This is a genomic window from Mycobacterium farcinogenes (assembly GCF_019739075.1).
In the GTDB taxonomy this organism is placed as follows: domain Bacteria; phylum Actinomycetota; class Actinomycetes; order Mycobacteriales; family Mycobacteriaceae; genus Mycobacterium; species Mycobacterium senegalense.
In genome coordinates this window covers 5,883,234-5,997,476 of the sequence record NZ_CP081673.1, presented here as the reverse complement: position 1 = coordinate 5,997,476, position 114,243 = coordinate 5,883,234, and the positions used below count along the sequence as shown (strand labels likewise).

The following is a 114,243-nucleotide window of genomic DNA, read 5'->3' as shown; positions in this document are numbered from 1 at the left end:
TCGTCGGACCGCTGGTCGGCCTGGCGTTCCAGTACCGGTTGCGGAGCCAGCCCCGGGTCCAGGCCGAGTGCTTCCAGCACGGTGGCCACCACAGTCGTGAGATTGCGCCACAGGTAGGGGTAGGACACCTCGATGGGGGAAATGTTCTCTTCGGCGAACCAGGAGCGCCAGCCCTCCTCCTGGGCCTGCAGCAACTTGACCACGTGGGCGATGGCACCGGCGTGGTATTCGGCGCGGGCATCCCGCACCGGGTCGGCCCGGCCGCGCCAGACCCTGGTCTGCACCGCCCGCCAGAACGAAACCGCTTGCGATACAACATCGGGACGGTAGACGTGGATCAGCACCGGCTCGCTGCCGACGACATCGCGGATCGCGTCCAGCAGGCCCGGCCCGGACCGCTCGGGCAGTCCCTCGACACGGTCGAGCAGGAGCGGCGTCTGGTTCCACATCAGCTTGCCGCCCCATACCCCGTTGGGGGTGCGCCCGACCGTCCGGATGTAGTCGCGCCAGATCTCGGCGGGTGCGATGTCCGGCTTTCCTTCCACGATCGGGTCGAGAAGACGCAGGATCGACTCGTCCTCGACGCCGGCGAACCATTCCCGCGGTTGCGGCGACATGCTGGTGGTCGGCAGGTACTGGAAGAACTCCTGGGGCTCACCGGCCATGCCGGTGGCGCGAAGGGATTCCACCAGCAAGGTGCTGCCGCTGCGCTGGGAAGCGAGCACCAGGTAGGCGGTCGGATGATCGGACATGCGCGAGACTCTAACCATCATTTGTTTGCGGCGCCTATTCAGAGAAGCGTCAAGAGTTTCAGTTCATTGAGATGAAAACTATTGATGGGTATCGGTGATGCCGCGGTCGGCGGCGATCGCAGATCTGCTGGTGGCGGGGCGGCCGTGGATACTCAGATAGGTCTGCGTATAACGCTCGGAAATACGGGTGCCGGCGAATTCGGACGGTATGACGTCGAGGGTCTTCTGACGCCAGTCGTTGAGCAATAGCGCGAGGTTCTCGGCGATCGCCTCGGCTTTGTCGGTGGCACCGGGTCCGAGCAGGTTGTTGCGCTCAGTGGGGTCCGCGACGAGGTCGTAGAGTTCGCGATCGGGCCGGGGCTCTGAGACGGCGGCGCCGAGAGCGCGTCCCGGTGGGCTGTCGGCGATATCCCACGGCAGATCCAACAATGGTCGTGGCGCGTAATTCTCGATATAGCTGTATTCCTTCGTGCGGATGGCACGAATGGGGTCGAAAGAATCGTGATAGGTCTTTGTGGTGTACACCTCGGAGCGGATCTCCGCTGCTTCCGTAGTGGTTGTCGTGAGGTTGCTGGCGTGTGACAGTCCTTCGATGTCGTCAGGTACATCGACGCCGAGCAACTCGAGCAGGGTCGGCAACAGATCGACCCCGCTGAACAACTCGTCGTAGCGGCGCGGGGCCACGCCAGCGCCCCGCGGCGGCCGCACGATGAGGGCGATGCCGGTGCCGGCGTCGTACAGCGTCGACTTGGCCCGGGGCAGCGCGGGCCCGTGATCGGTCATGAACACCACCCACGTGTTCTCGTCGAGCCCGGCCGTGGCCAAGGCGTCGAGCAGTTCGCCGACTTTCGCGTCGGCAACCGCGATCGACCCGTAGAACTCGGCGAGATCACCGCGTACCTCGCCGGTGTCGGGCAGATAGTCGGGGACTTCGACAGATCCCGTATCCGCGGGTTCGTACCGGTCCAGGGGATACGGGCGGTGGGTCTCGAAGAAGCCGGTGGTCAGCAGGAACGGCTTACGCGGAGCGTCAGCCAACCATGCCGATGCCTGTTCGACGACGTACTCGCAGAACGAGTTCGACACGTCGTATTCGTCATAGCCGAGTTTCGCTGGATAGGACGTCTCATGCTGCATACCGAACAAGGCTGTGTGCCAACCTGATTCGGAGAGAATGTGCGGGAGTGTGCGCACCCCGGCACGGTACTCCCAGCCGTGGTGGGCCAGACCCACCAGTCCGTTGCTCTGTGGGTACCGGCCGGTGAACAGTGAGCCCCGCGACGGTGAGCACAGGGGCGCCGTTGCGTGCGCGCGGGTGAACAGGATCCCCTCGGCGGCGAGCTGGTCGAGGTGCGGGCTGGCCACGTCGGGGTGGCCGTATACGCCGAGGTGGCGCCCGAGATCGTGCCAGTGCACGACCAGCAGGTTCTGCTGTTGCGGCTCGGTCACGTCACATCCTTTCCGTCCACCCTACGACCGAACCGCCTGAGCTTGCCGACCGCAACCGTTTGGCTCACCGAGAGCTACTTAATCGCCGCGGGGTCATCGGTAGGGTGGGGCCATGCCGACCGCCACCGATACCGCTGCGGTCAGCGGCTATGAAGCCCGCTGGGAGCAGCACAACACCGAGCGGCGGGCCAAGATCCTGCAGGCGGCGGTCGCGCTGATCGAGGAGAACCCGCCGGGCGCCGATATCTCCATGGCGCGGATCGCCGACCGCGCCGGACTGGCGAAGTCGGTGGTGTATCGCCAGTTCACCGGCAAGGACGAGCTTGAGCGCCGGGTCCGGTCCTATGTGTTCGACGATTTCGCGGCGGTTCTCGACACCAACCTGGATGTCAGCAATGGCTCGTTGCGGGAAATCCTGACCCGCACCGTGGCGGCGGTGGCCGACTGGATGCTGGACCACCCGCGGCTTGACGAGTTCGTCCGGCGCGGGCCGACGTTCGACAGCGACGGCTCGCTGGATGCGGTCAGTGAGCTCAAGCTCCGCATGACCAGGCAATCCGAGGGGATCATCGCCACGATCGCCCAAACGATCGGCGTGGACGACAGTGCGTTCAAGACGGTCCCGTTCGCGGTGGTGACGATGGTGGAGGCCACCTTGTCGGCCTGGATCCGCGGCGCGGCGCCGGAGCGGTCACGGGAAGAGATCGTGACCCACCTGGCTGACTTCGGCTGGTATGTCCTGGACGGCGCAGCCCGCGCGAGTGGTCTGGACATCAATCGCGACGACGAGCTGACGTCGGTGATCGCCGCGCTGACCAACCGCGAGCCCGGCTAGGTCAGCAACCCTGCGTTGTAGTCGGCGGTCAGGCTGCGCACAGTCTCCTGGGCGCAGGACTTGTTGGTGCCGATGAATCCGGTTGGTCCGCGTTTGATCCACCCGGTGACGAATGCGCCCCGCACGCCCGTAACCCGGCCACCTTCGTGAGGCACGGTCGCTGTGGCGTCGTCGAATGGCAGCCCCGTTACCGGCCGGCCGCGATACCCGATGGACGTCAGCACCAGGCCCGCTTCGATGACCCGTTGGAGCCCAGTCGATTTCACCCGCGTCGAACCGTCGGGTGCGGCGATCAGCTCGTTGTGGACGAACTCGACGCCTTCGGCGGCGGACTCTCCGAGGATCGCGGTCGGCGACAGCAGGTACTCGAACACGATCCGGCGATTGCCCGCACTGCGCGGAGCCGCGCGCAGGATCGCGGCCCGCGGATCGGACTCCGGCAGGGTCCGCAGGTCCTCATCGCGGACGACGACGTCGACACCTGGTGTCGAACACAGCCCGACCAGTTCGGGGACCGTGAACGCGGACTGTTCGATCCCGCGCCGGCCGACCACGGCCACTTCTTCGATCGCGCTGTGGCGCAGCGCGTTCAGTGCGTGAGGAGCGATGGACGTGTCCGCCAGGCGGTCGCGGTCCATGGTGAGGATGCGTGCGACGTCGAGGGCGACATTGCCGTTGCCGACGACGACCACGCGACGGCTCGACAAGTCGAAGGTCCGGCCTGCGTGCTCGGGGTGGCCGTTGTACCAGGCGACGAACTCGGTGGCCGAGGTGACACCGGGCAGGTCGATGCCGTCGATGTCGAGGCGACGATCCGTCGACGCGCCCACCGCGTAGACCACCGCATGGTGCTCGGCGAGCAGATCCTCGTGGGTGAGGTCGGCACCGACTTCGACCCCGAGACGCATCTCCAGGCGTGGGTCGGCGGCGATGTGGTCGAACTGGCGCGTCACCCCGCGGGTTCGCTGGTGATCGGGTGCGACCCCGAATCGGGCCAAACCGTAGGGCTGAGTGAGTTTTTCGTAGATCCGAACCCGGGCGCCGGGAATGGTCAGCACCTCTTCGGCGGCATACATCGCGGCAGGGCCGGACCCGACGATCGCCACGTGCAGGTCGCCGGTGCGCACCTCAAGCGGCGGGACCACCGGAGCCAGGATCGGCCGAGGCCGGGGCGTGGCGTAGAAATCCGCGTTCAGTCCGGCGAACACGGCTTCGGCGCCGGTCAGCTTGGTATGCGGTTTGATCGCATCCACCGGACAGGCGGTCACGCACGCACCGCAGTCGACGCATTCGACCGGGTCGACATAGAGCATCTGGGCGGTGTGAAAGTCCGATTCGTCGGGGGTGGGATGGATGCAGTTGACCGGGCAGGCGTACACGCATGAGGCGTCGCTGCAGCAGGACTGCGTGATGACGTGGGGCATCAGGCCAGCGCAACCGCTTCACGGTCGGGCACCCCGCGGTAGCGGGCCGCCTCGCCGTCGATGCCGCAGCGCTTCCACACCCAGCGGCCGACCCGGTTCATCAAACCGAGTTCTTCGCTGAGCGAACGCATCTCACCGAAATAGCCGGCCAGGATCTTGCGGGAGTGCGGGCTGCGCCAGAACGCGTCCTTGATCACCTCGCGCGGAATGCCGAACTCTTCGCCGAACGATTTCGGCGGAGCCACGATCTCGTGGGCCAGCCAGCGCAGGGTCAGCGGGAACGCCACGCAGGCGAACGCCTTCATCCGCCAAGAGCGTTCCGGCAGATGGGTTTTGAGGAACTCATGCGCCCAGGAGATGTGGCGGGCCTCTTCGGCGATGTGGATCTGCATGGTGCGAAGCACCGCGGGCGGGATGTTGGCGCCCTCGCGGATCAGGCCCTTCTGGAAGTGGTCGATCGGCTCTTCGCCGGCGAGGATTCCCGCCATGAACGCCGTCGGCGAGTACTGGCCGACCAGGCCGATGTACGGCGAGAGCCGGCGGAACAGCGGCCGCATGCCGGGAACGTCCACGCCGCTGCGGTTGACCAGCTCTTGGAACATCTGGATGTGGTTGCACTCTTCGGTCATCTCGTGCAACGCGTAGCGGAACTCGGGGGAGTTGTTGGGCAGCTTCATGATGAACGCCATCAACCCGCGGATCAGGATGCTCTCGAAGGCCGCGCCGACCTTGACCGAGTTCAGTGTCCGCCAGCGGCCGATCTCGATCTGCCGGGCCAGCGGCTGGGCCTGGTACCACGCGGTCGCGCCCAGCGGATCGACGTTCGGTGAGAGCACCCACCGTGGATCGTCGAGGTCGATCGCCAATTCGGGGGAGTCCCACGCGATGTCCAGGTAGGGGTCGAAGCGGCGGCGCACAGAACCCTCGGACAGCGTCTGCAACAGGTCCTGGTAGTCCGCATCCAGTGGTGCGACAGGTCGGGTCGAAGCCATGGGCACAATTTACCGAGACTTTGGGTCCCGGTAAATACCGGTTTGCGGATTTACGGGTGGTACGGCACGCCAACCGCGCGGAACACGTACTCCGCCCCGACGTCGAAGGCCAGTGAGCGACGCGGCAGCGAAGCCAGGACGTCGGCCGGGATCTCGGTCTTGTAGTGCAGCGACAACTGGCCGCGGCAGCGCTGGTCGATCTGGGCCACATCGGCGGTCAGCGTGAGTCCGGTCGGGTCGAGCTCGGCGTGTACCGCGCCGAGCTGCGGCGCCGACCACGGTTGGTCGATGCTGCGACCGGCAAGCTTGGGCAGCGTGGACATCGTGGCAAGCGCGCGATGGTTGGTCAGCACCAGCGCGCCGGCGTAGCTCGCGACGCTGCCCGCCGACCGCTTGCCAGGAATGGTTCCGCTGAAACGCCTGGTCACGGGGACATACTCGGCGAGAAACAGGATGCCTTCGGCCTCGGCTTCGGCTCGCAGACCCTCCGGCAGAGCGCCGATGTGCATCAGCTTTCGCAGGATCAGTGCCATGTCTTCGACGGTAGCGCGCGATCATGGCAAATCGATTGGAGCTGGTAGAGATGATCTGGTGAAAACCCGGGACCGGTGGCTGATCGTGAGCGCGGCGGCAGCCCTCGCGGTGTATGCCGCACTGTGGCTCGGCTACCAGATGCAGTGGACGTGGCTGTCCGATCTCGACACGGCCGGGCTGGCCGTACCGTACCGGTACGGAACGGCACACCCCGCCTGGGTGACGGCGTGGGATGTGATCTGCACGGTGCTGGGCCCGTTCGCGTTCCGGTTGGGGACCGCAGTGCTGATCGCGGTCGCACTGCTGCGACGACAGCGGCGTATCGCGCTGTTCCTGTTCTTGGCCGTCGAGCTCAGCGGATTGGTGACCGAGCTGGCCAAGTTTTTGGTGGACCGTCCGCGGCCGGCCACCGCAATGGTGCACGCGCTGTCGACCTCGTTCCCGTCCGGGCACGCGCTGGGTGTCATGGTGGCGGTGCCTGCCCTGCTGGTGGTGGCCTGGCCGGCGATTCGCCCCGCGCTGCGAGCCTGGTGGGTGTCGGCCGGGGTGTTGACCATCGTCGCAATCGGGGTGGGACGCGTCGTGCTCAACGTCCATCACCCCTCGGACGTCGTGGCCGGCTGGGCATTGGGCTACGTCTGGTTCGTCGCGGTCTACCTGTTGTGCCCGCCGTCGCGGACAACCGTTACGGCAGCGGACGAAACACCGGCAGCGCCCGGTAGCGGACGCTGAAGCTGGCCTCGCTGAGTGCCTCGCCGACTTCGCCGTCATGGGCGACGGTGGTGGGGCCGTCGACGGCCACGAACCGGAACTCCGGCACCTGCAATTCGTGGTACAGCGGGCTGCGTTCCAGCCGGCCCAGCACCATCGCCGTCGCGATGCGTAGCCGGCTCAGGCGTCGCCCCGTCTCCAGGATCCGCACGTCGATCAGGCCGTCGTCGAGGCGCGGCCGCTGAGACGGGGCGAATCCGGACGGGAAGTACGTCGAGTTCCCCAGGAAGAACAACTCCGTCTCAAGGGTCTTGTCGTCGTAGCTGATTCGGACCGGGGCCTCCCGGCGCAGGGTCAGGTACAGCGCGTACATGCCGGCCAGTCGCTTGCCCATCCGGTGTTCGAGCTTCTCGCGCGTCCGCACATACTTCGGATAGGCGCCGATGCTGGCGGTGTTGATCACCATGCGTTCCTCGTTGAGGCACACCAGGTCGACGTAAGCCGCCGAGCCGTCGGCGATCGCCTTGACGGTCCGGGCTACCGACTCGCAACCGATGTCCTTGGCGAAGTGGTTGAACGTCCCGCCGGGAAACACCGCGAGCGGCACACCCGCCTCGACGGCGATGCCCGCCGCACACGCCACCGTGCCGTCGCCGCCGCCCACTGCGAGTACCTCGGTGCGTGCCGCCGTTTCCCGCAGCACCGCCTCGATGTCATCGTCGTCGCCGAGCTCGATGATCTCCGCTTGCGGCAAGGCCTTTCGGACATCATCGATGATTCGTGCGCCTGTCCCGTCGCCGGAGGCCGGGTTGATGACGAGTGCGACGCCGGCGCCGTCGGGCCGCGGATCGGTGCGGTACCGCAGCGGTTCGGAGCGGGGCAGTCTGGCGGCCGGGATGGTGGGGACGATGCGGGCGCCGAGGATGGCGATCGCCGCTCCGATGCCGAACCCGGCGAACACGTCGCCGGGATAGTGCGCACCGGTGGCGACCCGGGACAGGCCGACCAAACCGGCCAAGAGCGCCAGCGGCAGGCCCGTCGGTGCCGACTCGAGGCCGACCCCCACCGCGAAGGCCGCGGCGCTCGCGGAGTGCCCCGACGGCAGGGAGTGAGAGGTGGGCACGCGGCGGGTCCGTCGGGCCAGCGGAATCACGCTGCGGTCCGGTCGGGGTCGGCGCCAGATCCGCTTGGCCACCTGGTTGGTCAGCAGGCTGGTCACCGCCAGGCTGACCACGCCGCGGGCGGCGCCGCGGCGTACCGACACGCTGCCGACCACCCCCAGGCCCGCTGCGATGGCGAACCACAGCTTGGAATGGTCTGCGGCCCTGGTCAGCCGCGGCATCAGGCTGTCCAAGAGCGGGCTGGGTGATTCGGCGACTGCCTCGAAGACCTCGCGGTCCAAGGTGCCCAGTCCTTTGCCGATTGCACGCATGTCCATCCCGCCAACGTATCTGTCGCGACCGGATCGTGCTCCAAGCTTTATCCGGCCGAGAGGGGCAGCGGCGACGATGGACGGATGCGCCGACTGCTCGCCCTGCTGTGTGCCGGGGTGCTGGCATTGGCATGTGCGCCCACCGCCGGTGCCGTCGACCCGCCGTGGTTCGCGTCCTCGGTCGGCAACGCCACCCAGGTGATTTCGGTTGTCGGCGTGGGTGGTTCGAAGGCCAAGATGGATGTCTGGCAACGCGGGCCGGCCGGCTGGCAGCCGGTGGGCGCGGGGATCGACGCAAATGTCGGTGCGAACGGGATGGCGCCGCAGACCCACGACGGCGAAATGAAAACGCCCATGGGCATTTTCACGCTCGACTTCGCCTTCGGCACCGCACCGAATCCCGGCGGTGGGCTTCAGTACGTCCAGGTCACGCCCGACCATTGGTGGGACGGCGACATGAAGAGTCCGACCTACAACACCATGCAGGTTTGCAAGAAGGCCCAGTGTCCGTTCAACACCGACCCGAGCAGCGGGACGGAGAACTTGCACATCCCTCAGTACAAGCACGCGGTGGTGATGGGCGTCAACAAGGCCCGGGTACCCGGCAACGGCGGTGCGTTCTTCGTGCACACCACCGACGGCGGACCGACGGCCGGTTGCGTCGCGATCGACGACGCCACGTTGGTGAAGATCATGCAGTGGCTACGGCCGGGCGCCGTGATCGCTGTGGCCAAATAGCCGTCAAATATTCAGCGCGGCACCGGGTTCCAGGTTGAAGTTGAGCCCCTCCAGCGACAGGGTGGCGTCGTAGGTGCGGTCGTAACCGGTGGCGCTGATCTTCCAGCCGTCGGCGGTACGGCGGTAGCGGTCGTGGTAGAAGGCCGAGCCGAACAGCATGAAGTTCATGCTGGGGACGATCACCCGGTCCTGCAGGTACCAGGTGGCGGTGGCTTCGTCGCCGTCGATCTCGATCTCCGGGTGCGCGACGCGATGTTCGGTGATCACCTCCGGCCCCAACGAGCTCTTCATGTACTCGACCAGAGAGTCGCGGTCGGTGAAGTGCAGCGTCTTGCCCATGGACTGCCCGTAGTCGCCGGCGATGTCCTCGGTGAGAGTGTCGGCGAACTCATCCCAGTGCTTGGTGTCCAGGGCACGCAGGTACCGGTACTTGACTTGCTTGATGTCGTCGATGTCACCCATGCCCGACATTGGAGCACACCGGCCGCCGCGGGTGTGACGCTATGCCGAACGCGTGAGGTCGCGGGTGGCCGGGCCCTCGATCAGCGTTCCGTCCGGAGCGAATCGAGAGCCGTGCAACGGACAATCCCAGGATTTGTCGGCGTCGTTCCAATTCACGATGCCGCCCAGGTGGGGGCATACCGGTGACACCGTGCGTTGCACCCCGTCGACGACGCTGTGGGCCTGCAGGTGCCATGGCGGGCCGGTCACCACGCCGCAGTCCTCGGCCGCCGTGGTGCCCATCCGGGTCAGCGGGGTGAGCCAGCCCTTGGCGAGGTTGAACCCGACGGCCAGGTTGGCCTGTGCTGCGGTGGCGAGACCCGTCAGCTCGTGCGGGCTCCAGCTCGCGAAGGCCGCTGCCCAGTCCATGCGGCCGCCGAGGGTGCGGCCGGCCAACGCCAGCGCCGCGGCCACGCCGTTGGTCATTCCCCATTTGTCGAATCCCGTTGCCACCAGGATCTCGTCGTGGCCCGGAAGAAGCGGTCCGACGTAGGGAAGCGCGTCGACGGGCTCGTAGTCCTGTGCTGACCAGAAGTGGGTTTGCACGGCGCCCGGCCAGTGCTGCTTGGCCCAGGACGCCAGCTCGTCGACCGATGCCGCCGGGTGGCTGCTACGCCCGACCGGGTGGCCGGCGCCGCCCACGATGAGCAGTTCGCCGTCGGCGGTGGGCGCCGAACGTGTTGAGCGGGTGGGTGAATCGGTAGAGATGAACATGCCCCGGGTGATGTTTCCCGGTACCTGAAACGCCATGCAGTAGGACCGGTGGGGAGTCACTCGGGCGAAAAAGCCGCCGCGATCGAGAATCGGAATGCCGGTGGCCAGGACGCAGCGTTTGGTGCGGACTTCGATGTCGTTGCCCGTGCCGGTGTGCACCCGGAGCTTCAGGTGGTCGCCGTCGCGGCTGACGTGCTGCACCCGGGCTCCCTCGACCAGGCGTCCCTCGCGCTCGTGAAGCTCGGCGATCAGGTTGTCCAGCAACGGCATCGGGTCGAACTGGGCTTGGTCGGCCAGCCGCACGCCGCCGTGGAACGGGAAGGGCACGTCGGCCTCGTCGACCCACTCGACATCCAGACCCGCGGCCTGGCAGGCCTTCAGTTCGGCCTTGGCTTTGGCGACACCGTCGTCCGACTGCGCGTAGGTGTAGGCGTCCTCGCGCTGCAGGCTGATCTCGCGCTGCGCGCAATAGTCGATCAGCCACTGTTGGCCTTCGAGATTGCCCTGGACGTACTGCTGGGCCACCTTCGGTGAATGCTTGCCGATGATCTGAGACATCCGAGTGCCTTGCAGCAAGCTGATCTTCGCGGTGGTGTTGCCCGTCGCGCCCGCGCCCGCCGTGCGGGCCTCCAGGACCAAGACATCCTGCCCCGCCCGGGCCAGCAGGACTGCGGTGACGAGGCCGGTGATTCCGGCGCCCACCACGACGACGTCCGCGCTCGGATGGTCCTCGGTGAGAGTGGGCACTATTCGGTGCTCGGGGCGGTCGGCCAGCCACAGTGAGGTCATGGTGGTGGCTGTACCCGCAGGCAGGAAAGCCAAACGCGCACCAGTTCTCCTGATCGTGACCGTGCGATGAGCGCTGCGGCGGAGTGTCGGGCTGCCCCGGCGTCGCGGGACGGCTATCGTGGCGTCCGTTATGAGCGGCCCGTTGGGGTTGTCGATCGGGACCACCAACTTGGTTGCGGCGCGTGTCGGCAATCAACCTGTCAGCCGGCGTGCGCTGTTGACCTTGTCGACCGACCGGACGCCGCAGGTCGGCGTGCCCGCATCAGGTTCCGGTGTCACGCTGGGCGGTTTCGTCGAGCGGGTCGGCGACCCGGTTCCGCTGGTGGCTCCCGACGGTGCCTCCTATCCCGCTGACACCCTGCTGGTCGAGGCGCTCGATGCGATGGTCGAGTTGGCCGGTGGCCCCTCCGAGCAGCTGGCGATCGCTGTTCCCGCCCACTGGGGAGCGCCCACGCTGCGCGCCCTCCGCAACGCGCTACGCACCAATCCGACCTTCTCCCGCGACGGGAGGCCGCCTCGGCTGGTTCCTGATGCCGTCGCGTCCCTGGCCGCGTTGCGTGCCAACCCGGGGCTGCCGCCCAGCGGTGTGGTGGCGCTGCTGGACTTCGGCGGCGGCGGTACCAGCATCACGCTCGCCGACGCGGCCTCGGCGTTCGAGCCGATCGACGAGACCACCCGCTATCCCGATTTCTCTGGTGACCAGATCGATCAGGCGCTGCTGACGCATGTGCTCGACGGCGTCGCCCAGGCCGGTGGCATCGATCCGGCCGGTACCGCTGCGGTCGGTTCTCTGGCCCGGCTGCGCGAGGAATGCCGGCAGGCCAAGGAACGGCTGTCCGCACAGACCGCGACGGATCTCGTGGTGGAATTGCCCGGCTACTCGGCCACCGTGCGGGTCACGCGAACCGAACTCGAGTCGTTGATGCACGCTCCGCTGTCCGGCGCGCTCGACGCACTGGAAAAAGTGTTGGAGCGCAACGGGATCAGTTGGCAGGCAGTCTCCGCAGTGGTGACCATCGGCGGCGGTGCCAGCATTCCACTTGTCACCCAACGACTTTCCGAGCACTCACAGGCAGTGGTGGTGACGACGCCACAGCCTGCGCTGGACGCTGCGATCGGCGCGGCGCTGTCTGCTGCCTACCTCGCCGACGCCGATGCGCAAACCGGCGTGGCGCCCACACTGGGTGTGGCTGCCATGGTGCCGCCGGTCGAAATCCCTTCCGGCGCAGAGGGTTCCTCCACGTTTCGGGCGCTTGCCTGGTCGGAAGACGACGCCGGCGACGACGTGGTGCCGTATACCGGTCCCGATTTGGTGGACTCCTACGGTAGCGAGACCGCTGCGCGACCGGCCGTGCAGTACGTCCCGCCGACAGGGCCGATCGAACAGCCGAGCGGGGGCTGGCAACGGTTGCCGTTGACGGTGTTTGCGGTGGCTGCGGCGCTGGTCGTAGTGGCGATCGGTGGCGTGACCTATGCGCTGACCAGTGCCACCGGCACCGCACCCAGTTCAGAGGTCAAGCCGCCGGAGGCCAAACCGCTGCCCCCGCAGGAAGTGGCACCCAGCCCGGTCGAAGCCCCGCCGCCGGCCCCGGTGGCGCCGCCGCCCGAGCCCGTGACCCAGGCGCCGCCTCCGGTGACGGTGACCCAGGCGCCGCCCCCGCCGGTGACGGAGACACGCGTCGTCACGCAGACCACCACGCCTCCGCCCGTCACGACGACCACCACGACGACAACGACCACCACCACGACCACGCCGCCGACCACCACCACGACGGTGCCGACGACCACGACCACGACGACCAACCCGATGACTACGACGTACGTCACGGTGCCGTTCGTCCCGGTGCCGATTCCGATTCAGGTGCCGAACCGCGGTGAAACACAGCAGCCGTACCCGCAGCAGCCGCAATACCCGTACCAGCAGCAACCGCAGTACCCGTACCGGCCGTATCCCTGACGCTCCAGCCTGTGCGTCGGGACGTAACTCCCTGTGCCGCTGAGTATTTTGACGTCAGCGCGCGGTCTGGCGGGGCCGGCGGTACCTTCTGGGTCAAAACCGGGAGGAAAGATGAAGAGCATCCATGCCCTCGTCGTGGGCGCGGTGGCCACCGTCGCCGCAGGCGTGTTCGTCGCACCCGCTGCCGCCACACCTGCCGAAGGTGACGTGGTGCGAACTGATCTTGGTCAGGGAACCACCACAGCGCCGATCTGGGTGGTGACGGCAGGCCAGCCCATCACGTTGCACGTGCAGGGTCTGTTGCTCAAGCCCGGCGCCGCCAGCGGTTGGCACAGCCATCCTGGATGGGAACAGTCGGTGATCAACAAGGGTGCTGTGGTGGTGCAAACCGCGGCCAACTGCGCACCGGTGGAGTACGCCGCGGGCCAGGCCGTGGTGATTCCGGCCGGGGTCGCTCACCGGGTGTCCAATGAGGGCGGAGTTGATGCGGATGTCGTGGTGACTTACACGCTTCCCGCCGACGCACCGGTGCGGGACGACGCTCCTGCCGCATGTCCCTAGCTGCGTAAACGCAGCCGACACCACGAAACTTTGGGCAGGGGTCGGATATCTGGGTAAGAGTTCGGTTAAGGTTCAGCTGTGCCTGAGATGGATCGTCGCAGTGTGATGTTCATGATGGGTCTGGGGGTGGCAGCGGCTGCATTGCCTGCCGGGATGGCCAACGCCGACCCGGCAATTGGTGATAACCCGCCTGCGCCTGCCCCCGGAGCGCCCACTCCGCCTGCTGCCGCCGCGGCGCAGCCCACCTTCCTGTTCCAGGACGAGTTCAACGGCCCGGCCGGTGCTCCGCCGGACCCGACGTGGTGGCACCTGATCCCGGAGCGGGAGACCATCAAGAACCCGGTCGAGTGGGATAAGCCGTTCAACATGGGTCGCTACGTCACCGACACCGAGCACGCTTTCCAGGACGGCAAGGGCAACCTGGTGATCCGTGCGACGCGCGGTCCCGGCACCACGATCCAGGAGAAGTACGCCAGCGCCAAGGTCGTGGGTAACTGGCGCGGCGGCATCGGCACCACGTGGGAGGCCCGGGTCAAGCTCAACTGCCTGACCGACGGTGCCTGGCCGGCGTTCTGGCTCCTCAACGACGATCCTGTCCGTGGTGGCGAGGTCGACTTGGTCGAGTGGTATGGCAACCGTGACTGGCCGTCGGGCACCACGGTGCACGCCCGGCTGGACGGCGAATCGTTTGCCACCAACCCGCATCCCATCGACAGCGGCTGGCACACCTGGCGGATGTCGTGGACCCCGCAGGGCATGTACTTCTGGAAGGACTACGCCCCGGGCATGGAACCCTTCTTCGAGGTTCCGGCAAACTCGTTGGACGACTGGCCTTTCAACGATCCGGGTTACACCATGGTGCCGGTGTTCAACATCGCCGTCGGCGGCTCGGGTGGCCGTGACCCGAGCGGTGGTAGCTACCCTGCCGAGATGCTGGTCGATTGGATCCGCGTCTTCCAGGGCTGAGTTCTGTGCGCCGAGAGTTGGCTTATGTGCGAGATTCCGCGAGAATTTCGTACCCAAGCCAACTTTCGGCGTTCAAGGGGTGACGGCCGTGCGCAACTTCCCCGATGGCGGCGTGCGCAGCGCCGTCTCGATGTCCTCGAGCGGCACCGGCGCGACCACGAGCGATTCCCACGGATAGCGCTCACGGGTGCGGTCGAGAAATTCCACCGCCTGGTGTAGGTGCCGGGGCTCGTAGTTGTGTACACCGGTGATGGTCAGCCAGTGTCGGACAACGGTTTCCGGATCCACCGATAGCGGCGGGCCGGGGGTGACCGACCCGGCCAGCACCAGGGTGCCGCCGATGTCGAGTCGGCCCAGCGCTTCTGACACGGCCGCGGTCGAGCCGGTGTAGTCGATCGCCACGTCCACCGGACCATGGTCAGAGACGAGCCCGCCGAACCGTGCCGCCAATGCCATCCGATCAGGGTTGCGGTCGATCACCTGAACTTCGGCGCCGGCGCTGGCACATGCCGCGACCGCGGTGAGGCCGAGCATGCCCGCGCCGTTGATGAGTACCCGTCTTTCCTTCAAATCGCCCGCTGCCTCCAAGGTGGCCATCACCGTCGCGGTGGCACACGCGGCGGGTGCGGCGACCGCGTCGGGCAGCGTGCCGGGAACGGCTGCGATGGTCGTGCCCCGGGGCAAAACCACATGTGCGGCATAGGAACCCGACAACGGCCAGTCCCCGTCGAACGGCTCATGGCCCACCTTGCGCACTGACAAGCATTTGGCGCTGAGCCCGGACCGGCATCTGCTGCAGCTACCGCAGACCACGGTTACCGACCAGATAACGCGTTGCCCGACTTGCGCATCCGCTCCCGGACCGACGGCGACGACGTCCCCGACCGCTTCGTGTCCGAGTACCGACGGGCACGGGGCGGGGCGGCGACCCATGACGGTGTGCAGATCGCTGCCGCACACCGTGGCCAGCCGGACCCGAACCAGGACTTCACCGTCGCCGAGTTCGGGGACCGGTACCGTCCGCATGTCGACGCCGGAGCCGGTCCACACCGCGGCCGCAGTCACACGAGGCGAGATCGGATCCATCCGGACATCCTTTCGATGGCGTAGACGATGACGAAGATGACCAGGACGATCGCTCCGGCGACATCGAAGTTCAGGGTGCGGATCGACTCGAACAACAGATAGCCGACACCGCCGGCGCCGACGATGCCCAGGATGGTCGAGGTCCGCACGTTGACGTCGAACAGGTAGAGACTGGACCCGACCATTGCCGGCATGGCTTGCGGAATCACCGCGGAGAACAACGTCTTCCACCAGCCGCCACCCACGGAGTGAACGGCTTCCAGCGGTCCCGGATCGATCTCCTCGACCGCGTCGGCGACGAGTTTCGCCAGGAATCCGATGGAGCCGATGGCCAATGCGCAGGTACCGGCGATCGGTCCTAGACCCAGCGCCGCGACGAACACCACGGCCAGGATCAGTTCGGGTACGGCCCGCACCAACAGGATCCAACCGCGGGCCAGCCAGTAGACCACAGGGTGCGGGGTGACGTTGCGGGCGGCCAGGATGCCGACCGGGATCGACAGGACGACGCCGATGGCGGTGGACACCACGCCGATCGCGACGGTTTGGCCTGCCGCCGCGAACAATTCGCCGCCCAGCGCGGAGAAGTTGGGCGGGATCATCCGGGTGAACACCTCAACCGCCGGGCCCACCCAGGTCACCAGGGACACCGGGTTGATCTTCAACACCACCAACGCCGACACAGAGACCGCGATCAGTCCACCACCGAACACGAATCGTGCGATGCGTTCCCGGGACGGGTTTGCTTGCGCGGAATCCAGCAGCATTCGCCGGATGACGATGGACAGCAGCTCCATGGCGGCGATGATCGCCAGGATGACGCAGGCGATGCCGAGGGCTCGCGGATAGATCAAGCCGCGCAACGCATCCTGCAACGCGAAGCCGATGCCACCGGCACCGACGAAGCCGAGCACCACCGACATACGCAGGTTGATGTCGATGCGGTAGATGAACGTGGCGATCCAGGAGGGGATGGCCTGGGGGACGACAGCGTTGAGCATCTCGCGGAAGTATCCGACGCCGGTGCTGCGCACCGCCTCGCGCGGACCCGGGTCGGTCTGCTCGATGGCATCGGCGAACACCTTGCCGAGCATTCCGATGGAATGCAGTCCCAACGCGAGAATGCCGGGAAGCACACCGATTCCGAGCGCCCGGACCAACAAAACAGCGAACAGCAGGTCGGGCATGGCCCGGCAGAACGTGATGATGGCCCGGGCCACGGCCTGCACCGCCGGGTGCGGCGTGGTGTTGCGAGCAGCCAGAAAGGCCAGCGGCACCGAGGCGATCGCTGCGAGCACCGTACCCAGTACGGCCATCAACAAGGTCTCGACGGCCAGTCCGCCGATGCGTCCCGGATCATCCAGCCGCGGCGGGAACATGCGCTCCAACAGGGCGACGACTTCGTCGACGCCGTCGAGCAGGGTTGCCGGGGCGAAGTCGATGGACCAGGCCGCGACGATGGTGGCCAGCACTGCCGCCACCGTGACCAGGTGCAGCAGCCCGGGCAGGGCCCTGCGGTCGGTTGGCGGAGGCGCCGAGGGTGTGGGCCGCTCGGTGACGTCGGTGCTCACGAGGGCCGCGCCGCCGAACGGGCCGCGGGGTCGACGCGTTGGTAGATCTCCATGACGTCGTCGCGGGTCATCCCGACGGCGGGCCGGTCGAGGATCTTCTGGCCGTTGCGCAAGCCGACCAGGCGGTGTGCCCAGCCGAGTGCGAGATCCACTTGGTGCAGAGTGCACACCACGGTCAGCTTCTCCTCGATGCACACCCGGAACAGCAGATCCATGACTACGCCGGCATTTTCGGGATCCAGCGAGGCGACGGGCTCGTCGGCGAGCAGCAGGCCGGGCTTCTGCATCAGGGTGCGGGCGATCGCAACGCGTTGTTGTTGGCCGCCGGAGAGGGTATCGGCGCGGCGGTCGGCGTAGTCCGCCAGGCCGACCCGGTCCAGATGTGCCAGGGCTTCGGCACGCATTGTCTTGGGGTAGGTCAGTGTGCCGTAGCGGGGGAGTCGGAGCTGGCCGAGGCCGCCGATCAAGACGTTCTCCAGGCAGCTCAACCGCCCGACCAGGTTGAAGTGCTGGAAGACGAACCCCACGTTGCGGCGCAGCGCCCGCAACTGTCTGGCCGAGGCGGTATCGACGTGGGTGCCGCCGACCTCGACACTTCCGGACGTCACCGGGTGCAGCCCGTTGAGGCAGCGCAGCAGCGTGGACTTGCCCGACCCGGACAGGCCGAGCAGCACCAGCATCTCGCTGCGCCGCACATCGAGGCTGACCTGGTCGAGGGCCAGGGTGTCACCGAAGCGTTTGGTGACGTCGCGGGCGATGACGACGAGGTCGTCGCCGGCGACGGGGTGGTGGGGTCCGCCTGCGTTCATGGGTTGTCAGCCCTTGCACTTCTCGGAGCCGGTGACGTCGCAGACATGCCGCACACCGCTGTAGTCCGAATCCTCGACCGGGACGAAGCCCCAGGCGCGCTCATCGGTGATTCGGCAGGCGTCACCCTGGCAGAAGCCCTCGGCCTCAAGGTTCGTCACGTTCACCTTGTCGGCGAAGAGGGTCTTGAGCTTGCCGACCGCCTCGGGGCCCAGGGAGTCGTTGGCGGCGAACACCGACCCGGCGATCATCTCCGACTTCCACACCGTCTTGAGCTGACCGGGCTTGAGATCGCCCTTGGCGACCATGGTCTTGTCGACCATGGTGTCGAAGGCGAAGCCGGCATCGCAGTCACCGTTGGCGATGGCCAGGGCCGAGGAGTCGTGTCCACCGGCGAAGATCGGGGACATCGCCTTGGACAGATCACCTTCGGATCCGGATTTGATCACACCGGCCTCGATCAGCCCGGCGGTCGGGTAGAGGAACCCCGACGTCGAACTCGGGTCGACGAAGCAGACCTTCTTGCCGGCGAAGTCCTTGAGGCCGTTGATATTCGCCTCATCCGCGCGGGCTAGACCGTAGGACTGGTAGCCGGGCTTGGCGCCCTGCTCCTGAATCACCGCGCCGACCGGGGTGATCTTGGCCCCGTTGACGCCGGCGACCACGTAAGCGAACGGGCCGAAGAACGCGAGGTCGACGTTGTTGGCGATGATGCCCTCGACCACGCCGGCATAGTCGGAGGCCTGGACGAACTCGACCTTGGAGCCGGTCTCCTTCTCCAACAACTTGATCAGCGGCTCGTAGCTGGCCTTGAGATCGGTGGAGTTCTCGGCCGGGATCGCGGCCAGCGTCAGCGTTTCAGGGAAGCCCTGGGCGGTTTTGGCGTCGGACTTGTCGGAGCTCGAACAGCCCGACAATGCGAGCGCAACACAGGCGGTGGCTACGGCAGCGATACGAGCTGAGGTACGCGGGATGCGGAATGTCATGGCGCGTCATACCTTTCGGGCGGGGGACGGTTGGCGGGCAGCGCGCGAGCGGGGGTGCGCAACTGCCCTGCCCCACACCCTGTGGGTTGGTCTATACCAACGGGTGCATCGAAGTTGGCGAGGAGGTTAACAACACGGCAAGTCTTGGTCTATACCAAAGCTTGGTACGGTGGGCGGGTGGCGACAAGTGCCGAACCCCGGGTGCTCAAGCACCAGGTTGTCCGCGCGCAATTGGAGCGCCTGCTCGATGACCTGGAGGTCGGAGACGCGTTCCCGGCCGAGCGGGAGATCGCCGAGCGGTTCGACGTCGCCCGCGAGACGGTCCGCCAAGCGCTACGAGAACTGTTGTTGGCCGGTCGGATTGAGCGCCGCGGCCGCACCACCGTGGTAGCGCGGCCCAAGATCCTGCAGCCGCTGTCCATGGGGTCCTACACCGAGGCCGCCAAGGAGCAGGGCCGCAGCGGTGGCCGCATCCTGGTCGGCTGGAGCGACCTGATTGCCGATGAGATCCTGGCCGGGCAGCTCGCCATCGACATCGGCGCACCCATCCTGCAGCTCGAACGCGTCCTGACCACTGACGGCATCCGCGTGGGCCTGGAGACCACCAAGCTGCCCGCCGTCCGCTACCCGGGATTACGGGAAACGTTCGACTACCGGGATTCGCTCTACGCCGAGATCCGCAGCCGTGGAATCCATTTTGCGCGGACCGTCGATACCATCGAGACCGCGCTGCCCGACTCCCGCGAGTCGGCACTGCTCACTGTCGACAGTCGCACGCCGATGTTTCTGCTGAACCGGGTCTCCTACGACCAGGACGGCATTCCGATCGAGCAGCGGCGCTCGCTGTACCGGGGTGATCGGATGACATTTACCGCGGTGATGACGGCGCCGTAACGAGCGCGCACCGCAATCGACCCCCGCCCACCGCCGGGCGAGGGTCGATTGGGTCTGTGTTACTTGGAGCCTCCTGAACTGCTGGAACCGGTGCCCTTGTCAGAACTGGTGGCGGAGGCCGGCTTCTTCTCCGGTTTGGCGAAGGCCTTCTTGACGCTTTCGCCGATCTTCTTCGCTGTGGCTGAGATTCGTTCTCCGACTGCCGAAGCTGCGTTGGCGTCGGGCTTGTGGGTGGTGCCGAGAACGCCGGTCTGGCCTGGAACGGAGACCAAGCTTTCACGAACCAGGGGAACCGCGGCTCCCTTGGCCAGTTCAGGTTTGGCGGCCACGAGCGGCTCCGCGGGCGCTGATTCAGCTACCTTTGTCGCTGAATCAGACTCTGTGGCAACAGTGTCCACTGTTTGTATTGCCTCAGTCTTCGTCGCGGTGAGGGCTGGATCCGTCGAAAGCGTCACCGTCGAAGCTGCGGAAGCATCAGGAACGGTGGACGCCTCTGCGGGCATGAGTGCTGGCGGCGGTGTCGGCTTCGGCTTTCCTATCGCTCGTGCGATGGTTTCCGTAGCTCTCAAGAAGCTACTGAGCGGGCCGTACTTGCCTAGCATCCCGCTATCGCCCCAGGATGAGTATCCGTTCAGCACCGCACCGGCCATCACTGCCGGGAAGTTGACGGCAATGCTCGCCGCAGTCTCGGCATCACCAGCCTTGACCGCATCCACAAATCCTTGAGCGCTATCGGCCAGCGCAGTACTGAAGGTACTCCCTATGCCGTTCAGGAACGCTTGGCCCGGACTGACAACAAGACCCGGCAAAGCCGTGACAAATTTGCCAAAGTTTGTCGCTGTGCTGGTGGCGGCGTCCCCAAGTTGCAGCACTGCGACCAATTTTCCGAAGTCTTTTGCCGGGCTGGCGACCAGCGGATCCCAGAGGGTCAGTGCGGAGAATCCCAGTTGGCTCACCGGTGCGTTGATGAGCGCCAACCATGCATACGTGATCGCATCGTCAACCGCGCCCGCCGCAAGATAGCCGAAGGCCGTTTGGAGTCGAGTCACCGATGAGTACGGGTTGTTCGGATCCAACAGGTATTGCGTGGCGGTAACCAACGACTGCAAGATGGTGCCGACTTGCGTTGCATTCGCCATCCGATTGGCGAAGATCTGCTGCACCACTGCGCCGACCTGCTGCCAATCGGGATTGAAACTGCCGATCGGCTTCGTGGTGTTGGCGGTTTGGTTGGCGATGATTTGCCGCAAGATGGGGAAAGGATTGTTTGCGAACGTCTGGCCGAGGGCCTCGGCGTTCGTGGCTGCCTTCGTCAGTATCGACGCCCACGTGTCGAGCGGGTTGGTGAAGGCGGACAACTCAACGCTGGCCTGGATTGGAAGTGCAGGCATGTGTACTGCCGCTGGTGGTGCCGCCACCGGTGTGGCTGCGATGACGCTGGCGCCGACGAGGGCTATCCCCGCAGTCGCATAGGGCCGTAGAGCGAGGTTCAACTCGGTCTCCTTCGGATCAGATGAGGGCGTCAGCTGTGGCTGACCGCCGAAAAGTACGGCGTGATCCGCCGGAGCGCATTCACATTCTTTTGACTTTCAAAATATTCCGGCTAAATCGCGTTCCGAAAATTGTTCTGTGTCCGAGCAACGCGGGGGATAGTGTCGGGTCGACAGTGAACCGCTGCTCGAGAGTTGCTGGGATGCGGATGAAGCCATGGGACGGCGATCGGCCGATGACCCCACGCGTGGTGCTGGAGCATAAGGATGTCGCGGCCCGCGGGATGTCGTTCAACTTTGCAACGGAACTGATCGCTGAGCCCACGGATTGGTGTAGCTTCAGCGATACCCACCACCTGGTGTACGTATATCGCGGCGGCGCAATGCATTCGATGCAGACCGCCCTCGATTGGGGGCCGTCCGGCCGAATGTTGCCGACGGTGGGGGACATCTGGTGGAAACCCGTCGGCGTCCCATGCGCCGCCCTGGTCCAAGGCGATGTCGCGGGATATTGCGAGATCGCCATCCCGCGCCGCGTGATCGGTGACACCGCACTGCTGCCGCGGATCAAGTATCGAGATCCGTTGATGCACCACTTGGTCGAGGAGATATACAGCGTCGCCGACCGTGACGATGCGCTTGCGCGGTTGCTCACCGACTCGGTCGCTGAGACCCTGCGGCTGCTGGTCAGGGACAAGTACGCCGAGGCGCCGCCGAAGCAGCGTCAACACCGAGCCTTCGACGCAGCCACGCGCAGGATGCTCGTGGAATACCTCACCGACAGCCTGGACTCGGACGTTCATCTGGACTCCCTGGCGCAGCTGGCCGGGATGCCGGTCCAGGGATTCATAGGTGCGTTCCGGCGGGCCTTTCACACCACGCCGTACCAGTTCCTGCTCGACCTGCGGATCGACCGGGCCAAGACGCTCTTGCTGACGACATCGCAGACTATCGCGGAAATAGCGGTGTCTGTGGGGTTTTCGACGCCCAGCCATTTCGCCACCGCATTCCGGAGACGGGTTGGAATCTCGCCCAGTAGCTACCGTCGCCGTTCGTGATGAAGGCGTGCTCTGGCGTCCCTGTGCGATCAGATCAGATTGCGGTAGCTACTTGGGGACACTCCCACGCGATGCCGGAACGCGGTGGCGAAATGATTCGGCGTTGAGAAGCCCACCATGGCACCGATTTCGGTGACGGTCCGCTGGGTGTTCAGCAGCAACGTCTTGGCGCGATCGATCCGGCGGTCCAACAGGAACTGGTACGGCGTGGTGTGAAACGCATCCCGGAAGGCTTTGATGAAGTTGCCCACCGACATCTTCGCCTGCTGCGCAAGCGTTTCGAGGGTGATCTCCGAGTCGATGCTGTCCTCGAGAAACTCGATGAGCCTCGAGCGGGTAGCTGAATCCAGGACGTTGGCTCGATATTCGGTCCGGCGCGGCGGTGTCTCCGTGTAGTTGTCGGTGATCAGTAGTCGCAAGGTCTCACCGATGGAGTCGGTGAGTAGGCGGGCGAGTGCATCGTCACGATCGGCGACGTCGTGAAGGCGTTCGACCATCTGGTGGATCAGGGGGTCATGGTGTTTGACGCGTGGAACCAGCGTCGTCTCACCGAGCACGTGGCTCGGGATGGCGATCTCGCAGTATTCGGCGGTGCTTCCTTCGACCAGCGACGCACATTTGTCGCCGGCCGGCACCACCCACATATCGCCGACATCCGGTAGCGACTGTCCTGACGGACCCCAATCCAGATCGGTCTCCATCGACCGCAGGCGCCCGGCACGGTGCACGAAAACCAGATGACGGGAGTCGTCGAAGCAGCACCAATCGGTCATGGAGTCGATCTGCTCGGTGGCGAATCGCAGGGACATGCCGCGGGTGGCCATCTCCCGCTCGCCCAGAACGACGCGTCGAGTAAGAGGGCGGTCGTCATTCCACAACTTCATCGCCACACGCGTACCTCCTGCGCGTTTTCGGCAGCGTCAATCCGCAACGGAGCGTAGCGATGCGCAGGCGGGCGAGTGGATGTTTTCATCGCGAAATCCCGCGCCGAGTCGTCTTAGAGATTCCTTAGTTCCGTGACCAATTTGTGACTAATGACCTGCGTAAACACGCCGACGAAATGTTTGACATGTTTCTGAGGAAACTCGTAGATCGGGGGAGGGGTTGCTGCGTTGCCGTAGAAGTGCCCGTATGGTGCCCGTGTGGGCCGACACGCATTAGCCAGCCCCAGTCAGCGCAAACTGCCGGCTGTAGCGGCTGCGATCATCGCGCCAGTCGCTGCGTTCTTCGCAAGTGCCAGTGGTGTTCCTTCATCCCCGTTTGCCGATGCCGCTAAACCCGCAGTGGCGCCCGAACCGGCCAGTGAGGCGTCGTGCTGCATGGAGATCGTGGCCGCGTCGGCACCGTCTGCCACGACCGCTGTCGCGCAGACGGTGGGCCTGAGCGCAAATCAGGCGGCACCGGCTACCGCCTCCCGCTGGCGCGTCATCAACATCCCGCAGTTGTTGCCCGTCGGTCTCGCGCCGGAGCGCGGGCTGCAGGTCAAGACCATCCTCGCGTCGCGCGCCGTCAGCGCCGAGTTCCCCGAAATCCACAACATCGGTGGTGTCCGCCCGGACGCGCTGCGCTGGCACCCGAACGGTCTGGCTCTCGACGTGATGATCCCGAACCCCAGCAGCTCGGCAGGCATCGCGCTCGGCAACCGCATCGTCGCCTACGCCCTGAAGAACGCCGACCGGTTCGCCCTGCAGGATGCCATCTGGCGGGGCACCTACTACACGCCCGACGGCGGGGCCAAAGCCGGCGGCTACGGCCATTACGACCATGTCCACCTCACCACCAAGGGTGGTGGCTACCCGACCGGCGGCGAGCTGTACCTACGCTGAGCGTGTCACCTGATCAGGGCCCCGCATGCCCTCTAGATTCGCTTCGTGGCGCGCAGAATGTCGTTCCGCCGGGCGCGATCGGTGATGAGCGCCGAGATCGCCGCGATCCGTCGCACCGATCCTGACCTCGACGCCGGTGACATCGCCGGCTTCACCCTGCCGATCCTGGTGCGTGCTCTGGGCGTGATCGCCATCGGCCTGGTGCCGCTGCTGGTGGTGCGCAACGGGGAGACGGCGAACGAGCAGCTGGTCCCCGTGATCGGCTCGCTGGCGTTGGTGATCATCTGCGCTGCCGTGGTGGCCTGGCTGATCTCGATCGTCATCTCCGGGCTGGTGGTGATGATCCTGTACCGAACCCGGCCGGCGTCCTCCTCGCGGCTGGTGATGCGCATCCTCACCGACTCCTTCATGCGCATCGACGACTCCACCTCCGCGCTGATGCTGCTCGCGCTGCTGGCCGGTCTGCTCTCCCTCGCGTTCGGCCTGCCGACGCGCAGTGGCGACGAGTTGGCCAACTCGGTGCTCGACGACCTCTTGGCTGCGCAGATCGGAGTGTTGTTGGTGGCGTTGGGTTTTGCGTTCATCGCAGAATCCATCCGCTCGGCCGCCGACATCGTCGACGACCAGTCGCTGTTGTTGGCCTGGCCGTGGGCGTTGCTCATCGCCTCATTGAGTTGGGTGCTGTCCACCGTCGCCGGGCCGTTCGAAGCCACCCGGATGCTGACCATCCTGTTGCACGAGTGGTTGCCCGCCGTCGTCGACGGCAGACCCAGCGCCCAGGTGATCGCCGAACTGGTCCCGCCTTCGGCGCGGTGGTGGGTGGCGTTCGGGCCACTGCCGATCATCGCCGCGATCTGGGCCTACGAAGCCTACCGACGGGGCGGTTTCGTCGCGATCCGTCGGTTCTTCGACGACGACGGGCCTTCCGCGCCGGAGGCTCCCCGCGACAGCGACGAACCCGCGGGTTAACCTTCGCGGAAAAAGGGGGATGTCAGGTGTCTGTCGCCTCGGTGCTGCGCCTGGTGTGGCGCAGTCTGAGCATGCTCCGCGGGGTCTGGCGCGCCCTCGTTCTGTTATTCGTGATCGGGGTGATCGCCTCGGCGATGCCTTACCTCACCGTGGCCGTCTTCGGACCCATGGTTCAGGTCATCTCCGAGGCCGCGGACAGTGGAAACCTCAGTGGTGTATGGGGTTTGAGTGGCCCGCTGGTGGCGCGCCAGGATGGCCCGCTTCGTGCGCTGGCCAGCCCGGTGCCGTTCGCGGTGCTGTTGACGGCATGGGCGTCCTCGCTGGTGCTGACCCAGCTCATGTACTTCGTCAACGCTTGGATCGGCGCGTGGGTCGAGCGGGTCCTGGTGGTTGATATCCGCCAGCGCGTCCACGACCACCTGCAATCGTTGTCCCTGGACTTCTTCCTGGGATCGCGCAGCGGCGAGCTGATGCACCGCGTTATAACGGAATCCACTGCAGTACAACGACTTCTGACTGACTGCCTATTGCCACCACTGATCGATGTGGCGGTGCTGGTGGTGGTGATCAGCTACCTTCTGGTCATCTCATGGCAGATGACGGTAGCTGCGCTGGTGCTCACGCCACTGGCGCTGCTCACCCTCCGATTCGCCGGACGTCACGTGCAGGCGGTGATGCGGCGGGTGATGAACGCCGAGCGGGCGATGGCCACCGAGGTCGAACAGACGATCAGTGGGATCGCCGAGATTCAGACGTTCAACGCACAACCAATCCGCAGCAAGCGGTTTCGTGCGGTCTCGGAGGAAGCGGCGAAGGGATCGGCGGCCTCGGTGGTCTGGATGCAGGCCACCGTCAACGGCTCGCAGATCTTCGTCGCGCTGAGCACGGTGGTCGTTCTACTCGTCGGCGTCGGCCTCAGTGGCAACTTCGGGCTGACGTTCGCGGGCCTACTGGTGTTCGCCGGTGTGGTTCCTGTGATGTTCAGTGCGGCTCAACGGGTTCTCGGGGCCTACACGGTCTACCAGTCACTGGCGCCGAATGTGACGTCCACCTATGAACTGCTCGACACTCAGCCGTCGGTGCGCGAGGCCGCCGACGCAGTCGCACTCGGAGAGGTGCACGGGAACCTGGTTTTCCAGGACGTGACGTTCGGATACGTGCCCGGCGAGAATGTCCTCGACGGGTTGTCGTTCACGGTCGCCGAGGGGGAGACGGTGGGCCTGGTCGGCGGAATCGGGTCGGGCAAGTCGACGGTGTTCAACCTGCTGCTGCGGTTCCGCGATCCGCAGCTGGGTCGGATCCTGATGGACGGCAACGATATTTCCACCGTCACCCTCCACTCGCTGCGCGAACAGGTGTCGAAATTGGCCCAGTTCCCCTTCTTCACCAAGGACACCATCCGGGAGAACATCCGGCTGGCCCGGCCCGACGCCACCGATGCCGAGGTCGAAGAAGCCTGCGTCGAGGCGCACATCCATTCCGTCATTACGACGAAGATGCACGACGGCTACGACACGGTGGTGGATGTGCAGGTGCCCTCGGGCGGGCAGAAGAGGCTGATCGCGCTGGCGCGGTGTCTGCTGCGCCGGCCTGAGGTGCTGCTGCTCGACGAGCCGACCGAGAACCTCGATGCGGCTCAGCGCGCCTGGGTGATCCGGGTGATCCGTGACTACGCCCGGGACCGCACCTGCATGGTGGTCAGCCATGACCTGGATTTCATTGCCGCGGTAACTGACCGGATCCTGGTCCTCGAAGACGGGCGCATATCGCAGAGCGGTGATCACCGGACCCTGATGGCGCAGGGCGGGCTCTACAAGCGGCTGCACGAGGTGCAGAACAGGGCTTAGTCGTTCTCGGTTAAGCGTTGTATTTCAGGCATAAGTGCTTGACTGCGCAATGGCATGAATGCCATGGTGGTTATGCCTCATTTTTCAAGCATAGGGGTAGATATGGCTGTCCCACGTCGCACGAAACCATCGATGGACGTGCCTATGCCTGAAATTGCACGCATAGGGAGGCTCTTCGCTGAGCGCCGTGTCACGCTGCGCCTCACGCAGCAAGCCGTCGCTGACTTGGCCGGTGTCTCCCGCTCCAGTATTCAGTCGCTGGAGCGGGGAAGCGGTTCGATCAAGTTCGGTTCGGTCCTCGAGGTCGCTGAGGTTTTGGGTCTGCACTTCAAGGTCAGTGAGGCGGCGGAATGACGACTCCTGAAGCTCTCGATATGACCTCGACGGGGTGTGGCAGCCAACGCCCGCATACGATCTCTTGTGCACTCAGCCCTATGCAGGCTGGCGAGATCCTATGGCGCTCAGCCTTTTCAGCCACGCCAACCGGATCTCTCGGGCTAACTTCGTCGATGCCGGCGAGCGTCTCGGTATCAGGGCACGTGCGACGACGAGGATGATCGACGAACTTATCGACGCTGCCAATGACTGGCCGGACAGGTGTGGACGGATCGGATTCGGCGACCGGCAGACAGAGCTTCTGGCCGACATGCTGCGGACGAGACTGGGCAGCTTGAAGTAGGGCTGGTCCTGGCTGTGTCCGTGCCGAGTCTCGCGAATCCGACCTGGTCCGCGACAAGTGGGTCATCCCGGTGCGCCGCAACACCATTCATATTGATTAGAGGTGCTCTACGTCTAGGATTCCAGACACATACTGGCAGTAATCCTCGGGGTAAGTGCTTCCAGACCTAGTCCTCCTCGGGTTCTGGCTCTGGTTCGGCATCGGGAACGTTGCGCCGATGCGAGAACATCAGCACGATGTCGTGGATCGGTGCCTCGCGTCGCGCACCCCACTCGGGTCCCACGGTGAAATCGGCGTCGGTGGCCACGAAGCGGTAGCCCGGAAGATCGCGTTGGGGAGCGAACGGGAACTTCATGCGCCACAAGCGATCTGCGACAGCTACGGCGGCGTCGGTGGGCATGGTTCGGTCGATCCCGAGCGGTATGCAGATGTCCTGGGTGTGGATCAGGATGTCCAGCAGCGGGTCGACTTCCTTGGTCCCCGGTGGTCGCTTCCGCGACCCTGCCATTGCTCGGATCCGCGCCGTGATGGCGGCTGGCTCGGCAGGATCTTCCAGCGCGGCGCGGCGGACCATGGCGTCGAAGCGGAAGCCTGACTTGATGGCTGCCGGCAAGAACTCTCGGAAGCTCGCGTGGGCCTGCGTGATGTGAACGGCGACCTCGCGCACCGTCCAGCCCGCACACAGGGACGGCGTCGCCCACTGCGCCGGTTCAAGCGTGTCGAGCAGGTCGGCGAGCTGTCCACGCTGTTCATCGACATTGCGCCAGATCGTGTCGGAGTCCACGGCCCGCTCCTATCGTCAGGGTTTCTCTGATCAAAATAGTCGGATTTGCAAACAGCACTCTGGCCCAGCACCTCGTGCTGGGCCAGAGCATCCACCGTGGCTCAGTCCGTCGCGAACGCGGCCTGCGCCTCGCGGTTGAGGTCGACGTACTTCTCCTCGCTCACGTCGACCGCCACACCCTTGATGGTGCCGCCGGTGAACCGACCCGGATTCTGGTACAGATCGGACACGTTGTCGCCGCTGTCGAACCCGACACACAGCCCGTCACCGGCGAGGGTGAACTTGCCCGTCTGGGCCCGCATGGGGCCCTTGGCAGCTTCTTTACCGTCTACGTAAAGGATTGTGGTGCCCAGGGATTCGCCGTACTCACCCTTCTTCTCCCAGATGAACTCCATGCCCAGCGCATGCTTGCCCTCGGGCAGCGGGCCGGAGACGAACACCTGCTCGGGCTTGATGCCCAAGAAGTTGTAGACGTAGTGCAGCTTGTTGTCCTTGATGAACAGGGCGTGTCCGCCGAAGCGTGAGCCGTGCGCGAACAGCACGCCCTGGGCCGCCTTCGTCATGTCGACGTCGGCGATGATCTTGTAGGACCGGCCCCGGATGTTGACCGCGACACCCTCAGGTACGGGCGCGGTGTCCGGGTAATAGAGGTAGCGGGTGCGGGGTGGCTCGAACTGTGGCCGTTGGATGGTGATGAGGTCTACCGCGGTGCGGTCATCGAGGGGAAGGACGTAGTTGTTCTTTGCCTCCTCGTTCCACGCGTCGATCAACTCCTTGAGCTTCTCCGGATTCTGATCGGCGACGTTCTTGGCCTCGGAACGGTCCTCGTCGACATGGAAGAGCTCCCACTTGTCCTGATCGAAATGGCCTTTGCCGCTGATCGGTGCATGTAGCGCCGAGGCCTTCCAGCCGTCCTGCCAGATGCCACGAGTGCCCAGCATCGCGTAGTACTGGCGCTTCTTGGTCGTCGGAGCGTCGGCACCGTCGAAGCTGTACCGCATCGACACCCCGTTGATCGGGTACTGCTTGATGCCGCGATACTCCTCGGGCATCTCGATGCCCGCGACGTCCAGAATGGTCGGGACGACGTCAGTGGCGTGGTGATACTGGTGGCGTACCTCGCCCCTGGCTTTGATGCCCTTCGGCCAGTGGATCACCATGGGATCGCAAGTGCCGCCGGAGAACTGCGAATAGCGCTTGAACATCTGGAACGGTGTCGAGAACGCCACCGCCCACCCGGTCGGGTAGTGGTTGTATGTGTCCGGCGTGCCGAGTTTGTCGAGCATCTTCATGTTCTCGGCCAGATCGTCGGGATAGCCGTTGAAGAATTTGTTCTCGTTCACCGACCCGTTCGGTGACCCCTCGCCGGACGCACCGTTGTCGGCGCAGTAGAAGATGACGGTGTTGTCCAGCTGCCCGGTCTGCTCGAGGTAGTCGACCACCCGCCCGACCTGGGCGTCGGTGTATTCCGAGAAACCGGCGAACACCTCGGCCATCCGGCTGAACAGCTTCTTCTCGTCGGGGTTCAGCGAGTCCCACGGCCGCACCGCGTCGGCCTCTGACGCCACGTCTTCGGGCAGCGGGTTGATCGGGGTGAGCTGGGTGCCCTCGGGCATGATGCCCTTGTCGATCATCCGCTTGAGCACCCATTCGCGGTAGGCCTCGTAACCGTCGTCGAACTGACCCTTGTACTTCGCGGAGTATTCCTCGGGGCTGTGGTGTGGGGCGTGGTTCGCTCCCGGGCAGAACCACATGTACCAGGGCTTGGAAGGGTTGCTGGAACGTTGGTCGCGCAGCATCCGGATGGCCTGATCTGCAAGGTCTTTCGACAGGTGGTAACCCTGCTCAGGAGCATATGGCTGATCAATGAACCGGTTGTCCTCGGACAGATCGGGATACCACTGATTGGTTTCACCGCCGAGGAAGCCGTAGAACCGGTCGAAGCCCTTCTGTAGCGGCCACTCGGACTTGCTGCCGCCGCTGGAGACGTCCTCCTCGGGAACGTTGTGGTCCTTGCCGACCCAGAAGGTGCTGTATCCGTTGTCCTGCAGCACCTGGCCGACCGTTGCGCACTGCGCAGGTAGCCGGGCCGCCGCACCGGGGAAGCCGTCAGAGCCCTCGGTGATGCTCGCGAACCGGTTCACGTGGTGGTTGCGACCGGTCAAGAGGCAGGACCGGGTGGGCGAGCACAGTGCGGTGGTGTGCCACTGCGAATAGGTCAACCCGTTGTCGGCCAGGCGTTGCAGCGTCGGCATGTTGATCCGGCCGCCGTACGGGGACCACGAGGCCATCCCGGTGTCATCGAACAACACCACGAGAACGTTGGGTGCGCCCTCGGGTGCATGCTTGAGTTCGAAGGGCTTCCAGTCCGGCTTCGAATCGCGGACGTCGAGTTCGATTTTCCCGTCGAAGCCCTCGTTGATGCCGGTGCCATAGTCGGGCGGGCCGGCATTCCCGCCGGCGCCTGGTTTTCCGGTGTTGTCCTCGCATCCGGCGACTAAGGCGCCGGCAGCGGCGACTCCGACTCCGGTGGCGGCAATGCCACCGAGCATCGAACGCCTCGACAATTTGCCGCGTTTGTCGCCATCGGTCTGGGTCATGTCATCGTTTTTCGATTCCATGTTGGCTGACACTATGCCCGATCGACCGCATTGTCCGGATAAATCACCGCAGGAATTGATAACAGTCGATATGTGTTGTGCGTCAAGACATTTCCTCGAATGGATATGTCGATTCCGTATCACCCGATATGGGTGATGGTCCTACAGCGGTATCGGACGGTTCAGGTCGTCGGCATCATCGCTGGCGAGCAGCTCATGAAAATTGCGTAGCACCGACGCGCATGCGGCCCGTTCCTCCGGATCGAGGCGGTCGAGTACTTTGCTCAGCTCGCGACGGCGACGCGTGTTCACCTGACGCACCAGTTTGCGCCCGCGGTCGGTCAGGGCCAGTGTGACGACACTGCGGTTGTTCGGATCGGAGCCTCGGGTCAGATGGCCGGATGCATCCAAACGGTCGGCCAGTCGAGTGACCGTCGACCCGACCACCCCGAGCGCCTGAGCGCATTCCGTCGACGCCGACTTCCCGCGCTCCTGCAGCACGAGCAGCAGCCGGAACTGTGGCAGTGAGATCTCCAGCTGCTCGACGCTGCGCAGCGCCACGCCCACCAGATCTCGCGTTGCGACTTCGAATGCCGACAGTTCGTCGACCGGAGTTCGGGTCATTTCGTGCTGCTGCGCGCTGCCCATCCCGCGAGTATCCCACGTCAACGGGTTCTGTGGCGGTGACTCGTTGTGTTGGCGCCGAATATCCGTGTCAATGGGCTGTTCCCGTCAATTGTGGATACGCATGTGAGCAAAAAGCCGCTATTTCAAGGGGATTCGGAATACCTGTCGGCCGCCAGTTTATCGGACGTCGTGTTCAGCGCATTCTCGCGGAACGCTGGCCGCGTCGATTTCGACCACAGGGTCGTAGTCGTCGGCCGGTAAGCAGCCGTACCGTGGAAAACGGTGCAGCGCTGGCTTCGTCATCGCCCGCCGATTTTTACCTCAGGGTCGTGACGGCCTGCGATCGCAGCCCTGGTGTGGAAACCGGCGTGGCAGCGGCCCGCTTCATTGCCGTGGCTGGGAGAGTAGTGCCACCACCGCGTCTGCCAACGTCGCGCGGGCGACCGCGAGGTCCGAGGTGAAACCCACCTGGCGTTCGTTGCTCAGGCCCCGGATTGCGGCGGGCAACAGGCACCGCACCCGGTACAACTGATCCGGATCGAGGTCCAGGCCGTCCATCAGATAGTCGAAACCTTGAATCCAATCGTGCTCGCGTGCCGCGAAAGCCGCTGCCGTCTGCGGGTATTCGGCGGCGATATCGGAGCGGCGTGGTGGCAGCGACGTGCGCAACGCTGTGAGTGCGCGGCCCTCGGTGGTGTCCAGGTATGCCCAGACCGAGTCGATGGCTGCGGCCACCCGCGCCCGTAGATCGCCTCCACGGGGCGGTTGTTCTTGGAAATGCCAACTGCGAGAGTGTATTTCGGTGATCACCGACACCCACAGCCCGTCCAGGTCGCCGAACTGATGCTGCACCGTGCCCCAGGTGACGCCGGCATCTTTGGCGATGCGATTCGCCGAGACTGGCTCGCCACCGCTGCCGGCCAAGCAGCGGATGGCGACGTCGAGTAACCGCGCGCGGGTCTCAAGGCCGCGCTTGTTCAGCTTGGTACCCGCTGCCGACGTGACCGCAGACGGCACGGCCACCTGCCACTGCTGCCGAGCGCGGGCGGCCTGCGGGGACTCGTGCGTGCTCAGGCAAACCTCCCCGGGTTCGCCGCGACCGCACGGCGTAGCGCCGGCCGATTCTCCCGATAGGCCTGCACGACGGGTGCGATCTCGTGCGGGCTCGCGCCGTGCATGATGACTGAATGGGTGCCCAGTTCGAGCTGTCGGGCGATCGTCTTCGCACAGTTCTGCGGTGATCCCTTGGCCACTGAGTCCAGCCATTCGGCGGGAATCATCTCGGCGATTCGCTGCAGGGTCTCGTACGAGGCACTCGCATCGATCGGCCCGGCAGCGGCCGCGTCGGTGAACAGATCGCTCTGCTTGATCCGCTCCCAGGCGGCGGGATCCCAGCCGTTGGCCGAGACCAACACATCCGCGTACGCCTGCAGGTAGGTGGCCAGGCGCCCGACGCCGCGGCGCAGTTGGTCCTCGGGCGACAACGCGTCGGGGACCGTCGCCAGGCACGCCCAGATGCGGACATTGTCAGGATCCCGGCCCGCACGCTCGGCCCCGCGGCGCACCGCCTCGATCGACGACGTCGTGGCCTCATCGGAGAAAAACGTATGGAGCACAACGAAATCGGCGATCTCGCCGGCGAGCTCCATCGTCTTCGGGCCGACCGCGACCAAGCCGATCGGCGGTCCGTCCGGCAGGCCACTGGCGTGGCGCAGGAACGGCCACTTCCCGGCCGGGCCGTCGTGGTTCAGGATCATCTCGCCGGCCCAGAGCCGACGCAGAATCCCGAAGAAGTCCCGCAGCCGGGCCTCGGTGACCACCGGCAGGCCGATCGCCTGCCAATACGCCGCCATGCCCCGGCCGAACGCCATGGCGAACCTGCCCTCGGTGAGCGCGTGCATGGTCGACCCGATCGTCGCAGTGACCGTCGGGTGCCGCGTGTGGTAGTTCGTCGACGGCGCGATGCCCAGCGTCGTGCTGGCACCCGCGACCGCGCCCGAGAGCACCGCCGGATCCTTCACCGTGAACCGCTCACCGATGTGGCAGGAACCCAACCCGAGCTCGTCGGCTGTACGGGCCTCGGGCAGCACCACCCGGACATCCGCGGGGTGGCGGGTCACGGCGTAGTAGCCGAGCTCGTTGAGCTGGTCGACGGGTGGATTGGTGCTCAATTGCGTGCCTCTCGTTCGGCGGACGTCTAGCACTGTCTGCGCGGAGGCGGCAATTGTCAACGAGGGTTCTCAATGAATGGGAGACGGCCGGTGAGTTCGATGGCCTGCTCAAACTCGGTCGATGCGGATCAGGTTCAACCCCACCTGTGTGTAGGCGTCCGGTAGGGCAGACCAGCGGAACCATGCATCTTTGACGCTTTCAAAGTCGTACTCGAGTTCACCTGCCTCGCGTACCAAATCGACGAAAAGGGTGTAGGTCTGCCTGAAGAGTTCTAGATTTCCGTTGACCGTTGACGGTATTAAAAGTGACAGTGTGTCACCGCGAATCCAGGAAGTGCTCTGCGCCAGGGCTTCCTCGATTCGATCGCCGACCCTTCGATCGCGTCCGGCGCATCTTTCGTGTTCAGTGTAGGCGGCGAAGAATTCCGTGAACAATGGAAATTTCGGGGAGAAGTAGCGCACCGTGTCATTGGCATCAATTATCAGCGCCGTTCCACCGGGTCGAGTCAATTGCGACACACGGTCGAGAGCAGCTGGAATGTCGTCAAGATGTTGAAGTAACAGACGCATCAGAACGAAATCGTAGGTTCCCTCGTGGTCGAACAGACGACTGTTCTCGAACGAGACATTGTTCTCACATGCTTCCCGATTGGCGACGTCGACCAGTTCGGGGGAGAGGTCGATGCCCGTGTACTTCTTGCCTGGGAATCGGGCCGCTATCTGTTTCAGGTAGTAGCCGTTTCCGGTTCCGACATCTAGTACCGTATGAGCGTTTTGCCACTGCGGTGATGTGTAATAGAAACTGAGTTCTTGCGCAATTGCGAAATCGGTCTGCAACCGCTGCATCTGGTCCCATATTCTCTGGATCGTCTCCTTGTGGGTGCCGAAATGGGGGTCGGCGACGGGGGCGTATTGGAAGGTGGTCATCACTCGCTCCGGGTAGCAAGATGGGTATTGGTAACATCGATGTAGGCGATCAGGAGATACATGTTGTGTGGTCCGTCTCTGTCGCCGTCGATCACTTGAGAAGTTATGCATGGAAGGAAAGCTCTTCCCCTGAATTCATCCGTATGAGAGCTGTTGATCTTTATCGGAATGGTGGCGATAGCAAAACCGAGATCCTTGATCACGGTATCGGTGAGGGTCACCTGCTCTTGCAAAAACTTCTGCCAGTCGTCCGTGTCTGAGAACTTCTCGAGCCGCTCGAGCAATCGGTCCAGCGTAAGCGGTCCGTCCTTGAGTGCGGAGGCCTTGTCTACGTAGCCGTAGAGGCGACTGAACTTCTCGTCGAATTCAACGACCTCCGTCGGGGACTCTGATTCCTCGAACACCCCCCGTTTTACGAAACGTATTTCGACGACTGAGAATGGATAGTATCGGGTGATTTCACTGTCGGACAGTATGCCGCGCAGCTTTTGTGCGGGCGAGAGCGCGCACACCGCATGGTCGTTTTCGATCTCTTGGAGTGTCAATCGCAAGCTATTTGCAAGGCCGTCGTCTTTGGCATCGACCACTTCCTGCAAGGACGGCGGTATCTCCCCTTGGTAGTCGACCAATTTAGGGAAATCCTTACTGGCGATGCGGTCTATTTCTTCCAGCACCTCATCCTGTCTCCACTCCTGGTAAGCCACCGCGGACTCGTAAACGGGAATGTCGTCTGGCGAATCGACTATTAGAATTACTGGGGTCCGGTCACGGCCTCGGCGATATCCAAGTTCATACGTGACAGTGAAATTCCGTTCCGAAAGTAGTGCGATAAGGATATCGGCCTCGTTGATTTGGGAAAGTGCCTGACTTGGAATGTCATTAATGGATGCCTTTGCTACATTAACGCTGTAGGTCACGTTCATTCCCGTGGTGGGAGAAGGGATGACCTGGCACTTCTTCTCGATGATATATTTCAGGCGCCTGAAATTCAGGACAGCCTTCCTGCGCTCCGTCCCCGGTTTGCCGAAAGGCATGGCCACCACTACGTTCCTATTGTTCATCTCCACATCACTTTCGTGCTATTCGCGGTCGGCGAATAAATATCCAAGGCACGTATTGCCCGATCGGGAGAAGTTGGGATCGCTTCGCCGGTGGCAGCAGGATGACCTATCCCAGGTCGAGCACTCCGCCTTCGTTTCGCCGAACTGGCTGGGGATCGATTGCCCCATCAACGACAAGTCTCGTGTTCACCGTGTGTGGCTGGTATCTGTCATAGCCCGACCCGCCTTCCCTCGCGATCACGACGCCGTTTTCCCACAGCGTTGTCTTCTTTGATGGAGGGTGCATGAGTAGTCGACTACTCGATTCCGCATCCACCGGGTTGATAACCCGGCGTTTCGTGGAGCCGATGACGGGAATCGAACCCGCGTATTCAGCTTGGGAAGCTGATGTTCTGCCATTGAACTACATCGGCACGGTGCTGACGAAGGATAGCAACCCGCGCCGGGCCGTGGGGAAGGTGGGCAGGCGACTCGCGGTGAGTCTAAGAAATTGACGCCGACGAATCGGACGGGAGATGGCCCGCGGATGGCGAAGGGGCTCGGTGCAGTCGGCGGCGGGTTGCCCAGTGCGGACCCGACGCCTCCGGTTGCGTGGCGAAACAGCTGACCCCAGAACATGATCGCCGTTCACGCGGCAGCCTGAGAGTCGGGTAAATCCTCGGGCTGACGTTCTCAGGCGCAGTTACTACCGTCGGTGTCGTGGGCTCCATCCGGTGCTGAATGGAGCGAAGAGGCCCGCAGCCCGGGCCGAATCAACCAAGGGACTCAACGCATGGATGTTGTCATCGGTATTGCCATGACCTCGCGCGACGCCCGGCTTCTCCTGGTCGAGGGCACCCACGGCGATGGCGCGGTGATCGACCACAACTCGCTGCCCGCGGGCGACGCCGCCGGCGTCGAGCACTCTGGTTTCCGCGACCGCGTCGTCGACGCGGTGATCGACACGCGCGCGACCGCTCCGGCCAACGGATACACCGTGGCACGCGTCGCGCTGACCTGGACCGATGCGATGGCCGCTGAGGCCAAGCTCGTTCTCGACGCCCTCGAGGAGCGGGGCATCACGAACGCCGCAGCAGTCTCCAAAGCCGATGCATTCGAAGCGGCCGCTGACTACACCGCCCAGATCGGGGACTACGAGGCCATCGCGCTGTGCGTCGTCGAACCGGAGGAGGCCATGCTGGCCGTGACCGGTTCCGAGCGCGAGGATGGCCGGCGCCGGCTACGTACCCGCCATCTCGACGGACCGGACGCGGCTACCGCGGTGCTGGCCCTGCGCGGTCTCTGCGACAGCTTCCCGGAGCCGATCGACGAGGTGGCCATCGCGGGATCGGCTCCAGATGCGGAAAACCTTGTCGAGGAAGCCAATTCGGTGATGTCGCGGCCTGTACTGCTCGGCGACGAAGCTGCCCTGCTGCTGGCTCGCGGCGCACTGATCGCCAGCGCGGATATTCGTGACGATCCGGCGTCGGCAGTCAAACCTGCCCCGCTGACGCACACCGTGGCCATGGCCTTGGCGACAGCGGCGCTGATCGTGGCGGGCTCGGTGTTTCTGGCGGTGACGGTGCGCGGCGGCCACAGCAGCGTTCCACCGCAGGCGTCGACCACGGCGGAACATGCCGCACCGCCCCCACCCACCGAGTCGGTTCACACCGTGGTGCGCAAGGTGGTGCCACTGGCGGGGCAGGCGGCAGACAAGTCCTTCGTGGCGCCTTACGCCGAGCGCGCCGTGTCGCCGTCTTCGGGGGTGGTCCGTCGGTAACCGATACGCTCGTCGGGTGCTGCTCTCCGATCGAGACATCCGGGCCGAGATCGCCGCTAAACGCCTGGCCATCGAGCCGTTCGACGATGCCCTGGTGCAGCCGTCGAGCGTCGACGTCCGTCTGGACAACTTGTTCCGGGTGTTCAACAACACCCGCTACACCCACATCGACCCGGCCAAACAGCAAGACGAGCTGACCACGCTGGTCGAGCCGGTCGAAGGAGAGCCGTTTGTCCTGCACCCGGGCGAGTTCGTGCTGGGCTCCACGCTCGAGGTCTGCACGCTGCCTGACGACCTGGCCGGACGCCTGGAAGGAAAGTCCTCGCTGGGCCGTCTCGGATTGTTGACGCATTCGACCGCGGGCTTCATCGACCCGGGTTTCTCGGGGCACATCACCTTGGAGCTCTCGAATGTCGCCAATCTGCCCATCACGTTGTGGCCGGGCATGAAGATCGGCCAGCTGTGCCTGCTGCGGCTGACCAGCCCCGCCGAGCACCCCTACGGCAGCGACAAGGTGGGCTCGAAATACCAGGGCCAGCGCGGCCCGACGCCGTCTCGCTCGCATTTGAACTTCATCAAGTCGTAGTTGCCACGAGGGGCTGGCCCGCCCATGCACCGCGAGTGTGCGCAGAATGCCGCCAGATGACGGCGGGTCGGCCAGCAGACACGCACGCTCGGCAGAGCAAGAGCAAGCCGGACGCAAAAGCGCCCGGTGAACTTTCAGTAACCACACCGCAACACGAAACACGGCTGAAACACGCTTGCCGCGTGGCTGAAACGCGGGCCGGAGATTCTCGTCGAGACCAAAGGAGCTCGACGTGCCCGAAATCGATCCGGCCGCCACCGCCTGGCTGCTTGCCAGCACCGCGCTGGTCCTGCTGATGACCCCCGGCCTCGCCATCTTCTACGGCGGCATGGTCCGCACCACCGGCGTGCTCAACATGATCATGATGAGCTTCATCTCGATCCCGCTCGTCACGGTGGCCTGGCTGTTGGTCGGCTACACCCTGGCGTTCTCCGATGACGCGGGTGGTGGCTTCATCGGCGGCCTGCAGCACTTCGGCATGCTCGGCATCACGCCCAGCACCGCCCACGGTTCGGTGCCCGAGCTGCTGTTCGCCACGTTCCAGCTGACCTTCGCGATCATCACGGCCGCCCTGGTCAGCGGGGCCATCGCGGACCGCGCGAAGTTCGCCGCCTGGATGCTGTTCGTCCCGCTGTGGGCCGTCGCGGTGTACGCCGTCGTCGCGCACTGGGTCTGGGGCCCGGGCGGCTGGCTGGCCGGGCTGGGCGTGCTCGACTACGCCGGCGGCCTCGTCGTCGAGATCGTCTCCGGCTCCTCTGCCCTGGCGTTGGCCCTGGTGCTGGGGCCCCGCATCGGTTTCAAGCAGGACGCGATGCGCCCGCACAACCTGCCCTTCGTGCTGCTCGGTGTCGGCCTGCTGTGGTTCGGCTGGTTCGGCTTCAACGCGGGCTCGGCATTGGCGGCCAACGGCACTGCCGCGGCGATCTTCCTCAACACCCTGGTCGCCGGCTGCTTGGGCATGCTCGGCTGGCTCACGGTCGAGCAGGTCCGCGACGGCAAGCCCACAACTTTCGGCGCGGCCTCCGGTGTGGTGGCCGGCCTGGTGGCGATCACCCCGTCGTGCGGCACGGTCAACACCCTCGGCGCGGTCGTGGTGGGCCTGGCCGCCGGCGTGGTGTGTTCCTTCGCCATCGGCCTGAAGTTCCGGTTCGGTTATGACGACTCGCTGGACGTGGTGGGAGTGCACTTCGTCGGCGGCGTGGTCGGCGTCCTGCTCATCGGCTTCCTGGCCACCGAGGTGATGACCCAGGGCCCGCAGGGCCTCTTCTACGGCGGCGGGCTGACCCAGCTGGGTAAGCAGCTGCTGGGCGCGATCGTGGTGGCGGCCTATGCCTTCACCGTCTCGTACGGGCTCGCCAAACTGATCGACCGGTTCATGGGGTTCCGGGTCAGCCCCGAGGACGAGACCACCGGCGTCGACTTCACCCAGCACGCCGAGTCCGCGTACGCCGAGGGAGTGCACGGGCACCTGCCCCAGCGCCGGCCGGGATTGTTCGGAACCTTGGGCCAGTTGGGTCAGTACGGCGACCGGGAACAACGCCCGGATCCGGCCGAAGAAGACAGCGCGGGATGAACCGGGCGGCGCTCTTTGTCGTAATGCCGAGTAGGGTCTAACTAACCGGCGCCGGCACGCACCATGCCGTCGCGGTCCGACCGGGATCTCAGCGCTGCAGCTAACGCGCGGAGGTGTAACGATCGAGCACGTTGCACCGATGAAGGTTCTAGTTGTCGGTTCGTGCGACATGTGTGCGCAATGGCGACAAACGCAGTGCAGCAAACACATTGGAGGACTCGGTGGACATCGTATTGGGTGTGGCGATGGCACCTACAACGGTCCGCATGGTGCTGGTCGAGGGGGAGAAAGCCGACGGGGTCACCGTCGATCACGACGTCTTCGACGTCACCGCCAATGAAGACTTGGCAACCACCAGTGCGGCCGATCAGGTGGTCGCTGCCATCCTCGGAACCCAGGAGAGCGCCACCACGGGTGGGCACCATCTGAAGTCGGTCGGTGTCACGTGGACCGACCATTCCGACGCGTCGGCTCTGCGCGACGCCCTGTCCGTGCACGGCATCGACGACGTCATGCTGGTCTCCGAAAGCCATGCCGCCGCCGCGCTGGCCCAGGCCGTCGGCCGCGCCGTCGGCTACGACACCACCGCGCTGCTGTTCATCGACCGCGACGCCGCGACGCTGTCGGTGGTCAAGACCGACGACGGCTCGGTGGTCAAGGTGCTCAGCCGGTCCCTGCACAGCTCCGACGCGATGGCCGTGCTCACCGAGATGGCCGCGGCCGTCGACGCTGCCGAATCCGCGCCCGACGGCATGTTCGTCCTCGGCGCCGGTGTCGACGTCGCCTCGGTCAAGGCCCACCTCGAGCCCCTGGTGTCGCTCCCCGTCAGCGCCCCGGACGAGCCGGAGATGGCGCTGGCCCGCGGCGCCGCACTGGCATCGGCCAACGCTCCGGCGTTCGAAGCCACCACGGTCGGTTTGGCCTACTCGCAAGATCCCGACGGGACGACCGCGGGCAGTGCCTACGCACTGGCGGGTCTGTCCACCCAGATGGCGCCGCTCGGTGCCGAGGCGATCGACGGCGTCGACCTTGTCGCCGACGAGATGCCGCTCGACGAGGAACGCAAGCCGTTCCTGCTCGTCGGGTCCGCGTTGACCTCGGTGTTCGTGGTTGGTGTTGTGGCCCTGGTCATCTCGCTTGCGGTGAGTATCCGGCCGACGGTCGATCAACGCCCTTCGCCGGCGCAGGGCGCGGTGGCGCCGACCGCCCCGGCCAAGCTCCCGGCGCCCGCACCCGCGCCGGAGGCCCAGCCCGCGCAGCCGGCGGCCCCGCCCCCGGCCCCACCGCCGGAGACCATCAAGGCACCCATCCCGGTGGTCCAGGAAGCGCCGGCGCCCGCACCGCAGGCCCCGCCGCGCACGGTCTACGTCGAGCAGCCCGCTGCCGCCCCACCGCCTGCGCCCGAGGCGCCTGCTCCGGCTCCGGAGGCTCCGCCGCCGGCCCCGGTTCCCGTGGCGCCTGCGCCGGCTCCGATCTACAACCCGCCGGCGCCGTACATCCCGCCGCTGGTCGTTTTGCCGCCTGCGCCGCGGCTGCCGAACATCTTCCGTCCGCCGTGGGAGCCGCGTGAGCAGGCGCCGCGATGGGATCCGCCGTCACGCCACGAACCGGAAAGCCCGCGGTGGCCTGGCTCAGGCTCGGATGACTGGAACCCGGGCCGGGGTGCGGGCGATTGGAATCCGGGCCGCGGATCCGGCGACTGGAACCCTGGGCGGTCCAGTGGTTCCGGTGACTGGAACCCCGGTGGTTCGGGTTCCGGTGATTGGAACCCCGGTCGGTCCGGCGGTTCACGCAGTGGCGGTGACGGCGGGGGCCTGTGGCCCTTCCCGTCATTCGGCGGCCACTGAAAACCGTTACCTGACGTTGGCCTGCCGCTCAGTGTCACGTAGCGGCTAGCTCATTATCGCGGCCTATCCAGGCAGTATGCGATGCACCGTATTCGGTACCGGCTATCTGGGCGCGACACATGCCGCAGGGATGGCCGAGCTCGGCCATGAGGTGACCGGGGTCGACATCGACCCGGGCAAGGTGGCCAAACTCGCCGCCGGTGACATCCCGTTCTATGAGCCTGGCCTGCGAAAGGTGTTGAACGACAACCTGTCCGCCGGACGGCTGCGGTTCACCACCGACTACGACGAGGCCGCCGATTTCGCCGACGTGCATTTCCTCGGTGTCGGCACGCCACAGAAAAAGGGTGAATACAGCGCCGATCTGCGCCACGTGCACGCCGTGATCGACACCCTGGTGCCCCGGCTCCGCCGGCCCGCGGTGATCGTCGGCAAGTCCACCGTGCCGGTGGGCACCGCCGCGGACCTGGCCGAGCGGGCCCGCGCCCTGGCCCCGGCGGACGTGGACGTCGAGGTGGCCTGGAACCCCGAGTTCCTCCGGGAGGGGTACGCGGTGCACGACACGTTGCACCCGGACCGGATTGTGGTTGGTGTGCAGCGTGATTCGGCCCGCTCCGAATCCGCGGTCCGCGAGCTGTATGCCCCGATGATCGCCGACGGGGTGCCGTTCCTGGTCACCGACCTGGAGACCGCCGAGCTGGTCAAGGTTTCGGCCAATGCGTTCCTGGCCACCAAGATCTCGTTCATCAACGCGATCTCCGAAGTGTGTGAAGCCGTCGGCGCCGACGTCACCCTGCTGGCCGATGCGCTGGGCTACGACCCGCGGATCGGGCGGCGATTCCTCAACGCCGGTCTGGGCTTTGGTGGCGGTTGCCTGCCCAAGGACATCCGGGCATTCATGGCCCGGGCCGGTGAGCTCGGCGCGAACCATGCGCTGACGTTCCTGCGTGAGGTCGACAGCATCAACATGCGCCGTCGCACCGCGATGGTGGAGCTGACCACCCGGGCCTGCGGCGGATCGCTGCTGGGCGCCAACATCGCCGTCCTGGGTGCGGCGTTCAAGCCCGAATCCGATGACGTGCGTGATTCGCCGGCGCTGAATGTCGCGGGCATGCTGCAGCTCAACGGCGCCGCGGTCAACGTGTATGACCCCAAGGCGATGGACAACTCTCAGCGGGTGTTCCCGACGCTGAACTACTCCACCTCCGTCATCGAGGCCTGTGACCGGGCCGATGCGGTGTTGGTGCTCACCGAGTGGGCCGAGTTCGTCGACCTGGACCCGGCCGAACTGGCCGACATGGTGCGGGTCAAAGTCGTTGTGGACGGCCGCAATTGCCTGGACGCGCAGCGGTGGCGCGATGCGGGTTGGCGCGTGTACGCGCTGGGGCGCCCAGTCGCCACTGTTTGACGCTTGTAGAACAAATTTCGCGGTCGTAGGCTCGGGCCATGCGGGAACGAATCCGGTGGCTGGCCCTGCACGGCGTGGTTCGAGGCATCTCTGCGTACGGCGTGCGCCGCGGGGATCCGCAAGCTCGGCTGATCGCCGACCCCGCGGTGCGGGCCGACCCGGCTCCCTTCGCCGATGAGATGCGCCGGCGCGGGCCGATCGTGCGCGGTCGTGCGCTGCTGATGACCTTCGATTACGACGTCGCGACCGACCTGCTGCGCTCTGACGACTTCCGGGTGTCGCGGCTCGGCGGGAACCTGCCGAAGCCGTTGCGGTGGGTGGCCGACAAGACCTACACCGGCGGGCTGCACCCCCTGCTGGCCCCGTCGCTGCTGGCCGTGGAGCCGCCCGACCACACGCGCTACCGCAAGCTGGTCTCATCGGTGTTCACCACCCGAGCGGTCTCCCGGCTGCGGGAACGGGTCCAGGAAACAGCCAACGAATTGCTGGATGCCATGGACGGCGGCGTGGTCGACATCGTCGAGCAGTACTGTGCCCAGCTGCCGGTCGCGGTGATCAGCGACATCCTCGGCGTGCCCGACGCTGATCGCTCCCAGATCCTTCGCTTCGGCGAGCTCGGCGCGCCGAGCCTCGACATCGGCCTGACCTGGCGGCAGTACCAGCAGGTGAACTCCGGCATCCACGGATTCGAGACCTGGCTGACCGATCACCTGCGCCAACTGCGTCGGAACCCCGGCGAGGACCTGCTCAGCCAGATCATCCAGGCTTCCGACGCCGGCGCGGCCGGGGAACCGCTCGACGAATCAGAACTGCGGGCGCTGGCGGGGCTCGTCCTGGCGGCGGGGTTCGAGACGACGGTCAACCTGCTGGGCAACGGCATCCGCATGCTGCTGGACCATCCCGAACACCTGCAGACCCTGGCCTCTCGGCCCGAACTCTGGCCCAATGCCGTCGAGGAAATCCTGCGCCTGGACTCACCGGTGCTGATGAGTGCACGAGTGGCCCGCGTGGACACGGAAGTGGCCGGAACGCAGGTGCAGGCCGACGAACTGGTCATCGTGCACCTCGCCGGGGCCAACCGCGACCCCGCGGTGTTCACCGACCCGCACCGCTTCGACATCGAGCGCGACAACGCCGGGCGGCACCTGTCGTTCTCCGGAGGAAGACACTTCTGCCTCGGCGCTGCCCTGGCCCGAGCGGAAGGCCAGGTCGGCCTGCAGACCTTCTTCGAGCGTTTCCCCGACGCCCGGCCGGCCGGTCAGGGAAGCCGCCGCGAGACCCGAATCCTGCGGGGGTGGTCGACTCTGCCGATCGCACTCGGGAAGGCACGCACAGCGGTAAGTTCGTGACGTGGACTTCCGAGCTGCTCTGCTCGACCAGACCCGTTCGTTCGGGGAGCTGATCGCCTCCAGCGATCCTGAGACGCCGGTGCCGACGTGCCCGGAGTGGACGCTCAAGCAACTGTTCCGTCATGTGGGGCGCGGAAACCGTTGGGCGGCACAGATTATCTCCGAGCGTCGGGTGTCCCCGCTCGACCCGCGTGAGGTACATGAGGGCAAGCCGCCCGACGACGCCGAGGCTGCGATCGAGTGGCTCAACGCGGGTGCGGTCCAAATCCTCAAGGCGGTCGACCAGGTCGGCACCGACACCAGGGTGTGGACCTTCCTGGGCCCCAAACCGGGCGGATGGTGGATCCGGCGTCGAGTACACGAGGTGGCGGTGCACCACGCCGACGCCGCGCTGGCCCTGGGAACCACGTTCGACATTCCGGCCGACCTCGCCGCCGACGCGGTCAGTGAGTGGCTTGAGATCTCCACCGGCATGGCCAACAAGCGGCACGGCGAACCCCTCGCGTCGGGTGCCAGCATTCATCTGCACGCCACCGACGAGGGGCTGGGGCCCACGGGGGAGTGGATGCTGGAGCACGACGAGGACGGGCTCGGGTGGTCACACAGTCATGGCAAGGGCACTGTCGCACTGAAGGGTCCGGCCGGTGACCTGTTGTTGGCCGTCACTCGGCGGCGCAGTGCGGGCGACCTCGGACTCGAAGTGTTCGGCGACACCGCGACCTGGGCCGCCTGGCTCGACAACACACCGTTCTGAGTGGCGTACGTTGCGTTCATGACCACATCCGAGATCGCCACGGTTCTGGCCTGGCATGACGCGCTGAACGACAACGACGTCGACACCCTGATCAAGCTGTCCAGCGATGACATCGAGGTAGGCGATGCCAGAGGTGCCGCCCAAGGGCACGCCGCCCTGCGTGATTGGGCCGGCTCCGTGGGCAAGACCGTGACGCCGGGGCGGATGTTCGTCCACGACGGCGTGGTCGTCGTCGAACAGACCGTTCTGAGCGCCGACGGGACGGCTCGCGCCGGAGCCGCCGCGTTCCGCGTGGTGCACGACCACGTCACCTCGGTGTTTCGCCATGACACCCTTTCTGCCGCTTTGGCCGCCACCGAACTCACCGAAGACGACCTGGCCGGCTGACCAGGCTCAGGGCAGCCCCGGCAACACTTTGTCGAGAGTGACCGGTAGCTCCCGGACCCGGACCCCGGTGGCGTGGTGTATGGCGTTGACCACCGCCGCCGCGGCGCCGACGATGCCGATCTCGCCCGCGCCGCGAGACCCCATCGGGTTGAGGTGTTCTTCGACCTCGTCGAGCCAGATCGCTTCGACATGAGGGACGTCGGCGTGGGCGCTGATGTGATACGAGGCGAGATCCTGGGTGACGACATGCCCGAACCGTGAGTCCCGCACGCTCTCCTCATGCAGCGCCATGGACAGCCCCATCGTCATGCCACCGATCAGCTGGGATCGGAGTGTGCGCGCGTTGATGGCCCGGCCGACCGAGAAGACCCCGAGCATGCGGGGGACCCGGATTTCGCCGGTGTCACGGTTGACGTGCGCCTCGACGAAGTGCGCGCCGAAGGACTGGACCGTGAACTTCTCGGTGTCGGGGTTCTGCGGAGCCTCGGCCGTCGCTGTCACACCGATGTGCGGATGGTCGCCGTGCTCGCGGCGAAATTGCTTGGCCGCAGCCACGATTGCCGATCCCCACGAGGTGATGCCGGACGAGCCGCCGGCCACCGATGCCTGCGGCAGGTCGGTGTCACCGATCTGCAGGTCGATCGCGGCGACATCGCATCCCAGGGCATCGGCGGCGATCTGGGCCAGCGCGGTCCAGGTGCCGGTGCCGATGTCCGCTGCGCCGATCTGCACGGTGTAGTGACCCTGCCCGGTGTGGCTGATGCGGGCCGTGTTGCCTTCCATCGCCATACCTGGATACGTGGCCGCAGCCACCCCGGTGCCGATAAACCAATTGCCGGCAAGGTATTTGGCGGGCCGCGGATCGCGTGGATGCCAGCCGAAGCGCTCGGCGCCGACACGGAGACACTCGATCAGGCGTCGGCTCGACCAGGGATTGCCTGTCTCGGGATCGACCTCGGGTTCATTGCGGATCCGCAACTCGATGGGATCGAGTTTGCAAGCCACCGCGAGCTCGTCCATCGCGACCTCGGCGGCGAACGTGCCGGGGCATTCGCCCGGAGCCCGCATCCAGAACGGGACGGGCACGTCGAGCGCGGCCAACCGGTGCGATGTGTGCCGGTTGGGGCTGGCGTACATCTTGCGGGAGGTGACGGCCGTCTGCTCGGCGAATTCCTTCACGGTGGAAGTCTGTTCGACGACGTCGTGTGCCAGGGCGACGAGGTGACCGCCCTGATCGGCGCCCAGTCGCAGGCGCTGGATGGTCGGGGTGCGATAGCCGACCAGCGAGAACATCTGTTGTCGGGTCAGTGCCAGCTTCACGGGTCGGCCGCCGGCGCGCTGGGCGGCGAGCAGGGCCAGCACATCATGCGCGTGCGGCGCGCCCTTGGACCCGAACCCGCCGCCCACGTGCGGTGCGACCACCCGGAGTTGCTCGGGCCTCAGGTCCAGCAGCGGCGCCAGCGTCTTGCGTACCACGTGTACGCCCTGCGTCGAGTCGTACAGGGTCACCGAGGGTTCACCGTCGCGCATCGTCCAGTGTGCGATGCAAGCGTGCGGCTCCATCGGGTTGTTGTGCTCGATCGGTGTGCGGTAGGTCGCGTCGACGGTGACCTCGGCTGAGGTCAGGGCGGTTTCGACGTCGCCCTGATCGGTGTCGGCGGGAAACGACGGATTGACCGACTCGGGCTTGTACAGGCCGCGGTGATCGGCGGTCAGCGCTACGTCGTGCGGCTCCTCGTGGTAATCCACCCGCACCAGAGCGCTTGCCTCCCGGGCGATCTCAGCGGTTTCGGCCACCACGCCGCCGATGATCTGTCCGCGGAAGTGCACTTGATCGTCCTGAAGGATCGTCAGCTCACCGTCGGAGGTGTCGGCCAGCTTGGGCGCATCGAAGACGGTGAGCACGTCGAGCACCCCGTCGAGGGCGATGGCCGCGGTGGTGTCCATGGTGGTGACCCGGCCGCGTGCGATGGTGGCCTGGATCGCATGCAGGTACGCGGGGTGCTCGACCTGCTGCTCGAATGCGTAGCGGGCGGTGCCGGTGACCTTCGCACGGCCGTCGGTGCGGGCCATCGGTAGGCCCATGGCATGCGGTTCGACGAGAGTCATGGCCGTCTCCGTTCGGTGAGCATGCGTAGTTGGGCGACCAGTGTGCGGCGGGCGAGGTCCACTTTGAACTCGTTTCCCGGCAGTGGTTCGGCTTGCTTGAGTTCGGCTTCAGCCGCTGCGTCGAAGGTCTCGGCCGAGGGCTGATCGCCGGTCAGTACGCGCTCGGCCCGCCGCGCCCGCCACGGCTTGTGTGCCACGCCGCCCAATGCGATTCGTGCCGACCCGATCTGGAATGTTGAGGTGAAGGTCAGCTCGGCGGCGACCGACACCAGCGCGAACGCGTAGGAGGCACGGTCACGCACCTTGCGGTAATCCGAGACCGCCCCACCGGGTGGCGGGGGCAGTTCGACTCCGGTGATCAGCTCACCGTGCCCCAACACGGTGTCCCGGTCGGGTTCGTCACCCGGAAGCCGATAGAACTCGTCCACCGGGATGCGGCGTTCCCCGTCGCGAGTCCGCACCACGACCTGCGCGTCCAGGGCGCACATCGCCACTGCCATGTCCGAAGGGTGTACTGCCACGCAATGCGGCGATGCGCCGAAGATGGCGTGGTAGCGCACATAGCCGTCGAGCGCCGAGCAGCCGCTGCCCGGCTCGCGCTTGTTGCACGGCGTGGTGACGTCCTGGAAGTACACGCACCTGGTTCGCTGCAGCAGGTTCCCGGCCGTGGTGGCCGCGTTGCGTAATTGCCCGGACGCACCCGACAGCAGGGCCCGCGCCAGCATCGGGTAGTGCGACCGGATCACCGGGTCGGCCGCCAGATCGCTGTTGCGGACGTTGGCGCCGATGCGTACGCCGCCGTCGTCGGTGACTGCGATCTCCGACAGATCGAGGTGGCTGACGTCGACCAACAGATCCGGTTCTGTGACACCGAGTTTCATGTGATCGACGAGGTTGGTGCCGCCGGCGAGAAAGGCTCCGCGGGGGTGCTCGGCCAGCGCGGCCACCGCATCGGCGGGACTCGTCGCGCGGTGGTAGTCGAACGGCCTCATTGGGTCGCCGCCCGCTCGATCGCGGCGACGATGTTCGGATACGCCGCGCACCGGCAGAGATTGCCGCTCATCCGTTCCCGGATCTCATCGTCGGTCAGCACGGGGCTGAGCTCCAGATCTTCGGTGACGAAGCTCGGTGCGCCGCCCTTGACCTCGTCCAACATGCCGACCGCAGAACAGATCTGGCCGGGCGTGCAGTAACCGCATTGAAAGCCGTCCTCGTCGTAGAACGACTGCGCCACCGGGTGCAGCCGACCATCTTGCTCGAGGCCTGCGGCCGTGGTGATCTGTGCCCCGTCGGCGGCGACGGCGAACGTCAGGCACGTGGTGACGCGACGCCCGTCGAGCAGCACCGTGCACGAGCCGCACTGTCCGTGGTCGCAGCCCTTCTTCGGCGCCGTTACGCCCAGCTGTTCACGCAGCGCATCCAGCAGCGTCATGCGGTTGTCGACGGTCAGATGGCGGCGGGTTCCGTCGACCTCGAGGGTCAACTCGCTGCGATGGTGATCGGGCTGGCTCACGGTCGCGGGATACCCCGGCCCGTGGTGGCCGAAACTGGCGGCTCAGTGCCTGCTGACCGGCCTGCTGGTCTGCGGTGTTGCCAGCACCGCGGCGATGCCCGTCGTCAGCGGGACCGACAATGCCAAGGCGATACCGCCCACCGCGGACCGGGCGATCTCGATGGCCACGCTCTCACCCGTCAGCACGTCGGCCAGCGACCGGTTGGCCACGCTGAACAGCAGCAGCAGCGGCAGGGCGCTGCCGGCATACGCCAGCACCAGCGTGTAGACGGTGCTGGCGATATGGTCACTGCCCACCCGCATGGCGCCGGCGAAGATCGAGCGCCGGCTACCGCCGTGCTCGGCGAGCTCGAACACCGCCGAGGCCTGGGTGATGGTCACGTCGTTGAGCACGCCGAGTGAGCCGATGATGAACCCGGCCAGCAGCAGCCCGGTGATGGACACGTTGCCCATGTAGGCGGCGACCTCGTTGTTCTGATCTTCGGACAAGCCCGTCAGATGGGCCAATTCGATTGCCGCCCAGGACAGTATGGCGGCCAACAGCAAGGACGTCAGCGTGCCCAGCAGAGCCGCGCTGGTGCGCAGGCTGACGCCGTGCGCCAGGTAGATCACCGCATACAGGATGGCTGCCGAGGCCACCAACGCCACCGGGATCGCCGGGGCACCGTCGCGTAACGCGGGTAACAGGAAAATCATCAGCACCGCGAACGCCACCACGATGCCGACGATGGCCCGCAGTCCGCGCCAGCGCGCCACCGCCACGATCACCACGGCGAACACCACCGCCATCGCGATCAACGGCCAGGTGCGCTCATAGTCGAAGAACGCGTAACTCGTCGTCCCGGCCGCATCGACCTGGCGACTGACCCGAATATTGTCTCCGGCAACGAGATTCGGTTGGCCAGGGCCGGTGGTGAACTCCAGCAGCGTCTTGGCGCCCTTGTTGGGGCCCGAGTCGATGGACACCAAATTCTGTACACACGTGCCGCCTCCGGGGGCGGCCGGCTGCGGTTTGGAGGTCAGCACGCCGCCGGCTGACGGGCTGCCGCAGTCCGCCAAGGTGCTGGACACCACGTGCCCGGCTTCGGTGGTGACGGCGCCGCCCGCGGCGTTCTGGAACGGCAGCGGAATGTCGACCTTCTGATGGCTGGGCCACAGCACGGCAGCGCCGATGAGGACAGCCAGCCCGATGGCAACCAACAGGCCGACGACGATGCGCGCGGCCAACGGACCGAGCGGAGACGGTCCGGCCAGCGAATGCGAGTGGGAATGCGTGTGCGCCACCCGGTCAGCGTAGAGGGGGCGGCTGTCTGGTTCCTGACGCCTACTGGCGGTAGCCGGCCAGGAAGTTACCCAGCCGCTCGATGGCCTGGGCCAGATCCCGCGCCCACGGCAGTGTCACGATGCGCAGGTGATCCGGTGTGGGCCAGTTGAACCCCGTGCCCTGCGTCAACAGGATCTTCTCCTGCAACAACAGGTCGAGAACCAGTTGCTCGTCATCGTGGATGTCGTGCACTTCAGGATCCAGACGCGGGAACGCGTACAGCGCACCCGCCGGTTTCACACACGAGACACCGGGGATCTCGTTGAGCTTCGTCCAGGCGGTGTCCCGCTGCTCGAGCAGGCGGCCGCCGGGCAACACCAGATCGTCGATGCTCTGATGGCCGCCCAACGCGACCTGAATCGCGTGCTGCGCAGGGACATTCGGGCACAACCGCATGTTCGACAGCAGGCTGATGCCCTCGATGAAGCTGCTCGCGTGCTCCTTGGGACCGGTGATGACCAGCCAGCCAGAGCGGTAACCGGCCACCCGATAGGCCTTCGACAACCCGTTGAATGTCAGGGTCAGCAGGTCGGGCGCCAAGGTGGCCAGCGAGATGTGCTTGGCGTCGTCGTAGAGGATCTTGTCGTAGATCTCGTCGGCCAACAGCAGCAGCTGATGCTTGCGGGCCAACTCCACCATCTGCTCCAGGGTCTCGCGGCTGTACACCGCGCCCGTGGGGTTGTTCGGGTTGATCACCACCAGCGCCTTGGTGCGCTCGGTGATCTTGGACTCGATGTCGGCGACGTCGGGATTCCAGCCTTGGGTCTCGTCGCACAGGTAGTGCACCGGGGTTCCGCCGGCCAACGCGGTCGATGCCGTCCACAACGGGTAGTCCGGTGCCGGAATGAGCACCTGGTCACCGTTGTCCAGCAGCGCCTGCAGCGTCATCGTGATGAGCTCGGAGACGCCGTTTCCGAGGTAGACGTCCTCGATGTCGAACTTGGGGAATCCCTCGACCAGCTCGTAACGGGTGAACACCGCGCGCCGCGCGCTGGCGATGCCCTTGGAGTCGGAGTAGCCCTGCGCGTACGGCAGCGCCTGGATCATGTCGCGCATGATCACGTCGGGTGCCTCGAAGCCGAACGGCGCAGGGTTGCCGATGTTGAGCTTGAGGATGCGGTGCCCTTCAGCTTCCAGCCGTGAGGCCTGCTCGTGTACCGGCCCACGGATCTCGTACAGGACGTCCTGCAGCTTCGTGGACTGGGCAAACGTACGCGGCTTCGGGTGCTGACCGGTCTGCCACGGCAACTGATGGGTAGTCACGCCCTCCATCGTCTCACCACAGTCCACTGATTTTGGAATTTGCCCTTGTGGTAGGTGGCCACCGCCACAGTCGGCCGGCACCGTTCTGTGCCCCGGATACGCCGAACGGCCACCTCCCGGAGTGGGAGATGGCCGTTCGATGCGACTGCGTCGCTCAGCGCTTACCGGGACGCTTGGCGCCAGGCTTGATGCCAAGGCCCACGACCGGCGGTTCCGGCTTGGCTTCCTCGGCGGGCGCTTCGGCGGGCTTCTCCGCTGCCGGTTCCGGGGTCGCCTCGGCGGCAGGTGCGGCCGGGGCGGGGGCTGCCGGAGCAGCCTTGGCGGCCTTCTTGGCACCCGGACGACGTGCGCCCGCGGCAATGCCCAGGCCGACCACCGGCGGTTCCGGCTTGGCAGGCTCGGCGGCCGCGGGAGCCGCAGCCGGTGCTTCGGCGGCAGGAGCTGCCGGAGCCGCGGGAGCCGCAGCCTTCTTGGCGCCCGGGCGCTTCGCGCCGGCCGCCAGGCCCAGACCCTTCACCGGAGCCGCGGGAGCAGCCGGGGTTTCGGCCGGAGCCTCGGCCGGGGCGGCAGAGGCGGCCGGAGCCGCGGTCTTCTTGGCACCTGGACGCTTGGCGCCACCGGCGATGCCCAGGCCCTTGACCGGAGCAGCCGGAGCGGCGGCCTCAGCAGCCGGAGCGGCAGACGCGGCCGGAGCCGCTGCCTTCTTGGCGCCCGGACGCTTGGCGCCACCGGCCATGCCGAGACCCTTGACCGGGGCCGGCGCCGCAGTTGTTGCGGCCGGTGCCTCGGCAGCAGGCGCTGCCTCAGCCGCCGGGGCCTCCTCGACGACCGGTGCCGGTGCCGGTGCCGCAGCTGCTGCCTTGGCTTCGGCTTCTGCGCGTGCCTCGGCTCGCTTCTCGGATTCCTTTGCCGCCGTGCCCTTTTCGGGGAGTGTCACGGCGCTCTTGTCCAGCGAGTTCAGCAGTAGCTGAGCCACGTCGAGCACTTCGGCCTTCTCGACGTTGCGGGCCGCGGCCACGTCGTCGACACCGTCGGTGATCATCACGCGGCAGAACGGGCAGCCGGTCGCGATGGTCGAGGCGGTGTCCATCGCCTCTTCGGTGCGCTCCACGTTCACGCGCTTGCCGATGTGCTCTTCCATCCACATGCGCGCGCCACCGGCACCACAGCACAGGCCGCGGTCGGCGTGGCGGGGCATTTCCTTGAGCGTCACGCCGGAGGCCTCGACCAGCTCACGCGGAGCTTCGTAGACCTTGTTGTGGCGACCCAGGAAGCAGGGGTCGTGGTAGGTGACCTCGGGGCCCCCGGTGGACTTGACCGGTACCAGCTTCTTGTCCCGGACCAGGCGGTTCAGCAGCTGCGTGTGGTGCACGACGGTGTAGTTGGCACCCAGCTGCGGATACTCGCGGCCGATCGTGTTGAAGCAGTGCGGGCAGGTGACGATGATCTTGCGATCGACCGTCTCGACACCTTCGAACAGCTCGTTGATGGTCTCGACGTTCTGCGCGGCCAGCTGCTGGAAGAGGAACTCGTTGCCGGAGCGGCGGGCCGAGTCACCGGTACAGGTTTCGCCGGTGCCCAGCACCAGGAACTTCACGCCCGAGGCGGCCAACAGTTCGGCGACTGCCTTGGTGGTTTTCTTGGCCCGGTCCTCGTAGGCGCCGGCGCAGCCGACCCAGAACAGGTACTCGAAGCCGTCGAAGCTCTCGACATCCTCGCCGTAGACCGGCACGTCGAAGTCGACCTCGTCGATCCAGTTGGTGCGGTCCTTGGCGTTCTGGCCCCAGGGGTTGCCCTTGGTCTCCAGGTTCTTGAACAGCACGCCCAGCTCGCCGGGGAACTCCGACTCGACCATGACCTGGTAGCGGCGCATGTCGACGATGTGGTCGATGTGCTCGATGTCCACCGGGCACTGCTCGACGCAGGCGCCACAGTTGGTGCAGGACCACAGCACGTCGGGGTCGATGACGCCGCCCTGCTCAGCGGTACCGACCAGCGGGCGCAGCGCCTGCTCGGGACCGGAACCTTCGATGCGGGCGTAGCCGTCTTCGGGCACGCCGTGTCCGTGCAGGCTGTCGCCGAGCTTGGCGAAGTCGACCGAGCCCTCTTCGGGCATCGGCTTGCCTTCGATGATGTAGGGAGCCTTCGCGAACAGGTGATCGCGAAGGTTCATGATCACGAGCTTGGGCGACAGCGGCTTGCCGGTGTTCCAGGCCGGGCACTGCGACTGGCAGCGACCGCACTCGGTGCAGGTCGCCATGTCGAGGTTGCCCTTCCAGGTGAAGTCCTCGATGCGGCCCTTGCCGAAGACCGCGTCCTCAGCGGGATCCTCGAAGTCGATCTTCTCGCCCTTGTACTCCATGGGCAGCAGCGGGCCGAGGCCGTCGGGCAGGCGCTTGAAGGTGACGTTGATGGGGGCCAGGCCGATGTGCAGGTGCTTGGAGTGCAGCACGATCAGCAGGAAGGCCAGCATGACGCCGAGGTGGGCCAGCAGTGCGATGGTCTCCAGCCACACGTTCGCGGTGTGGCCCAGCGGAGCCAGCAGCGCGGCCATGCCGTCGGAGAAGAAGGCGCCCGACTGGTAGGGGAAGTCCTCGTCGAGCACGTTGACGGCCGCACCGCGGAACACCGCGTATGTCGCGATGACCAGGAAGATCATGATGAGGATCGTCCAGGCGCCGCCGTTGTGTGAGCCGTAGAAGCGGGATTCGCGGCCCAGCTGCTCGGGGTTCTTCAGGATGCGGATGATCGCGAAGACGATGATGCCGACCAGCACGGCGACGGCGAAGAAGTCCTGCAGGAAGCCCAGCACCGCCCAGCGGCCGACCAGCGGGATGTGGAACTCGGGGTTGAACAGCACGCCGTAGGCCTCGAGGTACACCGTGGCCAGGACGAAGAAGCCCCACATGGTGAAGAAGTGCGCAAGGCCGGGGATCGACCACTTCAGGAGCTTCGACTGGGCGAAGACTTCCTTGTTCTGGTTCAGGAAGCGGGTGACGAGATGGTCCTTGCGGCCACGCTCGTCGCCGACTTTCTGGCCGGAGCTGATCAGCTTGGTCAGCCACAACACGCGCTTGCCGGCGAACGCCAGCACGACGAGCGTTGCGAGCAGACCGAGAATCAGCCGCGACACAGCCAATGTGTGTTCGAGACTCTCCACAGAAACGCCTCCATTCGCGAGTTACTCGCGGGTAACTTGGGCATAGTTACCCGTCGGTAACTTAGCTTCCTTCAGCTCATAGTGACATTTACGAGTTTCTTAGCGCTACCGAGGCTTACCTAACTTTGAGCTCACTGTGGTATAGCTCTCAGCCCTGCGGAGCCAGCATCGCCCGCAGCATCGACAGCATTTCGGTGCGCGAGTCGGCCCCGAGACGGCGCCGGATCCGCGCGACGTGATGCTCGACGGTCTTCGCCGAGATGAACAACTGACTGCCGATATCGCGGTAGGGCATGCCGAGCAACAGAAGTTCGGCCACCTCGCGTTCGCGGTCGGACAGCTTGGTCGACGACGGCGCCGGGGCGGCCTGGGTTGCGGCGACAGGAGCCCCGGCCGCCACTGCGGTGCCGTCCGCCTCTTCGAGCGCACTGGTCTGTTTGAGATCGCGGGCCAGTTGCAGCATGGCCTGCGACACCCGCGCGTCCGGCGTCTGCAGCGCGGCCTGACTGGCCAGCCGGGTGCCATCCCAGGTAAGACCGAACTGGGACAGGGCCCGGGCCGCGACGGTCACCTCATCGACGTCGACGTGGTTGGCCAACACCCGCAGCCAGGTGCGTCCGCCGTTGGCCAGCGCCCGGGCGAAGGCGCTCTGCCCGGCCGCGGCTGTCAGTGCCTGCCCGTGTGGGGCAACGGCAGCGGGCGAGTTGGCCAGAATCCCGGCGTGGACCCCGGCCCAATGCAGGGGCACCGACCACAACACCGGATTCCCGAGCGCTGTGAGCAGATCCCAGGCCTCGGTCAGCGCGTGCTCGAGCCGGTCGACCTGACGCATACGCGCGCCCGCCACCCACAACTCGCCCAGCGGCAATAGAGAGAAGAGGTCGATCGAATACTCGGCGAGCACCTCCACGGCGGCATACCAATACTTCTGCACCGCGCCGCTGTCGCCGCTGCGCCGGGCGATCGCGGTGCGCAGCGCGGCGGCCCACAAGGCGTCGCGCCGGTGCAGGTCTTCGCCCGCTTCGGCCGCGGCAACGTCGGCGCCGGCCGCGCCGAGCTGACCGTCCTGCATCTTCACCCACCCGAGCAACAGGCGGTGCCGGGCCGCACTGAACGCCTCATCTGCGCCGCCGGCCCGCACCGCCCGGCTGATCACGCTGCGCGCCCGCACCGAGTCGCCGCCGTGCAGCGCGGCCAGCGTGACCAACGCCCCCGGTGTATCCGGCGCGACGCCGGCGGCTTGATAGTCGGACGTGACGGCCTGTCCCAGCCGGGCCACCGTGACGGCGAACGGCTGATCCAGTGACAACACCAAGCCTTCGGCCAGGCTGCGAGCCGCCCGCGCCGTCGAGGTGGGCGGCCCGGCTGCCTCGGTGCTCGACGCCGCCCGTGCCGCGTCCGCGTCGCCGGCCGCGAGAAAGGCCGTGGTACTCGCTGAACTGACCAAGACGTCCGGATGCGGGCCGAGCCAACGGAACAAGTCCGCTGCCTGGGCCGCGCTGCCGTCGTGCATGGCGACACTGGCCGCGATCCGTACCGCGATGGCCCGCTCGGCCGGATCCTCCGAGTCGAGCAACTCGTCGGCCATCCGTGCCGCGGTGGCGCAATCGCCGGCCAGGGCCAGCGCATCGGCCAAGCGAGTGCTGACCGCCGCGGCACCCGCGGTGACCGCGGCGCGGTAGAGGCGCGCCGCGCGCGCGGGTCGGGCGCGGTTGTGCGCGGCATGCTCTGCCAGCGCCTCGGCGAGCCGATCGTCACGCAGGCCGTGCTCGGCCAGCCGCACCGCGAGATCGGCAGACAGTGTCGAAAGTTCGAGTTGTGAAGCCAGCAGAGACATTTCGATCTCGTGGTGACGAGCGGCCCCGGCGATCTGCGCGAGCGACTCGTGAACCATGCGCACGAACCGGCCGTCGTGGGAAGGCTCCACCAATCCGCAGGCCCGGGCCCGATCCACCGCCGCCGACGCCTCCGTACTGCTCAACCGCAGTGCGGCCGAGACGTCGTCAGGGCCGAGATCGTGACTCAACGACAGGATCAGCAGTGCATCGCGGGTGTCCTTGTCCACTCGACGCAACCGCTCCAGCAGGGCGAAGCGGGCCGCGTCAGCCGGCGCCTCGGCCGCGGCCGCCGCCGACAACAGAAACGGCAAACCGGCGGTCACACCCAGAACCGATTTCACGGTCTCCTGGGTGGCCGGGGCCCCCACTGCCGTGCTCAGCGCCCGGCTCACCGCGGAGGCGGTCAGGGGACCCAGTCGTACGGCGGGGTTTTCCCGTTCCAACGCGGTGGCCAACGTGCGCAGTGCGGCGCGGTGGGCCAATGGCTCGCTCGCCACCATGACGGTGGCCGAAGGCTCGGTGACTTTCTCTGCAAGACAGTCGATTTCGCTGTCGTCGAGCAAGTGTGCATCGTCGATGACGTATGCCGCTTCGGGGTCGTCGTCCGGCCGGGGAGCCCGGGTCAACACGGTCCGGTCGGCTCCGCGCAGCGCCTCGCGGAGCTGGGCGAGCACCGTGCTCTTTCCGGTTCCGATTCCGCCGGCCACCAGCAGTTTGACCGGTGTGGCCGGTGCGGCCCGCACGGCGTCGATCGCCGACCGGGCAGCCGACGCAAGCTCCGGAACGGACTCCGGTGCGGTCATCGGTGCCCGCCTAGGCCCCGCCGTCGCCCTCCGCCGCCGCACTCGTCGTGGCCGGCGGTTGGGTGGTGGTGGGCGGCTGTGTCGTCGTCGGTGGCCGGGTGGTGGTCGTCGGCGGCTGCGTCGTGGTGGTCGTGGTGCGGGTGGTCGTTGTCGTTGGAGCAGTGGTCGTCGTGGTCGTCGTGGTGGTCGTGGTCGGACTGGTCGTCGTCGTGGTTTCCGGAGCCGACGTCGTCGTTTCCGGCGGCGGCGGGGGTGGCGCCACGACCGTGGTCGTCTTGACCCCGTCCGGCCCCTCGGTCACGGTGGTGACCGGCTCGGGCGGCGGTCCCTCCGGAGACGGCCCCATCGAATACGTGGTGCTGGTCTCGGTGACCGGAGTCGAATCCCCTTCGGAGCTGGTCAATGTCACCGCGAGGCCGCCTGCGGCCAGTAGGGCGGCCGCAGCCGCTGCCCCGAACAGGATCGGCGGGCGTTTGTACCAGGGCAGCGGAGCCGGACCGGCGTCGAACATCTCCTCGTCGTGGCTGAACTCGACGGGTGGTCGCGCCGCCGTGTTACCCGCGGGAGTCTCGTATTCGCCGCCCGCGTATGGCACCGGCTCGTTGCCGGGCGCGTCGTCTTGCGACCAGGCCAGTGCCCCGAAGTTTCCCGAGTCGGCGTTGGCTGCCGGGCCCAGGCTGGTCGGGGCCATGCCGGTCGGAGCGTCGGCGGCGGCGATCTCGGGAGCCAAACCTGTTGGCGCGTCGGCAGCCGCCACGATCGGGGCCATCCCGGTAGGTGCGCCTGCGTCGATCACCCGCTCGGCGACCAGAGCGGCCCCCGCGGCCACACTGAATTGGGGACGTGCGGTGGTGGCGACCGCCGTGCGCAGCCGCTCCGACAGCCGCTGCGTAACGAGCGGAATCGCCGCGCCACCGCCGACGGTGGCCACCGCGTTCACGCTCGACAACGCAATGTTGTTGCGCTGCAACGTGTCTTCGATGGTGTCCAGCAAGCCGGCCAGCGGTGCGGACATGAGTTGTTCGAGTTCGGGGCGGGTCACCCGGACATCGGAGTTGAACCCCGGCAACTCGGTGTGGACCACTGTGGCGGTATCGGCCGACAACCGCTCCTTGGCTTGGCGGCATTCGGCCCGCAGCCGGGCCAGCGAGCCGACCGCCGCGGTGCCTGCCGGATCGGTATCGCCGGCCGCGGCGACTCCGCTGAGCACATGGTTGAGCAGGGCCTGGTCGATCAGGTCCCCGGAGAAATCGGGATAGCGCACGGTCGGACCGATGGTGGCGAAGCCGGCGCCGGCGTCGGTCAATGTCACGCTGGTCCCGCTGCCGCCGAAATCGCACAACACCACGACACCTTCGGTGGGCAAGCCGGGGTCGCCCTGCAGGGCCGCCAGCGCGGTCAGCGAGTCCGGGACCAGGCCCGGCGCGGCACCGCCGGCCGCGAGCGCGGGATAACGCGGCAGCACATCACGCAGGGCGTTGACGGTGCTCGGGCCCCAGTGCGCCGGGACGGCGATGACCACCGGCGAGCCGCCACCGGCAAGGCGTGCCATCGCGGCCAGCGCCTCGGCCAGCACCAGCTCACCGCGGTGCTGGGATCCGTCGGCCGCGACCAGCGGAACCGGGTCACCGACCCGCTCCACGAAGCCGGCCAGCGGCAATCCGTTACCCGTGTATTCGCCCACCTCGGGGGCACGGTCGTTGTGCAGGGTGAGGATCGATCGGCGGATCACCGGTTGGCGACCCTCGCGCGCTGCCACCAGGTTGGTCATCCCGATCGACAATCCCAGTGAGTCGGTCATCAGGCGTCACTCCTGTTGTCTCGGCCGAACCTCACCCTATCTGCTGAGACCCGCCGAGCCCGAGATTGATCCCCTAGTGGCGTCGATCCCCTAATGCCCGCCCCCCTAATGCGGTGTCGCCAGGGGTGGGTTCGGCACCGATCCCAGCGCCCGTCCAGCTGGCTAGCATTCACATTGAACTGTTGAGGAGGTGGAGTATGGCGAACACATTGCTGGACTTTGTGATGTCGCTGGTACGCGACCCCGATGCTGCTGCCCGCTATGCCGCCGACCCGGCCCAGGCCATTGCCGACGCTCATCTGACCGATGTGACCAGCACCGATGTGAACAACCTGATTCCCGTCGTGTCGGAGTCGCTGTCGACGACCGGTGCCGGCGGCGGGTTCGGCGATCTCGGCGCCGCCGACCCGGGCGGCAACGTATGGGCCAGCGGTGCGGCTACCGCGGCGTTCGACGCCTTCGGCGATCACGTGCCGCTCGATTCCCCCAACGACGCCTGGGATGTCGCGGCCGGCCACGTCATCGACCAGTCGGACTCGCTGGACCATCTCACTTCCGCGGCGTCGGCCATCGACGACGGCAGCTTGGCGAATCAGCCGCTCGATGAGCTTTCGCTCCAGCTCGACGAGCCCGTCATCGAGGATGCGCCGATCATCGATCCGGAGCCGGCGCCCGACTGGGCCCATCCGATCGCCGACGACCAACACCACACTGACAGCGGCGGGGGATTCGACATCTTCGACTGATCTCTCACGACTAGCGCGAAAACGCACGGCCCGAGTGGTCGTGCGTTTTTTTGCGTTTACCTGCCGAAACGTCAATAGCGGGGTGGGTTGAACCGGACACCCCTACATATCCCCTAACCCCCTATTGGGGTAGCCCCCGGTACCCCGAGTAGGGGCGATACGGGGAGGGGAACCGGCCCCGTTTCCGCGGCCGGCGCCGCTCCATAAATTGGTCTCCAGATCGCCGGAGAGCCCGGCGGGGGGACTCACCAGAGACTCCACAGAAACATCCGAAAGGGTTGGAGAAATGACCACTCTGATCGACTTCATCCTGGACCTGTTCCGCAGCCCCGCCTCGGCAGCTTCGTTCATCGCCGATCCGGACGGCAGCCTGCGTGACGCCGGCCTGCCGAACGTGACCGCGGCCCAGCTGCACGCCGTCGCGGCCACCGCGGCCCCAGCGGGCGTCCTGCTGGGCGGCGGTAACCCGGTGCTCGGCCTGCAGCGCGCGGTCGCCGACCACCACAGCATCCCGGCTTCGTTCGGCAACCAGGTCGCTTCGCCCTTCTCCCCGCAGACGCAGTTCGCGCCGGAAGTGGCCAGCAACAACGACACCGAGTGGGCCAGCCACAACAACGTGCCGGTGATGAGCCCCAACCAGGACGCCGGCGCCAACGCCCAGCAGGGTGCGTTCAACCTCGGCTTCGGTGACATCACCCTCGGCGACAAGAGCACCAACACCGCCACCAACGGCGGCGTGGTGGTCGACGGCGAGAACAAGGGCGACATCGTCAGCGGTGACGGCGCGGTGCTTGGTGACGGCAACACCATGAACAACGGCGACATCTGGGCCGGCTCCGGCTCGCATGTCGCGGTGGGCAAGGACAACGCCATCGAGGACAACTCGCAGCACGCCGGCGGTGACCTGATCTCCGGCAACGACGGACCGGTGATCAGCGACGTCGACATGAGCGGTGGCCACGGCGGCGGCGCGTCGGGCGGCGACAGCCTGATCGGTATCGGCAGCGGCGGTGCGTCCGGTGGCGACGGCGGCAACGCCGGCTCCATCATCCTGACCGATGCGTCCACCAACGCGGTGGGCGGCAACCAGACCACGGTCGACGGTGACTACGGCAGCCGCAACACCCAGGACAACTCGGTGAGCACCTCGGTGCAGACCGAGACGACGCATAGCTACGAGGACAACTCCTCGAGCTACACCTCGAACATCGGGTCCGGCAACGACACCGCGTTCGCGTCGAACAACGACACCGCGTCGCACAACGACACGTCCTTCGGTTCGCACAACGACACCAGTTCGGCGCTGGGCTCCGGCAACAGCTACGAGTCGCAGTCCCACACCGACGTCGCGTCGCACAACGCGACCGACACCGGGTTCGACGCCTTCTGATCCGATCCGTACAGGGACGGGGGCCATCCGTACGCGGGTGGTCCCCGTCCTATTGGCGCGCCTACCGTTGAGCCCGGCATGCAGGAGGGACTTCCATGACGCAACCCAGCGACCCGCGCAAAGTAAAGGTGATCGTCGAACTCATCGACCACACCAGCACGATCGCGGCCACCTACGACCGCGGTGACCTCGTTGAGCGGCTGCGCGTGGCCAAGGTGCGCATCAGTGACCCGCAGATCCGGGTGGTCATCGCTGGCCAGCTCAAGCAGGGTAAGAGTCAGCTGCTGAACTCACTGCTGAACATTCCGGTGGCCCGGGTGGGTGATGACGAATCCACCGTGCTGGCCACCGTCGTGGCCTACGGTGAGCAGCCGTCGGCCCGCCTGGTCGTGGCGCGGCCCGACGGAGCTGAACCCGAACTGATCGAGATCTCGCCCTCCGAGGTGACCAATGACCTGCGCCGCGCTCCGCAGGCCGGCGGCCGCGAGGTGCTGCGTGTCGAGGTGACCGCGCCGAGCCCACTGCTCAAGGGCGGGTTGGCTTTCGTTGACACTCCCGGTGTCGGCGGCCTTGGGCAGCCGCACCTTTCGGCCACCCTGGGTCTGCTGCCCGACGCTGACGCGCTGCTGATGGTCAGCGACACCAGCCAGGAGTTCACCGAACCGGAAATGACGTTCATCCGCCAGGCGATCGAAATCTGCCCGGTGGCAACGATTGTCGCGACCAAGACCGATCTGTACCCGCATTGGCGCGAGATCGTCGGCGCGAACACCGCGCACTTGCAGCGGGCGGCCATATCGACCCCCATTACGCCGGTGTCCTCCGTGCTGCGTAGCCACGCGATCCAGCTCAACGACAAAGAACTCAACGAAGAATCCAATTTCCCGGCCATCGTGAAGTTCCTGTCGGAGAAGGTGCTGACTCGCGAGAGTGACCGGATCCGCGACCAGATTGTCGCCGAAATCCATTCGGCGGCAGAGCATCTGCTGTTGGCAGTGGATTCCGAGCTGTCCGCGTTCACCGACCCCGACGAACGCGAGCGGCTCACCGCCGAGCTGGAACGGCGCAAGCAGGAAGCCCAGGATGCCCTGCAGCAGACCGCGCTGTGGCAGCAGGTGCTCAACGACGGCATCGCCGATCTGACCGCCGACGTCGACCACGACCTGCGCAACCGGTTCCGCAACATCACCCAGCACGCCGAGAAGGTGATCGACACAGGGGATCCCACCCTGCACTGGGCCGAGATCGGCTCGGAGTTGGAAGAGGCGGTGGCCACCGCGGTCGGCGACAACTTCGTCTGGGCCTATCAGCGGGCCGAGGCCCTGGCCGCCGAGGTAGCCCGCACCTTCACCGAAGCGGGACTGGAAGCGGTGCAGCTGCCGCAGATCGATGCCCGAGACATGGGCGCCGGATTCGGCGAGATGAAATCGCTGGCCAAGCTGGAGGCCAAGCCGATCAAGGCCGGGCACAAGGTCATCACCGGCATGCGCGGTTCCTACGGCGGCGTGCTGATGTTCGGCATGCTCACGTCATTCGCCGGGCTCGGCATGTTCAACCCGTTGTCGCTGGGCGCCGGCCTGGTGCTGGGCCGTAAGGCCTACAAGGAGGACATGGAGAACCGCATGTTGCGGGTGCGCAGTGAGGCCAAGACCAACATGCGCAAGTTCATCGACGACGTCGCCTTCGTCGTCGGCAAGGAATCACGGGACCGGCTCAAAGGCATCCAACGGCAACTGCGCGACCACTACCGGGGCATCGCCAACCAGACCACGCGCTCGCTCAACGAGTCGCTGCAGGCCACACTCGCCGCGGCCAAGACCGAGGAGAACGAGCGCAACAACCGCGTCCGGGAACTGGAGCGGCAGAAGAACATCCTGACCCAGGTCGTTGACCACGCCAAGAACCTGGCCGCAGCGGGCATCTAAGCTCCAAGTGCTGGTTTTCGAATGAACTCCCGGTTGATTTCCGGGTTGGAAGGGTTGGATTCCGCAGCGTGAGCACGGCCGATCAGGTGCGATCGATTCTGGGCGGCACCATCAACGCGTACCGGGGCGATCCGGCCTACCGTAATCGACCCGACGTGCACAACGAGCTCGACCGCATCGGCCGCCGGCTCAACCAGCCGATCCGCATCGCATTGGCCGGCACGCTCAAGGCCGGCAAATCGACGCTGGTCAATGCGCTGGTCGGAGAGGACATCGCGCCGACGGACGCCACCGAGGCCACGCGCATCGTGACCTGGTTCCGGCACGGCCCCACACCGAAGGTGACCGCCAACCACCGCGGCGGGCGGCGGACCAATGTGCCGATCGCACGAGATCCGCATGACCGAGGCCTCACATTCAGCTTCGCCGGACTGAACCCTGACGACGTCGTCGACCTCGACGTGGAGTGGCCGGCCGCCGAACTGGTCGACACCACGATCATCGACACCCCCGGCACCTCGTCGCTGTCGCGCGACGTGTCGATGCGCACCCACCGGCTCCTGGTCCCAGAGGACGGCGTGCCCCGCGTCGACGCCGTCGTCTTCCTTCTGCGCACCCTCAATGCCGCCGACATCGCCCTGCTCAAACAGATCGGTGAACTGGTCGGCGGGTCCTCGGGAGCGCTCGGTGTCATCGGCGTGGCATCACGGGCCGACGAAATCGGTGCCGGTCGTATCGACGCGATGATGTCGGCCAAAGACGTGGCCAAACGCTTCACCGAGGAGATGGACAAAACCGGAATCTGCCAGGCCGTCGTCCCGGTGTCCGGTCTGCTCGCCCTGACTGCGCGCACCTTGCGGCAGAGCGAGTTCGTCGCGCTGCAGAAACTGGCCGGGGTGGAACCGGCCGCGTTGACGAAAGCGATGCTGTCGGTCGACCGGTTCGTTCGTGAGGACAGCGCGTTGCCGGTCGACGCGGCGACCCGCGCGGCGCTGCTGGACCGGTTCGGCATGTTCGGCATCCGCATTTCGATCGCGGTGATGCACGCGGGGGTGTCCGACTCCGTGGCCCTGGCCGACGAACTGCTGGAACGCAGTGGCCTGATCGCCCTGCGGGACGTGATCGACCAGCAGTTCGCGCAACGCTCGGAGCTGCTCAAGGCGCACACCGCGCTGCTGTCGTTGCGGCAGTTCGTACAGCACAATCCGATCTACGCGACGCCGTACATCCTGGCCGACATCGACCCGCTGCTGGCCGACACTCACGCCTTCGAAGAACTGCGGCTGCTCAGCCTGCTGCGTTCGCGCCCCACGACCTTGAACGAGGACGAGATGGCGTCGCTGCGCCGCCTCATCGGCGGCTCGGGCACCGATGCCGCCAGCCGGCTCGGACTGCAACCGGACGCCCCGTTCGACGGGCCCCGCTCAGCCTTTGCCGCGGCGCAGCGTTGGCGGCGCCGGGCCGATCATCCGCTCAACGATCCGTTCACCACGCGGGCCTGCCGGGCTGCGGTCCGGAGCGCCGAGGCGCTGGTTGCCGAATATTCATCGCGCGGCCTAACGAATTAGGTCGCTGCGTCGACATACAGGTATGCGTGATTGCCTGGGGTTGTCTGTGGGGGCGACCAATGTGGTGGCGATCGCCGATCATGCGCCGCTGGTGCGGCGGGCGGTGCTCACCGTGTCCGCCCAACATGGGGCCGTGGTCGGCGCGCCGTCCTCGTCTGTGCCCGGCGGCCTGGTGTTCACCGATTTCGTGCACCGGGTCGGTGACCCGGTACCACTGGTCGCTGCCGATGGTTCGACGCACCACGCCGAACACTTGTTGGCCGGCACCGTCGAGGCGTTGACGCGCGAGGCCAGCCCCGCGCATCGCCCCGACGTGTCAGTGCTGGCGGTACCTGCACATTGGGGTGCCGCCGCTCTCGACGCCGTGCGCGGCGCGCTGCCCGGGGTCCGGGTGGTGCCGGATTCGGTCGCTGCGCTGACGGCCATTCAGGCTTATCCGGGTCTGCCCGCCCGCGGTGTCGTCGCCCTGTGCGATTTCGGCGGCTCCGGCACCAGCCTGACCCTTGTCGATGCGGGCGCGGGCTACGCGACCATCGGCCAGACGATGCGCTATCAGGACTTTTCCGGCGATCTGATCGACCAGGAAGTGCTACGGAACGTCCTGAGCGGCCTGGATGCCGAACCGGCAGGCACCGCCGCCGTAGCCGCGCTGGCCCAGCTGCGCGAGCAGTGCCGAGCCGCCAAGGAACGGTTGAGTGATGAGAGCGCGACCAGCCTGGCCGTACCTGGAGGAGCGATCAGGCTCACCCGGGCCGAGCTGGACGCGGTGGTGGACCAGCCGCTCGGCGGCGTGATCGAAGCATTGTTGGACCTGCTGCGCCGCAACGGTATTCACCCGGCACAGCTGGCCGCGCTGGTCACTGTAGGCGGTGGAGCTCGGATACCCCTTGTCACCCAACGGCTTTCAGAGGCCTTCCGCTTGCCCGTCAGCACGGTGCCGCAGGCCCAGGTGATCGCGGCCGTCGGGGCTGCGCTGATCGGCCGCCGCGGTGTCGATGAGACCGCGACGCAGGTGGCGGTGACTCCTGCGGCGGAGCCCGTCACGAGCACCGTCGCGGCCTCCGCCATGGCGTGGTCAGTGGAAGACTCGGCTGCCGAAGTCGCCGAGTTCATCCCGGAGTCGGTGACTGAGGATTCCGCCCGGCCGGCCTTCATGTTCACCGAGCCGCCTGTGCCACCCGCTCCCGCGCGCCTTCCGTGGTATCGGCGTGGGGGTGTGGTGACCTACGCGGCGGTGTTCCTGGCCGTCGTCGGCACGGCGGGCATGGTGTTGTCCGCGCGGGCCGATCGGCTCGATGCCGCCGCGACCAGTGTGCCGGCGCCACAAACTGTTCCGGCCGAGTCCCCACTGGCTCAGAACGCTCCGGCGCCGCCGACCCGAACCGTGGTCGTGCGTGACCCGTCCTGGCCGGGTACAGGTGCGCCCGCCGCACCCCGGCAAGCTTCCGCACCATGGATGGTCCAGAGCCGGCAAAGCGCACCGCTGGCCCCGGCTCCGCAACGGGTGGCGCCGGCGCCGCGAGCGCCCCAGCCCCGGCCCGCTGCGCCTGCACCGGCACCCGCGCCTGTTCCTGTGCCCGTGCCTGCTGCGATCCCGGTGCCGCCGTTGGTTTTTCCGCCTGTGGCGCTCCCGCAGTTGCCGGTGCCGACGTTCAAGCCGCCTACGCCTGCACCATCGCCGGCGCCGGCGCCCGCGCCCTCGCCGAGCCCGAGTCCCACGCCTACGGTTGAGCCCACGCCTACACCCACGCTTACGCCGGAGCCGACACATGCCCCGGAGCCGACGCCTGAGCCCACACCCGCCCCGGAGCCCACGCATTCGCCACAGCCCACAGCGGCACCGGAGCCCACCGTGGCGCCTGAGCCCACGCCCTGATTGGGACTTGCACCGAGGATTACTGCTTGGTGGTGACTGCAATCCTCGGTGTTGATGGCCTTACGCGGCGCGGTCGAGTCGGGGGAACGCACACCGAGGTCCGCACGGGTGACCGGCCATCGCGAGCCCGTGCAGCTGCAGCACCTGGGCGATCTTGCCCGCGGTCCGACATGGCCGGTCGAAGACCTGCCCGTAGGAGAGCCGGATTGTCGATCGGCCGTCGACGGCGGCGTCGAGATCCCGTTCGAAGTCGGCATCGCGCCTGGTCGCTGAATCGTGATGGACGCGGCCGTCGAGCTCGACGATGAGCCGTTCGCCGTACTCGGCATCGCGATAGCAGACCCCGGCGGATGTTGCGGATCGCGTCTGCCGCACAGCCCGAAGGAGACCGTGCGGCCGCTCGACGCGGACCAGATAGCCGTGCTCGAGCACCGAGCAGGTGCCGTCGGCGATATCGACCAACACCGCGCGTAGCCACTGTCGACGGCGGACCCGCGCCCGAGAATCGAGCACTCGCAGTAGCCGATTGGCAGTAGTGCGCCGCGATTGGCAGGCGTTGGCCAGGACCGCGATGGCATCGAGTTCGGACGCGGCGCGGCACGCGACGTCGAGCACGGCCTCGTCGTAACGCATCCGTGGCGGGCTGACGTTCCACAGCACCCGCTCCTGAAGGTTGACACGGTGGTGAATGCGGACTCCCTCCGGTTGAGCGAGTATCGCCCGCTGTTGCGCGACAGCGACATGGATGGGCAACGTGTCGGCTCCGAGTGCAGATTCAAAGCACAGTGCAGCCGGAGCCGCGTAAAGCACTGCCGCCCAAGCGCGTTGCGACCATGTCAGCGGTCCGGTGTGGTCGACGTACACGCCCGGGTGAACCCGCGCCCACTCGTTGCGTCTGAGCCGTCGCCGAATCTCGTGCTCCCGCAGACCCGCGTCCAATGCCTGTCGGCGCGAGATCACCCCGTCCTGTTGTCGAAGCACATTGTCGACGTCCACCAACTCGATACTCGTGGCCGGGCGTGATCACCACCAGAGCACTTCGACGATCTGTGGATAACTGCTTACCCGCCGGCAGGCGCTTGACTTGTGGTCGTCGCCGGTGCGGTCGTGGTGGTGGTTGTCGGCGCAGTCGTGGTGGTTGTGGTCTCGGTTGTCGTCGTGGTCTCGGTCGTAGTGGTGGGGGTCGTCTCCTCAACCGTGGTGGTCGGGACGACTGTCTCGGTGACGGTATGAGTCGGGGCCGGAATCACCGGAGCCGTAGTGGCGATTGATGTGGTCGTCGTCGTGGTGGTCGTAGTGGTGATTGTCGTCGACGGAGAGTCTGACGAAAACAGCTGCACCAAGGCGTAGATGACCAGCGCTGCGATGACTGCTCCCGCGGCGCCCATGCCGATCAATGCGGCGGGCTTGCGGTACCAGGGGACGGGCTCAGGAGCGGGCGGTTCCGAGTAGTCGCCGCCGTAGCTGGGGGCGTACTGGGTGGGCTCGTCGTCGTCGTAATAGTTCGACACTCGCCGATGGTAGGCGGGTTCAGCCGCCCGGCGCTGGATACAGCGTGCGTGTCACGTTGGTGCGGGGCCGGCGGTACGTCGTGGTGGGGTACTCGCCGTAGCCCGCACTGCTCGACTCAGTCGTGGTGGTGGTCGTGGTCGTCGACGTGGGAGAAGTCTCTGAGGTGGTCGAGGTGCCGGAGGTCTCCGACGGCGACGTCGTCGTGGTGTCCGACTCGCCCGGCAAGCCGAACTCGGTGGTGACCGGAAGGCTGCTGCTCGTCGTCCGGGTCGTGGTGGACTTCGAGGTCTTCACGGTCGTCGACGTGTAGGTCGGCGGAACGAATTCGATCGGCGCATCTTCGGGGCCACCGGAGCTGGTCAGCGAGATCGCGGCCCACAGGACCAGCCCGATTACGGCGAGGGCGGCGGCGCTGGCCCCGGCGACAGCCGGTGTCGAGTGATGCCAGGGCGCCTCGGGAGGCTGTCCCTGATCGTCCTCGTCACCGGTCACGGGCACCGATACTATGCCCGGCCGAAGACCGGGCTTCGATCAGCTCAGTTGACGGACGACTTCACCCGCGAACAGCTCCAGATGATCCAGATCGGACTGGTCGAGCATCTGCAGGTAGACCCGCTGCACGCCCGCCTCCAGGAAGGGCCCGAGCTTGTCGACGATCTCGGCGGGAGTGCCGACCAACGGCGAATTGCTGCGCAGCTCGTCGACCTCGCGATTGATCGCGGCGGCCCGCGTGGCGATCTGCGCCTCGTCGCGGCCCGCGCACAGCACGAACGCCGCCGAGTAGGTCAGCGAGTCGGCAGCTCGTCCCGCTGCGGCCACTGCGTCGGCCACCCGCGCAAACTGGGTCTTGAGGGTGTCCAGCGGCACGAACGGGATGTTGAACTCGGCGGCGAACTCAGCGGCCAGCGCCGGCGTGCGCTTGGCGCCCATGCCGCCGATGATGATCGGCAGGTTGGACTGGGCGGGCTTGGGCAGGGCCGGGGAGTCGACGACGGTGTAGTGCTTGCCCGAGAAGTCGAACGTCTCGCCGACCGGTGTGCCCCACAGGCCGGTCAGGATGCGCAGCTGCTGTTCGAGCCGGTCGAAACGCTCACCCAGCGGCGGGAACGGGATGGCGTAGGCCTGGTGCTCCGCCTCGAACCAGCCGGCGCCGAGGCCCAATTCGACACGGCCACTGCTCATTTCATCGACCTGCGCCACAGAGATGGCCAGCGGTCCGGGGTGACGGAAGGTGGCCGAGGTGACCATGGTGCCCAGGCGGATCGTCGAGGTTTCGCGTGCGATGCCGGCCAGGGTCACCCAGGAGTCGGTCGGCCCGGGCAGGCCGTCACCGCTCATCGCCAGGTAGTGGTCGGACCTGAAGAACGCCGAGTAGCCGAGAGCTTCGGCGGCCCGTGCCACCGCGAGCTGGTCGGAGTAGGTAGCGCCTTGCTGGGGTTCGACGAAAACACGGAAGTCCACGGACCCCAGCCTATCGGCGATCTGGTTGCGCTACAGCCCGCGACGGGCGGAACGCAGCGCGGCCACTGCGTCGTCGTCACCGGAGAAAGTCACCCGGGCCTGTTCGCGTCCGGCGGCGAACATCAGCAGCTCGCCCGGTTCGCCGGTCACTGTCACCTCGGGCCCGGAGCCGACGGTCGCCAGCGTCTTGCCCTGCGGGGTGGTCAAGGCTACCCGCGCCGGGGATTTGCCCATCGACATTCGGGCCATCGCGCCGATACCGCGAGACAGCGCGGCTACCGTCGCATCGTCGAGATCCCTTGGCTCCCAGCCAGGTTGGGCCCGACGCACATCCTCGTTGTGGATGAACATCTCGGCCACATTGACCAGCGGGTCCAGCAGCTTGAACGGGGAATACAGTGGCGGGCCCCCGGCGATCTGGTCGATCAGGGCGTCCCATTCAGTTTTTTCGGTGACCTTCTGCTGCACGCGCTCGGTGTAGCCGGCGAGCTGGGGCACCAGGATGCCGGGGGCGGCGTCGAGGCGACGCTCCCGCACCACCAGATGGGCGGCCAGATCGCGCGCGGTCCAGCCCTCACAGAGGGTGGGCGCATCGGGACCGGCGGCGCGCATGGACTCGACGAGTGCGGCACGTTCCCGCTGGGCGACGCTCATGAGTGCAACTCTAGAAGGTTTTCACTCCTTGGACAGCGATGGTCATGCCGTGCCCGGTGCTGTCGTTGCTGATCCGGGTGCCGTCCTCAGTCGCATCGATGGTCCAGCCCACCGCGCTGTACTTGCGGTAGTCGAGGGTGACCACCGGAATGTCTCCCAGATTGCCGACGACCCACTTGATCTGGCCGTCGGAGGTGAGCATGACGCCGTTCGCCTGCTCACCGTCGACCACCGGTGCGTCGGTGAAGTCGGATTCGCAGCCGACGTCCCGCTTGGACAGCTGGCAGCGGGTCTTGCCCGATTTCGTCTCGATGAAGACGTATCCGTTCTCAGGCTCCAGTGGGGTGGCGCCAGATGGTGCGCGGGAGGTGCTGGGCGGAGCCGCGGCGGTGGTGCTCGGCGAGGGCACTGGGCTGGACCGGGTCGGCCGCGCCGTCGGGAAACTGGGCTCGGTGGGTGATTGCGGGCTGGCGGCCGGGGTGCCGTCGATGCTGGATTGGCAGCCGGGCAACAGCGCACCCACTGCCAGCAGGGCGCCCAGCGATTGCCACGCCTTCACCGCGCCAAGGCTACGCATCGCGCCCGGTGACGCCGGGTTATGACACGCCGTCTCGGGAACTTCCCAGCTACGTCACCTAACGTCGTCGCGTGCTCGGCAAGGCTCTCGATGCGTTCCTGGACTCTCCGTTGTCCGGGATCGTGCCTTGGGCGCTCATGGCGATCCTCGCCGGTCCCGGTCGGTACGAGATCGCGGTGTGGGGCGCTCTCGGTTTCTCGCTGCTGGTGCTGGCGTTGGACCGTCGCCGCAATATTCCGGTGCACGTGCTGGAGGCGCTCGGCGTGGCCTTCTTCGTGGTGCTGGCCGCCGTCGGCCTGGTGGCCTCCAGGGGGCAGAACGCGTGGCTGGAAATGTGGTCGGGCGAGGTCACCAATGCCTCGCTTGCGGTGTTCGCCCTCGTCAGCGTGATGATCGGCCGGCCGTACACGACGGCGTATGCCCGTGACATCGTCCCGCCGGAGCAGTGGGACACCCCGCTGTTCAAACGCACCAACATGGTGGTGGCCACGGTGTGGGCGGTCGCCTTCGGTTTCTCCGCGTCGGTCGGTTTCCTCGGTGATGTGGTCTATGGCAGCACCGACAACTTCTGGACCGGCTGGGTTCTTCAGCTGGCCGCGCTGTTCTTCGCGGTGGCCGTCACGGAGTTCTACCCCGAGTACGCCCGTGCGAAAGATGCGGCGCACGCCCACCACACGGTGCCGTCCTGGTCGCGGGTGTTCGAGTGGCTGCCCCCGTTCGTCTTGGCCACCGGTGTCGCGGGTTGGTTGCTGGCGACAGCCAGCAGCGGCGTGGCCGCTGACCTTGTCATCGTCGGGGCGTTCGGGACCGCCCTGCTGCGACGGCGCGACCTGCGGGCGCGGGTCACCTAGCGGTCACGACTTGCTCGGCTCCGGCAGGAACCGATTGTCGAGGAACTTCGCGTAGTCCGGCAGTTGCGTGCCCGGATCGATGGACTTTTGCGTTTTGGCCCACGTTCCCAGCTCGGCGAGCTTGTCGGCCACGTCAGCCTTCAGCTGCAGAGTGAAGTCGAATTCACCCAACACGGTGCTCAGCAGTTCGGGGTCCAACTGGGTGGCCTTGGCGACGGCGTCGGTGGCGGATTTGTCGTGCTGCGACAGGGCAGAGCCCGCGTCACCGAGTGCGGCGAGGAAGGCCGTGATCGCCTTGCCCTTGTTCGAGACGGCCGCATCGGTGGCGATGAACAGGCTGTGCTGGTTGTAGGTCCCACCGGTCAGTGCCACGGCGTCGTCGCCGAGGGCCTTGATCGTCTGCGCCTGGTAGGGCTGGAAGATCGACACGGCGTCGACGTTGCGCTGGGTGGCGGCGGTGACGATCGCCGACGGCGCGACCTGCACCAGCTCGGCCTTGATGTTGTTCTGCGCCAAGGCGTTCGATACGTAATAAGCCGCACTGGTGCCCTGTGGAGTGCCGATGGACTTGCCGGCCAGATCGGCGAGTGAGTTGATGCCCGCGCTGCGGCGGGCCACGATGCGCGATCCTTCCCAACGCGAGCCGTCGGCGATCACCCGCAGCGTGGGTGTGCGGGTCAGCGTGGCCGAGGTCGGGACATCGGCAGCAGTGGTGATGTCGACCTGACCGGCCGCGGCGGCCTGCAGCGCCTCGACGCCGGACTGGAAGTTCACCACTTTGACGTTCACGTTGTGGTTGCTGAAGAGTCCGTTGTCGGCCGCTACCGGGATCTGGGCCCAGGACGGGTCGACGACGAATCCGACGGTGAGTTGATCGGCGTCGGTGGCGCTCGAGTCGGTGCAGGCGGTGCCGGTCAGAGCGAGGGCGGTGGCAAGTGCTGCGGCGGCGATGCGCCGAAGAGGGGTCTTCACGGATGAGTTCCTTGTCGGTGGCGGGTCAGTGCACGGCGTGATCGATGCCGAGTTGGTGGTGCAGGGACTTGCGGATCTCGCTGTAGCCGGGCTGATCTGCCAAAGAGTCGGCAGGCCGGGGGCGGCTGAGGGGGTTGGTGATCTGATCGGCGATCTTCCCGTCACGTAGCACGCTGACGGTGTCGCCGAGCCGGATTGCCTCGTCGATGTCATGGGTGACGAACACGATCGTGCGGTTCAACCGCGTCCACAGATCGATCAGCAGGTCTTGCATGCGCAGGCGAGTCAGCGCATCGAGGGCAGCGAACGGTTCGTCCATCAGCATCACTGTGGGCTCGCCGGCCAGGACTCGGGCGATACTGACCCGCTGCCGCATTCCGCCGGACAGCTCGCCCGGGCGTTGCCGGGCCACCTCGTCACGCAGCCCCACCAGGTCGAGCAGTTCGTGAATCTTGGCTCGTCGCTGGCTTTTTGCCGAACGTCGGGCAGCAAGGGCGAAGTCGATGTTGTCGGCCACCGTCATCCACGGGAACAACACGTCGCGCTGGAAGGCCACGCCGCGCCGGGGATTCGGTGCGGTGACGTCTTCACCGTTGTCGGTGATGGAGCCGGAGGTGGCGGTGATGAGTCCGGCAAGGCAGTGCAGCAGCGTCGATTTGCCGCTGCCGGAGGCGCCGACGAGCACCGAGAAGGACCCGTCGGGAATGGTCAGGGAAATGCCCTTGAGCGTCGGCTCTTGCTTGCCGGGAAATTTCACCACGAGATCACGGGTCTGGATGGACATCTCAGCGCTCCTCCTGGGCCCAGCGGGTGAACGGGGATGCGGCCGCGGCGACCAGCAGGTCACACAGGGCACCGACGATGCCCAGGATGATGAGGCAGAAGATCAGCCGATCGGCCTGAGAAAACAGTTGAGCCTGGGAGATTCGGTACCCGATACCCGCTGTGGTGCCGGTCATCTCGGCCACCACAATGAGCACGAACGCCATCGCGGCACCCACCCGCAGGCCCGAGGCGATATCGGGCGCGGCCTCTGGCAGCACCACCTTCGACAACGTCTGCCAGCGGCCGGCGCCCAGGCAACGTGCGGCTTTCAAATAGTCGATCGGTGTGCCGGCCAATCCGGAGTGGCTGTTGATCCACACCGGGACGAAGACGCCGAGCGCGATGACCAATAGCTTGCTGTTCTCACCGAGCCCGAACCACAGGATCGCCAGGGGGACCAGACCGATCGTCGGGATCGGCGAGAACACCCGAAGGACGGGTTGCAACAGATTGCGGCCGGCGGCGGTGGTCGCGGTGAAGACGGCCACCACGATGCCGGCGGCGGCACCGATCGCGAAACCGACTGCCGCCCTGCGCAAACTGGCGACGATGTCGTCGGCCAGCAGGCCCTCGGCCCACAACGTGTGTCCGGCCGCCAGTATCTCGGGCACGCTCGGGAACAGTTGCCGCGGGAACCGCCCGGTCGCCACGATCAGCGACCACAACGCAGCGGCGATCGCCAGGCCGGCGAGTGTCCAGCCCAGAACCCTCGCCCGCGCGAACGCCGACCGTAGCCGTGCCGGACGCGGGCTGTGCGGTGACGCGGCCGGGGCTCGGACCGCCAAACCGGCTGTCATGGACGGCTTCCCGCTTCGGTTCCCACGGCACGCAGCGGCTCGCGCGGGTTCCCCGACGGAACCCAGTCGAACGGCACGGCTTGTGACCGGTACACCAGCGCCGTGCGGGTCAGCCGGTCTACCCCGGGCACCCTGGTCTGCTTGACCTCGGGCTCCCCGGCCACGCCGTAGCCCTGATAGGGGCTGTGATACTCCCACACCACGTCACCGCCGGGGGTGACCTGGAACAGCCGGCCCTGCATCCCCTCGGTGATCAAGGTGTTGCCGTTGGGCAGTCGTTGCGCATTGCTGACGAACGAGCTGAAGAAGGTCCACGACGGTAGACCCGAATCCTCAGCGGTGTACTGCCACACGATTTCGCGGGTGAGAGGGTCGATTTCGAGGACCCGGGAGCCCGCGTAGATGCCCAGCGGTGCGGCAGGGTATCCGGCGCCGCCCTGGTTGTCGAACACCAGGATGTTGCCCGCGCCGGGAAGGCCCGCTGCGATCATGTGCGGGTTGTGCTGACCGGAGGTCTGGTCGACCGGGCGTGGCACCTTGTGCACGTTGATCCGCTGATGCTGGGCGCCGAATTCGGCGTCGTAGTAGGGCCCCAGCTTCCAGGCGATCGCACCGGTCGCCTTGTCGACGAGCGCGATGATGTTGGCCTTGCGGAAGCTGATCAGGATGTTGTCCGGGTGGAACACCGAGTCAGGGTCATTCAGGTACCACCGGTTTGGACCGAGGGTCTTGGCGCTGTTCATCTCCAGATAGCCCCAGGGATCGTCGGGATCACGGGCGACGGCCTGACGCAGGGCATCCCAGCCCGTCTCGGAGAAGCCGAACTCGTCGAGGTGGTCGCCGGCCAGCCACTGCCAGACGATCTCGCCGCCGGGGGTGACCTCGTAGAGTCCCTGGTCCCCTACGGTGTGCGTGCCCAGACTGGGTACCACCCGGGGAACGGTGACCAGGATCAGGCGATTGCCGTTGGGCAGTAGCTCCCAGTCGTGGTTCTGCCGGGCGGCGCCGTCGGGCGCCTGGGTACCCCATTCCCAGACGACGTCGCCATTCCAGTCGAGCTGGCCGACGGTGCCGTTGGCATAGATGCCGCCGCGGGCGTCATCGCTGTCGGACAGTTGCACCCCGACGTCGCCGAGCCGGCCGCCGTTGAGCGCGGGGTCCAGAATGCGGGGTGGCACACCGGCATACGGCCACTCGTGCGCCACGGTGCCGTTGAGGTCGATCACTCGGGTGGTTCCGTCGGCGCCGGTGAACAGGACATAGCTGTCATGGACAAGCTCGGGGTCGAGGTAGCTGACTCCACTGAGACGTACAAATGCCATGTCAGTTACTCCACCAACGTCCGGTTACAACCACGGGTCCTCCTCGTTACGGTTCTAATCGATTAGCGTGAGGCAGGCGAAACATGGACGGAACCGTCACAATCGAGGTGATTCAAACTCTTTCGAGCGACCGTCGACGAGCGGAGGGTCCACCCGTTGTGAGTGGGAAACGTCCGACCCTGGCAGATGTGGCCAACCGCGCCGGCACGTCGACGGCGGTGGTCAGCTACGTGCTCAACAACGGGCCGCGACCCGTGTCAGACCAGTTGCGGTCCAAGGTGATCCGCGCCATCGATGAGTTGAACTACCGGCCGGATGTGCGTGCCAGGGCGCTGCGCAGGTCCCGGCGGTGGCGGCAGATCGGTCTGCTGGTTCCCGACCTCACGCTGCCTCTGTTCGGCGAGTTCGTGGGCCGGATCGAGGTCGAGGCCCGTTCCCGCGATCACCTCACCCTGATCGGCAACACCGGCTACGACCCCGAGCGGGAACTCGAATTCGCGACCGCGTTCGCTGAGGTCGGGGTCGACGGACTGCTGGTCGTCGGTGCGGCGAACGCTCCGCAGACGGCGGAACTGTGTCGGCAAGAACGTATTCCGGTGGTATGGATGCACAACATCCGCGGTGAAGTCGAGGCTGACATCGTCGCGGTCGACCACGCCCACGCGGGCGCACTCCTCACCCGGCACCTACTCGACGTCCACGGCTGTCGCGACATCGCGTTCGTCGGCGGTTTCACGGAGGTCGACGTCCGCCACGGCGACCGGGAGACCGTGCAGCAGCGATTCGAGGGTGCCGACTCGGTGGTCGGGCGGGTTCTGTCACACATCCGCACCGATCTCACTCCCGCCGGTGCGTACGCCGCGGTCGGGGAGTTCCTGCGCGACGCGACACCGGCTCCCGGCGCCCTGGTGGTCGGGACCTACGGGCAGGCCGCCGCCACCGTCCGCGCGATCATCGATGCCGGATTGCGCGTGCCCGAAGATATTCGGGTGGTGGGTTTCGACGGCGCCACCGCCGACTATGGGCGGGTTCGGCTCACCGCGGTCCAGCAACCTGTCGACGCGCTCGCCCGCCTGGCGTTGGGCCGATTGCTCGGGGATGACGCCGACGACGACATCACGCCGACGCTGCGGGTGGGGGAGACCTGCGGGTGCGCGTGAGTCAGGCGGGAAGCAGCCCGCGCAGCGCGGTCTCGGCCAACCGCCGGGCATGTTCCTCGGTGAGGGCATAGTGGCCACTGAGGCGACGGAAGATGAGTGGCCCGAACAGGATGTCGATGACATCGTCGATCGCGATGTCCGCGTCGGCGTCGCCGCGGTCGACCCCGCGCTGCCACAGTTCGGTGATCGCGGCGCGTCGTCCACCCAGGAAGTACTCACGGAAATACGCTGCGCCCGTTTGATCTTCGACGCACGCCGCGAGCAGCTGGGCGAACACCTCGCCGCGGGCGCTGGCGTAGAACGCCGACACACGGATCACCTGCTCAGTGAGATCGCCTGCGGTGCTGCCGGTATCGGGCAGCGGCAACGCTTCGGCCATCATCGATCCGAAGGCCTCGGCTGCGACGGCGGTCCGCGATGGCCAGTGTTTGTAGAGGGTGGCCTTGCTGGCTCCGGATCGGGCCGCGATCGCGTCCATCGTGGCCGCCGGGAATCCACCTTCGTCGAGCAGCTCCGCGGTGGCGTCGAGCATGGCCTGGTGGATGCGGTCGCTGCGCGCGCCGGTGGGGCGGGCGAAATCCTCGCCCGCCCCGTCGGCCGCCGTCTCAGTGGGCCGCGACATCATCGAAATCTGTTGATTCCGAGACACTTCGCCATTGCGCCAATTCAGCCTGCACGTGGGCGATCTTGCCCTCGACTGCCGCGATGGTGTCGTTGCCGAGCAGGAGGCGAAGCGGCGGCTCGTCCGCCTCCACGACATCGATGATGGCCTTGGCTGCCTTGACCGGATCGCCGGGCTGGTCGTGATTGCGCTCGCCGGCGGCGACGCGCATCTGGCCGGCCGGACCGTTGGCGTAATCGTCGATCAGGTTGCGCTGGGTCTGCAGGCTCGACGAGTCGAGGAAGTCGGTGCGGAAGTAGCCGGGCTCGACGACCATGACGTGCACACCCAACGGTTTCAGTTCGGCGTGCAACGCTTCCGAGAGGGCCTCGACGGCGAATTTGGTCGAGGCGTAGACGCCCCATCCGGGCGAGCCGACGAAGCCGCCGACCGAGGAGATGTTGACGATGGTGCCCGACCGTTGCGCCCGCAGCACCGGGGCGACGGCCCGGGTGACGGTCAGCAGGCCGAACACGTTGGTCTCGTAGACCGAGCGAACCTCGGCATCGGTGGCTTCCTCGACCGCGCCGAGCAGGCCGCGCCCGGCGTTGTTGATCAACACGTCGATCCGGCCGAAGCGATCCACGGCGGCCTGCGCGGCTTGTTGTGCCTGCGCCTCGTCGGTGACGTCCAGGGCGACGGCGAGTACGTTGTCGTCCTCGCCGAGGGCGGCGGTGACGGCCGCGGCATCGCGTGCGGTGGCGACCACCTGGTGGCCGCGGGCCAGGGCGTCGCGGGCGATCTGCAATCCGAATCCGCGGGATGCTCCGGTGATGAACCAAACGCTCATGTCTTTGACCACCTGTTCTTTGTTTATCTGAACTGTACGTTCAGTTTAGTTACGATGATGGCCGGTGCAACTTGAGCGGGGCCGGGATTATTCCGACCGGCTGACGCGGCCGGCCGAGTAACATCCGTCACATAACTCAATACGTCGATGACGCATTGCGGGAGAACCTCCGATCGGGAGGCGCCGTAGGAGCAAATCCTCCCCGGGAATCTCTCAGGCCCAGCACCGCAGTGTCGAGGCAACTCTGGAGAACAGCGCGGCCATCACGCGCTTACCGAAGGTGAAAGGCGCGGCGCGCCAAATCTCTCAGGTTTCAGGACAGAGCGGGGAGGTGTCACCACACACCCGGAGTTGGTAGTCATGACGATCAGTGTTTTCGATCTGTTCTCGGTCGGGATCGGCCCGTCGAGCTCCCACACCGTCGGTCCGATGCGGGCCGCCGGCATGTTCGCCGACGAACTCGTCCGCCGCGAGGCGGTCGATCGCGTCGCCGCGGTAGAGGTCGAACTGTTCGGCTCGCTGGCGGCGACCGGTGCCGGGCACGGCACGATGCCGGCCGTCCTGCTGGGGCTGGAGGGATATCGGCCCGAGACCATCGAGACCGACGAGATGGAACGGCGGCTCGCTGCCATCCGAGCCGACGGCAAGATCCGGTTGGCCGGTCGGGTGCTGATCGCATTGACCGAATCCGACGTGCAGTTGCTACCGAGCCGCCGGCTGCCACAACACCCGAATGCCATGACCCTGGCGGCATTTTCAGCGACCGGTGAGACCGTCTACCGCGACACCTATTTCTCGGTGGGCGGCGGTTTCGTCGTCGCTGAATCTCGCGCCGAGCCGCAGGCATCGGTGCGGCAGGACACCGATGCCCCTTTCCGTTCGGCCGCAGAGTTGCTCGCGTTGACCGATCGGGACGGGCTGTCGGTGAGCCAGGTGATGATGCGGCAGGAGTGTGCCGCCCGGCCGGAAGCCGAGGTGCGCGAACGTCTCTTGCATATCCGCGACGTCATGGTCGCCTGCCAGGTCAACGGCATGTCGCGCGACGGCGACCTACCCGGCAACCTGCGGGTCCGGCGCCGCGCGAAAGACTGGTTCCTGCGACTCGAAGCCGAGGACCCGACGCGTGATCCGGCGTTCGCCGAGGACTGGGTGAATCTGGTGGCGCTCGCGGTCAACGAGGAGAACGCGTCTGGCGGTCGGATCGTGACCGCGCCGACCAACGGCGCGGCCGGGATCATTCCGGCGGTGCTGCACTACGCAGTCCACTACACCGCGGCCGGGAAAGTCGACCCGGATGACACCACGGTGCGTTTCCTGCTCACGGCCGGAGCCGTCGGATCGCTGTACAAGGAGCGGGCTTCGATCTCGGGCGCCGAGGTGGGCTGCCAGGGGGAGGTCGGCTCCGCTGCGTCCATGGCTGCCGCAGGACTGGCCGAGATCCTCGGTGGGACACCGCGACAGGTCGAGAACGCCGCCGAGATCGCCATGGAGCACAGCCTCGGCCTCACCTGCGACCCGATCGGTGGGCTGGTGCAGATCCCGTGCATCGAACGCAATGCCATCTCGGCGGGCAAGGCGATCAACGCGGCCCGCATGGCGCTACGGGGCGACGGTACTCACCGGGTGAGCCTGGATCAGGTCATCGAGACCATGCGTGCCACCGGAATGGACATGAGCGCCAAGTACAAAGAGACTTCGACGGGTGGGCTCGCCGTCGCCGTCAATGTCGTCGAATGCTAGTGGTGCAGAAGGGTATTGAGTGCGCTTACCTGGGTCTCGCGACCGAAGTGCTCGACGACCTGCACCTGGATTTCGCCGACGATGCCGCCGAGGATCGCTCCGACCGCGATCATGGTCGGTTCGTCGTCCTTGAACACCGGCCGCAGGATCGACTCGTACTCCTCATTGGTGAGCTGACCCATCTTGTCGATGATGGTCTTCTCCAGGTCCAGCGCATTCATGGCATAGTCCTGCGCCTCGACCAGCGTGGTGGGCAGCCGCTCGAGCACCAGCTTCACCAGACGGTCCTTGGCCGCGTTGTACCGCTGGGTGCCGACAGCGAGTTTGACCAGCGGGGTCGCGATGCCGGTCTGGGCATCGATGGCCGCTTCGACCTCCTTGCCCACGAGCGCGAACAGTTTGTCGGAGCCCGGGCCTCGCAGCACGCCGTCGAACAGGATCTCGGGGGAGAACAGGTCCTCGGCCAGAATCCGCGCGTAGTCCTCGGTGATCTTGTCGCGCTCGGCGTGCAGTAATCCCTGGAACGGGATGAAGCCGAGGTATTTGGTGGGCCGCACGGGGCGGAACAACATGTTGAGCGCGATGTAGTCGCTGATAAGGCCGACGCCGAAGCCGAATGCCGGCATGATCCACGGGTTCTGGAACAACGCCCAGGCAACCATCTGGACCACGCCGATCCCGAGCCCGAAGTAGATGCCGCTGCGGCGCACGAAGGCCATCGCGTTGTCGCCGAGCCCGCGCATCAGCCTGTTGAGCTTGTCTTTGTTGCGGACCAGCGTCGTCACGGCCAGGTACTGGATGTCCACGAACCGGTTCAGGTCCGCACGCATCTCGTTGAGCATCTTCTCCACGATCCTGGGGGTCTGGTCGTGGATGCGGGCCTGGATCGCGTTGCGCGCGGCGTCGGGCAGTGAATCCCACAGCCCGGGGCGGATCTGCTCGGCGATGTCGCGGGAGATGTCGTCGACGGCCTGGGTCAGGGGCTTGCGTAAGGCCTCGACGGCCTCCTTGGCGTCCACCTTCGCCAGCAGCTCTTCGGGTTTCAGCAGATTCTGGGTGAGGAGCTCGATGGTTTTCGAACCCACCTTGCCCGCGCGTCGCGGGACGATGCCCTGCCAGCCGAGCACGCCGATGCCCCGGAACTCCATCGGTCGGTAGAGCATCTCGAGCGCGACGATCTTGGTGCTCCACCCGACGAAGGCGGCGACGAACGGCATCGACAGATAGATCAGCCAATTGACGCTGAAATCCGCCTTGATCTCCTGCCAGGTCTGGATCGCGAGAACGGCCTCGCTGCCGGCCATGCGGTTAGGAACCGTCCCGTTCCACCGCGGCCTCCCACAAGCCGCGACCAAGCCCGGACAAGGTCAGCGTGAGCTTGTCCACTCTGGCGGCGAGAGGCCCGCGGGATCCGTTCTTGATCGCCCGCAGCACCATCGGCTCGGCCATGAGCACCTCGTACTCGGCTTTCTGTGACGGATCCTCGGGACCGGTTTCCACCAGACCAAGTGACAGCAGATGCCCGACGTACTGGGGGACCATCGCCGGCAGCGCCACATTCGCGGTGCGGCCGATCAGGCAGGCGTTCTCCAGCACGGCCTGCCCCGGGGTTCGTGAACGCGTCCAGGTGTAGACGTTGACCAGTGGCGAAGCCTCACCCTCCGACAGGGCGCCGATGATCCGGGCCTCGTCGGCGACCAACTGGTCGAGCAGGCGGTGGTAGAGCTCCACCTGGCTGCCGGCCGTGCTCTGGTCGAGGGCGCGGTCCAGCAACCGGTCCATCTTCAGGTTCAGCGATTCGGCCGTCGGCTCCTCCGGGGTGGGCACCGGGGCGGGTCGCGGTGCCGATTCGATGGCCTCCAGCCGGTTCTTCACCAGCGTGGCCAGCTGCTCTTCACCCCAGGCCGCCAGCTTCATGCTGGTCTTGGCGGCGTCCAGCGCACGGTCGGTGAGACCGAACGGATCGAACCGCTTCGGCACCAGCGGCCGCGGGTTGCGCGGGGTCCGGATCGCGAAGGCGATCTCGCCGATCGGAGTGTCCAGTTTGAAAGCCCGACGCTGGTAGCTGCGTTTTGTCCGCTTGTCCGCAGGCACGTTCGGCCCCGTTGTCGTGATCTCGTCTGACATCGCCGGTCGATCCCCCTCAAGTGGCTGCCTGCGCCCTACGGCGGCATCTGATTATGGGGCACGATCCCCGCGCGAAAAATTGGGCGGGCTTCGGGAACAAAACCGCCGAAAGCCCCGTTGACCAGATCGACAACAAGTTGAGTGACATCGACTCAAGTCTGGGTTGACAATCTAAGCTCGCCCGGAGCAAGCTTGAGCGCAGTCCGCTCAGACCCCTATATCTATCAGGAGGCAACACCATGGCTCGTGCGGTCGGTATCGACCTCGGGACCACCAACTCCGTTGTGGCGGTCCTGGAAGGCGGCGACCCCGTCGTCGTCGCAAACTCGGAGGGCTCCCGGACCACCCCGTCCGTCGTCGCATTCGCGCGCAACGGCGAGGTGCTGGTCGGCCAGCCCGCCAAGAACCAGGCGGTGACCAACGTCGACCGGACCATCCGTTCGGTCAAGCGTCACATGGGCACCGATTGGACCGTCGAGATCGACGGCAAGAACTACACGGCGCAGGAGATCAGCGCGCGCACGCTGCAGAAGCTGAAGCGCGACGCCGAGGCGTACCTCGGTGAGGACATCACCGACGCCGTCATCACCGTGCCCGCGTACTTCAACGACGCCCAGCGTCAGGCCACCAAGGAAGCCGGCCAGATCGCCGGCCTCAACGTGCTGCGCATCGTCAACGAGCCCACCGCGGCCGCCCTGGCCTATGGGCTCGACAAGGGCAGCAAGGAACAGACCATCCTGGTCTTCGACCTCGGTGGCGGTACGTTCGACGTCTCGCTGCTGGAGATCGGCGACGGAGTCGTCGAGGTGCGTGCCACCTCCGGTGACAACCACCTCGGTGGCGACGACTGGGACGACCGGATCGTCGAATGGCTGGTCGACAAGTTCAAGGCCACCAGCGGCATCGACCTGACCAAGGACAAGATGGCGATGCAGCGGCTGCGCGAGGCCGCGGAGAAGGCCAAGATCGAACTCTCGAGCTCGCAGAGCACCTCGATCAACCTGCCCTACATCACCGTCGACGCCGACAAGAACCCGCTGTTCCTCGACGAGCAGCTGACCCGCGCCGAGTTCCAGAAGATCACTCAGGATCTGCTGGACCGCACTCGTCAGCCGTTCCAGTCGGTGATCAAGGACGCCGGCATCTCGGTCTCCGAGATCGACCACGTGGTCCTGGTGGGTGGTTCGACCCGTATGCCCGCCGTCACCGACCTGGTCAAGGAACTGACCGGCGGCAAGGAGCCCAACAAGGGCGTCAACCCCGACGAGGTCGTCGCCGTGGGTGCCGCGCTGCAGGCCGGTGTGCTCAAGGGTGAGGTGAAAGACGTTCTGCTGCTTGACGTCACCCCGTTGTCGCTCGGTATCGAGACCAAGGGCGGCGTGATGACCAAGCTGATCGAGCGCAACACCACCATCCCGACCAAGCGGTCGGAGACCTTCACCACCGCCGACGACAACCAGCCGTCGGTGCAGATCCAGGTCTTCCAGGGTGAGCGCGAAATCGCTTCTCACAACAAGCTGCTCGGATCCTTCGAGCTGACCGGTATCCCGCCGGCCCCCCGCGGCGTGCCGCAGATCGAGGTCACCTTCGACATCGACGCCAACGGCATCGTGCACGTCACCGCCAAGGACAAGGGCACCGGCAAGGAAAACACGATCAAGATCCAGGAAGGCTCCGGCCTGTCCAAGGAAGAGATCGACCGGATGATCAAGGACGCCGAAGCGCACGCCGACGAGGACCGCAAGCGTCGCGAAGAGGCCGACGTCCGCAACCAGGCCGAGTCGCTGGTCTACCAGACGGAGAAGTTCGTCAAGGAGCAGCGCGAGGCCGAGGGCGGGTCGAAGGTTCCCGAGGAGACCTTGGCCAAGGTCGACGGCGCGATCGCCACGGCCAAGACGGCGCTGGAAGGCTCCGACATCTCGGCGATCAAGGACGCCATGGAGAAGCTCGGTGTCGAGTCGCAGGGCCTGGGCCAGGCGATCTACGAGGCCACCCAGGCCGAGCAGGCCGCGGGTGCCGACGGTGGAGCTTCCTCGAGCGCCGCGGACGACAACGTGGTGGACGCCGAGGTCGTCGACGATGATCAGGAGAACAAGTGAGCGAGAACGATCCGCACGAGCCGGTGACCATCACCGACAAACGGCGCATCGATCCCGACACCGGTGAGGTTCGTGAGCAGGAGCCGGCCCCTGGTGGGCCGGCTCCGGCCGCCTCCGCTGCCGGTGCGCCGGCGAACGACAGCGACGAGGTCGCCGAGCTCAAGGCCACGCTGCAACGCGTGAAGGCCGAATACGACAACTACCGCAAGCGGGCGCTGCGCGATCAGCAGGTCACCGCCGACCGGGCCAAGGCCGCCGTCATCACCCAGTTGCTGGGTGTGCTCGACGATCTGGACCGGGCCCGCAGCCACGGTGACCTGGAGGCCGGGCCGCTCAAGTCGGTCGCCGACAAGCTCGTCGGCGCCCTTGAGGGACAGGGCCTTTCCGCATTCGGCGCCGAGGGTGACGAGTTCGACCCATCACTGCACGAGGCTGTGCAGCACGAAGGTGAGGGCACCCACCCCGTGGTCGGGACCGTGATGCGGCGCGGCTACAAGATCGGTGACCAGGTGGTCAGGCACGCCCTCGTCGGCGTGGTCGACACGGTTCCCGACGCCGAGGCCGGTGCTGGTTCCCCGTCGGGGGCAGCGGATAACGGTGACGCGGCCGGCGATCAGGCCGCAGAATCAGACAACTAGACAACCCAACTAGAGAGAAGAGGTAAGGAGGTGGCGCATGGCCCAACGCGAGTGGGTCGAGAAGGACTTCTATAAAGAACTCGGCGTCTCCTCTGACGCCAGCGCCGACGAGATCAAGAAGGCCTACCGGAAACTGGCCTCCGAGCTGCATCCCGACCGCAATCCCGATGCGGGTGCGGCCGAGCGGTTCAAGGCGGTTTCCGAGGCGAACAGTGTTTTGTCGGACCCCGCGAAGCGCAAGGAGTATGACGAGACCCGCCGGCTGTTCGCCGGGGGTGGGCGCCGGTTCAACCCGGGTGGGAACTTCAGTGGCGGGTTCGGTTCCGACGGAGCCGAATTCAACCTCGGAGACCTGTTCGACGCGGCCGGCCAGAGCGGCGGCGCCAACATCGGTGACCTCTTCGGCGGGCTGTTCGGTCGCGGTGCGCAACCGCGGCCGAGTAGGCCTCGTCGAGGCAACGACCTGGAAACCGAAACCGAGCTGTCCTTCCTGGAAGCCACCAAGGGCGTGGCCATGCCGCTGCGGCTGACCAGCCCGGCGCCCTGCACCAACTGTCATGGCAGTGGTGCGCGGCCGGGCACCAGCCCCAAGGTATGCCCGAACTGCAACGGCTCGGGTGTGGTCAACCGCAATCAGGGTGCGTTCGGATTTTCCGAGCCCTGCACCGAATGCCGGGGCAGCGGCTCGATCATCGAGCACCCCTGCTCTGAATGCCAGGGCACCGGCGTCACCACCCGGACCCGCACGATCAATGTGCGGATCCCGCCGGGTGTCGAGGACGGTCAGCGCATCCGGCTGGCCGGCCAGGGCGAAGCCGGGCTGCGAGGTGCGCCGTCGGGCGATCTGTACGTCACCGTGCATGTGCGGCCGGACAAGGTGTTCGGGCGTGACGGCGATGACCTGACCGTTGCGGTGCCGGTGAGCTTCCACGAATTGGCACTGGGCACAACACTTTCCGTTCCTACCCTGGACGGCAAGGTCGGGGTCAGGGTGCCCAAGGGCACCTCCGACGGGCGGATCCTGCGCGTGCGGGGACGCGGAGTGCCCAAACGTTCCGGCGGCCATGGTGACCTGCTGGTCACGGTCAAGGTCGCGGTGCCGCCCAACCTTGAAGGTGAAGCGGCAGAGGCGCTGGAGGCTTATGCGAAAGCCGAACGGGCCAGCGGTTTCGATCCGCGGGCCGGATGGGCAGGCAACATATGAGCCAGCGCAAAGAGGAAGCCCGCACGTTTTTGATCTCGGTGGCCGCCGAGCTGGCCGGTATGCACGCGCAGACCCTGCGCACCTACGACCGGCTCGGCCTGGTCAGCCCGCAGCGCAGTTCCGGCGGCGGGCGCCGCTACTCCGAGCGTGACGTCGACCTGCTCCGTGAGGTGCAGCGGTTGTCACAGGACGAGGGTGTCAACCTGGCCGGTATCAAGCGCATCATCGAATTGACCAATCAGGTGGATGCACTGCGCACCAGGGTTTCCGAGTTGACCCAACAGGTCGAGCAACTCAGCGATCAACGCCGTGACGTCTCCGCGGCGTCCAAAGCGGTCGTGCTGTGGCAGCCACGACAGCCGCGCCGCAGTGCCCGTTAGCCGACCCTGATCGAAAAGATGGCCGTCTCCGGACTTCCGGGGGCGGCCATTCTGTAATTCCCCCGGCGTAGCGCATCGGTGGGTGCGGTCATCGGCTCGATCCCCACCACCGCATCGCTTCCGGGCGCGAAAAGCTGTGCGGCGGTGTAGCCCTCGTCGAAGGTGACCTCGACCCGGCGGCCGCCGCCAGACAGGGTGAACACCGCACCCGGCTCGACGCCATCGAATCCGTCGTCGAGTTCGGTGGTGCCCAGCCGCCTCGCCCCGTCCGGCCAATCCCGGGATTCACCGGTGGGCAGCCCCCGGTCATCCACGAGCAGGTGCCGCATGGTCGGGGTTTGCAGCTGCCAATCTTCGCGTGGCACTTCGGGAATCGTGACGTACGGGTGGTAGCCATAGCACAGCGGGACCGATTGTTCGGCAGTCGGCGTCACCGTCGTGGACACGGTGAGCGTTCGGTCGGCCAGCGTCACCGCCATGGTGAGGCGGTGCGGAAACGGGAACGTGGCCAGCCGCGCCGGTGCGGCGCCCCAGTCCAGTTCGGCGGTGAGCGTGTTCTCCGATTTCTCGGTCACCCGCCAATCCGGATTGGCGGCCAGCACACCGTGCATCGGCGCTCCGTGCGCGTCGGCGCGCACACCATTCTCCCCGGGTGCCACGTTCACCGCCGTCTCTCCGACGCGATAGTGGTTGCCGCTCAACCGGTTTGCCCACGGATAGAGGATCGGGATGCCCATCGTCTTGCCGTCGGAGAGGTAAGCTTGCAGCCCGCGGCGCTGTCCCAGATACTCGACGCCACCGTCGGACAGCGAGGTGCAGATCATCCCCGCCGCCGGCACATAGGTGGCCATCAGCGACGATGACGGGTCAGACAAGTTGACTGGTTGAACCTCGACCATGAGGCAAGTCTGGCACGGGTCAGCGAGTCAGCGGGTCGTGCTGGATGCGCTCGGCCGGCGCTCCCCGCTCGATCAGGGCGGCCTTGGTGGCGGTGACCATGTCCGGTCCGCCGCAGATGAGGATCTGCCGATCGCCCCAGTTGCCGTACCGCGTCACCACCTCGGCCAGCGTGCCGGTCTGGCGCACGTGCAGGCCACGCGGAGGTTGGACGTCGGGGTACTGGCCGGCCCACGGCGGGTCGGTGCTGTATTCGGACACCGGGGTCACCGACAGCCACGGATTGGTCGAGGCGATGTGCCACAGGGTTTTCAGGTCGTACAGATCGCACGGATAGCGGCCGCCGAAGAACAGGTGCACGCGCGGATTCTCGCCGTGCAATGTCATGTCCATGATGATGTTGCGCAGCGGAGCCAGGCCTGTGCTGCCCGCCACCATCAACACATCTTCGCCGTCGCGGTCGACGTGCAACCCGCCGTGTGGGCTGGACATCCGCCAGCGATCTCCGATCTTGGTCTCGGAGACGATGGCGGTGCTCACCATGCCGCCGGGGACTGACCGGATGTGGAACTCGATGCCCCCGGACCGGTCGGAGGGCACGGCGGGGCTCAGGTAGCGCCACCGGCGCGGCCACTGTGGCACCTGGACGGTCACGTACTGGCCGGGGTAATAGAACAGCGCCTGGTCGAGTTGCAGCCGGATCACCGAGACATCACGGGTGACCCGGTGGTGCTCGATCACGGTGCCGTCGCAATACGCCGGGGATTCCTCGGCATCGGCCGCCCCGCGCATCACCCCGATGACCAGTGCCACGGCGTCGTGAGTGGCCTCGGCCAGCCGATCGTCCCATTCGGGTTCGAGATGGCGGTGCAGAGCGTTGTACAGCGCCTCCTGCATGGAGTCGTAATGGCTCTGTGTGACACCGTATTTGCGGTGGTCTCGACCCAGCTGAGCCAGGAACGCCACCGGCTCTTCGGCACGTTGGGCGATCAGCTCGCCGAACAGCCAGGTCAGGGCGCGGGCAAAGACATCGCGCTGGCTGTCCATGTCGGGCGGGAACAGATCACGGGCCGAGAGGTCGGTGGCGAACCATTGGGTGTAGAAGTCGCGGATCAGCGGCGCGGAGCCCTGCTCGGGGTCGACGGCGCGCTGGAGTGTCTCCAGTGCTTGACGGTCATCGAGTCCCACGGAGTCGCATCATATGCGCGGAAGTTCCGGGCCGCCGCAATGCGGCGATGATCAGCAACGTCAGCCCGGCAAGCGCCCAGCAACTGAGCACAAGGATCGCCAAGTCCGCGCCCGCACCGTCGAAGTATGCGGTGGATCGCAGCAGCGTGGCGGTGGCACCCTGTGGCAGCAACTGGCCCAGCTGGCCCCAGCCGGCGGGCAGCATTTCCGGTGCGGCGGTCAGCCCCGACAGGGGGTTGCCCAGCAACAGAGCCAGTGCGGCGCCCACGCCCAGGCCGACCTTGCCGAACAGTGAGCCCAGGCCGAGCACGGTCAGCCCGGCCGCGGCGATCCCGAGCGTCAGGCCGGCGGCCACTCCCCAGAAGTTCGAGTCGATCGAGCCGAACACGTACTGGAGCAGGGCGGCCACGGTTGCTCCGGCAACCGCGGAGAACACGATCGCCGCGATCAGCCGGGTCCACACCTCACGGCGCAGTATCAGCACCAGGGCGACCGCGGGCAAAATCCCGGCCAGGGTGATCGGTAGGGCGGAGGCGGCCAGTCCGGTGCCGCGCGGATCCTGGCTCGTGGGTGCAGCGAGATCCTCGGAATGCAGCGGGACCCCCTGGTGTGCCGCGATGCCGTTGCCGATCTGGGTCAGCAGTTGCGCGACGGCGGGGCTGCCGCCGGTGGCGGTGAGCAGGGTGGGACCCTGCGTTCCGAAAGCGATGCCGCCGTACACATTTCGGTTCAGAATTGCTTCCCGCAGGGCTTCCTCGCTCGGGTAGTAGGTGACTGCGAATGCTTCGGGAGCCTGCCGTTCGAGGAGTTCGGCGACCTGGCTGGTGGCTGCCTGCGGGCCCGCGGCTCCGATCGGAACGTCGTGGGGCTTGGAGCGTGCGGCGGGCAGGGCGAAGGCGATGGCGACGACGGCGATCGCGATGGCCAGCACTGTGACAATGCCGGCGGCGCGCAGAGCGGCGGGTGGTTGGTGTTCGGGTGCCGCGTGGTGCACGGGCGGCGTGGTCTGGGTCGAGAGCATCGTTCCCTCTTTTCATCCGACGTTGAATTAATCGGTTGATGTGAGGGTAGGCCGTGTAGGGAAAGTTTTCAACAGTCATTGAAATGATAGTGTCGCTGTATGGCTTCACCTGGTAAAACGCCTGGCCGGCGAGGGCGCCGACAGGGTGATCCGGTGTCCCGCGACGCGGTACTGGCCGCGGCCAAGCTGCGCTTCGCGGCGGAGGGCTACGAGAAGACGACGCTGCGGGCCATCGCCTCGGACGCACACGTCGACGCGTCGATGGTGCTCTATCTGTTCGGGTCGAAAGCGGACCTGTTCCGGGAATCGCTGCGGCTGATCCTCGACCCCGACGTGCTGGTGGCCGCGTTGGAGGGGCCGGCCGACTCGATCGGCGAACGCATGGTGCGCGTCTATCTGAAGATGTGGGAGACGCCCGACACGGCGGCCAGCATGCGCGTGATGCTGCAGTCGGCGACATCGAATTCCGATGCGCACGTGGCATTTCGAACGTTCATGCAGGATTACGTGCTGACCGCGGTGTCAGGAGTTCTCGGTGGTGGCGAACAGGCCCGATTGCGGGCGATGCTCGCCGCATCAAGCCTGGTGGGCACGGCGATGCTGCGCTATGTGATGGCCGTGCCACCGTTGGCGACACTCGACGGGGAACAGGTCGTGGCACTGTTGGCGCCCACCTTGACCCGCTATCTCACCGCCGATGCGGATGAGCTGGGGTTGCCCGAACTGTAGGTGCTACTTGCCGAACGTGGCGCTTGCGGCAACCTTGGCGTATTTCCCGATGACCTGCCCGACCTCGACGGCATTTGCTGCCGAGTTGGCGCTCATCACCGCCATCTGTCCGGCAGCAAGCGGTACTGAGCCGGCGACAGCGCCGATCTCAATGGCCAGTGCGACAGCAGGACCCTGCGGACCGGAGACTTTCGCAATCATTGCGGGCAGGATCGCATACCCGAGCACAGTCGCGCAGGTACCGAGGAACGAGCGGGTCTGATCGATTTGACTCGCCTGTTTGCCGACGATTGCTTCCAAGGCTTTGTCTGCTTCTGCGATCGTGCGTGCGCGTTCCTGTTGTTTCGCGTCTTGGCCTGTGTAGGCCTGCGACGCGTCGCCTTGCCAACCAGCTGCCGGCTTCGCCGATTCCAGGGTGTCATGGACTTGGCCCAACTGCTCTGCGCCCTTGCCGAACCTGTCGCCAGTATCCGGATTGCCGACTCCGCAAGTGAGAGTCATACCTTGGATGCCCAACAGGCCGACATTGATGATGGGAGTTGCGAACGATTTCTTGAGAAACATCTGCACGACGCCAATCGCGTCGGAACCCAACCCGATCTTGTCCCCGGCATCGTAGTGAGACTTGGTGGACCACAGCGTGTTGGCATTCCCGAGTTGGCCTAACTCGTCACTCTTGCCGAGCGTCTTGCTGACCGCATCTGCTGCATCCCAAAAGCTCATCTCGGTCGATCCCTCCTTCGTTGAGGGGAAGCCTAACAGCGTTTCAAGACGTTGCTACGCACCAAATTTCGGACACTTGGCAAGGTGCGTTGACCGTCTCTGGAGCGACCTCATTCACCGGGAAAAACGAGACAACGGCGCATCCGACGGAAGGTCGTCGTAGAGAAAGTGCGCAAATGTTATGGCCAACATCAGGGCAGGCATCGGCGGGGAAGTCGGGCGCGCGCAATCCAGCCGGTAGTCGAAGGTCCTTCCTGTCAATCCGAGCGCGCGTGTCGGCCCGGATTGGTTCGGCTGACTACGCACTCGCCCGATCTCTGTGCCGTTCGCGTCGGTGATGGGAGCGTCGAGTTCCAGCGGGGTGAAATAGGGGATATGGCTGCGTATTTTCGTGCTGCCCAGAGGTTGATCCTGGCACTCGAGATCGACAGACATCCACGGTGTTCGCAAGTACTGCCAGTATGAGTTCGTTTGACGGAGGCAGCCGAGTTCATGGCCGGTAGGGTCGTGAACTTGCAGGCGGTGGCGGCGCCGGTACATCGGGCCAGTCGAACGGGTGAACCGTAGTAGTTGGATTCCGTTGGGCCGAACCACCTCGAACTCGATCTTGTACAGTGCCGCACCCCCAAAACCCAGTGGGAATTCTCCCAGTGGCTGGATCAGCGCCAGAGCCTGACCGTCGGAGTTTGTGATCGAACAGCGAATATCGGAACCGAATCCACCGCGGATTGGCTGGAGAAACAGGGTGGGCTCCCCGAATGGGTACCCACCCGAAGTCAGCGGTGGGGCAGGCGCCTGCGGCGCGGTCTCTGCCTGCGTCGGTGGACGAGCTGCCACGTGGGGTGTCCACTGTCGGCCGTCGAAGTACCGGATCTGCTGAATGTTCCACGGGTCGGTAAACCAGCCCGCTTGCGGGGGCAGTGGCAAGGATTCGTTGATGATGGTTCCTCGGTCAGTCTTCCCGCTCGGAGTGCCGTGCGATGAGCGCGAGGTCGGCCTCGTGGGCCTGTTCCGGGGTGGCGAAGGGCATGTTGGTCTCCACGAAATCTCGCGCATCGCGGAGATTCATACCTTGCTCGACGAACATGTTCACCACGCCGACGTGCACGACCGCAGCAGCCTTCTTGGTCGCCACGCCTGCCACGAACCGAATCTCTTCAGCCAGTTGGGATTCGGTTAGAGCGGTCACCTTTGGATCTAGATCGACGTGAGCGACCGAACCGCCGAGGTAGGCCGTCACGGCGACGGTGCCGGGCGGGTTGATCGCCTGGACCACGGGCCCCTGATCTTCGTCCGCCGTAGCCGCGTCGGCGTCGACTGGGCCGAAACCGTCGTCCTCGTCTTCTTCGACTTCGGCGTTGGTGAAGTCGTCGACACCATCGAGGTTGGTCCGGTGGTCGATTTCGCCGATGGAGTAGTCCGGCAAGGCGTCGAGTCCCGACCCGTCATCGTCGGGTTGGATTGGTGTGTCGAAGTCGAGCGCGTCCAAGCCCGTGTCTTCGGAGTGGAAGAACTCATCGTCAGGATCGTGTGTGGTCACGTATCTGAAGTTCCGATTCTGATCGAGCGCCGGCGCGAGCCGAGACAGCTGGCTGTGATTCGTACGTTACCGCTGACGAAGTTGCCCGCCGGTAGTGGGCTCAGCGGGGATGCATCTCTTTACTGAGTTTGCCGGCCCCTTGCGCGTCGGACTGGTCGTAACGTGCCGCCGCCATCCCGAGCCGGCTCGACAGACTGGTCGAGACCGAGTTCATGCCGGCGCACGCAGCAGCGCGTGCGCTTTCTGCCGCAGCGACGGCCGCGTTTGCGGCTGAGCACACGACGCCGTGATTAACCACCATCGATGTGCTGACACCATGTGACGCCGTGGCCGCTGCGACGATCTGTTCCGCGGCGGTAGCTTGCATCTGCGCAAGTTCGAGCACGTGTGAGGTAATCACGCGCAGTTCGCCGGACATCTGGATCTCCTCGTATATCAGCTGTCGAGTGGTGGTGGCGGCGGACCCGTTTGGACGAAGCCTCTATCTGGGTGAGCTTAACTGCCCACGAGGGGACCTCTGTGCACCAATTCTTGTGCGGCAGGCTGCGCTGGGAGTGGTTAGAACCGACCTTGGGTGAGCAGCCCGCGTTTAGGCTGTGGCCGTGCGAGGGGACGAAGTGGCAGTGGAGTTCGTCGCCCGTGGAAGCCTACCGAGCACGGCAGAGGAATGGCTCGGGCTGTTGGCGGCCATCGGTGTGATGATCGCAACCTATGTGCTGGTGCAGGTTTGGGCCGGCCGCAGCGCAGCCAAGGAATTGGATGCGCTGGAAGCACGATTTGTAGCGGAATCAGCCCAGTTCAACTCCCGTTGGCCCGCGCAAGTGCTTTGGCAGGCACCGTATTTGGAGCTGGAAGCGGAAGCAGAGCGTTCTTGGCGAGTGGTCTTCGTCCTGGAGCGGCGGCGCGATCTCGCGCGTCGAGGACGAGGCGGCGACTTTGATGCTCAAATCGCCGCCGTCCGCAGCTGGATCACCACAGTCGTCAATGCAATGAACAACGCGGCTTCCCGTGGACGGTAAGCCGATGTATGACCATGTGCTTGCTGCGGGTTCTCATGAGCCAAAGAGCTTCCTCACCTATCTGACGATTGGGCTGGTGGTATCTGCTCTCTTTGCTGCCGGAGCGATTGGACTGTCCATGATTCCGTCGTCTGCGGGCGAACGACTGGATGCCGAGCGGGCGCGGCTGTTCACCCACTCGGAAGCGTTCTGGGCTCGATGGCCGAACAATCGTGTGTTCGAGGCGCCATATGACGAATTGGCCGGCGAGGCGGCCAGGTGCGCGCGGCTCATCGAGATCTTCCAGGGGCAGCGGGGCACCAATGTCCGTCCGGCGACGGGTCATGCTCGCAAAACCTATGACAAAGCCAATGGTGAGATCGCTACCTACCAAGCGATGCTCAACTCGGTGCACAACGCGATGCACTACGCGATCTCGCAGGGACGCGGCCCTCAACTACCTTCGAATTGATTCTGCCCCAGGCTGTCCACGAAAGTAGGCCCGCGTCGGTCGAGCTCGCGCAGGTACTCGTCGGCCCACGTACTGAATGGCTGATATGCCAGGTACTCGTTGCGGAACCGGTCGTCCTCCGAGACCTCGGAAACGCAGAATGACGGAATCGCCAGATTGACCACGGGACCGCCGCGTTCGACTTCGGAAAGCAATAGCGGCGCGTTTCGCCCCAGGAACTGGTCGATGATCCAGCCGTCCTCGCCCAACCACATCGAGTAGCGAACCTTCGCGACGACGTGTTCGGATCGACCGACGATCTGCGCGGCGACCAATGGATCGAGTTCGCGTTCGGCCTCGTATCGGGTGCCGCCGACGGCGGGGCCTTTAGCCGTCATGGTCCCGAGCGATTGCTCGCCCAACGCCGCGACGAGCTCCGCGGGCGGGGCATCCAATTTCGCTGGTGCCGGGCCCTGTACTCGGACCCGCACCGCGTATCCGTCGGCCGCGAACAGATACGCCTGGACGATCAATGCTGGTGCGGGATCTGATGCTGCCACTGCGGGCAATTCGCGGACAAAGAACTTCCGCTCGAATTCGAAATCACCGAAACCGGATTCGGACATGCGCACACCGTAGCCCGTCCCGCCCCGAATACGTCGCCTATAGGCCGTGAATTCCTTTGTAGAGCACGAGGAGACCGATCACGACGAGAATGGCCGCAACCAGCACGGCGTGGTTGCGTTCCATCCATTCCTTGAGTCGGGCGAGCGCGGGGTCCAAACGCTCGCCGGACACCGCGTAGGCGAGGATCGGCAGGGCCACGGTCGATCCGGCGGCCAGGACGAAGTACAGGCCGGCCGCCCACACTGCGGGTTGGCCGAGGCCGGCGCTCCCGATCGCCAAACCTGCTGCCACGCAGATCAACAGCACTTTGGGGTTCACCACGGTGAGAATCGCGCCGGCAGCACCGGCCCGGAGCGGCGTGAGCTTGCTCAGGCTGGCCATCCATTTGGGGCTGTGCTCTGCCTCGGACCGGGTCAGGTAGCGGTACGCGCCGAAGACGATCAACGCCGCACCGACGACGATGCGCAACCATGATGCCCACGTCGGGGGCTGGTCAAGCCGGCCGAACAGGCCCGAGACGCCGACGAAGATCGCGGTCAGCGCGCTCAGGCCGAGAAGCCATCCAGCGAGGAAGGACAGGCCTGTCGGCCGGGGACGCGGGGTGTGCAGCACCAGCACCGCCGGGATGATCGAGAGCGGCGACAGTGCCACCACCATGGCCAAGGGGATGAGTTCGGCAAAAACAGAACCCCAGCTCTCCGTCATAGCGAGCAACCTAGCAACATCGCGGCGCCGGGTTGTGACTGTTCACCAGCGTCCGGTGGCGACATCCTCGACTGCGTCGGCGGCGTGCTCGGGCCCGCCATGCGCGCGGATCTCGTCACGAATCTCGTCGAGGTTCGCCCGCACCCGATGATCGGCCGCGATTCCGAGCACCGCGGCGCGGATCGCCGCCGCACTGGGGAGATGGTCCTGGAGATGACGGCCGACGCCGATCGCCTCCAGTCGGGCGGCATTGGCCGGCTGATCGACGGCCTGCGGGATCGCGACCATCGGTACCCCGAACCACAAGCCCTCGGTGCATGAGCCCATGCCGGCGTGGGTGATGAAGCAGTCGGCGCGTCGCAGCACCGCAGGCTGGGGAACGGTCCCGCGCACTTGAACCCACGAGGGCACCGTGCTCAGGTCGTCGGCCCGCCCTGTGGCCAACACCAACCGCCAGCCCTGCCCGTCGAGAGCCTCGATCACGTTGCGGTACACGTCGGCTCGGTCGGTGTAGGCCGTGCCGAATGCCAGCAGCGCCAGCGGGCCGTCACCGGCCGGAGGGCTCCAGTCACCCGGCGCTTCCCGTCGCGGATCAATGCACGGCCCGACGAACCGATAGCGATCGCCGACGCGGTCGGCATGGCGTTGCATGACTCGCGGGATCAACACCAGGCAGCGTCGCGGTACGCCGGTCACCTCGTCGAATGTCAAGCCCGACCGGGAACCTCGCAACCATGCGTCGAATGCCTCGCGATAGGCCCGTCCGCCGGCACTCTCAAAGATCGGGTCGAGGATCTCGGCCATGTCTTCGCGGTAGCCCTCCCAGGCAACCTCACTGGGCGACAACTGCGCCGCGGGCACGCCCCATTGCTCGGCCGCCACGGGGCCGGCCATGCCGCCGATGTCGTAGAGCACCAGGTCGGGCCGATCCCGGTCGAGCGCGGCGTGGAGTTGCGGCAGGACGTGCATCGCCTCGTCGAGGAACAAGCGCATGCCGGCCACCGGGTCGGTTTCGTCGAAGGACTCCGGCGCACCGGGTGCGCCCGGCAGCACCGAGGTGCAGGCGATGACGTCGGCTCCGGTGGGGGCGACGAGATCGGCCAGGTGGCCGCCGACCAAGTAACTCACCCGATGACCGCGGCGTACGAGCTCGGTGACCACGGCCAGATGCGGGTACATATGGCTGGGTGCGGACGCGGCGACGACGACGATATGCACGCGGACAAGTCTGCCTGCGGAAAATTTTCAAAGTTGAGCGGAACAGACTCAACCTTGACTACGTTGTAGATGGCGACAAGCATTTTCTCTATCGGAAAAGGGAGGTGTCGTGGACTCGTTCAACCCGACGACCAAGACTCAGGCGGCGCTGACCTCAGCGTTGCAGGCGGCCAGTTCCGCCGGTAACCCGGAGATCCGGCCCGCCCACCTATTGATGGCACTGCTCACCCAGAACGAGGGCATTGCCGCACCCCTGCTCGAGGCCGTCGGCGTGGACCCCGCGACGATTCGGACCGAGGCGCAGCGGTTACTCGACCGGCTGCCCAGCGCCAGTGGCGCCAGCAGCCAACCACAGCTGAGCCGCGAATCGCTCGCCGCGATCACCACGGCCCAGAACCTGGCCACGGAGATGGACGACGAGTACGTCTCCACTGAACATCTGATGGTCGGCCTGGCCACCGGTGACTCAGAGGTCGCCAAGCTGCTGACGGGCCACGGCGCCTCACCTGAGGCGTTGCGCGAGGCCTTCACCAAGGTGCGCGGCAGCGCTCGGGTCACCAGCCCCGACCCCGAGGGCAGCTACCAGGCACTGGAGAAGTACTCCACGGACCTGACCGCTCGCGCCCGGGAAGGCAAGCTCGACCCGGTTATCGGACGCGACAACGAGATTCGTCGCGTCGTGCAGGTACTGAGCCGGCGCACCAAGAACAACCCGGTGCTCATCGGCGAGCCCGGTGTCGGTAAGACGGCGATCGTCGAGGGTCTGGCCCAGCGCATCGTGGCCGGCGACGTGCCGGAAAGCTTGCGGGACAAGACCGTCATCTCACTGGACCTCGGGTCCATGGTGGCCGGCGCCAAGTACCGCGGTGAGTTCGAAGAACGGCTCAAGGCTGTCCTCGACGAGATCAAGGACTCGGCCGGACAGGTCATCACCTTCATCGACGAGCTGCACACCATCGTCGGCGCCGGCGCCACCGGTGAGTCGGCGATGGACGCGGGCAACATGATCAAGCCCATGCTGGCCCGCGGCGAGCTGCGGCTGGTCGGCGCGACCACGCTCGACGAGTACCGCAAGTACATCGAGAAGGACGCCGCCCTGGAACGCCGGTTCCAGCAGGTGCTGGTCGGTGAGCCGTCGGTCGAAGACACCGTCGGCATCCTGCGCGGCCTCAAGGACCGCTACGAAGTGCACCACGGCGTGCGCATCACCGACTCCGCACTGGTGGCTGCGGCAACCCTCTCCGACCGCTACATCACCGCGCGTTTCCTGCCGGACAAGGCCATCGACCTGGTCGACGAGGCCGCATCCCGGCTGCGCATGGAGATCGACTCGCGGCCCGTCGAGATCGACGAGGTCGAGCGGCTGGTCCGTCGCCTCGAGATCGAGGAGATGGCTCTTGAGAAGGAGGAGGACGACGCCTCCAAGGAGCGGCTGGAGAAGCTGCGCGGCGAGCTGGCCGATTACAAGGAGAAGCTCTCGGAGCTGACCACCCGTTGGCAGAACGAGAAGGGCGCCATCGACGTGGTCCGCGAGCTCAAGGAGCAGCTCGACAGCTTGCGCGGTGAGGCCGACCGGGCCGAGCGCGACGGTGACCTGGCCAAGGCCGCGGAGCTGCGCTACGGGCGTATCCCCGAGGTCGAGAAGAAGCTCGACGCCGCACTGCCGGTGGCCGAGGCTCGCGAGAACGTGATGCTGAAGGAAGAGGTCGGGCCTGACGACATCGCCGAGGTGGTCGAGGCGTGGACCGGTATTCCGGCCGGCCGGATGCTCGAAGGCGAGAGCGCCAAGCTGCTGCGTATGGAAGAGGAGCTGGGCAAGCGCGTCATCGGACAGAAGGCCGCGGTGACCGCGGTGTCGGATGCGGTGCGCCGCACCCGGGCCGGGGTGGCCGACCCGAACCGGCCGACGGGTTCGTTCATGTTCCTGGGCCCGACCGGTGTGGGTAAGACCGAGCTGGCAAAGGCGTTGGCGGAGTTCTTGTTCGACGACGAACGGGCGATGGTCCGCATCGACATGAGCGAGTATGGCGAGAAGCACTCGGTGGCTCGGCTGGTCGGTGCGCCTCCGGGCTACATCGGCTACGACCAGGGCGGTCAGCTGACCGAGGCAGTGCGGCGGCGTCCGTACACGGTGGTGCTGTTCGACGAGATCGAGAAGGCCCACCCGGACGTTTTCGACGTGCTGTTGCAGGTGCTCGACGAGGGCCGGTTGACCGACGGCCAGGGCCGCACGGTCGACTTCCGCAACACGATCCTGATCCTGACCTCCAACCTGGGTGCCGGCGGCACCGAGGAGCAGGTGATGGCCGCGGTGCGGGCGGCGTTCAAGCCGGAGTTCATCAACCGGCTGGACGACGTGATCATCTTCCACGGCCTCGAACCCGGCGAGCTGGTGTCGATCGTCGACATCCAGCTGCAGCAGCTGCAGAAGCGGCTGTCGCAGCGCCGGCTCACCCTCGAGGTGTCGCTGCCCGCCAAGCAGTGGCTGGCCCAGCGGGGCTTCGACCCGCTCTACGGCGCCCGCCCGCTGCGCCGCCTGGTGCAGCAGGCCATCGGCGACCAGCTGGCCAAGATGCTGCTGGCCGGTGAGGTGCACGACGGCGACGTGGTGCCCGTCAACGTCAGCGCGGACGGCGAAGGCCTGGTCCTGGGCTGAGTCACGGGCGAAAAGTCCCGCCACACACGGTGTGGCGGGACTTTTTCGTGCCTGCGAAGGTGTGCTGTCCATTTTTGAGGGATTCGTGGCCGAACGAAGGCGGCGCAGCACCCATGGCAGCGAGAAGCATGGTGGTCAGACCCAGACACAGACGGACCACCAGAAAGCCCAGAAGCCATGTCACACACCATCGCCGGGATCGAGATCCCCGACACCGCGGCAGTCGCTGAAGCGACACGCCTGGTCCAGCAGACCATCACGCCGCTCATCTACCACCACTCGTGCCGGGTGTTCTACTTCGGCCAGATTCATGCCCAGCGGCTCGGCGTGAAACCGGACCCCGAATTGCTGTACCTGGCGGCCATGTTTCACGACACGGGTCTCGTGACGCCATTCTCCGATACCGAACAGCGCTTCGAGGTCGACGGCGCCGATCACGGACGCGAGTTCCTGCTCAAGCGTGGGTTTTCCGCCTCGGCGGCCGACACGGTGTGGACGGCGATCGCCCTGCACACCACACCGGGCATCCCCGGCCGGATGGGCCCCGAGATCGCCGCGACGCACCTCGGGGTGCTCACCGATGTGGTCGGTTTCGGTCTCGATGATCTGGACTCGGACCGGATCGACGAGATCCTTGCGGTCCACCCGCGCGGTGATTTCAAGAACGAATTCCTGAGCGCGTATTTCGACGGTTTCAAGAACCGGCCGGAGACGACTCTCGGCACGGTGAACTTCGATGTCCTGCAACACTTCATGCCCGACTTTCGAGGCGTCACCACCGTCGAGCGCATTCTCGGATCGGCCTGGCCCTCGTGACTGGCCCCGCTGTGCTCATCGTCCACGGCGCCTGGCACAAGCCCGAACATTTCCGCTTGCTCGTCGAGGAGCTCTCGGATCTCGACGTACGTACCGTGCACCTGACAAGCAGCGGCGACGATCCCGCCGTGCTGGGCGACATGTATGCCGATGCCGAGGTGATCGCACAGGCCGTCGCAGCTGTTGACGGGCCGGTCGTCGTCGTCGCTCATTCCTACGGTGGTGTGCCCACCACACAGGCGTTGGCCAACGCGCCGAATGTCCGAAAGATCGTCTACCTCGCCGCATTTCAACTGGAGGCCGGCGAATCACTGCTCTCGCAGAACCCAGATTGTGCGCTGTGGCCGTGGACCAAGCTCCGGCACCGCGACGGTGCCGAAGACTTCGTCGAAGTGATGACGCCGGCGGAAGTGTTCTACAACGATCTCGACGACGCCACCGCAGAATTCGCTGTCAGCGAGATCGGTTACCAGTCTTACTCTTCCATGCGGCAGCCACTGACAGAGACGGCGTGGAAGACGCTACCGAGCGCCTACATCGTCTGCGAAGCCGACAACTCGATCCCGGTGACCGCGCAAGAGCGGATGGCCGGGCACTCCGACGAGGTCCATCGGATGAACACGTCGCATTCCCCGTTTCTCTCTCAACCAGCAGCGCTTGCCCAGCTGCTGCGTCGTCTGTTCGCCAACGCATAACCATCGCGTCTACACCGGAGGTTTCCCATGAGGCTCGGACTTCGCCTGCCCCAGCGATTGGGCGTCGACCTACAGCATGACCTGGTCGAAGCGGCCAGAACGGCAGAGGACGCCGGGTATGCCGGCTTGTGGACCTATGAGCGGCTGCTGTTTCCGGAATCGCCCGTCGAATCGTATGCCGGCACCGACGTTGCCTGGCCGCGGCACTCGCGGCAGGCCGCCGACCCCTTGGCGGTCCTTACCGCAGCGGCGGTGGTGACCGAAAAGGTGCGGCTCGGCACATCGGTTCTCGTCGCCGCCCTGCACACACCCATCCAGTTGGCCAAGGCAATAGCGACAATCGACCAGATCAGCGGAGGCCGCATGGTCGCGGGCCTGGGCACCGGTTGGGCCACCGACGAACTCCAGGCCACCGGCGCCACCCGCGCCGATCGCGGCCGCTTTCTCAACGAGACGCTCGACGTGTTCGATGCTGCGTGGGGGCCGGACCCGGTGATCTTCAAAGGTCCGCGTGTCACCATCGACCACGCCTCGGTGCTGCCCAAGCCCGTGTCGAAGATTCCTGTGCTGCTCGGCGGTGGCGGCAGCAATCTCGGTCGGGGTACCAGCTCAAAAGCTCTGCAGCGCATAGCCAAACGTGCCGACGGCTGGATGCCGGTGCTTACCACCCCCGGATTGGTCGGCGTTGCGGAGCTGCGCACAGGGTGGGATCGGATCCGGGAGATGGCCTCGGAGTACGGCCGGGACGCGAGCCGAATGGAGATGGTGGTGGTCGGCAATGTGACCTTCACCGAGCGCGATGCCGGGCCTGACCGGTCGGCGTTCGTCGGCACGCTCGACCAAATCATGGAGGACATCGACACGGCCGCGCAGGCCGGTGCAGACGAACTCATCGTCGACCTGAATCTGCAGGACTGGTTCACCAGCACCGGCCAGATGCTTGAGACCGCAGTGGAGATCCGCCAACGGTACGCGGTCTGACTGAAGGAGTCGGTAAATGATCACCAAAGCCCTGCTGGCCGCTGCTGTGGCGGCCATGGTTGTCGGCTGCGGCGCTCCGGCCGCGAAGTCAGAACCACCGAACCTCGCCAGTAGGAACCTCACGTCGGCGATCGTCACCTTCCCACCGGGCGCGCAGGTGGCGCCCCATCGCCACGGCGACGCGTTCGTCTTCGCCTACGTGCTCGAAGGCGCGGTGAGCAACCAGCTCGAAGGCGAACCCGCGCACGTGCACCGGCAGGGAGAGAACTGGTTCGAGGAGCCGGATGCAAACGACGTCGCGATAAAGAACGTCAGCTCAACCGATCCGGCGAAGCTGCTGGTGGTCTTCATCCTCATCACGGCGCAGCCGCCCAAGGCTGATGGCCGGCCCGGCTAATCGCCGTCCGAACCGGCGCGACGAGCAGTGCTGAACCGGCGTTGGTAGGCAGCCGGGCTGATGGACAGCTTCCTCACGAACACCCGTCGCATGCTCTCGTAGCTGGGGAAGCCGGCATGAGCAGCTGCCTGGGTGGCGTTGTGCCCTTGATCGAGCAGCGCCCTGGCCATGTCGAAACGGATGCTCTCGACGTATCGCGCCGGTGTGGTGGACAGCTCATCGTGGAAGAGCCGGGTGAGGTGCCGTGTGCTCACGTTGAGGTGGTTGGCCAGTTCGGTGAGCGAATGGTCGCCTTGCGGATCCGCCGTCACCAAGTCGACCACCTGCCGTAGGGCTGGAGAACGGGGCGGCGGGCCTTGTAGGGGAGCGGAGAACTGTGACTGGCCGCCGGCCCGCTGCATATACACCACCAGGGCGCGGGCGACGTCGCGGGTCAGGTCGGGCCCGTGGTCTTCTTCGACGAGTGCAAGTGCCAGGTCGATCCCGGCGGTCACGCCCGCCGATGTGTAGGTGTTGCCGTCACGGACATAGATCGCGTCGGGCTCGACCTGGCATGTCGGACACCGCGCGGCCAGTTCGCGGGCGACGTTCCAGTGCGTGGTCGCCCGCTTGCCGTCGAGAAGTCCGGCGGCGGCGAGGATGAACGCGCCGGTGCAGATCGATGCGACCCGGCGGGCGCCCGGTGCCGGAACCCTTGCGGCTTCGGCCAACATCGACGGCACCGGCGTCCGCGGATAGTTGTCGGAGCCGGGCACCAGATATGTGTCTGCTGCAGGCTCACCAACGACGTCATGCTCTACGGTGATGCCGAAACCCAGGTTGGATGTGACGTTCTCACCCGTGGGCGACAGCAGCACGATCTGGTAGTCGGCGCCGAACCGGTTCGCCGTCTTGAACACCTCCGCCGGACCCGCGACGTCCAACAGCGTCACGCCGTCGTAGACGAGGATCGCGACGCGGCGTGGCGCCGGCTTCGCGGCAGTGGTCGACGCTGGCATGACCACCAGTGTGCGCGCTTGCGCGGTTCAGAGGGCAAACCTGCCGGCGAAGCCGCGCAGTGGCACATCGGCGCTCGTCAGCAGTCCGGGCGGCGCTGCTACCACCGAGGCGATGGCATTGAGCGCAGGCAGCCCCGTCACGGTCATGCCGATCGACGCGAACGAATCGGGATCGGACAGGTCCACCCCGGGTTTCGGGAAGATCATGTGCTTGTTGTACACGCACGGATCGCCCTTGATCTGAGTGATGTAGCAGCCCTTGATGTCCCAGCTGGGATCGGTGTGCGGGGTCATCTGCCATTCCAGGTGGGTTTCGACGCGCGGCACACCGTCGACCATGCCCTGGTATTTGATGTAGTTGCCGCCGAGCGATCCCTTGGGCAGTGTGTACCAACCCAGGTCGACGTCCTTGGTGCACGCACCGAGCTCGTAGCTGAACTTGACCTCGTCGAGCGTCAACCCGAAGCAGTCGGCCATCATCAGCACGCTGTCGGCGAATACCTCGGTGTACTTGCGTAGTTTGCCCGGGATCGACGGGTCATCGACCGGGAGCCCGTAGCCGACCTCGATCCAGGTGTCCTTGCTGTGATGGCATGACACGTCGACGGATTCGATGGTGGTCACGTTCTCGATCTCGGCGACGTCGGCCGAGCACACCACGCCGAGAATCTGGTTGAGCCCGGGGTTCATACCGGTGCCGTAGAACGTAGAACCACCAAGTGCGGCCGCTTCCGCCAGGACCTGGGTGACCGGTCGCCCCGACGGGTGGGGATGGTTGGTGTCGCGATGCCAACCGGTGATCCAGTCCGCGGTGGTGACGATATTGATCCCGGCCTCAAGGACTTTCACATACAAGTCCTCGTCGGGAAATACGCCGTGGAAGGTCAGTACGTCGGGACGCGCCGCGATGATCTCGTCGACCGAGCCCGTCGCCGTCACCCCGATCGGGTCGATGCCGGCGATCTCCCCGGCATCGCGTCCGACCTTCTCCGGTGTGTAGCAATGCAATCCGATCAGTTCGAGATCGGGCCGCTTGCCGATGCGCTTGATCATCTCGGTGCCGACATTGCCGGTCGCCACCTGGAATACGCGGATCTTCTCGGTCATAGGGTGTCTGCCTTCCGTATACGCGCGAGGTCGGCCGCGCTGCCGCCACGGCCGTCGGGATAGAACTGCATGGCCCACTTGCGAATGGCGGTGAAGCCTTCGTACTCGGCGGTGGCCAGCGCCGGGGGATCGGAGTAGCGCTGATGCGACCAGATGTGGATGTCCTGGGTGAATTGGCGGATCACCTCGTCGCCGAACTCCGCGGCCTTGGTGGCGGCCCGATCGGAGTCTTTTCCTGGGGTGCGGCCGATGTAGACCATGAACCGCACGTCGGAGGTGGACTCGTCGACCGGGGTGACCGCAGAGATGGTGCGGTTGTCGATCATTCCCCAGCTCTTGGTCACCGCGATGCCCAGGCCGCCGTTGATGGCCTCGACACCGCTGCGCACGTCCTCGATCGACTGTTGATCGTCGCCCTCGAAGGTGATGGTGAAGTCGACGTAGGAGACCGGTGCGGCGAAGTCGTGGCGGGTGAACACCGGGACGATCGGCGTCTGGTGCACGAATTTGAAGTGTGCGAAGTCGACGCCGTTCTCCAGGACGTACTGCGGATGCAGCTCCAGCGCTTCGCGGAACAGCCGCTGCTGGGGGTAGTAGTCGGCGGCGCTGCTGCCGTCGTTGAACGAGGCGAACACGTCCGGCGCATCGAAGAACGGCTCACGTCCCTCGATGTCGTGCCAGATGTAGATGGTCTCGTTGCGCTCCACGACGGGATAGGTGCGCATCCGGCGACCGCGATTGGGCCGGTCCTGGTACGGGATGCAGACGTTGCGGCCCTCGGCGTTCCACTGCCAGCCGTGAAACGGGCACTGGATGACCTCGCCGATCACCTGGCCGCCGAATCCCAGATGGGCGCCCAGGTGCTCGCAGAACGCGTTCATCACGGTCACCTGGCCGGATTCCGAGCGCCAGGCGACCATCTCCTCGCCGAAGTACTTCATGGCGTGCACGTTTCCGACGTCTACCTGGTCTGACCAGGCGACTTGGAACCATCCCGTCGGTTTCATCGACAACGGTGGCTTGGCCATGACACGAATCGTAGGAGGTTCTGTGAAACTTTGGAAGAGGGTTCTGTGAAAACGGGGTAGCCTCTCGAAGATGACCGAGGTGAGCGGGCGCCGCACCAACAGGCGCGGTGAAGCCACCCGGGAGAGCATGCTGGAAGCCGCCCGCAAGGCCCTGGCCACCGGCGACCCGGGCGCGGTCTCGGCCAATCGGATCGCCAAGGACATCGGAGCCACCTGGGGTGCGGTGAAATACCAGTTCGGCGACATCGACGGGTTCTGGGCCGCCGTGCTGCAGCGCACCGCGGAGCGCCGCGCGGGACTGTTCAGCCACCACGACAGCTCTGCGTCCTTGCGTCAACGCGTCGCCGCCATCATCGATCTGCTCTACGACGGCTTGACCGCAGGTGATTCGCGGGCGATCGAGAACCTGCGCGCGTCACTGCCGCGAGACCCTGCCGAACTCGAGCGCCTCTACCCGAAGACCGCCGCGGAGCTGTCGTCCTGGGGCCAGGGCTGGTTGCAAACCTGCCAGCAGGCCTTCGCCGATCTCGGCGTCGACCCCGAGCGGGTGCGTGAGGTTGCCGCGTTCATCCCCGGGGCGATGCGTGGCATCACCTCCGAGCGTCAACTCGGCAGCTTCATCGACCTCGACGTGGCCCGGCGGGGGCTGACGAACGCGATCGTCACCTACCTCGAAGAGTCTCGGTCACAACGCTCTGATCACCAGTAACCGGGTTGTGACCTCACAAGGCTGGGGGATTCCCGCAGTCAACAAGTAGGCTATGCCCGATGGTCCCGCTCTGGTTCACGCTGTCCGCACTCTGTTTCGTGGGTGCGGCGGTGCTGCTGTACGTCGACATCGACCGTCGACGTGGGTTGGGACGGCGCCGCAAGTCGTGGGCGAAGTCGCATGGCTTCGACTACGAGCACGAGTCGCACGAGATCCTCAAGCGCTGGAAGCGCGGGGTGATGTCGACCGTCGGTGACGTCACGGCCAAGAATGTCGTGCTCGGCCAGATCCGTGGCGAGGCGGTGTTCATCTTCGACATCGAAGAAGTGGCGACGGTGATCGCCCTTCACCGCAAGGTCGGCACGAACGTCGTCGTCGATCTGCGCCTCAAGGGCATCAAGGAGCCTCGCGAGAGCGATATCTGGCTGCTCGGCGCGATCGGCCCGCGGATGGTCTACTCCACCAACCTCGACGCCGCTCGTCGCGCCTGCGACCGCCGGATGGTCACGTTCGCCCACACCGCGCCCGATTGCGCCGAGATCATGTGGAACGAGCAGAACTGGACTCTCGTCAGCATGCCGGTCACGAGCACCCGCGCCCAATGGGACGAGGGTTTGCGCACCGTGCGTCAGTTCAACGACCTGCTGCGCGTGCTGCCGCCGGTTCCGCAGAACGGTGTGGCACCGCAGTCGGGCCAGGGCAGTCAAGCGGCGCTGGCACGTCGTGCGGGCTCGCCCAGCCGCCCGTTGGCCCCGACTCCAGCCGGGCGCCGGGAGCTGCCACCGGGGCGGGCCGACGCCGCCCCCGGGCGTGGTGACGTCAGCCGCTACACGCAGCCGCGCCAGGAAACCGGCCGTCCGGACGTGATTCGCCGGACCCCGCCGCCTGCACGCAACGGGCGTCACGCCCCGCACTACCAGCGCTAGCCGGCGCAACAGGACTCGGATGACATGGGCAGTACGCGCGCTGATCGGCGCGGTCATGGCAGTAGTTCTCGCCGTCATCACGGGCTGCACATCTGATCAACCGGCACGCACGTATGAGGCGTCGACGGCTGCGCTCGGTGATTCACTGGACATCCTCGGCTGGCACCTGAAGCTGTCGGATCTGCGGTTTGACTCCGAACGCGTGCTGGTCGACGTCGAGGGCTCCGCATCGGGCGATGCCCATGCCAAGCCCGAGGACATCCGGTTCGGCCTGTACGGCGCCCTGGCACATCCGATCGAGGCCGACGCACTGCACGGCTGCGACGGCATCGCCGACCTGGGACTGCGGCCCCTGGCCGCGCCCGCACCTGACAAGCTCAGCGGCACAGTATGTTTGGGGCCGCAGCGGGATCAGAGTCAGGTTCGCGGGGTGTATGTCTACTCGCCGCGTGAGCGCATCGCCGGCACCACCATCGCCTACCCGGCGGCCTTCCCGGTCGGGGTGCTGCCGACCAACGTCAACGACGCCGGCGTCACCCTCAAATCCACCAGCGTGGACGCGTTCAGTGCCGACGGAGGGCAGCTGGCCCCGGCCGCGATGGGCGACCCCACCGCCTTCAACGGTAAGGGGTACATGCTGCTGGGCCTCCAAATCGACGGTGCGGCAAAGCGTTACGCGGACGATGCGGCGGCCCGCGGCGGCCCGCTGATGGTGGTGGCAGGCCCGTCACTGCCACCGCCCGGACTCAGCCCCGCCTGCTCGGCGTACGGCTCCTCGGTGCTGATTCTGCCGGAGGCATCGCGTGAGGCCGTCAACGTTCGGGCCTCGCTGTGCACGCAGGGTGAGATGAATGCGGCCCTGCTGTACGCCTCGGTTTCGGTGATCGGCACCCACGCCGCACTGTGGACCACCGGTGGTTGAGGCCGCCGGCCCCACTGAGTGGGGACAATCCCCGGGAGTGGGGCCGTGGGAGGGGCCGTTGCCGTGCGGGGACGACGCCGCTCGCTATGACCCCGAGCTGTTGCGTGACGGCGATACTCGCAATGTCGTTGATGCCTACCGGTATTGGACTCGAGAGGCGATCATCGCCGACATCGACCACCGGCGGCATCCGCTGCACATCGCGATCGAGAACTTCGGCAACGACGCCAACATCGGTGCGGTGGTCCGCACGGCCAACGCCTTCGCCGTGGACACGGTGCACATCGTGGGCAAACGCCGGTGGAACCGGCGCGGTGCCATGGTCACCGACCGCTACCAACGGTTGCGCCACCACGACACCACCGCCGAACTGCTGTCCTTCGCCGCCGACGCCGGACTGACCGTCGTCGCGGTCGACAACGTGCCCGGCGCGGTGCGGCTGGAACAGACCGAACTACCGCGGGACTGCCTGCTGATCTTCGGTCAGGAAGGCCCGGGTATCACCCCGGAGGCGCAGGCCGGTGCGGCCGTGACCGTCTCCATCGCGCAGTTCGGCTCGACGCGGAGCATCAATGCCGGAGTCGCGGCGGGAATCGCGATGCACGCGTGGATCACTCGCCATGCGGATTTTTCTCAGGCCTGGTAGCGGCGGGGTCTCGGGGAAAACTGTTCGACATGCCGACAATTCGGTGGCCTGGTAAGGCAGGATCGACAGCATGGATCAGCTATGGGCTAACCGTGCGGCCAGCGCCGAAGCTGCGATCACCCAACGGCACCTGAAGAAGCTCTGGGGCCTTCCGGGCACCCAATTGGGCGTGGTGGCCTGGCCGGCGACCAAGAAGTACCGACAGTTCGGGACCTGGCATTTCTGGTGGCAGGCGCATCTTTTGGACACCCTGGTCGATGCGCAGGTCCGCGATCCTCAGCCGGAGCGGAAAACCCGCATCGAACGGCAGATCCGCGGGCACTGGTTGCGCAACAACTTGTCGTGGACCAACAGCTACTACGACGACATGGCCTGGCTGGCGTTGGCTCTTGAGCGGGCGGGTCGACTTGTCGGGGTCGAGAAAGCCCACGCGCTCAAGAAGTTGTGCGCGCAGTTCGTCGATGCCTGGGTTCCCGAGGACGGCGGCGGGATTCCATGGCGCAAGCAGGACCAGTTCTTCAACGCCCCGGCCAACGGCCCGGCCGGTATCTTCCTGGCCCGGTACGACGACCGGTTGCGCCGCGCCCAGCAGATGGCCGACTGGATCGACGACACCCTGATCGACCCGGAGACCCATCTGGTGTTCGACGGCATCAAGGCCGGTTCGATGGTGCGGGCGCAATACACCTACTGCCAGGGTGTGGTGCTCGGGCTGGAGGTCGAACTCGCGGTGCGCACCGAGGATCCGCGCCACGCCGAACGGGTGCGTCGCCTCGTGGCCGCGGTCGACAAGGAGATGGCCACCGACGGTGTCATCAAAGGCGCCGGCGGCGGTGACGGCGGGCTGTTCAACGGGATCACCGCGCGGTATCTGGCGCTGGTGGCGACAACGTTGCCAGGCGATACGGCCGAGGATCAGGCCGCGCGCGACACCGCACGGTCGCTCGTGCTCAAGTCCGCGCAGGCGGCGTGGGACAACCGTCAGACCGTGGACGGGTTGCCGCTGTTCGGGTCGTTCTGGGATCAGACCGCCGAAGTACCCGGGGCCGAGGGCCAACAAGCGCAGTTCGTCGACGGTGCGGTGAGCGCCTCGGCGACACCCGAACGCGACCTGTCGGTTCAGGTGTCGGGTTGGATGCTCATGGAGGCGGCGCACACGCTGGCCGGATAGGTGTCGGCCGGTACGACCTACCGACCAATTCAAAAAATGGTCAGACCATAATGGGTGTGCAGACAGTCTGACGGATGTGTGAAGTAGGTCGTGAATGGAAAGGGTCGCTCGGACCTCATTGGTCGATGTCGTCGTGGCTCGGCTTCGGGACGAGATCAGAGACGGCGGTTGGCCGGTCGGCACGAAGATTCCGACTGAGGCGAAACTTGTTGAGGCACTTGGCGTGAGCCGTCCGTCAGTTCGTGAGGCGGTGCGCGCCCTGGTTCAGGCCGGCCTGCTGGAGACGAGGCGGGGTGACGGCACCTACGTGGTCGCCGACGACGAGACGGCGGTTGCGCTGCTGCGGGTGATCGGCGCGGCGGATCGAGTCGAGGCGCACATGGTGCGCCACACGCTCGAGGTGCTGGCGGCACGTGAGGCTGCTGCCCGCCGCTCGGCGGCAGATGTCGAGGCCTTGCGCGTCGCGGTCGCCGGGCGCCGCATGGCAAAGGCCGAGGCTGACCTGACGGCGTTCATCGACCACGATGTCGCCTTTCACATCACGGTGGCCCGCGCGTCGCACAACTCGTTGCTGTGCGAATTCATCAAGTCTTTCGAGAGCGTGATGCGCGACGCCGACCATGCGGCGATGTGCATGCAGGTCCCGGATGATCCCCACCGGGAGTTCCACAACGATCTCTACCTCGCCATTCAGCGGGGCGACCAAGCTGCGGCGACGCGTGCCGCGATCGACGGGCTCAGTGTCCGCGAACGACACTTGTACGCGATCGGTAGCTGAGGAAAGCAAAGGTGCCCGGCCCAGAACTGAGCGCGTGCTCAGCGGGGGCTAGGTTAGGCACCGTGAGAGAAGTGCTCGCCGATGCACTGTCCGTCTGGCGTGCCGGCGGCACCGCGGGCATGGCGACAGTGGTGCGCACATTCCGTTCCGCACCACGGCCTGCCGGGGCCTCGATGATGGTGGCCCCCGACGGCACGGTGACCGGCTCGGTATCCGGCGGCTGTGTCGAAGGCGCCGTGTACGAACTCGCGGGAGACGTGGTCGCCCAGGGCACGCCGGTGCTGCAGCGTTACGGAGTCAGTGACGACGACGCGTTCGCCGTGGGGCTGACCTGTGGCGGCATCCTCGATGTGTTCGTCGAGCCCGTGTCGCGGCGGACGTTCCCGGAACTGGAAGCTCTCGTCGACGACATCGAGGCCCATCGGCCTGTCGCGACCGCGACCGTCATCGCACATCCCGATCCGACGTGGCTCGGTCGGCGGCTGGTCATCCGCGTCGACGAGGTCACCGGCACGCTCGGCTCGGCCCGGGCGGACAGCGCGGTTACCGACGATGCTCGTGGCCTGCTCGACACCGGCCGCAGCGGGGTCCTGACGTTCGGTCCCGACGGCGAACGTCGCGGCGAGGGAATGGAAGTGTTCGTCTCCAGCTTCGCGCCGCCCCCGCGGATGCTGGTGTTCGGCGCCATCGACTTCGCGGCCGCCGTCGCCCGGCAGGGCTCGTTGCTCGGCTACCGCGTCACGGTGTGCGACGCTCGCCCGGTTTTCGCCACCGCGGCGCGCTTCCCGACCGCTGACGAGGTCGTCGTCGACTGGCCCAATCGATACCTCGAGGCGCAGGCCGCTGCGGGCGCGATCGACGGCCGCACGGTCATCTGCCTGCTCACCCACGATCCGAAGTTCGATGTGCCATTGCTGGAGGTGGCTTTGCGGCTGCCGGAGATCGGCTACATCGGTGCGATGGGCTCGCGACGCACCCATGACGACCGGATCGCCCGGCTCCGTGAGATCGGCCTGACCGACGACGAACTCGCGGGGCTGTCCAGCCCTATCGGATTGGACCTCGGTGCCAGGACTCCTGAAGAGACCGCGGTGTCGATCGCGGCCGAGATCATCGCCCGACGCTGGGGCGGTACGGGTACCCCGCTGAGCGGCACGGGCGGCCGCATTCATCATGAACACAACGAACCGAGTGAATTGAGGAGTGGTCAGTGACACGAGCCAAAATCGATTTCCCCAGCCGAATCGGTGTGTGGTGGGCCAGCGACACCTGGTCGATGCCCGACGCGCAGCAGGTGGCGCGGGAGATCGAGGACCTCGGATTCGGTTCGTTGTTCTTGCCCGAGGTGGTCGGCAAGGAGGCCCTCACCCAGTCGGCGGCGTTCCTGGCCGCCACCGAGCGGCTCGTGATCGGCACCGGCATCGCCAACATTCACGTCCGGGTGCCGTCGGCCGCAGAATCCGGTGCGCGCACGTTGACCGCTCTCTACCCGGGACGGTTCGTGCTCGGGCTGGGCGTCAGCCACGGGCCGCTGGTGGAGCACGGCCTGGGCGGCACCTATGCCAAGCCGTTGGCCACGATGCGCACCTACCTGGAGCGGATGGCCGCGGTGCCCGACCAGATCGAACCGGGCGTCGGGCGACCGCCCCGACTGTTGGCGGCGCTCGGCCCCAAGATGATCGAGCTGTCGGGTACGCACGCCGACGGCGCGCACCCCTACCTGGTGACACCGGAGCACACCGCGACGACGCGGCAAATCCTGGGGGAGGACCGCTGGGTGGTCTCCGAGCAGGCCGTCGCCATCGGCGGCGACGATGCCGACCAGCTGGCCCGGGCGCACAAGCACCTCGAGGTCTACAGCGGGCTGCCCAACTACCGGAACTCGTGGCTGCGGCAGGGTTTCGACGAATCCGACCTGGTGCGTGGCGGATCGGACCGGCTGGCGCGTGGACTCGTCGGCATGGGATCGGCCGAGCACGCGGCCGCCGTCGTCACTGCGCACCTGGATGCCGGCGCTGACCACGTCGTGGTCCAGGCGCTGGGGGAGAGCCCGACGGCTGATCCGCGCCCGGCCCTCCGGGAGCTCGCAGCGGCGCTGGGCCTCGGTTAGGACTGAGGGGCGGCGGCCTTCTTCGCGGCCCGGCGGCGCTTGAACCATTCGATGAACATCGGCGCCACTGAGGCCACGACGATCAGGATGAAGATCGGCTCGAGTAGCTTCTGGATGATCTCGAACTGGCCCAGCCAGTAGCCGAGCAGCACCAGGCCTACGCCCCACACAATCGCGCCCAGCACGTTGAACGTGGTGAACACCGAGTAACGCATCTTGGCGGCGCCCGCGACGATCGGCGCCAAGGTGCGCACGATCGGCACGAAGCGGGCGATGACGATCGCGAACGGTCCGCGCTGCTCGAAGAAGGCATGGGCCTCATCGAGGTACTTCTGCTTCAGCACCCGGGCGTCGGGTTTGAACATCTCGACACCGATGAACCGGCCGATGAGGTAGCCGGCCTGCCCACCCAGGATGGCCGCCACCGGGATGAACACCAGCAGCTGCCACAGCGCGAAGTTGGCGTCCACCGCCGTTCCCTGGGCGGCGCTGCCGGCCGCGAGCATGCCCGCGACGAACAGCAGTGAGTCGCCCGGCAGGACGGGGAACAACACCCCGGACTCGACGAAGACGACAACCAGGATGCCCACCAGGGCCCAGGTGCCGAAGGATCCGATGAGGTGCAGCGGATCCATGAAATCCGGCATGAGCGCCAGATTGGTCGTAGCCTCATTCAGGGCGGTGTCGATCACGACTCCCAAGGGTACCTGGGCCCCACCACCGGTCTTCACCTGCGATAACCCGCGTCCATACGGAAGGAATAGCCATGCCGATCGCCACGCCTGAGGTCTATGCCGAGATGCTGGGCCGGGCCAAGGAGCATTCCTTCGCCTTCCCGGCCATCAACTGCACGTCTTCGGAGACGATCAACGCCGCCATCAAAGGATTCGCCGATGCGGGCAGCGACGGCATCATCCAGTTCTCCACCGGCGGGGCCGAGTTCGGCTCCGGGCTCGGCGTCAAGGACATGGTGACCGGAGCCGTCGCGCTGGCAGAGTTCGCCCACGTGATCGCGGAGAAGTACCCGATCACGGTGGCCCTGCACACCGATCACTGTCCGAAGGACAAGCTGGACACCTATGTGCGCCCGCTGCTGGCCATTTCCGCCGAGCGCGTCGCCGCGGGCCGCAACCCGCTTTTTCAATCGCACATGTGGGACGGCTCGGCTGTTCCCATCGACGAAAACCTGGCCATCGCGCAGGAACTGCTGAAGGTCGCGGCGGCCGCCAAGATCATTCTCGAGGTCGAGATCGGCGTGGTCGGCGGTGAGGAGGACGGCGTCGAGGCCGAGATCAACGAGAAGCTCTACACGTCCTCGGAGGATTTCGAGAAGACCATCGACGCGTTGGGCGCCGGTGAACAGGGGGCCTACCTGCTGGCCGCCACGTTCGGCAACGTGCACGGCGTGTACAAGCCCGGCAATGTGGTGCTCAAGCCCGAAGTGTTGGCCGAGGGGCAGCGGGTGGTCGCCGCCAAGCTCGGATTGCCCAGCGATGCAAAGCCGTTCGATTTCGTCTTCCACGGCGGCTCGGGTTCGCTGAAGTCCGAGATCGAAGATTCCCTCAAGTACGGCGTGGTGAAGATGAATGTCGACACCGACACCCAGTACGCGTTCACCCGTCCGCTGGCCGCGCACATGTTCACCAACTACGACGGCGTACTCAAGATCGACGGCGAGGTGGGAAACAAAAAGGTCTACGACCCGCGCAGCTACCTCAA

The 114,243-nt window shown here is 66.2% G+C and carries 107 protein-coding genes, 1 tRNA gene, 1 pseudogene and 1 riboswitch (2 of these 110 running past the window's edge); of the genes and pseudogenes, 50 read left to right on the top strand and 59 right to left on the bottom strand.

Translation table 11 applies throughout. From position 1 onward, the window contains the following. Positions 1–752, bottom strand: partial view of a trehalose 2-sulfotransferase gene (stf0, locus tag K6L26_RS28680; protein WP_221852246.1) — the 5' portion only. Its footprint begins 88 nt before the window's first position; the window shows 752 of its 840 coding nt (coding positions 1–752); it begins with the start codon at positions 750–752; the stop codon falls past the left edge of the window. A 78-nt stretch (positions 753–830) separates the two neighbouring features. Further along, positions 831–2,201, bottom strand: coding sequence for a sulfatase family protein (locus tag K6L26_RS28675; protein ID WP_221852244.1), 1,371 nt, complete (start codon positions 2,199–2,201; stop codon positions 831–833). A 112-nt stretch (positions 2,202–2,313) separates the two neighbouring features. Here K6L26_RS28675 and K6L26_RS28670 point away from each other — a divergent pair, with 112 nt between their 5' ends. Continuing rightward, a complete protein-coding gene (locus K6L26_RS28670) occupies positions 2,314–3,036 on the top strand; it encodes a TetR/AcrR family transcriptional regulator (RefSeq protein ID WP_065063243.1) in 723 nt (240 codons plus the stop codon). On the opposite strand, the gene K6L26_RS28665 is transcribed toward K6L26_RS28670, so the two are convergent. The 3 genes from K6L26_RS28665 to K6L26_RS28655 are packed head-to-tail and all read right to left on the bottom strand — an operon-like array spanning position 3,033 to position 5,985. Then, on the bottom strand, positions 3,033–4,460 hold the full coding sequence (locus tag K6L26_RS28665) for an FAD-dependent oxidoreductase (RefSeq protein WP_221852242.1): 1,428 nt from the start codon (positions 4,458–4,460) through the stop codon (positions 3,033–3,035). The genes K6L26_RS28670 and K6L26_RS28665 overlap by 4 nt on opposite strands. Then, positions 4,460–5,458 carry an AurF N-oxygenase family protein gene (locus K6L26_RS28660; protein ID WP_372516458.1) on the bottom strand — a complete coding sequence of 333 codons (999 nt, stop codon included), beginning with the start codon at positions 5,456–5,458 and terminating at the stop codon, positions 4,460–4,462. The genes K6L26_RS28665 and K6L26_RS28660 overlap by 1 nt, the downstream gene beginning before the upstream one ends. A 44-nt stretch (positions 5,459–5,502) precedes the next feature. Next, positions 5,503–5,985, bottom strand: coding sequence for a hypothetical protein (locus K6L26_RS28655; RefSeq protein WP_064897960.1), 483 nt, complete (start codon positions 5,983–5,985; stop codon positions 5,503–5,505). 58 nt (positions 5,986–6,043) lie between these two features. Here K6L26_RS28655 and K6L26_RS28650 point away from each other — a divergent pair, with 58 nt between their 5' ends. Further along, entirely contained in the window at positions 6,044–6,718 is a 675-nt protein-coding gene (locus K6L26_RS28650) for a phosphatase PAP2 family protein (protein ID WP_435405352.1), read from the top strand. Here the strand turns inward: K6L26_RS28650 and K6L26_RS28645 are convergent. Beyond that, positions 6,672–8,135, bottom strand: coding sequence for a bifunctional phosphatase PAP2/diacylglycerol kinase family protein (locus K6L26_RS28645; protein ID WP_221852240.1), 1,464 nt, complete (start codon positions 8,133–8,135; stop codon positions 6,672–6,674). The genes K6L26_RS28650 and K6L26_RS28645 overlap by 47 nt on opposite strands. A 78-nt stretch (positions 8,136–8,213) precedes the next feature. Between K6L26_RS28645 and K6L26_RS28640 the strand changes: the two genes are divergently transcribed. Next, the gene (locus K6L26_RS28640) at positions 8,214–8,867 is read left to right on the top strand and encodes a L,D-transpeptidase family protein (protein ID WP_019345557.1); all 654 of its coding nucleotides are present in this window, start codon (positions 8,214–8,216) and stop codon (positions 8,865–8,867) included. A 3-nt stretch (positions 8,868–8,870) separates the two neighbouring features. On the opposite strand, the gene K6L26_RS28635 is transcribed toward K6L26_RS28640, so the two are convergent. Beyond that, complete coding sequence (locus K6L26_RS28635) at positions 8,871–9,329, bottom strand: nuclear transport factor 2 family protein (RefSeq protein ID WP_174682946.1); 459 nt, start codon at positions 9,327–9,329, stop codon at positions 8,871–8,873. 39 nt (positions 9,330–9,368) lie between these two features. Next, positions 9,369–10,871 (bottom strand): FAD-dependent oxidoreductase, encoded by a 1,503-nt coding sequence (locus K6L26_RS28630; RefSeq protein ID WP_221852238.1) that lies wholly within the window; start codon positions 10,869–10,871, stop codon positions 9,369–9,371. Between the two features lie 130 nt (positions 10,872–11,001). Here K6L26_RS28630 and K6L26_RS28625 point away from each other — a divergent pair, with 130 nt between their 5' ends. The 3 genes from K6L26_RS28625 (at position 11,002) to K6L26_RS28615 (ending at position 14,355) form a co-directional block, all read left to right on the top strand. Beyond that, positions 11,002–12,828, top strand: a complete 1,827-nt coding sequence (locus K6L26_RS28625; protein ID WP_221852236.1) for an Hsp70 family protein — start codon at positions 11,002–11,004, stop codon at positions 12,826–12,828. Positions 12,829–12,939: 111 nt separating this feature from the next. After that, entirely contained in the window at positions 12,940–13,389 is a 450-nt protein-coding gene (locus tag K6L26_RS28620) for a cupin domain-containing protein (RefSeq protein WP_064897972.1), read from the top strand. Positions 13,390–13,476: 87 nt separating this feature from the next. Continuing rightward, positions 13,477–14,355 carry a glycoside hydrolase family 16 protein gene (locus tag K6L26_RS28615; RefSeq protein ID WP_036389548.1) on the top strand — a complete coding sequence of 293 codons (879 nt, stop codon included), beginning with the start codon at positions 13,477–13,479 and terminating at the stop codon, positions 14,353–14,355. A gap of 72 nt (positions 14,356–14,427) precedes the next feature. Here the strand turns inward: K6L26_RS28615 and K6L26_RS28610 are convergent, their stop codons facing one another. Genes K6L26_RS28610 through K6L26_RS28595 form a run of 4 tightly spaced genes read right to left on the bottom strand, consistent with a single transcriptional unit; the run spans position 14,428 to position 18,805 of the window. Beyond that, positions 14,428–15,441: a zinc-binding dehydrogenase gene (locus K6L26_RS28610; protein WP_221852235.1), complete on the bottom strand. Its 1,014-nt coding sequence runs from the start codon at positions 15,439–15,441 to the stop codon at positions 14,428–14,430. After that, positions 15,417–17,012 carry a phosphonate ABC transporter, permease protein PhnE gene (phnE, locus tag K6L26_RS28605; RefSeq protein ID WP_221852233.1) on the bottom strand — a complete coding sequence of 532 codons (1,596 nt, stop codon included), beginning with the start codon at positions 17,010–17,012 and terminating at the stop codon, positions 15,417–15,419. Before phnE ends, K6L26_RS28610 begins: the two co-directional genes overlap by 25 nt. After that, positions 17,009–17,821 carry a phosphonate ABC transporter ATP-binding protein gene (gene phnC / locus K6L26_RS28600; RefSeq protein WP_064897976.1) on the bottom strand — a complete coding sequence of 271 codons (813 nt, stop codon included), beginning with the start codon at positions 17,819–17,821 and terminating at the stop codon, positions 17,009–17,011. Before phnC ends, phnE begins: the two co-directional genes overlap by 4 nt. A gap of 6 nt (positions 17,822–17,827) precedes the next feature. After that, positions 17,828–18,805, bottom strand: a complete 978-nt coding sequence (locus K6L26_RS28595; protein ID WP_085142482.1) for a phosphate/phosphite/phosphonate ABC transporter substrate-binding protein — start codon at positions 18,803–18,805, stop codon at positions 17,828–17,830. A 177-nt stretch (positions 18,806–18,982) separates the two neighbouring features. Here K6L26_RS28595 and K6L26_RS28590 point away from each other — a divergent pair, with 177 nt between their 5' ends. Next, positions 18,983–19,699, top strand: a complete 717-nt coding sequence (locus tag K6L26_RS28590) for a GntR family transcriptional regulator (protein ID WP_109756694.1) — start codon at positions 18,983–18,985, stop codon at positions 19,697–19,699. A 59-nt stretch (positions 19,700–19,758) separates the two neighbouring features. Here K6L26_RS28590 and K6L26_RS28585 read toward each other — a convergent pair whose 3' ends face one another. Then, a complete protein-coding gene (locus K6L26_RS28585) occupies positions 19,759–21,090 on the bottom strand; it encodes a hypothetical protein (RefSeq protein ID WP_085142484.1) in 1,332 nt (443 codons plus the stop codon). Between the two features lie 302 nt (positions 21,091–21,392). Between K6L26_RS28585 and K6L26_RS28580 the strand changes: the two genes are divergently transcribed. Continuing rightward, on the top strand, positions 21,393–22,247 hold the full coding sequence (locus K6L26_RS28580; protein ID WP_085142486.1) for a helix-turn-helix domain-containing protein: 855 nt from the start codon (positions 21,393–21,395) through the stop codon (positions 22,245–22,247). A gap of 29 nt (positions 22,248–22,276) precedes the next feature. Here the strand turns inward: K6L26_RS28580 and K6L26_RS28575 are convergent, their stop codons facing one another. Next, complete coding sequence (locus K6L26_RS28575; RefSeq protein WP_080989592.1) at positions 22,277–23,131, bottom strand: helix-turn-helix transcriptional regulator; 855 nt, start codon at positions 23,129–23,131, stop codon at positions 22,277–22,279. 258 nt (positions 23,132–23,389) lie between these two features. On the opposite strand from K6L26_RS28575, the gene K6L26_RS28570 reads away from it, so the two are divergent. From K6L26_RS28570 to K6L26_RS28550, 5 genes are all read left to right on the top strand, one after another. Continuing rightward, entirely contained in the window at positions 23,390–24,073 is a 684-nt protein-coding gene (locus K6L26_RS28570) for a VldE C-terminal domain-containing protein (protein WP_036389542.1), read from the top strand. Between the two features lie 57 nt (positions 24,074–24,130). Continuing rightward, a complete protein-coding gene (locus K6L26_RS28565; protein ID WP_065063449.1) occupies positions 24,131–25,042 on the top strand; it encodes a hypothetical protein in 912 nt (303 codons plus the stop codon). A 26-nt stretch (positions 25,043–25,068) separates the two neighbouring features. Then, the gene (locus K6L26_RS28560) at positions 25,069–26,889 is read left to right on the top strand and encodes an ABC transporter ATP-binding protein (RefSeq protein WP_245008655.1); all 1,821 of its coding nucleotides are present in this window, start codon (positions 25,069–25,071) and stop codon (positions 26,887–26,889) included. 144 nt (positions 26,890–27,033) lie between these two features. Beyond that, positions 27,034–27,243: a helix-turn-helix domain-containing protein gene (locus tag K6L26_RS28555; protein ID WP_065063447.1), complete on the top strand. Its 210-nt coding sequence runs from the start codon at positions 27,034–27,036 to the stop codon at positions 27,241–27,243. 100 nt (positions 27,244–27,343) lie between these two features. Continuing rightward, a complete protein-coding gene (locus K6L26_RS28550; RefSeq protein WP_245008654.1) occupies positions 27,344–27,568 on the top strand; it encodes a hypothetical protein in 225 nt (74 codons plus the stop codon). 166 nt (positions 27,569–27,734) lie between these two features. On the opposite strand, the gene K6L26_RS28545 is transcribed toward K6L26_RS28550, so the two are convergent. The 8 genes from K6L26_RS28545 to K6L26_RS28510 form a co-directional block, all read right to left on the bottom strand. Next, positions 27,735–28,352, bottom strand: coding sequence for a maleylpyruvate isomerase family mycothiol-dependent enzyme (locus tag K6L26_RS28545; protein ID WP_019345574.1), 618 nt, complete (start codon positions 28,350–28,352; stop codon positions 27,735–27,737). A 101-nt stretch (positions 28,353–28,453) separates the two neighbouring features. After that, complete coding sequence (locus tag K6L26_RS28540) at positions 28,454–30,973, bottom strand: arylsulfatase (protein WP_019345575.1); 2,520 nt, start codon at positions 30,971–30,973, stop codon at positions 28,454–28,456. A gap of 141 nt (positions 30,974–31,114) precedes the next feature. Continuing rightward, complete coding sequence (locus K6L26_RS28535; protein WP_230983444.1) at positions 31,115–31,576, bottom strand: MarR family winged helix-turn-helix transcriptional regulator; 462 nt, start codon at positions 31,574–31,576, stop codon at positions 31,115–31,117. Positions 31,577–31,963: 387 nt separating this feature from the next. After that, positions 31,964–32,602, bottom strand: coding sequence for a TetR/AcrR family transcriptional regulator (locus tag K6L26_RS28530; protein WP_245008653.1), 639 nt, complete (start codon positions 32,600–32,602; stop codon positions 31,964–31,966). Positions 32,603–32,649: 47 nt separating this feature from the next. Next, entirely contained in the window at positions 32,650–33,750 is a 1,101-nt protein-coding gene (locus K6L26_RS28525; protein ID WP_019348568.1) for a TIGR03857 family LLM class F420-dependent oxidoreductase, read from the bottom strand. 108 nt (positions 33,751–33,858) lie between these two features. Next, positions 33,859–34,677, bottom strand: coding sequence for a class I SAM-dependent methyltransferase (locus tag K6L26_RS28520; protein ID WP_165691932.1), 819 nt, complete (start codon positions 34,675–34,677; stop codon positions 33,859–33,861). Further along, positions 34,677–35,717 (bottom strand): hypothetical protein, encoded by a 1,041-nt coding sequence (locus K6L26_RS28515; protein ID WP_221852231.1) that lies wholly within the window; start codon positions 35,715–35,717, stop codon positions 34,677–34,679. The genes K6L26_RS28520 and K6L26_RS28515 overlap by 1 nt, the downstream gene beginning before the upstream one ends. Before the next feature lie 360 nt (positions 35,718–36,077). After that, positions 36,078–36,151, bottom strand: a tRNA-Gly gene (locus K6L26_RS28510). A 359-nt stretch (positions 36,152–36,510) separates the two neighbouring features. On the opposite strand from K6L26_RS28510, the gene K6L26_RS28505 reads away from it, so the two are divergent. The 8 genes from K6L26_RS28505 (at position 36,511) to K6L26_RS28470 (ending at position 45,401) form a co-directional block, all read left to right on the top strand. Then, positions 36,511–37,497 carry a DUF7159 family protein gene (locus K6L26_RS28505; RefSeq protein ID WP_221852229.1) on the top strand — a complete coding sequence of 329 codons (987 nt, stop codon included), beginning with the start codon at positions 36,511–36,513 and terminating at the stop codon, positions 37,495–37,497. 16 nt (positions 37,498–37,513) lie between these two features. Next, positions 37,514–38,083, top strand: a complete 570-nt coding sequence (gene dcd / locus K6L26_RS28500) for a dCTP deaminase (RefSeq protein WP_019348564.1) — start codon at positions 37,514–37,516, stop codon at positions 38,081–38,083. A 232-nt stretch (positions 38,084–38,315) separates the two neighbouring features. Continuing rightward, positions 38,316–39,656 carry an ammonium transporter gene (locus K6L26_RS28495; protein WP_064897993.1) on the top strand — a complete coding sequence of 447 codons (1,341 nt, stop codon included), beginning with the start codon at positions 38,316–38,318 and terminating at the stop codon, positions 39,654–39,656. Positions 39,657–39,877: 221 nt separating this feature from the next. Further along, positions 39,878–41,503: a DUF7159 family protein gene (locus K6L26_RS28490; RefSeq protein WP_221852227.1), complete on the top strand. Its 1,626-nt coding sequence runs from the start codon at positions 39,878–39,880 to the stop codon at positions 41,501–41,503. A gap of 76 nt (positions 41,504–41,579) precedes the next feature. Continuing rightward, entirely contained in the window at positions 41,580–42,911 is a 1,332-nt protein-coding gene (locus K6L26_RS28485; protein WP_221852226.1) for a UDP-glucose dehydrogenase family protein, read from the top strand. Positions 42,912–42,949: 38 nt separating this feature from the next. Next, complete coding sequence (locus K6L26_RS28480) at positions 42,950–44,260, top strand: cytochrome P450 (RefSeq protein WP_019345183.1); 1,311 nt, start codon at positions 42,950–42,952, stop codon at positions 44,258–44,260. Between the two features lies 1 nt (position 44,261). After that, positions 44,262–45,014 (top strand): maleylpyruvate isomerase family mycothiol-dependent enzyme, encoded by a 753-nt coding sequence (locus tag K6L26_RS28475; protein WP_221852224.1) that lies wholly within the window; start codon positions 44,262–44,264, stop codon positions 45,012–45,014. Positions 45,015–45,032: 18 nt separating this feature from the next. Next, on the top strand, positions 45,033–45,401 hold the full coding sequence (locus K6L26_RS28470) for a nuclear transport factor 2 family protein (protein WP_043368353.1): 369 nt from the start codon (positions 45,033–45,035) through the stop codon (positions 45,399–45,401). A gap of 6 nt (positions 45,402–45,407) precedes the next feature. On the opposite strand, the gene K6L26_RS28465 is transcribed toward K6L26_RS28470, so the two are convergent. The 8 genes from K6L26_RS28465 to K6L26_RS28430 all read right to left on the bottom strand — a co-directional run bounded on the left by K6L26_RS28465 (position 45,408) and on the right by K6L26_RS28430 (position 59,212). Then, positions 45,408–47,510: a xanthine dehydrogenase family protein molybdopterin-binding subunit gene (locus K6L26_RS28465; RefSeq protein ID WP_221852222.1), complete on the bottom strand. Its 2,103-nt coding sequence runs from the start codon at positions 47,508–47,510 to the stop codon at positions 45,408–45,410. Beyond that, on the bottom strand, positions 47,507–48,502 hold the full coding sequence (locus tag K6L26_RS28460; RefSeq protein WP_221852220.1) for an FAD binding domain-containing protein: 996 nt from the start codon (positions 48,500–48,502) through the stop codon (positions 47,507–47,509). Before K6L26_RS28460 ends, K6L26_RS28465 begins: the two co-directional genes overlap by 4 nt. After that, on the bottom strand, positions 48,499–49,023 hold the full coding sequence (locus K6L26_RS28455) for a 2Fe-2S iron-sulfur cluster-binding protein (RefSeq protein WP_019345178.1): 525 nt from the start codon (positions 49,021–49,023) through the stop codon (positions 48,499–48,501). Before K6L26_RS28455 ends, K6L26_RS28460 begins: the two co-directional genes overlap by 4 nt. 42 nt (positions 49,024–49,065) lie before the next feature. Continuing rightward, positions 49,066–50,307 (bottom strand): YibE/F family protein, encoded by a 1,242-nt coding sequence (locus tag K6L26_RS28450; RefSeq protein ID WP_019345177.1) that lies wholly within the window; start codon positions 50,305–50,307, stop codon positions 49,066–49,068. 40 nt (positions 50,308–50,347) lie between these two features. Continuing rightward, positions 50,348–51,619 (bottom strand): pyridoxal phosphate-dependent aminotransferase, encoded by a 1,272-nt coding sequence (locus tag K6L26_RS28445; protein ID WP_019345176.1) that lies wholly within the window; start codon positions 51,617–51,619, stop codon positions 50,348–50,350. A 145-nt stretch (positions 51,620–51,764) separates the two neighbouring features. After that, entirely contained in the window at positions 51,765–54,770 is a 3,006-nt protein-coding gene (locus K6L26_RS28440) for a heterodisulfide reductase-related iron-sulfur binding cluster (RefSeq protein ID WP_221852219.1), read from the bottom strand. 148 nt (positions 54,771–54,918) lie between these two features. Continuing rightward, the gene (iniR, locus tag K6L26_RS28435; RefSeq protein ID WP_221852217.1) at positions 54,919–57,411 is read right to left on the bottom strand and encodes an isoniazid response ATPase/transcriptional regulator IniR; all 2,493 of its coding nucleotides are present in this window, start codon (positions 57,409–57,411) and stop codon (positions 54,919–54,921) included. Positions 57,412–57,421: 10 nt separating this feature from the next. Next, positions 57,422–59,212 carry an Hsp70 family protein gene (locus K6L26_RS28430; protein WP_221852215.1) on the bottom strand — a complete coding sequence of 597 codons (1,791 nt, stop codon included), beginning with the start codon at positions 59,210–59,212 and terminating at the stop codon, positions 57,422–57,424. A 197-nt stretch (positions 59,213–59,409) separates the two neighbouring features. Here K6L26_RS28430 and K6L26_RS28425 point away from each other — a divergent pair, with 197 nt between their 5' ends. The 5 genes from K6L26_RS28425 (at position 59,410) to K6L26_RS28405 (ending at position 66,717) form a co-directional block, all read left to right on the top strand. After that, entirely contained in the window at positions 59,410–59,958 is a 549-nt protein-coding gene (locus tag K6L26_RS28425; RefSeq protein WP_019346234.1) for an Rv0340 family IniB-related protein, read from the top strand. 286 nt (positions 59,959–60,244) lie between these two features. Then, the gene (locus K6L26_RS28420; protein ID WP_019346233.1) at positions 60,245–61,348 is read left to right on the top strand and encodes an IniB N-terminal domain-containing protein; all 1,104 of its coding nucleotides are present in this window, start codon (positions 60,245–60,247) and stop codon (positions 61,346–61,348) included. Between the two features lie 95 nt (positions 61,349–61,443). Beyond that, a complete protein-coding gene (gene iniA, locus K6L26_RS28415; protein WP_221852213.1) occupies positions 61,444–63,273 on the top strand; it encodes an isoniazid-induced dynamin-like GTPase IniA in 1,830 nt (609 codons plus the stop codon). Between the two features lie 68 nt (positions 63,274–63,341). Next, positions 63,342–64,841 (top strand): dynamin family protein, encoded by a 1,500-nt coding sequence (locus tag K6L26_RS28410; RefSeq protein WP_036389516.1) that lies wholly within the window; start codon positions 63,342–63,344, stop codon positions 64,839–64,841. Between the two features lie 22 nt (positions 64,842–64,863). Next, a complete protein-coding gene (locus K6L26_RS28405) occupies positions 64,864–66,717 on the top strand; it encodes an Hsp70 family protein (RefSeq protein WP_221852212.1) in 1,854 nt (617 codons plus the stop codon). A 60-nt stretch (positions 66,718–66,777) separates the two neighbouring features. On the opposite strand, the gene K6L26_RS28400 is transcribed toward K6L26_RS28405, so the two are convergent. The 6 genes from K6L26_RS28400 to K6L26_RS28375 all read right to left on the bottom strand — a co-directional run bounded on the left by K6L26_RS28400 (position 66,778) and on the right by K6L26_RS28375 (position 70,921). Continuing rightward, complete coding sequence (locus K6L26_RS28400) at positions 66,778–67,713, bottom strand: type IV toxin-antitoxin system AbiEi family antitoxin domain-containing protein (protein WP_221852211.1); 936 nt, start codon at positions 67,711–67,713, stop codon at positions 66,778–66,780. Positions 67,714–67,778: 65 nt separating this feature from the next. After that, the gene (locus K6L26_RS28395; RefSeq protein ID WP_019345472.1) at positions 67,779–68,228 is read right to left on the bottom strand and encodes a hypothetical protein; all 450 of its coding nucleotides are present in this window, start codon (positions 68,226–68,228) and stop codon (positions 67,779–67,781) included. Between the two features lie 19 nt (positions 68,229–68,247). Further along, on the bottom strand, positions 68,248–68,721 hold the full coding sequence (locus K6L26_RS28390) for a hypothetical protein (protein ID WP_019345473.1): 474 nt from the start codon (positions 68,719–68,721) through the stop codon (positions 68,248–68,250). Positions 68,722–68,760: 39 nt separating this feature from the next. After that, the gene (locus tag K6L26_RS28385) at positions 68,761–69,690 is read right to left on the bottom strand and encodes an LLM class F420-dependent oxidoreductase (RefSeq protein ID WP_221852209.1); all 930 of its coding nucleotides are present in this window, start codon (positions 69,688–69,690) and stop codon (positions 68,761–68,763) included. Between the two features lie 30 nt (positions 69,691–69,720). Continuing rightward, positions 69,721–70,344 (bottom strand): TIGR03085 family metal-binding protein, encoded by a 624-nt coding sequence (locus K6L26_RS28380; RefSeq protein ID WP_065064020.1) that lies wholly within the window; start codon positions 70,342–70,344, stop codon positions 69,721–69,723. A 10-nt stretch (positions 70,345–70,354) separates the two neighbouring features. After that, positions 70,355–70,921, bottom strand: a complete 567-nt coding sequence (locus K6L26_RS28375) for a hypothetical protein (protein WP_221852207.1) — start codon at positions 70,919–70,921, stop codon at positions 70,355–70,357. Positions 70,922–70,992: 71 nt separating this feature from the next. Between K6L26_RS28375 and K6L26_RS28370 the strand changes: the two genes are divergently transcribed. Next, positions 70,993–71,772: a DUF3159 domain-containing protein gene (locus K6L26_RS28370; protein WP_221852205.1), complete on the top strand. Its 780-nt coding sequence runs from the start codon at positions 70,993–70,995 to the stop codon at positions 71,770–71,772. A gap of 3 nt (positions 71,773–71,775) precedes the next feature. Here K6L26_RS28370 and K6L26_RS28365 read toward each other — a convergent pair whose 3' ends face one another. Genes K6L26_RS28365 through K6L26_RS28350 form a run of 4 tightly spaced genes read right to left on the bottom strand, consistent with a single transcriptional unit; the run spans position 71,776 to position 75,688 of the window. Further along, entirely contained in the window at positions 71,776–72,744 is a 969-nt protein-coding gene (locus tag K6L26_RS28365; RefSeq protein ID WP_064896010.1) for an ABC transporter substrate-binding protein, read from the bottom strand. Positions 72,745–72,769: 25 nt separating this feature from the next. Then, positions 72,770–73,528: an ABC transporter ATP-binding protein gene (locus K6L26_RS28360; RefSeq protein ID WP_019345479.1), complete on the bottom strand. Its 759-nt coding sequence runs from the start codon at positions 73,526–73,528 to the stop codon at positions 72,770–72,772. Position 73,529: 1 nt separating this feature from the next. Next, positions 73,530–74,366 carry an ABC transporter permease gene (locus tag K6L26_RS28355; protein WP_064896008.1) on the bottom strand — a complete coding sequence of 279 codons (837 nt, stop codon included), beginning with the start codon at positions 74,364–74,366 and terminating at the stop codon, positions 73,530–73,532. Further along, positions 74,363–75,688, bottom strand: a complete 1,326-nt coding sequence (locus tag K6L26_RS28350) for an aryl-sulfate sulfotransferase (RefSeq protein ID WP_221852203.1) — start codon at positions 75,686–75,688, stop codon at positions 74,363–74,365. The genes K6L26_RS28355 and K6L26_RS28350 overlap by 4 nt, the downstream gene beginning before the upstream one ends. 188 nt (positions 75,689–75,876) lie before the next feature. Between K6L26_RS28350 and K6L26_RS28345 the strand changes: the two genes are divergently transcribed. Continuing rightward, positions 75,877–76,848 (top strand): LacI family DNA-binding transcriptional regulator, encoded by a 972-nt coding sequence (locus K6L26_RS28345; protein ID WP_019346636.1) that lies wholly within the window; start codon positions 75,877–75,879, stop codon positions 76,846–76,848. A 1-nt stretch (position 76,849) separates the two neighbouring features. Here K6L26_RS28345 and K6L26_RS28340 read toward each other — a convergent pair whose 3' ends face one another. Both K6L26_RS28340 and K6L26_RS28335 read right to left on the bottom strand, forming a co-directional pair. Then, positions 76,850–77,470: a TetR/AcrR family transcriptional regulator gene (locus K6L26_RS28340; RefSeq protein WP_019346637.1), complete on the bottom strand. Its 621-nt coding sequence runs from the start codon at positions 77,468–77,470 to the stop codon at positions 76,850–76,852. Beyond that, the gene (locus K6L26_RS28335; protein WP_043369465.1) at positions 77,454–78,299 is read right to left on the bottom strand and encodes an oxidoreductase; all 846 of its coding nucleotides are present in this window, start codon (positions 78,297–78,299) and stop codon (positions 77,454–77,456) included. Before K6L26_RS28335 ends, K6L26_RS28340 begins: the two co-directional genes overlap by 17 nt. Positions 78,300–78,533: 234 nt before the next feature. Next, positions 78,534–78,631: riboswitch (glycine riboswitch) on the top strand. Between the two features lie 28 nt (positions 78,632–78,659). Here K6L26_RS28335 and K6L26_RS28330 point away from each other — a divergent pair. Next, positions 78,660–80,039 carry an L-serine ammonia-lyase gene (locus K6L26_RS28330; RefSeq protein ID WP_221852202.1) on the top strand — a complete coding sequence of 460 codons (1,380 nt, stop codon included), beginning with the start codon at positions 78,660–78,662 and terminating at the stop codon, positions 80,037–80,039. On the opposite strand, the gene K6L26_RS28325 is transcribed toward K6L26_RS28330, so the two are convergent. Next, complete coding sequence (locus K6L26_RS28325) at positions 80,036–81,343, bottom strand: DUF445 domain-containing protein (RefSeq protein WP_221852200.1); 1,308 nt, start codon at positions 81,341–81,343, stop codon at positions 80,036–80,038. The two genes, K6L26_RS28330 and K6L26_RS28325, sit on opposite strands and share 4 nt — an antisense overlap. 4 nt (positions 81,344–81,347) lie before the next feature. After that, on the bottom strand, positions 81,348–82,133 hold the full coding sequence (locus K6L26_RS28320; RefSeq protein WP_328586220.1) for an Abi-alpha family protein: 786 nt from the start codon (positions 82,131–82,133) through the stop codon (positions 81,348–81,350). Positions 82,134–82,405: 272 nt separating this feature from the next. Here K6L26_RS28320 and dnaK point away from each other — a divergent pair, with 272 nt between their 5' ends. Genes dnaK through K6L26_RS28300 form a run of 4 tightly spaced genes read left to right on the top strand, consistent with a single transcriptional unit; the run spans position 82,406 to position 86,487 of the window. Further along, positions 82,406–84,265, top strand: a complete 1,860-nt coding sequence (gene dnaK, locus K6L26_RS28315) for a molecular chaperone DnaK (RefSeq protein ID WP_019346642.1) — start codon at positions 82,406–82,408, stop codon at positions 84,263–84,265. Next, positions 84,262–84,903: a nucleotide exchange factor GrpE gene (grpE, locus tag K6L26_RS28310; protein ID WP_221852198.1), complete on the top strand. Its 642-nt coding sequence runs from the start codon at positions 84,262–84,264 to the stop codon at positions 84,901–84,903. Before dnaK ends, grpE begins: the two co-directional genes overlap by 4 nt. A 37-nt stretch (positions 84,904–84,940) precedes the next feature. Then, positions 84,941–86,107: a molecular chaperone DnaJ gene (gene dnaJ / locus K6L26_RS28305; RefSeq protein WP_019346644.1), complete on the top strand. Its 1,167-nt coding sequence runs from the start codon at positions 84,941–84,943 to the stop codon at positions 86,105–86,107. Beyond that, on the top strand, positions 86,104–86,487 hold the full coding sequence (locus K6L26_RS28300) for a heat shock protein transcriptional repressor HspR (RefSeq protein ID WP_019346645.1): 384 nt from the start codon (positions 86,104–86,106) through the stop codon (positions 86,485–86,487). Before dnaJ ends, K6L26_RS28300 begins: the two co-directional genes overlap by 4 nt. On the opposite strand, the gene K6L26_RS28295 is transcribed toward K6L26_RS28300, so the two are convergent. Genes K6L26_RS28295 through K6L26_RS28285 form a run of 3 tightly spaced genes read right to left on the bottom strand, consistent with a single transcriptional unit; the run spans position 86,484 to position 89,593 of the window. Then, on the bottom strand, positions 86,484–87,386 hold the full coding sequence (locus K6L26_RS28295) for an aldose 1-epimerase (RefSeq protein ID WP_221852196.1): 903 nt from the start codon (positions 87,384–87,386) through the stop codon (positions 86,484–86,486). The genes K6L26_RS28300 and K6L26_RS28295 overlap by 4 nt on opposite strands. Positions 87,387–87,405: 19 nt before the next feature. Next, positions 87,406–88,572, bottom strand: coding sequence for an FAD-binding oxidoreductase (locus K6L26_RS28290; protein WP_036389490.1), 1,167 nt, complete (start codon positions 88,570–88,572; stop codon positions 87,406–87,408). After that, a complete protein-coding gene (locus K6L26_RS28285; protein WP_064896002.1) occupies positions 88,559–89,593 on the bottom strand; it encodes an ABC transporter permease in 1,035 nt (344 codons plus the stop codon). The genes K6L26_RS28290 and K6L26_RS28285 overlap by 14 nt, the downstream gene beginning before the upstream one ends. 99 nt (positions 89,594–89,692) lie before the next feature. On the opposite strand from K6L26_RS28285, the gene K6L26_RS28280 reads away from it, so the two are divergent. Beyond that, positions 89,693–90,322: a TetR/AcrR family transcriptional regulator gene (locus tag K6L26_RS28280; RefSeq protein ID WP_047039862.1), complete on the top strand. Its 630-nt coding sequence runs from the start codon at positions 89,693–89,695 to the stop codon at positions 90,320–90,322. A 3-nt stretch (positions 90,323–90,325) separates the two neighbouring features. On the opposite strand, the gene K6L26_RS28275 is transcribed toward K6L26_RS28280, so the two are convergent. The 5 genes and pseudogenes from K6L26_RS28275 to K6L26_RS28260 all read right to left on the bottom strand — a co-directional run bounded on the left by K6L26_RS28275 (position 90,326) and on the right by K6L26_RS28260 (position 93,003). After that, entirely contained in the window at positions 90,326–91,045 is a 720-nt protein-coding gene (locus K6L26_RS28275) for an EspA/EspE family type VII secretion system effector (RefSeq protein ID WP_081281683.1), read from the bottom strand. 114 nt (positions 91,046–91,159) lie between these two features. Next, on the bottom strand, positions 91,160–91,480 hold the full coding sequence (locus tag K6L26_RS31790; RefSeq protein ID WP_064896000.1) for a hypothetical protein: 321 nt from the start codon (positions 91,478–91,480) through the stop codon (positions 91,160–91,162). 387 nt (positions 91,481–91,867) lie between these two features. Beyond that, positions 91,868–92,101 (bottom strand): annotated as a pseudogene (locus K6L26_RS31920) (DUF2510 domain-containing protein); the annotation flags it as partial. Further along, entirely contained in the window at positions 91,998–92,585 is a 588-nt protein-coding gene (locus K6L26_RS28265) for a hypothetical protein (RefSeq protein ID WP_174551552.1), read from the bottom strand. The gene K6L26_RS28265 and the pseudogene K6L26_RS31920, both read right to left, overlap by 104 nt. Before the next feature lie 100 nt (positions 92,586–92,685). Then, entirely contained in the window at positions 92,686–93,003 is a 318-nt protein-coding gene (locus K6L26_RS28260) for an ESX-1 secretion-associated protein (protein WP_036389487.1), read from the bottom strand. A 199-nt stretch (positions 93,004–93,202) separates the two neighbouring features. On the opposite strand from K6L26_RS28260, the gene K6L26_RS28255 reads away from it, so the two are divergent. Then, entirely contained in the window at positions 93,203–93,604 is a 402-nt protein-coding gene (locus tag K6L26_RS28255; RefSeq protein WP_131805803.1) for a hypothetical protein, read from the top strand. A 4-nt stretch (positions 93,605–93,608) separates the two neighbouring features. Continuing rightward, positions 93,609–94,055, top strand: coding sequence for a hypothetical protein (locus K6L26_RS28250; RefSeq protein ID WP_131805802.1), 447 nt, complete (start codon positions 93,609–93,611; stop codon positions 94,053–94,055). On the opposite strand, the gene K6L26_RS28245 is transcribed toward K6L26_RS28250, so the two are convergent. The 3 genes from K6L26_RS28245 to K6L26_RS28235 are packed head-to-tail and all read right to left on the bottom strand — an operon-like array spanning position 94,037 to position 96,584. Further along, entirely contained in the window at positions 94,037–94,660 is a 624-nt protein-coding gene (locus K6L26_RS28245) for a CYTH domain-containing protein (RefSeq protein WP_064895994.1), read from the bottom strand. The genes K6L26_RS28250 and K6L26_RS28245 overlap by 19 nt on opposite strands. A gap of 37 nt (positions 94,661–94,697) precedes the next feature. Then, positions 94,698–95,366 (bottom strand): GAP family protein, encoded by a 669-nt coding sequence (locus tag K6L26_RS28240; protein ID WP_043369462.1) that lies wholly within the window; start codon positions 95,364–95,366, stop codon positions 94,698–94,700. Between the two features lie 42 nt (positions 95,367–95,408). After that, the gene (locus tag K6L26_RS28235; RefSeq protein WP_234788488.1) at positions 95,409–96,584 is read right to left on the bottom strand and encodes a macrolide family glycosyltransferase; all 1,176 of its coding nucleotides are present in this window, start codon (positions 96,582–96,584) and stop codon (positions 95,409–95,411) included. Positions 96,585–96,693: 109 nt separating this feature from the next. Here K6L26_RS28235 and clpB point away from each other — a divergent pair, with 109 nt between their 5' ends. The 5 genes from clpB to K6L26_RS28210 all read left to right on the top strand — a co-directional run bounded on the left by clpB (position 96,694) and on the right by K6L26_RS28210 (position 102,129). Next, a complete protein-coding gene (clpB, locus tag K6L26_RS28230; RefSeq protein ID WP_036389480.1) occupies positions 96,694–99,240 on the top strand; it encodes an ATP-dependent chaperone ClpB in 2,547 nt (848 codons plus the stop codon). A 177-nt stretch (positions 99,241–99,417) separates the two neighbouring features. Then, positions 99,418–100,056: an HD domain-containing protein gene (locus K6L26_RS28225; protein ID WP_019349186.1), complete on the top strand. Its 639-nt coding sequence runs from the start codon at positions 99,418–99,420 to the stop codon at positions 100,054–100,056. Then, the gene (locus K6L26_RS28220) at positions 100,053–100,751 is read left to right on the top strand and encodes an alpha/beta hydrolase (RefSeq protein ID WP_064895990.1); all 699 of its coding nucleotides are present in this window, start codon (positions 100,053–100,055) and stop codon (positions 100,749–100,751) included. Before K6L26_RS28225 ends, K6L26_RS28220 begins: the two co-directional genes overlap by 4 nt. Before the next feature lie 27 nt (positions 100,752–100,778). Beyond that, positions 100,779–101,732, top strand: coding sequence for a TIGR03619 family F420-dependent LLM class oxidoreductase (locus K6L26_RS28215; RefSeq protein WP_064895988.1), 954 nt, complete (start codon positions 100,779–100,781; stop codon positions 101,730–101,732). A gap of 16 nt (positions 101,733–101,748) precedes the next feature. Next, positions 101,749–102,129 (top strand): cupin domain-containing protein, encoded by a 381-nt coding sequence (locus K6L26_RS28210; protein ID WP_019344346.1) that lies wholly within the window; start codon positions 101,749–101,751, stop codon positions 102,127–102,129. Here the strand turns inward: K6L26_RS28210 and K6L26_RS28205 are convergent. From K6L26_RS28205 to K6L26_RS28195, 3 genes are read right to left on the bottom strand one after another with little or no spacing between them, the layout of a single operon-like run. Next, positions 102,126–103,127, bottom strand: a complete 1,002-nt coding sequence (locus K6L26_RS28205) for a GlxA family transcriptional regulator (protein ID WP_047039884.1) — start codon at positions 103,125–103,127, stop codon at positions 102,126–102,128. The two genes, K6L26_RS28210 and K6L26_RS28205, sit on opposite strands and share 4 nt — an antisense overlap. A gap of 27 nt (positions 103,128–103,154) precedes the next feature. Next, positions 103,155–104,234 (bottom strand): NAD(P)H-dependent amine dehydrogenase family protein, encoded by a 1,080-nt coding sequence (locus K6L26_RS28200; protein ID WP_036389478.1) that lies wholly within the window; start codon positions 104,232–104,234, stop codon positions 103,155–103,157. Beyond that, complete coding sequence (locus tag K6L26_RS28195) at positions 104,231–105,262, bottom strand: aromatic ring-hydroxylating dioxygenase subunit alpha (RefSeq protein ID WP_064895986.1); 1,032 nt, start codon at positions 105,260–105,262, stop codon at positions 104,231–104,233. Before K6L26_RS28195 ends, K6L26_RS28200 begins: the two co-directional genes overlap by 4 nt. Positions 105,263–105,332: 70 nt before the next feature. Here K6L26_RS28195 and K6L26_RS28190 point away from each other — a divergent pair, with 70 nt between their 5' ends. From K6L26_RS28190 to K6L26_RS28155, 8 genes are all read left to right on the top strand, one after another. Beyond that, positions 105,333–105,971 carry a TetR/AcrR family transcriptional regulator gene (locus tag K6L26_RS28190; RefSeq protein WP_064895984.1) on the top strand — a complete coding sequence of 213 codons (639 nt, stop codon included), beginning with the start codon at positions 105,333–105,335 and terminating at the stop codon, positions 105,969–105,971. A 59-nt stretch (positions 105,972–106,030) separates the two neighbouring features. Beyond that, positions 106,031–106,897: a trehalose monomycolate transport factor TtfA gene (ttfA, locus tag K6L26_RS28185; RefSeq protein ID WP_019344514.1), complete on the top strand. Its 867-nt coding sequence runs from the start codon at positions 106,031–106,033 to the stop codon at positions 106,895–106,897. Between the two features lie 19 nt (positions 106,898–106,916). After that, positions 106,917–107,819: a hypothetical protein gene (locus K6L26_RS28180; RefSeq protein WP_064895982.1), complete on the top strand. Its 903-nt coding sequence runs from the start codon at positions 106,917–106,919 to the stop codon at positions 107,817–107,819. After that, positions 107,812–108,465 carry a TrmH family RNA methyltransferase gene (locus tag K6L26_RS28175; RefSeq protein WP_064895980.1) on the top strand — a complete coding sequence of 218 codons (654 nt, stop codon included), beginning with the start codon at positions 107,812–107,814 and terminating at the stop codon, positions 108,463–108,465. The genes K6L26_RS28180 and K6L26_RS28175 overlap by 8 nt, the downstream gene beginning before the upstream one ends. 70 nt (positions 108,466–108,535) lie before the next feature. Continuing rightward, a complete protein-coding gene (locus K6L26_RS28170; protein ID WP_036389472.1) occupies positions 108,536–109,636 on the top strand; it encodes a glycoside hydrolase family 76 protein in 1,101 nt (366 codons plus the stop codon). A gap of 94 nt (positions 109,637–109,730) precedes the next feature. Beyond that, positions 109,731–110,414: a FadR/GntR family transcriptional regulator gene (locus K6L26_RS28165; protein ID WP_064895978.1), complete on the top strand. Its 684-nt coding sequence runs from the start codon at positions 109,731–109,733 to the stop codon at positions 110,412–110,414. A gap of 62 nt (positions 110,415–110,476) precedes the next feature. Then, the gene (locus K6L26_RS28160; protein WP_036389470.1) at positions 110,477–111,628 is read left to right on the top strand and encodes an XdhC family protein; all 1,152 of its coding nucleotides are present in this window, start codon (positions 110,477–110,479) and stop codon (positions 111,626–111,628) included. Next, entirely contained in the window at positions 111,625–112,524 is a 900-nt protein-coding gene (locus tag K6L26_RS28155) for an LLM class F420-dependent oxidoreductase (protein WP_085980369.1), read from the top strand. Before K6L26_RS28160 ends, K6L26_RS28155 begins: the two co-directional genes overlap by 4 nt. On the opposite strand, the gene K6L26_RS28150 is transcribed toward K6L26_RS28155, so the two are convergent. Next, positions 112,521–113,171, bottom strand: a complete 651-nt coding sequence (locus tag K6L26_RS28150) for a VTT domain-containing protein (protein WP_174551554.1) — start codon at positions 113,169–113,171, stop codon at positions 112,521–112,523. The two genes, K6L26_RS28155 and K6L26_RS28150, sit on opposite strands and share 4 nt — an antisense overlap. Positions 113,172–113,290: 119 nt before the next feature. Between K6L26_RS28150 and fbaA the strand changes: the two genes are divergently transcribed. Continuing rightward, positions 113,291–114,243, top strand: the 5' portion of a protein-coding gene (fbaA, locus tag K6L26_RS28145) for a class II fructose-bisphosphate aldolase (protein ID WP_064895976.1). 85 nt of this gene lie beyond the right edge of the window; the window shows 953 of its 1,038 coding nt (coding positions 1–953); it begins with the start codon at positions 113,291–113,293; its stop codon lies off the right edge, out of view.

Coding starts and splice junctions, on each gene's coding strand:
- K6L26_RS28670 (WP_065063243.1), top strand. CDS start 2,314: ATGCCGACCGCCACCGATACCGCTGCGGTCAGCGGCTATGAAGCCCGC.
- K6L26_RS28665 (WP_221852242.1), bottom strand. CDS start 4,460: ATGCCCCACGTCATCACGCAGTCCTGCTGCAGCGACGCCTCATGCGTG.
- K6L26_RS28655 (WP_064897960.1), bottom strand. CDS start 5,985: ATGGCACTGATCCTGCGAAAGCTGATGCACATCGGCGCTCTGCCGGAG.
- K6L26_RS28645 (WP_221852240.1), bottom strand. CDS start 8,135: ATGGACATGCGTGCAATCGGCAAAGGACTGGGCACCTTGGACCGCGAG.
- K6L26_RS28640 (WP_019345557.1), top strand. CDS start 8,214: ATGCGCCGACTGCTCGCCCTGCTGTGTGCCGGGGTGCTGGCATTGGCA.
- K6L26_RS28635 (WP_174682946.1), bottom strand. CDS start 9,329: ATGGGTGACATCGACGACATCAAGCAAGTCAAGTACCGGTACCTGCGT.
- K6L26_RS28630 (WP_221852238.1), bottom strand. CDS start 10,871: ATGACCTCACTGTGGCTGGCCGACCGCCCCGAGCACCGAATAGTGCCC.
- K6L26_RS28625 (WP_221852236.1), top strand. CDS start 11,002: ATGAGCGGCCCGTTGGGGTTGTCGATCGGGACCACCAACTTGGTTGCG.
- K6L26_RS28620 (WP_064897972.1), top strand. CDS start 12,940: ATGAAGAGCATCCATGCCCTCGTCGTGGGCGCGGTGGCCACCGTCGCC.
- K6L26_RS28615 (WP_036389548.1), top strand. CDS start 13,477: ATGGATCGTCGCAGTGTGATGTTCATGATGGGTCTGGGGGTGGCAGCG.
- K6L26_RS28610 (WP_221852235.1), bottom strand. CDS start 15,441: ATGGATCCGATCTCGCCTCGTGTGACTGCGGCCGCGGTGTGGACCGGC.
- phnC (WP_064897976.1), bottom strand. CDS start 17,821: ATGAACGCAGGCGGACCCCACCACCCCGTCGCCGGCGACGACCTCGTC.
- K6L26_RS28595 (WP_085142482.1), bottom strand. CDS start 18,805: ATGACATTCCGCATCCCGCGTACCTCAGCTCGTATCGCTGCCGTAGCC.
- K6L26_RS28585 (WP_085142484.1), bottom strand. CDS start 21,090: ATGCCTGCACTTCCAATCCAGGCCAGCGTTGAGTTGTCCGCCTTCACC.
- K6L26_RS28580 (WP_085142486.1), top strand. CDS start 21,393: ATGCGGATGAAGCCATGGGACGGCGATCGGCCGATGACCCCACGCGTG.
- K6L26_RS28575 (WP_080989592.1), bottom strand. CDS start 23,131: ATGAAGTTGTGGAATGACGACCGCCCTCTTACTCGACGCGTCGTTCTG.
- K6L26_RS28565 (WP_065063449.1), top strand. CDS start 24,131: ATGTCGTTCCGCCGGGCGCGATCGGTGATGAGCGCCGAGATCGCCGCG.
- K6L26_RS28555 (WP_065063447.1), top strand. CDS start 27,034: ATGCCTGAAATTGCACGCATAGGGAGGCTCTTCGCTGAGCGCCGTGTC.
- K6L26_RS28550 (WP_245008654.1), top strand. CDS start 27,344: ATGGCGCTCAGCCTTTTCAGCCACGCCAACCGGATCTCTCGGGCTAAC.
- K6L26_RS28540 (WP_019345575.1), bottom strand. CDS start 30,973: ATGGAATCGAAAAACGATGACATGACCCAGACCGATGGCGACAAACGC.
- K6L26_RS28535 (WP_230983444.1), bottom strand. CDS start 31,576: ATGACCCGAACTCCGGTCGACGAACTGTCGGCATTCGAAGTCGCAACG.
- K6L26_RS28520 (WP_165691932.1), bottom strand. CDS start 34,677: ATGACCACCTTCCAATACGCCCCCGTCGCCGACCCCCATTTCGGCACC.
- K6L26_RS28505 (WP_221852229.1), top strand. CDS start 36,511: ATGGATGTTGTCATCGGTATTGCCATGACCTCGCGCGACGCCCGGCTT.
- K6L26_RS28485 (WP_221852226.1), top strand. CDS start 41,580: ATGCGATGCACCGTATTCGGTACCGGCTATCTGGGCGCGACACATGCC.
- K6L26_RS28480 (WP_019345183.1), top strand. CDS start 42,950: ATGCGGGAACGAATCCGGTGGCTGGCCCTGCACGGCGTGGTTCGAGGC.
- K6L26_RS28470 (WP_043368353.1), top strand. CDS start 45,033: ATGACCACATCCGAGATCGCCACGGTTCTGGCCTGGCATGACGCGCTG.
- K6L26_RS28465 (WP_221852222.1), bottom strand. CDS start 47,510: ATGACTCTCGTCGAACCGCATGCCATGGGCCTACCGATGGCCCGCACC.
- K6L26_RS28460 (WP_221852220.1), bottom strand. CDS start 48,502: ATGAGGCCGTTCGACTACCACCGCGCGACGAGTCCCGCCGATGCGGTG.
- K6L26_RS28445 (WP_019345176.1), bottom strand. CDS start 51,619: ATGGAGGGCGTGACTACCCATCAGTTGCCGTGGCAGACCGGTCAGCAC.
- iniR (WP_221852217.1), bottom strand. CDS start 57,411: ATGACCGCACCGGAGTCCGTTCCGGAGCTTGCGTCGGCTGCCCGGTCG.
- K6L26_RS28430 (WP_221852215.1), bottom strand. CDS start 59,212: ATGACCGACTCACTGGGATTGTCGATCGGGATGACCAACCTGGTGGCA.
- K6L26_RS28425 (WP_019346234.1), top strand. CDS start 59,410: ATGGCGAACACATTGCTGGACTTTGTGATGTCGCTGGTACGCGACCCC.
- K6L26_RS28420 (WP_019346233.1), top strand. CDS start 60,245: ATGACCACTCTGATCGACTTCATCCTGGACCTGTTCCGCAGCCCCGCC.
- iniA (WP_221852213.1), top strand. CDS start 61,444: ATGACGCAACCCAGCGACCCGCGCAAAGTAAAGGTGATCGTCGAACTC.
- K6L26_RS28405 (WP_221852212.1), top strand. CDS start 64,864: ATGCGTGATTGCCTGGGGTTGTCTGTGGGGGCGACCAATGTGGTGGCG.
- K6L26_RS28380 (WP_065064020.1), bottom strand. CDS start 70,344: ATGAGCGTCGCCCAGCGGGAACGTGCCGCACTCGTCGAGTCCATGCGC.
- K6L26_RS28375 (WP_221852207.1), bottom strand. CDS start 70,921: ATGCGTAGCCTTGGCGCGGTGAAGGCGTGGCAATCGCTGGGCGCCCTG.
- K6L26_RS28360 (WP_019345479.1), bottom strand. CDS start 73,528: ATGTCCATCCAGACCCGTGATCTCGTGGTGAAATTTCCCGGCAAGCAA.
- K6L26_RS28355 (WP_064896008.1), bottom strand. CDS start 74,366: ATGACAGCCGGTTTGGCGGTCCGAGCCCCGGCCGCGTCACCGCACAGC.
- K6L26_RS28350 (WP_221852203.1), bottom strand. CDS start 75,688: ATGGCATTTGTACGTCTCAGTGGAGTCAGCTACCTCGACCCCGAGCTT.
- K6L26_RS28340 (WP_019346637.1), bottom strand. CDS start 77,470: ATGTCGCGGCCCACTGAGACGGCGGCCGACGGGGCGGGCGAGGATTTC.
- K6L26_RS28335 (WP_043369465.1), bottom strand. CDS start 78,299: ATGAGCGTTTGGTTCATCACCGGAGCATCCCGCGGATTCGGATTGCAG.
- K6L26_RS28330 (WP_221852202.1), top strand. CDS start 78,660: ATGACGATCAGTGTTTTCGATCTGTTCTCGGTCGGGATCGGCCCGTCG.
- K6L26_RS28325 (WP_221852200.1), bottom strand. CDS start 81,343: ATGGCCGGCAGCGAGGCCGTTCTCGCGATCCAGACCTGGCAGGAGATC.
- dnaK (WP_019346642.1), top strand. CDS start 82,406: ATGGCTCGTGCGGTCGGTATCGACCTCGGGACCACCAACTCCGTTGTG.
- dnaJ (WP_019346644.1), top strand. CDS start 84,941: ATGGCCCAACGCGAGTGGGTCGAGAAGGACTTCTATAAAGAACTCGGC.
- K6L26_RS28300 (WP_019346645.1), top strand. CDS start 86,104: ATGAGCCAGCGCAAAGAGGAAGCCCGCACGTTTTTGATCTCGGTGGCC.
- K6L26_RS28295 (WP_221852196.1), bottom strand. CDS start 87,386: ATGGTCGAGGTTCAACCAGTCAACTTGTCTGACCCGTCATCGTCGCTG.
- K6L26_RS28285 (WP_064896002.1), bottom strand. CDS start 89,593: ATGCTCTCGACCCAGACCACGCCGCCCGTGCACCACGCGGCACCCGAA.
- K6L26_RS28280 (WP_047039862.1), top strand. CDS start 89,693: ATGGCTTCACCTGGTAAAACGCCTGGCCGGCGAGGGCGCCGACAGGGT.
- K6L26_RS28275 (WP_081281683.1), bottom strand. CDS start 91,045: ATGAGCTTTTGGGATGCAGCAGATGCGGTCAGCAAGACGCTCGGCAAG.
- K6L26_RS31790 (WP_064896000.1), bottom strand. CDS start 91,480: ATGTCTGTCGATCTCGAGTGCCAGGATCAACCTCTGGGCAGCACGAAA.
- K6L26_RS28260 (WP_036389487.1), bottom strand. CDS start 93,003: ATGTCCGGCGAACTGCGCGTGATTACCTCACACGTGCTCGAACTTGCG.
- K6L26_RS28250 (WP_131805802.1), top strand. CDS start 93,609: ATGTATGACCATGTGCTTGCTGCGGGTTCTCATGAGCCAAAGAGCTTC.
- K6L26_RS28245 (WP_064895994.1), bottom strand. CDS start 94,660: ATGTCCGAATCCGGTTTCGGTGATTTCGAATTCGAGCGGAAGTTCTTT.
- K6L26_RS28240 (WP_043369462.1), bottom strand. CDS start 95,366: ATGACGGAGAGCTGGGGTTCTGTTTTTGCCGAACTCATCCCCTTGGCC.
- K6L26_RS28225 (WP_019349186.1), top strand. CDS start 99,418: ATGTCACACACCATCGCCGGGATCGAGATCCCCGACACCGCGGCAGTC.
- K6L26_RS28215 (WP_064895988.1), top strand. CDS start 100,779: ATGAGGCTCGGACTTCGCCTGCCCCAGCGATTGGGCGTCGACCTACAG.
- K6L26_RS28210 (WP_019344346.1), top strand. CDS start 101,749: ATGATCACCAAAGCCCTGCTGGCCGCTGCTGTGGCGGCCATGGTTGTC.
- K6L26_RS28205 (WP_047039884.1), bottom strand. CDS start 103,127: ATGCCAGCGTCGACCACTGCCGCGAAGCCGGCGCCACGCCGCGTCGCG.
- K6L26_RS28200 (WP_036389478.1), bottom strand. CDS start 104,234: ATGACCGAGAAGATCCGCGTATTCCAGGTGGCGACCGGCAATGTCGGC.
- K6L26_RS28195 (WP_064895986.1), bottom strand. CDS start 105,262: ATGGCCAAGCCACCGTTGTCGATGAAACCGACGGGATGGTTCCAAGTC.
- K6L26_RS28190 (WP_064895984.1), top strand. CDS start 105,333: ATGACCGAGGTGAGCGGGCGCCGCACCAACAGGCGCGGTGAAGCCACC.
- ttfA (WP_019344514.1), top strand. CDS start 106,031: ATGGTCCCGCTCTGGTTCACGCTGTCCGCACTCTGTTTCGTGGGTGCG.
- K6L26_RS28180 (WP_064895982.1), top strand. CDS start 106,917: ATGACATGGGCAGTACGCGCGCTGATCGGCGCGGTCATGGCAGTAGTT.
- K6L26_RS28170 (WP_036389472.1), top strand. CDS start 108,536: ATGGATCAGCTATGGGCTAACCGTGCGGCCAGCGCCGAAGCTGCGATC.
- K6L26_RS28165 (WP_064895978.1), top strand. CDS start 109,731: ATGGAAAGGGTCGCTCGGACCTCATTGGTCGATGTCGTCGTGGCTCGG.
- K6L26_RS28150 (WP_174551554.1), bottom strand. CDS start 113,171: ATGCCGGATTTCATGGATCCGCTGCACCTCATCGGATCCTTCGGCACC.